At 64.2% G+C, this 109,529-nt stretch carries 121 protein-coding genes and 1 tRNA gene (2 of these 122 cut by a window edge); 63 read left to right on the forward strand and 59 right to left on the reverse strand.

Going from position 1 to position 109,529, the window contains the following annotated elements; genetic code table 11:
• Window positions 1–534, forward strand: partial view of a serine hydrolase domain-containing protein gene (locus C7451_RS01150; RefSeq protein ID WP_110297136.1) — the 3' end only. It extends 777 nt beyond the left edge of the window; the window shows 534 of its 1,311 coding nt (coding positions 778–1,311); its start codon lies beyond the left edge, outside the window; its stop codon occupies window positions 532–534.
• 41 nt (window positions 535–575) lie between these two features.
• A complete protein-coding gene (locus C7451_RS01155) occupies window positions 576–1,211 on the forward strand; it encodes a glutathione S-transferase family protein (protein ID WP_110297137.1) in 636 nt (211 codons plus the stop codon).
• Here C7451_RS01155 and C7451_RS01160 read toward each other — a convergent pair whose 3' ends face one another.
• The 5 genes from C7451_RS01160 to C7451_RS01180 are packed head-to-tail and all read right to left on the reverse strand — an operon-like array spanning window position 1,212 to window position 5,436.
• Window positions 1,212–2,153 carry a 5-oxoprolinase subunit C family protein gene (locus C7451_RS01160; protein WP_110297138.1) on the reverse strand — a complete coding sequence of 314 codons (942 nt, stop codon included), beginning with the start codon at window positions 2,151–2,153 and terminating at the stop codon, window positions 1,212–1,214.
• Window positions 2,150–2,809, reverse strand: a complete 660-nt coding sequence (locus C7451_RS01165) for a 5-oxoprolinase subunit B family protein (RefSeq protein WP_110297139.1) — start codon at window positions 2,807–2,809, stop codon at window positions 2,150–2,152. The genes C7451_RS01160 and C7451_RS01165 overlap by 4 nt, the downstream gene beginning before the upstream one ends.
• Window positions 2,784–3,572: a 5-oxoprolinase subunit PxpA gene (gene pxpA, locus C7451_RS01170; RefSeq protein WP_167398388.1), complete on the reverse strand. Its 789-nt coding sequence runs from the start codon at window positions 3,570–3,572 to the stop codon at window positions 2,784–2,786. Before pxpA ends, C7451_RS01165 begins: the two co-directional genes overlap by 26 nt.
• Entirely contained in the window at window positions 3,569–4,792 is a 1,224-nt protein-coding gene (locus C7451_RS01175; RefSeq protein WP_208625112.1) for an NRAMP family divalent metal transporter, read from the reverse strand. Before C7451_RS01175 ends, pxpA begins: the two co-directional genes overlap by 4 nt.
• The gene (locus C7451_RS01180; RefSeq protein WP_110297142.1) at window positions 4,792–5,436 is read right to left on the reverse strand and encodes a prolyl hydroxylase family protein; all 645 of its coding nucleotides are present in this window, start codon (window positions 5,434–5,436) and stop codon (window positions 4,792–4,794) included. The genes C7451_RS01175 and C7451_RS01180 overlap by 1 nt, the downstream gene beginning before the upstream one ends.
• 114 nt (window positions 5,437–5,550) lie before the next feature.
• Between C7451_RS01180 and gspI the strand changes: the two genes are divergently transcribed.
• The 14 genes from gspI (at window position 5,551) to C7451_RS01245 (ending at window position 16,820) form a co-directional block, all read left to right on the forward strand.
• Window positions 5,551–5,928, forward strand: a complete 378-nt coding sequence (gene gspI, locus C7451_RS01185; RefSeq protein ID WP_110297143.1) for a type II secretion system minor pseudopilin GspI — start codon at window positions 5,551–5,553, stop codon at window positions 5,926–5,928.
• Window positions 5,925–6,623, forward strand: coding sequence for a type II secretion system minor pseudopilin GspJ (gspJ, locus tag C7451_RS01190; protein ID WP_279629480.1), 699 nt, complete (start codon window positions 5,925–5,927; stop codon window positions 6,621–6,623). The genes gspI and gspJ overlap by 4 nt, the downstream gene beginning before the upstream one ends.
• On the forward strand, window positions 6,620–7,618 hold the full coding sequence (gene gspK / locus C7451_RS01195) for a type II secretion system minor pseudopilin GspK (protein ID WP_244181475.1): 999 nt from the start codon (window positions 6,620–6,622) through the stop codon (window positions 7,616–7,618). Before gspJ ends, gspK begins: the two co-directional genes overlap by 4 nt.
• A 161-nt stretch (window positions 7,619–7,779) precedes the next feature.
• Window positions 7,780–7,856: transfer RNA gene (locus C7451_RS01200), tRNA-His, on the forward strand.
• A gap of 66 nt (window positions 7,857–7,922) precedes the next feature.
• The gene (locus C7451_RS01205; RefSeq protein ID WP_110297145.1) at window positions 7,923–8,990 is read left to right on the forward strand and encodes a Leu/Phe/Val dehydrogenase; all 1,068 of its coding nucleotides are present in this window, start codon (window positions 7,923–7,925) and stop codon (window positions 8,988–8,990) included.
• Window positions 8,991–9,221: 231 nt separating this feature from the next.
• Window positions 9,222–9,953, forward strand: coding sequence for a heme ABC transporter permease CcmC (ccmC, locus tag C7451_RS01210; RefSeq protein ID WP_110297146.1), 732 nt, complete (start codon window positions 9,222–9,224; stop codon window positions 9,951–9,953).
• A complete protein-coding gene (locus tag C7451_RS20370; RefSeq protein WP_279629481.1) occupies window positions 9,950–10,078 on the forward strand; it encodes a hypothetical protein in 129 nt (42 codons plus the stop codon). The genes ccmC and C7451_RS20370 overlap by 4 nt, the downstream gene beginning before the upstream one ends.
• Before the next feature lie 16 nt (window positions 10,079–10,094).
• Complete coding sequence (gene ccmE, locus C7451_RS01215) at window positions 10,095–10,547, forward strand: cytochrome c maturation protein CcmE (RefSeq protein WP_110297147.1); 453 nt, start codon at window positions 10,095–10,097, stop codon at window positions 10,545–10,547.
• Window positions 10,544–12,526: a heme lyase CcmF/NrfE family subunit gene (locus C7451_RS01220; protein ID WP_110297148.1), complete on the forward strand. Its 1,983-nt coding sequence runs from the start codon at window positions 10,544–10,546 to the stop codon at window positions 12,524–12,526. The genes ccmE and C7451_RS01220 overlap by 4 nt, the downstream gene beginning before the upstream one ends.
• 13 nt (window positions 12,527–12,539) lie before the next feature.
• Complete coding sequence (locus C7451_RS01225) at window positions 12,540–13,067, forward strand: DsbE family thiol:disulfide interchange protein (RefSeq protein WP_110297149.1); 528 nt, start codon at window positions 12,540–12,542, stop codon at window positions 13,065–13,067.
• Window positions 13,068–13,306: 239 nt separating this feature from the next.
• Window positions 13,307–13,699 carry a cytochrome c-type biogenesis protein gene (locus C7451_RS01230; protein ID WP_110297150.1) on the forward strand — a complete coding sequence of 131 codons (393 nt, stop codon included), beginning with the start codon at window positions 13,307–13,309 and terminating at the stop codon, window positions 13,697–13,699.
• Window positions 13,699–14,400 carry a tetratricopeptide repeat protein gene (locus C7451_RS01235; RefSeq protein WP_110297151.1) on the forward strand — a complete coding sequence of 234 codons (702 nt, stop codon included), beginning with the start codon at window positions 13,699–13,701 and terminating at the stop codon, window positions 14,398–14,400. The genes C7451_RS01230 and C7451_RS01235 overlap by 1 nt, the downstream gene beginning before the upstream one ends.
• 134 nt (window positions 14,401–14,534) lie before the next feature.
• Window positions 14,535–16,508, forward strand: coding sequence for a potassium transporter Kup (locus tag C7451_RS01240; protein ID WP_244181476.1), 1,974 nt, complete (start codon window positions 14,535–14,537; stop codon window positions 16,506–16,508).
• A gap of 12 nt (window positions 16,509–16,520) precedes the next feature.
• Window positions 16,521–16,820, forward strand: coding sequence for a putative quinol monooxygenase (locus C7451_RS01245; RefSeq protein WP_110297152.1), 300 nt, complete (start codon window positions 16,521–16,523; stop codon window positions 16,818–16,820).
• Here C7451_RS01245 and C7451_RS01250 read toward each other — a convergent pair.
• The gene (locus tag C7451_RS01250; RefSeq protein ID WP_110297153.1) at window positions 16,798–17,892 is read right to left on the reverse strand and encodes a hypothetical protein; all 1,095 of its coding nucleotides are present in this window, start codon (window positions 17,890–17,892) and stop codon (window positions 16,798–16,800) included. The two genes, C7451_RS01245 and C7451_RS01250, sit on opposite strands and share 23 nt — an antisense overlap.
• Before the next feature lie 269 nt (window positions 17,893–18,161).
• Here C7451_RS01250 and C7451_RS01255 point away from each other — a divergent pair, with 269 nt between their 5' ends.
• Window positions 18,162–18,584 carry a hypothetical protein gene (locus tag C7451_RS01255; protein WP_146215266.1) on the forward strand — a complete coding sequence of 141 codons (423 nt, stop codon included), beginning with the start codon at window positions 18,162–18,164 and terminating at the stop codon, window positions 18,582–18,584.
• Window positions 18,581–18,799 carry a helix-turn-helix transcriptional regulator gene (locus C7451_RS01260; protein WP_110297155.1) on the forward strand — a complete coding sequence of 73 codons (219 nt, stop codon included), beginning with the start codon at window positions 18,581–18,583 and terminating at the stop codon, window positions 18,797–18,799. The genes C7451_RS01255 and C7451_RS01260 overlap by 4 nt, the downstream gene beginning before the upstream one ends.
• A gap of 49 nt (window positions 18,800–18,848) precedes the next feature.
• Here C7451_RS01260 and C7451_RS01265 read toward each other — a convergent pair whose 3' ends face one another.
• The 12 genes from C7451_RS01265 to C7451_RS01320 all read right to left on the reverse strand — a co-directional run bounded on the left by C7451_RS01265 (window position 18,849) and on the right by C7451_RS01320 (window position 28,535).
• Window positions 18,849–19,565 (reverse strand): alpha/beta fold hydrolase, encoded by a 717-nt coding sequence (locus tag C7451_RS01265; RefSeq protein ID WP_110297156.1) that lies wholly within the window; start codon window positions 19,563–19,565, stop codon window positions 18,849–18,851.
• A 4-nt stretch (window positions 19,566–19,569) separates the two neighbouring features.
• Window positions 19,570–20,061, reverse strand: coding sequence for a cupin domain-containing protein (locus C7451_RS01270; RefSeq protein WP_110297157.1), 492 nt, complete (start codon window positions 20,059–20,061; stop codon window positions 19,570–19,572).
• Window positions 20,058–21,014 carry a fumarylacetoacetate hydrolase family protein gene (locus C7451_RS01275; protein WP_110297158.1) on the reverse strand — a complete coding sequence of 319 codons (957 nt, stop codon included), beginning with the start codon at window positions 21,012–21,014 and terminating at the stop codon, window positions 20,058–20,060. Before C7451_RS01275 ends, C7451_RS01270 begins: the two co-directional genes overlap by 4 nt.
• A 20-nt stretch (window positions 21,015–21,034) precedes the next feature.
• Window positions 21,035–21,958 (reverse strand): NAD-dependent epimerase/dehydratase family protein, encoded by a 924-nt coding sequence (locus C7451_RS01280; RefSeq protein WP_110297159.1) that lies wholly within the window; start codon window positions 21,956–21,958, stop codon window positions 21,035–21,037.
• Window positions 21,948–22,712, reverse strand: coding sequence for an SDR family NAD(P)-dependent oxidoreductase (locus C7451_RS01285; protein WP_110297160.1), 765 nt, complete (start codon window positions 22,710–22,712; stop codon window positions 21,948–21,950). The genes C7451_RS01280 and C7451_RS01285 overlap by 11 nt, the downstream gene beginning before the upstream one ends.
• 3 nt (window positions 22,713–22,715) lie before the next feature.
• Window positions 22,716–23,495, reverse strand: coding sequence for a cyclase family protein (locus tag C7451_RS01290; protein ID WP_110297161.1), 780 nt, complete (start codon window positions 23,493–23,495; stop codon window positions 22,716–22,718).
• Between the two features lie 2 nt (window positions 23,496–23,497).
• Window positions 23,498–23,947, reverse strand: a complete 450-nt coding sequence (locus C7451_RS01295; RefSeq protein WP_110297162.1) for a hypothetical protein — start codon at window positions 23,945–23,947, stop codon at window positions 23,498–23,500.
• Window positions 23,944–24,264 carry a DUF2218 domain-containing protein gene (locus C7451_RS01300; protein ID WP_110297163.1) on the reverse strand — a complete coding sequence of 107 codons (321 nt, stop codon included), beginning with the start codon at window positions 24,262–24,264 and terminating at the stop codon, window positions 23,944–23,946. Before C7451_RS01300 ends, C7451_RS01295 begins: the two co-directional genes overlap by 4 nt.
• A complete protein-coding gene (locus C7451_RS01305) occupies window positions 24,261–25,433 on the reverse strand; it encodes an alpha/beta hydrolase family protein (RefSeq protein WP_110297164.1) in 1,173 nt (390 codons plus the stop codon). The genes C7451_RS01300 and C7451_RS01305 overlap by 4 nt, the downstream gene beginning before the upstream one ends.
• Window positions 25,434–25,438: 5 nt before the next feature.
• Window positions 25,439–26,341: a VOC family protein gene (locus C7451_RS01310; RefSeq protein WP_110297165.1), complete on the reverse strand. Its 903-nt coding sequence runs from the start codon at window positions 26,339–26,341 to the stop codon at window positions 25,439–25,441.
• 38 nt (window positions 26,342–26,379) lie between these two features.
• The gene (locus tag C7451_RS01315; RefSeq protein WP_110297166.1) at window positions 26,380–27,498 is read right to left on the reverse strand and encodes an FAD-dependent oxidoreductase; all 1,119 of its coding nucleotides are present in this window, start codon (window positions 27,496–27,498) and stop codon (window positions 26,380–26,382) included.
• A gap of 131 nt (window positions 27,499–27,629) precedes the next feature.
• Window positions 27,630–28,535 (reverse strand): LysR family transcriptional regulator, encoded by a 906-nt coding sequence (locus C7451_RS01320; protein WP_110297167.1) that lies wholly within the window; start codon window positions 28,533–28,535, stop codon window positions 27,630–27,632.
• Window positions 28,536–28,668: 133 nt separating this feature from the next.
• On the opposite strand from C7451_RS01320, the gene C7451_RS01325 reads away from it, so the two are divergent.
• Both C7451_RS01325 and C7451_RS01330 read left to right on the forward strand, forming a co-directional pair.
• A complete protein-coding gene (locus tag C7451_RS01325; protein ID WP_244181477.1) occupies window positions 28,669–30,981 on the forward strand; it encodes a TonB-dependent receptor in 2,313 nt (770 codons plus the stop codon).
• The gene (locus tag C7451_RS01330; RefSeq protein ID WP_110297169.1) at window positions 30,981–31,949 is read left to right on the forward strand and encodes an MBL fold metallo-hydrolase; all 969 of its coding nucleotides are present in this window, start codon (window positions 30,981–30,983) and stop codon (window positions 31,947–31,949) included. The genes C7451_RS01325 and C7451_RS01330 overlap by 1 nt, the downstream gene beginning before the upstream one ends.
• A gap of 7 nt (window positions 31,950–31,956) precedes the next feature.
• Here C7451_RS01330 and C7451_RS01335 read toward each other — a convergent pair whose 3' ends face one another.
• The 3 genes from C7451_RS01335 to ligK all read right to left on the reverse strand — a co-directional run bounded on the left by C7451_RS01335 (window position 31,957) and on the right by ligK (window position 34,712).
• Window positions 31,957–32,844 carry an amidohydrolase family protein gene (locus C7451_RS01335; RefSeq protein WP_110297170.1) on the reverse strand — a complete coding sequence of 296 codons (888 nt, stop codon included), beginning with the start codon at window positions 32,842–32,844 and terminating at the stop codon, window positions 31,957–31,959.
• Window positions 32,841–33,893 carry a 4-oxalomesaconate tautomerase gene (locus tag C7451_RS01340; RefSeq protein ID WP_110297171.1) on the reverse strand — a complete coding sequence of 351 codons (1,053 nt, stop codon included), beginning with the start codon at window positions 33,891–33,893 and terminating at the stop codon, window positions 32,841–32,843. The genes C7451_RS01335 and C7451_RS01340 overlap by 4 nt, the downstream gene beginning before the upstream one ends.
• Before the next feature lie 147 nt (window positions 33,894–34,040).
• Window positions 34,041–34,712 (reverse strand): 4-carboxy-4-hydroxy-2-oxoadipate aldolase/oxaloacetate decarboxylase, encoded by a 672-nt coding sequence (gene ligK / locus C7451_RS01345; protein WP_110297172.1) that lies wholly within the window; start codon window positions 34,710–34,712, stop codon window positions 34,041–34,043.
• 97 nt (window positions 34,713–34,809) lie between these two features.
• Between ligK and C7451_RS01350 the strand changes: the two genes are divergently transcribed.
• The 8 genes from C7451_RS01350 to C7451_RS01385 all read left to right on the forward strand — a co-directional run bounded on the left by C7451_RS01350 (window position 34,810) and on the right by C7451_RS01385 (window position 43,847).
• Window positions 34,810–36,015 carry a LysR family transcriptional regulator gene (locus C7451_RS01350; RefSeq protein WP_110297415.1) on the forward strand — a complete coding sequence of 402 codons (1,206 nt, stop codon included), beginning with the start codon at window positions 34,810–34,812 and terminating at the stop codon, window positions 36,013–36,015.
• 54 nt (window positions 36,016–36,069) lie between these two features.
• Entirely contained in the window at window positions 36,070–36,933 is an 864-nt protein-coding gene (locus tag C7451_RS01355) for an NAD(P)-dependent oxidoreductase (protein ID WP_110297173.1), read from the forward strand.
• Window positions 36,930–37,955, forward strand: coding sequence for an amidohydrolase family protein (locus C7451_RS01360; RefSeq protein ID WP_110297174.1), 1,026 nt, complete (start codon window positions 36,930–36,932; stop codon window positions 37,953–37,955). The genes C7451_RS01355 and C7451_RS01360 overlap by 4 nt, the downstream gene beginning before the upstream one ends.
• On the forward strand, window positions 37,949–38,359 hold the full coding sequence (gene ligA, locus C7451_RS01365; protein ID WP_110297175.1) for a protocatechuate 4,5-dioxygenase subunit alpha: 411 nt from the start codon (window positions 37,949–37,951) through the stop codon (window positions 38,357–38,359). Before C7451_RS01360 ends, ligA begins: the two co-directional genes overlap by 7 nt.
• A complete protein-coding gene (locus C7451_RS01370; RefSeq protein WP_110297176.1) occupies window positions 38,360–39,202 on the forward strand; it encodes a class III extradiol dioxygenase subunit beta in 843 nt (280 codons plus the stop codon).
• Complete coding sequence (locus tag C7451_RS01375; protein ID WP_110297177.1) at window positions 39,199–40,140, forward strand: Gfo/Idh/MocA family oxidoreductase; 942 nt, start codon at window positions 39,199–39,201, stop codon at window positions 40,138–40,140. The genes C7451_RS01370 and C7451_RS01375 overlap by 4 nt, the downstream gene beginning before the upstream one ends.
• On the forward strand, window positions 40,137–41,315 hold the full coding sequence (pobA, locus tag C7451_RS01380) for a 4-hydroxybenzoate 3-monooxygenase (RefSeq protein ID WP_110297178.1): 1,179 nt from the start codon (window positions 40,137–40,139) through the stop codon (window positions 41,313–41,315). The genes C7451_RS01375 and pobA overlap by 4 nt, the downstream gene beginning before the upstream one ends.
• A gap of 174 nt (window positions 41,316–41,489) precedes the next feature.
• Window positions 41,490–43,847: a TonB-dependent receptor gene (locus C7451_RS01385; protein WP_110297179.1), complete on the forward strand. Its 2,358-nt coding sequence runs from the start codon at window positions 41,490–41,492 to the stop codon at window positions 43,845–43,847.
• Between the two features lie 76 nt (window positions 43,848–43,923).
• On the opposite strand, the gene C7451_RS01390 is transcribed toward C7451_RS01385, so the two are convergent.
• From C7451_RS01390 to C7451_RS01415, 6 genes are all read right to left on the reverse strand, one after another.
• Window positions 43,924–44,451, reverse strand: a complete 528-nt coding sequence (locus C7451_RS01390) for a nuclear transport factor 2 family protein (protein WP_110297180.1) — start codon at window positions 44,449–44,451, stop codon at window positions 43,924–43,926.
• Window position 44,452: 1 nt separating this feature from the next.
• Entirely contained in the window at window positions 44,453–45,205 is a 753-nt protein-coding gene (locus C7451_RS01395; RefSeq protein WP_110297181.1) for an SDR family oxidoreductase, read from the reverse strand.
• Entirely contained in the window at window positions 45,202–45,756 is a 555-nt protein-coding gene (locus C7451_RS01400) for a nuclear transport factor 2 family protein (protein ID WP_167398389.1), read from the reverse strand. The genes C7451_RS01395 and C7451_RS01400 overlap by 4 nt, the downstream gene beginning before the upstream one ends.
• Before the next feature lie 2 nt (window positions 45,757–45,758).
• Window positions 45,759–46,652 (reverse strand): SDR family NAD(P)-dependent oxidoreductase, encoded by an 894-nt coding sequence (locus tag C7451_RS01405; RefSeq protein ID WP_110297183.1) that lies wholly within the window; start codon window positions 46,650–46,652, stop codon window positions 45,759–45,761.
• 232 nt (window positions 46,653–46,884) lie between these two features.
• The gene (locus C7451_RS01410) at window positions 46,885–47,847 is read right to left on the reverse strand and encodes a winged helix-turn-helix transcriptional regulator (protein WP_244181478.1); all 963 of its coding nucleotides are present in this window, start codon (window positions 47,845–47,847) and stop codon (window positions 46,885–46,887) included.
• Between the two features lie 64 nt (window positions 47,848–47,911).
• The gene (locus C7451_RS01415) at window positions 47,912–48,451 is read right to left on the reverse strand and encodes a nuclear transport factor 2 family protein (RefSeq protein WP_208625113.1); all 540 of its coding nucleotides are present in this window, start codon (window positions 48,449–48,451) and stop codon (window positions 47,912–47,914) included.
• Window positions 48,452–48,581: 130 nt separating this feature from the next.
• Here C7451_RS01415 and C7451_RS01420 point away from each other — a divergent pair, with 130 nt between their 5' ends.
• Window positions 48,582–50,102, forward strand: a complete 1,521-nt coding sequence (locus C7451_RS01420) for a carotenoid oxygenase family protein (protein ID WP_244181479.1) — start codon at window positions 48,582–48,584, stop codon at window positions 50,100–50,102.
• A 7-nt stretch (window positions 50,103–50,109) separates the two neighbouring features.
• Here C7451_RS01420 and C7451_RS01425 read toward each other — a convergent pair whose 3' ends face one another.
• Window positions 50,110–51,813 carry a class I adenylate-forming enzyme family protein gene (locus tag C7451_RS01425; RefSeq protein WP_110297184.1) on the reverse strand — a complete coding sequence of 568 codons (1,704 nt, stop codon included), beginning with the start codon at window positions 51,811–51,813 and terminating at the stop codon, window positions 50,110–50,112.
• 136 nt (window positions 51,814–51,949) lie between these two features.
• Here C7451_RS01425 and C7451_RS01430 point away from each other — a divergent pair, with 136 nt between their 5' ends.
• The 3 genes from C7451_RS01430 to C7451_RS01440 are packed head-to-tail and all read left to right on the forward strand — an operon-like array spanning window position 51,950 to window position 55,059.
• Window positions 51,950–52,993, forward strand: a complete 1,044-nt coding sequence (locus C7451_RS01430; RefSeq protein ID WP_110297185.1) for an NAD(P)H-dependent amine dehydrogenase family protein — start codon at window positions 51,950–51,952, stop codon at window positions 52,991–52,993.
• Window positions 52,990–54,135, forward strand: coding sequence for a thiolase family protein (locus C7451_RS01435; RefSeq protein WP_167398390.1), 1,146 nt, complete (start codon window positions 52,990–52,992; stop codon window positions 54,133–54,135). Before C7451_RS01430 ends, C7451_RS01435 begins: the two co-directional genes overlap by 4 nt.
• Window positions 54,136–55,059, forward strand: a complete 924-nt coding sequence (locus tag C7451_RS01440; RefSeq protein WP_110297187.1) for an NAD(P)H-dependent flavin oxidoreductase — start codon at window positions 54,136–54,138, stop codon at window positions 55,057–55,059.
• A 12-nt stretch (window positions 55,060–55,071) separates the two neighbouring features.
• On the opposite strand, the gene C7451_RS01445 is transcribed toward C7451_RS01440, so the two are convergent.
• The 8 genes from C7451_RS01445 to C7451_RS01480 form a co-directional block, all read right to left on the reverse strand.
• Window positions 55,072–55,860: a DUF1295 domain-containing protein gene (locus C7451_RS01445; RefSeq protein ID WP_110297188.1), complete on the reverse strand. Its 789-nt coding sequence runs from the start codon at window positions 55,858–55,860 to the stop codon at window positions 55,072–55,074.
• 37 nt (window positions 55,861–55,897) lie between these two features.
• Window positions 55,898–57,676: an AMP-binding protein gene (locus tag C7451_RS01450; RefSeq protein ID WP_244181480.1), complete on the reverse strand. Its 1,779-nt coding sequence runs from the start codon at window positions 57,674–57,676 to the stop codon at window positions 55,898–55,900.
• Complete coding sequence (locus C7451_RS01455) at window positions 57,673–58,104, reverse strand: nuclear transport factor 2 family protein (RefSeq protein WP_110297190.1); 432 nt, start codon at window positions 58,102–58,104, stop codon at window positions 57,673–57,675. The genes C7451_RS01450 and C7451_RS01455 overlap by 4 nt, the downstream gene beginning before the upstream one ends.
• The gene (locus tag C7451_RS01460; protein WP_110297191.1) at window positions 58,101–59,327 is read right to left on the reverse strand and encodes an acetyl-CoA acetyltransferase; all 1,227 of its coding nucleotides are present in this window, start codon (window positions 59,325–59,327) and stop codon (window positions 58,101–58,103) included. The genes C7451_RS01455 and C7451_RS01460 overlap by 4 nt, the downstream gene beginning before the upstream one ends.
• Window positions 59,328–59,411: 84 nt before the next feature.
• Window positions 59,412–60,044 (reverse strand): flavodoxin family protein, encoded by a 633-nt coding sequence (locus C7451_RS01465; protein ID WP_110297192.1) that lies wholly within the window; start codon window positions 60,042–60,044, stop codon window positions 59,412–59,414.
• 82 nt (window positions 60,045–60,126) lie between these two features.
• Complete coding sequence (locus C7451_RS01470) at window positions 60,127–60,522, reverse strand: nuclear transport factor 2 family protein (RefSeq protein ID WP_110297193.1); 396 nt, start codon at window positions 60,520–60,522, stop codon at window positions 60,127–60,129.
• Window positions 60,519–61,649: a cobalamin-independent methionine synthase II family protein gene (locus C7451_RS01475; RefSeq protein ID WP_110297194.1), complete on the reverse strand. Its 1,131-nt coding sequence runs from the start codon at window positions 61,647–61,649 to the stop codon at window positions 60,519–60,521. Before C7451_RS01475 ends, C7451_RS01470 begins: the two co-directional genes overlap by 4 nt.
• A gap of 168 nt (window positions 61,650–61,817) precedes the next feature.
• Window positions 61,818–62,963: a sensor histidine kinase gene (locus C7451_RS01480; RefSeq protein WP_110297195.1), complete on the reverse strand. Its 1,146-nt coding sequence runs from the start codon at window positions 62,961–62,963 to the stop codon at window positions 61,818–61,820.
• 339 nt (window positions 62,964–63,302) lie between these two features.
• Here C7451_RS01480 and C7451_RS20155 point away from each other — a divergent pair, with 339 nt between their 5' ends.
• Window positions 63,303–66,404: a PAS domain S-box protein gene (locus C7451_RS20155; protein WP_146215267.1), complete on the forward strand. Its 3,102-nt coding sequence runs from the start codon at window positions 63,303–63,305 to the stop codon at window positions 66,402–66,404.
• A 22-nt stretch (window positions 66,405–66,426) separates the two neighbouring features.
• Here C7451_RS20155 and C7451_RS01490 read toward each other — a convergent pair whose 3' ends face one another.
• Window positions 66,427–67,416, reverse strand: coding sequence for an aldo/keto reductase (locus tag C7451_RS01490; protein ID WP_110297196.1), 990 nt, complete (start codon window positions 67,414–67,416; stop codon window positions 66,427–66,429).
• Window positions 67,417–67,907: 491 nt separating this feature from the next.
• On the opposite strand from C7451_RS01490, the gene C7451_RS01495 reads away from it, so the two are divergent.
• Window positions 67,908–68,231, forward strand: coding sequence for a hypothetical protein (locus tag C7451_RS01495; protein WP_208625114.1), 324 nt, complete (start codon window positions 67,908–67,910; stop codon window positions 68,229–68,231).
• Window positions 68,232–68,491: 260 nt separating this feature from the next.
• Complete coding sequence (locus C7451_RS01500) at window positions 68,492–68,839, forward strand: PilZ domain-containing protein (protein ID WP_110297198.1); 348 nt, start codon at window positions 68,492–68,494, stop codon at window positions 68,837–68,839.
• Here the strand turns inward: C7451_RS01500 and C7451_RS01505 are convergent.
• Together C7451_RS01505 and C7451_RS01510 are read right to left on the reverse strand one after the other, a co-directional pair.
• Window positions 68,836–69,999, reverse strand: coding sequence for a glycosyltransferase (locus C7451_RS01505; RefSeq protein ID WP_110297199.1), 1,164 nt, complete (start codon window positions 69,997–69,999; stop codon window positions 68,836–68,838). The genes C7451_RS01500 and C7451_RS01505 overlap by 4 nt on opposite strands.
• Before the next feature lie 12 nt (window positions 70,000–70,011).
• A complete protein-coding gene (locus C7451_RS01510; protein ID WP_110297200.1) occupies window positions 70,012–70,575 on the reverse strand; it encodes a helix-turn-helix domain-containing protein in 564 nt (187 codons plus the stop codon).
• 94 nt (window positions 70,576–70,669) lie between these two features.
• On the opposite strand from C7451_RS01510, the gene C7451_RS01515 reads away from it, so the two are divergent.
• Entirely contained in the window at window positions 70,670–71,197 is a 528-nt protein-coding gene (locus tag C7451_RS01515; protein WP_208625115.1) for a DUF6456 domain-containing protein, read from the forward strand.
• Window positions 71,198–71,210: 13 nt separating this feature from the next.
• Here the strand turns inward: C7451_RS01515 and C7451_RS01520 are convergent, their stop codons facing one another.
• Entirely contained in the window at window positions 71,211–73,034 is a 1,824-nt protein-coding gene (locus tag C7451_RS01520; protein ID WP_110297201.1) for an ABC-F family ATP-binding cassette domain-containing protein, read from the reverse strand.
• A gap of 121 nt (window positions 73,035–73,155) precedes the next feature.
• Between C7451_RS01520 and C7451_RS01525 the strand changes: the two genes are divergently transcribed.
• From C7451_RS01525 to C7451_RS01545, 5 genes are all read left to right on the forward strand, one after another.
• Window positions 73,156–74,007 carry a D-amino-acid transaminase gene (locus tag C7451_RS01525; protein WP_110297202.1) on the forward strand — a complete coding sequence of 284 codons (852 nt, stop codon included), beginning with the start codon at window positions 73,156–73,158 and terminating at the stop codon, window positions 74,005–74,007.
• Window positions 74,008–74,182: 175 nt separating this feature from the next.
• Complete coding sequence (locus C7451_RS01530; RefSeq protein ID WP_110297203.1) at window positions 74,183–74,914, forward strand: SIMPL domain-containing protein; 732 nt, start codon at window positions 74,183–74,185, stop codon at window positions 74,912–74,914.
• 152 nt (window positions 74,915–75,066) lie between these two features.
• Entirely contained in the window at window positions 75,067–75,381 is a 315-nt protein-coding gene (locus C7451_RS01535) for a PepSY domain-containing protein (protein WP_110297204.1), read from the forward strand.
• A 114-nt stretch (window positions 75,382–75,495) separates the two neighbouring features.
• Window positions 75,496–76,173: a response regulator transcription factor gene (locus C7451_RS01540; protein WP_110297205.1), complete on the forward strand. Its 678-nt coding sequence runs from the start codon at window positions 75,496–75,498 to the stop codon at window positions 76,171–76,173.
• A 76-nt stretch (window positions 76,174–76,249) separates the two neighbouring features.
• Entirely contained in the window at window positions 76,250–77,569 is a 1,320-nt protein-coding gene (locus tag C7451_RS01545) for a sensor histidine kinase (protein ID WP_110297421.1), read from the forward strand.
• Window positions 77,570–77,628: 59 nt separating this feature from the next.
• Here the strand turns inward: C7451_RS01545 and truA are convergent, their stop codons facing one another.
• Complete coding sequence (gene truA / locus C7451_RS01550; protein ID WP_110297206.1) at window positions 77,629–78,369, reverse strand: tRNA pseudouridine(38-40) synthase TruA; 741 nt, start codon at window positions 78,367–78,369, stop codon at window positions 77,629–77,631.
• The gene (gene fmt, locus C7451_RS01555) at window positions 78,366–79,271 is read right to left on the reverse strand and encodes a methionyl-tRNA formyltransferase (RefSeq protein WP_110297207.1); all 906 of its coding nucleotides are present in this window, start codon (window positions 79,269–79,271) and stop codon (window positions 78,366–78,368) included. The genes truA and fmt overlap by 4 nt, the downstream gene beginning before the upstream one ends.
• Before the next feature lie 50 nt (window positions 79,272–79,321).
• Here fmt and recR point away from each other — a divergent pair, with 50 nt between their 5' ends.
• Window positions 79,322–79,918, forward strand: a complete 597-nt coding sequence (recR, locus tag C7451_RS01560; protein ID WP_110297208.1) for a recombination mediator RecR — start codon at window positions 79,322–79,324, stop codon at window positions 79,916–79,918.
• A gap of 51 nt (window positions 79,919–79,969) precedes the next feature.
• Here the strand turns inward: recR and C7451_RS01565 are convergent, their stop codons facing one another.
• Both C7451_RS01565 and mgtE read right to left on the reverse strand, forming a co-directional pair.
• Entirely contained in the window at window positions 79,970–80,371 is a 402-nt protein-coding gene (locus C7451_RS01565) for a DUF1489 family protein (protein WP_110297209.1), read from the reverse strand.
• A complete protein-coding gene (gene mgtE / locus C7451_RS01570) occupies window positions 80,371–81,798 on the reverse strand; it encodes a magnesium transporter (RefSeq protein WP_110297422.1) in 1,428 nt (475 codons plus the stop codon). Before mgtE ends, C7451_RS01565 begins: the two co-directional genes overlap by 1 nt.
• Before the next feature lie 179 nt (window positions 81,799–81,977).
• Between mgtE and C7451_RS01575 the strand changes: the two genes are divergently transcribed.
• Entirely contained in the window at window positions 81,978–82,430 is a 453-nt protein-coding gene (locus C7451_RS01575; RefSeq protein ID WP_023837821.1) for a peptidylprolyl isomerase, read from the forward strand.
• 71 nt (window positions 82,431–82,501) lie between these two features.
• On the opposite strand, the gene C7451_RS01580 is transcribed toward C7451_RS01575, so the two are convergent.
• Window positions 82,502–83,386 (reverse strand): LysR substrate-binding domain-containing protein, encoded by an 885-nt coding sequence (locus tag C7451_RS01580; RefSeq protein WP_110297210.1) that lies wholly within the window; start codon window positions 83,384–83,386, stop codon window positions 82,502–82,504.
• On the opposite strand from C7451_RS01580, the gene C7451_RS19705 reads away from it, so the two are divergent.
• Entirely contained in the window at window positions 83,387–83,779 is a 393-nt protein-coding gene (locus tag C7451_RS19705) for a hypothetical protein (protein ID WP_146215268.1), read from the forward strand. It abuts the gene before it with no gap.
• Here the strand turns inward: C7451_RS19705 and C7451_RS01585 are convergent, their stop codons facing one another.
• A complete protein-coding gene (locus tag C7451_RS01585; protein WP_244181481.1) occupies window positions 83,780–84,160 on the reverse strand; it encodes a DUF4112 domain-containing protein in 381 nt (126 codons plus the stop codon). It lies immediately after the preceding gene.
• Between the two features lie 72 nt (window positions 84,161–84,232).
• On the reverse strand, window positions 84,233–85,708 hold the full coding sequence (locus tag C7451_RS01590) for an ABC transporter substrate-binding protein (protein WP_167398391.1): 1,476 nt from the start codon (window positions 85,706–85,708) through the stop codon (window positions 84,233–84,235).
• Window positions 85,709–85,951: 243 nt separating this feature from the next.
• Between C7451_RS01590 and C7451_RS01595 the strand changes: the two genes are divergently transcribed.
• Window positions 85,952–86,371, forward strand: a complete 420-nt coding sequence (locus C7451_RS01595) for a glycine zipper 2TM domain-containing protein (protein ID WP_110297213.1) — start codon at window positions 85,952–85,954, stop codon at window positions 86,369–86,371.
• 60 nt (window positions 86,372–86,431) lie between these two features.
• On the opposite strand, the gene glnA is transcribed toward C7451_RS01595, so the two are convergent.
• Window positions 86,432–87,844 carry a type I glutamate--ammonia ligase gene (gene glnA, locus C7451_RS01600; RefSeq protein WP_110297214.1) on the reverse strand — a complete coding sequence of 471 codons (1,413 nt, stop codon included), beginning with the start codon at window positions 87,842–87,844 and terminating at the stop codon, window positions 86,432–86,434.
• Between the two features lie 123 nt (window positions 87,845–87,967).
• Entirely contained in the window at window positions 87,968–88,306 is a 339-nt protein-coding gene (locus C7451_RS01605; protein ID WP_060977474.1) for a P-II family nitrogen regulator, read from the reverse strand.
• Window positions 88,307–88,656: 350 nt separating this feature from the next.
• On the opposite strand from C7451_RS01605, the gene C7451_RS01610 reads away from it, so the two are divergent.
• Window positions 88,657–88,920 (forward strand): type II toxin-antitoxin system ParD family antitoxin, encoded by a 264-nt coding sequence (locus C7451_RS01610; protein ID WP_110297215.1) that lies wholly within the window; start codon window positions 88,657–88,659, stop codon window positions 88,918–88,920.
• Window positions 88,917–89,228 (forward strand): type II toxin-antitoxin system RelE/ParE family toxin, encoded by a 312-nt coding sequence (locus C7451_RS01615; RefSeq protein WP_110297216.1) that lies wholly within the window; start codon window positions 88,917–88,919, stop codon window positions 89,226–89,228. The genes C7451_RS01610 and C7451_RS01615 overlap by 4 nt, the downstream gene beginning before the upstream one ends.
• Here the strand turns inward: C7451_RS01615 and map are convergent.
• On the reverse strand, window positions 89,225–90,049 hold the full coding sequence (gene map / locus C7451_RS01620; protein ID WP_110297217.1) for a type I methionyl aminopeptidase: 825 nt from the start codon (window positions 90,047–90,049) through the stop codon (window positions 89,225–89,227). The two genes, C7451_RS01615 and map, sit on opposite strands and share 4 nt — an antisense overlap.
• Window positions 90,050–90,148: 99 nt before the next feature.
• On the opposite strand from map, the gene C7451_RS01625 reads away from it, so the two are divergent.
• From C7451_RS01625 to C7451_RS01635, 3 genes are read left to right on the forward strand one after another with little or no spacing between them, the layout of a single operon-like run.
• Window positions 90,149–90,385 carry a type II toxin-antitoxin system Phd/YefM family antitoxin gene (locus C7451_RS01625; RefSeq protein ID WP_060977478.1) on the forward strand — a complete coding sequence of 79 codons (237 nt, stop codon included), beginning with the start codon at window positions 90,149–90,151 and terminating at the stop codon, window positions 90,383–90,385.
• Window positions 90,382–90,777, forward strand: coding sequence for a type II toxin-antitoxin system VapC family toxin (locus tag C7451_RS01630; protein ID WP_110297218.1), 396 nt, complete (start codon window positions 90,382–90,384; stop codon window positions 90,775–90,777). The genes C7451_RS01625 and C7451_RS01630 overlap by 4 nt, the downstream gene beginning before the upstream one ends.
• Window positions 90,778–90,832: 55 nt before the next feature.
• Window positions 90,833–91,609 carry a competence/damage-inducible protein A gene (locus tag C7451_RS01635; protein ID WP_110297219.1) on the forward strand — a complete coding sequence of 259 codons (777 nt, stop codon included), beginning with the start codon at window positions 90,833–90,835 and terminating at the stop codon, window positions 91,607–91,609.
• Here the strand turns inward: C7451_RS01635 and C7451_RS01640 are convergent, their stop codons facing one another.
• A complete protein-coding gene (locus tag C7451_RS01640) occupies window positions 91,610–91,927 on the reverse strand; it encodes a 2Fe-2S iron-sulfur cluster-binding protein (RefSeq protein WP_110297220.1) in 318 nt (105 codons plus the stop codon). It abuts the gene before it with no gap.
• A gap of 102 nt (window positions 91,928–92,029) precedes the next feature.
• Between C7451_RS01640 and C7451_RS01645 the strand changes: the two genes are divergently transcribed.
• Window positions 92,030–92,647 (forward strand): DNA-3-methyladenine glycosylase family protein, encoded by a 618-nt coding sequence (locus C7451_RS01645; protein ID WP_110297423.1) that lies wholly within the window; start codon window positions 92,030–92,032, stop codon window positions 92,645–92,647.
• Window positions 92,648–92,650: 3 nt separating this feature from the next.
• Here the strand turns inward: C7451_RS01645 and C7451_RS01650 are convergent, their stop codons facing one another.
• From C7451_RS01650 to C7451_RS01660, 3 genes are all read right to left on the reverse strand, one after another.
• Window positions 92,651–93,190, reverse strand: a complete 540-nt coding sequence (locus C7451_RS01650; protein WP_110297221.1) for an aldo-keto reductase family protein — start codon at window positions 93,188–93,190, stop codon at window positions 92,651–92,653.
• The gene (locus C7451_RS01655) at window positions 93,187–94,731 is read right to left on the reverse strand and encodes an ABC transporter permease/substrate-binding protein (protein ID WP_110297222.1); all 1,545 of its coding nucleotides are present in this window, start codon (window positions 94,729–94,731) and stop codon (window positions 93,187–93,189) included. Before C7451_RS01655 ends, C7451_RS01650 begins: the two co-directional genes overlap by 4 nt.
• Before the next feature lie 195 nt (window positions 94,732–94,926).
• Window positions 94,927–95,730 (reverse strand): ATP-binding cassette domain-containing protein, encoded by an 804-nt coding sequence (locus C7451_RS01660; protein WP_110297223.1) that lies wholly within the window; start codon window positions 95,728–95,730, stop codon window positions 94,927–94,929.
• 237 nt (window positions 95,731–95,967) lie between these two features.
• Here C7451_RS01660 and C7451_RS01665 point away from each other — a divergent pair, with 237 nt between their 5' ends.
• The gene (locus C7451_RS01665) at window positions 95,968–96,774 is read left to right on the forward strand and encodes an SDR family oxidoreductase (protein ID WP_110297224.1); all 807 of its coding nucleotides are present in this window, start codon (window positions 95,968–95,970) and stop codon (window positions 96,772–96,774) included.
• A gap of 94 nt (window positions 96,775–96,868) precedes the next feature.
• Here the strand turns inward: C7451_RS01665 and C7451_RS01670 are convergent, their stop codons facing one another.
• Window positions 96,869–97,372 (reverse strand): sterol desaturase family protein, encoded by a 504-nt coding sequence (locus C7451_RS01670; RefSeq protein ID WP_110297225.1) that lies wholly within the window; start codon window positions 97,370–97,372, stop codon window positions 96,869–96,871.
• 142 nt (window positions 97,373–97,514) lie between these two features.
• Here C7451_RS01670 and leuC point away from each other — a divergent pair, with 142 nt between their 5' ends.
• The 8 genes from leuC (at window position 97,515) to grxD (ending at window position 102,761) form a co-directional block, all read left to right on the forward strand.
• Window positions 97,515–98,942, forward strand: a complete 1,428-nt coding sequence (gene leuC / locus C7451_RS01675; RefSeq protein ID WP_110297424.1) for a 3-isopropylmalate dehydratase large subunit — start codon at window positions 97,515–97,517, stop codon at window positions 98,940–98,942.
• Between the two features lie 74 nt (window positions 98,943–99,016).
• Window positions 99,017–99,853, forward strand: coding sequence for an N-acyl homoserine lactonase family protein (locus C7451_RS01680; protein WP_110297226.1), 837 nt, complete (start codon window positions 99,017–99,019; stop codon window positions 99,851–99,853).
• 6 nt (window positions 99,854–99,859) lie between these two features.
• On the forward strand, window positions 99,860–100,048 hold the full coding sequence (locus C7451_RS01685; RefSeq protein WP_244181483.1) for a hypothetical protein: 189 nt from the start codon (window positions 99,860–99,862) through the stop codon (window positions 100,046–100,048).
• Window positions 100,035–100,628 (forward strand): 3-isopropylmalate dehydratase small subunit, encoded by a 594-nt coding sequence (gene leuD, locus C7451_RS01690; RefSeq protein ID WP_110297227.1) that lies wholly within the window; start codon window positions 100,035–100,037, stop codon window positions 100,626–100,628. Before C7451_RS01685 ends, leuD begins: the two co-directional genes overlap by 14 nt.
• A gap of 119 nt (window positions 100,629–100,747) precedes the next feature.
• Entirely contained in the window at window positions 100,748–101,743 is a 996-nt protein-coding gene (locus tag C7451_RS01695; RefSeq protein ID WP_110297228.1) for an NADPH:quinone oxidoreductase family protein, read from the forward strand.
• Between the two features lie 90 nt (window positions 101,744–101,833).
• Window positions 101,834–102,160 (forward strand): DUF1476 domain-containing protein, encoded by a 327-nt coding sequence (locus C7451_RS01700; protein ID WP_110297229.1) that lies wholly within the window; start codon window positions 101,834–101,836, stop codon window positions 102,158–102,160.
• A gap of 3 nt (window positions 102,161–102,163) precedes the next feature.
• Complete coding sequence (locus C7451_RS01705; RefSeq protein WP_023836414.1) at window positions 102,164–102,397, forward strand: BolA/IbaG family iron-sulfur metabolism protein; 234 nt, start codon at window positions 102,164–102,166, stop codon at window positions 102,395–102,397.
• A 31-nt stretch (window positions 102,398–102,428) separates the two neighbouring features.
• Entirely contained in the window at window positions 102,429–102,761 is a 333-nt protein-coding gene (gene grxD, locus C7451_RS01710; protein WP_110297230.1) for a Grx4 family monothiol glutaredoxin, read from the forward strand.
• 193 nt (window positions 102,762–102,954) lie between these two features.
• Here grxD and lepB read toward each other — a convergent pair whose 3' ends face one another.
• The 4 genes from lepB to pyrE are packed head-to-tail and all read right to left on the reverse strand — an operon-like array spanning window position 102,955 to window position 105,593.
• Window positions 102,955–103,824: a signal peptidase I gene (gene lepB / locus C7451_RS01715; protein ID WP_110297231.1), complete on the reverse strand. Its 870-nt coding sequence runs from the start codon at window positions 103,822–103,824 to the stop codon at window positions 102,955–102,957.
• Window positions 103,825–103,861: 37 nt separating this feature from the next.
• Window positions 103,862–104,266: a holo-ACP synthase gene (gene acpS, locus C7451_RS01720; RefSeq protein ID WP_110297232.1), complete on the reverse strand. Its 405-nt coding sequence runs from the start codon at window positions 104,264–104,266 to the stop codon at window positions 103,862–103,864.
• A complete protein-coding gene (locus tag C7451_RS01725; protein ID WP_110297233.1) occupies window positions 104,263–105,003 on the reverse strand; it encodes a pyridoxine 5'-phosphate synthase in 741 nt (246 codons plus the stop codon). The genes acpS and C7451_RS01725 overlap by 4 nt, the downstream gene beginning before the upstream one ends.
• Window positions 105,000–105,593, reverse strand: coding sequence for an orotate phosphoribosyltransferase (gene pyrE / locus C7451_RS01730; RefSeq protein ID WP_110297234.1), 594 nt, complete (start codon window positions 105,591–105,593; stop codon window positions 105,000–105,002). Before pyrE ends, C7451_RS01725 begins: the two co-directional genes overlap by 4 nt.
• A 198-nt stretch (window positions 105,594–105,791) precedes the next feature.
• Between pyrE and coxB the strand changes: the two genes are divergently transcribed.
• The 3 genes from coxB to C7451_RS01745 all read left to right on the forward strand — a co-directional run.
• A complete protein-coding gene (gene coxB, locus C7451_RS01735) occupies window positions 105,792–106,856 on the forward strand; it encodes a cytochrome c oxidase subunit II (RefSeq protein ID WP_110297235.1) in 1,065 nt (354 codons plus the stop codon).
• Between the two features lie 15 nt (window positions 106,857–106,871).
• Window positions 106,872–108,539 carry a cytochrome c oxidase subunit I gene (ctaD, locus tag C7451_RS01740; RefSeq protein WP_110297236.1) on the forward strand — a complete coding sequence of 556 codons (1,668 nt, stop codon included), beginning with the start codon at window positions 106,872–106,874 and terminating at the stop codon, window positions 108,537–108,539.
• A gap of 176 nt (window positions 108,540–108,715) precedes the next feature.
• Window positions 108,716–109,529, forward strand: partial view of a heme o synthase gene (locus tag C7451_RS01745; RefSeq protein WP_167398403.1) — the 5' portion only. The gene runs 77 nt beyond the window's last position; only the first 814 of its 891 coding nucleotides appear in the window; it begins with the start codon at window positions 108,716–108,718; its stop codon lies off the right edge, out of view.

Raw genomic sequence — 109,529 nt, forward strand, 5'->3', positions numbered from 1 at the left:
GGCGCCACCAACTGGGCGCGGCCCTATCGCCATCGCAACGTGCAGACCCTGTCCGATGCCTATTTCCGGGTGCCTGCGGCGGCGGGTGTCAGCTCGAACATCGTGGATCTGGCGCGCTGGATGGAAGCCCAGATGGGGCAGGCGCCCCAGGTGATCTCCCCCGGCGTGCTGACCGAAATCCACCGGCCGCGCGTTGCCACTTACAAGGGCGGGCGCAGCGGACCGGATTCGCTGATCATCAGCCATGGTTACGGCCAGGGATGGCGCAGCCATATCTATGACGGGCACTGGCTGGTGGGCCATGGCGGTGCCGTCAATGGGTATCGCGCGGTGATGTGGTTCGATCCCGAATTGCGCACCGGCATCGTGATGCTGTGGAACAGCGGTTCGACCCGACCCTTCCGACTGCCCTATGAGTTTTTCGACCAGGTCTATGGCCGTCCGTACAGTGACTGGACCGAGCTGGACAAGGATCCGCGGTTCAATGCGCCGCTGCCCGCAGCCGCGCCGGAAACGATGACTTCGGCCGACTGATTCCAAGGCTTCCAAAAACATAACGACTGGAGAGAAACGCCATGAGCATCGTGCTGCACCATCTGGAATATTCGCGGTCCACCCGCGTGATCTGGCTGCTCGAGGAAATGGGAACGCCTTATGAGATGGTGCGCCACCAGCGCGATTCGCAGACCTTTCGCGCACCGCCGGCACTGGCCGAGGTGCACCCGCTCTCCAAGGCGCCGACCCTGATCATCGACGGGCATGTCATGGTCGAATCGGGCGCGATCATCGAATATCTGATCGAGCGGTTCGGCAGCGAGACACTGGCTCCGGCGAACGCCAAGGATCGTCCGGCCTATCTCGAATGGCTGCATTTTGCCGAAGGCACGATGGCGAGCCCGATCATCTTTTCCGCGCTCGCTCCGCGCTTTGGCGGGCTGGGTCCGATGCTGGGCGGTTTCATGGGCGCGGAAGTCACCAAGCTGCTCGACCATGTCGAGCGTGCGGTGACCGGCCATGACTATCTGGTCGGTGATCGCCTGAGCGGCGCGGACATCAACATGGCCTATCTGCTCGAGGTGGCAACGGCCAGCAAGCAGATCGGCGAGCGGCCCAATCTGGTCGCGTATCTCGAGCGGCTGCGCGCGCGCCCAGCGTACAAGAAGTCGATCGAGATTGGTGGGCCGATGATCTTTGCGGCGATTTCGGCCTGATCAGCCAAGCCCCAGTCCCGGCAGCCAATCGGTCCAGAGCTTCAGTTTCTCGTGCAGGATCTGTTCGGCCTGTTCGGGCTGAACCGGAACCAGCATCATCGTGGCGTTTGGTGCGAGCTGGCCAATCAGATGCCGGTCGGCGCGGATCACCTGGCCGATACGCGGATAGCCGCCGGTGGTCTGGCCCTCGCAGCCGATCAGATAGGGCAGGCCATCGGGCGGGCACTGGATGATGCCGGGAAAGACCGCGCCGCTCCTGATCGGCGCGGCGCTGTTAAGATCGATCGCATTGCCCTGCAATTTCAGCCCCATGCGGCTGGATCGTGAGGACACGCGCCAGCGCTTGCGGGCGAGTGCGGCCATGCCGAGCGCGAGCCGATCGCTTTCCGGCCCCGCTACCACGCGCAGCACGAAGCCATGGCCGAAAAACGGCTGCAGCTCGGCCGGGGTAACAAGCGCGGGCGTATCGCCGCCGTCCTCTCCGAGCGCCAGCACATCGCCGTCCGCCAGCGCGCGTCCGTTCAGCCCGCCAAAGCCTGCGCCGATCAGGGTCGAGCGCGTGCCCAGGACTTCCGGTACCCTGATTGCCGCAGAAAGCGCCAGATAGACACGGCACCCGGCCCAGACGCGTCCGATGCTCAGCGTGTCACCAGCGTTCAGATGCAGCGTCTGGTGTGGTTCGGCCTCCTCGCCATTGATCTGCACCTGGCAGGGTGCGCCGGTCACCGCGACGGCGAGCGCGCGATCTGCCCGGAATTCCGCCGGGCCGAGCGTGATCTCGATCGCGGCAGTGTCGAGCGGCTGCCCGACAAGGCGGTTGGCGAGTGCGAGGCTCAGCCCGTCCGCCGCGCCGCCCGAAGGCACAGCAAGCTTGCGGAGGCCGCGAAAGGGGGCGGCCTGGATGCTCGATTGCAGTCCGGCCTTGAGCACGGTGAGCGTCATGCAGCGCCTCCCGTTCGCGTGGCGAGCGTGTTCGCATCGATCCGCTCGAACCGAACCTTCTGTCCCGCCTGGAGGAGGGCGGGCGATGCGGCGTGCGGATCGAACAGGGTTTCGGCAATCCGCCCGATGATCGGCCAGCCACCAGGTCCGGCATGCGGGTAAATCCCGCAAATTTGGCCGAGAAGCCCGACCGATCCGGCTTCGACCCGTGCCCGCGGGTCGGCGAGGCGCGGAATGTCGGGAATGCGGGCATCGCAGGTGAGATAGGCGAAGCCCGGCTGGAAGCCGAGCATCGCAACGCGCCAGTCCTGCGCGCCATGCCATTGCGGAAGCGTATCGGGGGAAATGCCGAGCAGTTCGGCGACGATGTCCGCATCATGCGCCCAGGGCTGTTCATAGCAGATATGCAGCGTCGCAGGTGCGACGGCCGCAGATGGCGGACTGTCCGACACATGTGCAGCCAGAGCTTCAGCTGCTGCGCGGGCTTGTTCGAGGCTGCGTTCCGACGGGTTCCACGCCAGCGACAGGCTGTCGAGCCCCGGCACGATATTGTCCCAGCCTGCGCCGTCCGCTGCTGCTGCCAGCACTGCCACGCGTTCCGGTGGCAGGTCCTGAATCATCAACCAGTCGTCAGCGCAATAGATCGGCTGGGTCATCAGGCAGCTCTCCGGGGGCTTTTATCTTGATCCCCAAGACTGCCATCTCGTCTGCGATCCGCAAAGCGGTTTGTTCGGCGCCCGGACTGTCCGAATGGATGCACAGGCTTTGCGCCATCACATGGATCAGGCTGCCGTCGTTCGCGGTGATGGGCTCGCCAGTGGCGATGGCGATGGCCTGCGCGGCGCGGTCGGCATCGCTGGCAATCAGCGCGCCGGGCTGCGAGCGCGGAACCAGCCGCCGCGCGGGCGTATAGCCGCGATCGACAAAGCCTTCGGCAATGAAGCGCGCCCCGACATCGCGTGCGGCGTCCTCGCTCGCCGAATGTGCAAGCCCGACGAGAGCGAGCCGCGGAAAGGCGCTGTGCAGCGCTTCGGTGACCGCAAGCGCCATGTCGGGCCGGTCGGCCAGATCGTTGTATAGCATCCCATGCGGCTTGATATGTGCGAGCGTCACGCCTTCGCGTGCGGCCACCATTTCAAGCGCGCGCACCTGTTCGAGCAGAGATTCGATCAGCCCGGGCAGCGGCATGTCGAGCGAAACCCGGCCGAAACCCAGGCGGTCGGGATAGCTGGGATGTGCGCCTGCCGCGATGCGCGCAGCTTTGGCGGCGCGCAGCATGACCGTCATGCTTGCTCCGTCCCCGGCATGGCCGCCGCACGCGATGTTGCAGCTGGATATGGAACGCATCAGCGCAATGTCGCGCGCCTGCTCCTCGGGCTGCTCGCCGAGATCGGCGTTGAGGTCGATCGATCGGTTCATGGCCATAATCCCGCGGAGCGCAGGATCAGCCGCGCGCCGAGCCCGGCACAGACCAGCACGACCGCCGTGCCTGCAATATTGGCGATCGGTCCATTGGCGAATTCGCCCAGGCTGGCCTTGCGCGCTGCGACCCAGAGCAGGAAGGCCGCGAGGATCGGCAGCAGCAGGCCATTGGCCGATTGCGCGATCAGGATCAGCTGGACGGGATTGACCGACAGCACGGCAAAGACCGTGCCGATGGTGACCACGGCCAGCGCGGTCCCCTTGAAGATGCGCGCGCGCCGATCTGGATCGCCGGTGCCGCCGATCATCTCTGCAAGCACATAGCCGGTGGCGAGCGGTGCCGTGAGCGCGGAACTGAAGCCTGCGCCAATCAGCCCCAGCGCGAACACGCTGCGTGCCGCCCCGCCGAACAGGGTCTCCAGCCGTAGCGCGATATCGTCGAGCGGGCCTGCGCCGCTTGCGGTCAGCTTGGCCGTCGCAGCGCCCATGATCACGATGGCCATCGACAGCAGCCCGCCGAGTGTCACGGAAAGCGCGGTGTCGAGTCTCGACGCTGCCAATCCCTCTGCATCGGCAGCGAACTTGCCGCGGACCGAGGCCGCATGCAGAAACAGGTTATAGGGCACAACCGTGGTGCCGATGAGCGCAATCGCGGTGAACAGGCTGTCTGCTGGCAGCTGCGGCAGTAAACCGCCGGCCACGCGGAGCCAGTCGACCTCGATCACCGCCAATCCGCCGACAAAGGCCAGCGACATGGCCAGCACCAGCGCGATGAGCAGTTTTTCCAGCCAGGCCGGTTTTCCGATGAGGATCATCATTGCCGCCAGCGTGCCTGTGGCGAGCGCAAGCAGGGCAGGGTGTGCGGCGTGAAGCCCCAGCAGCTTCAGTCCCGCTGCCGTGCCGCTGATATTGCCTGCCTGATAGGCGGAATTGCCGATGGCGAGCGAAGCGAAGATCAGCGCGGCCATGACCCAGCGCAGCGCCGGGTTGCCTGCTGCAGACAGGATCGCCTCTGCCAGGCCCTGGCCTGTGACAAGGGCTACGCGCGCGGCCATGGCTTGTAGGATGGCCGTGGCCAGCGTCGCGAATACCAGCGCCCAGAGCAGGGCATAGCCGAAGCCGATACCGGCACTGGCGCAAGCGGTGACTGTGCCGGGACCGATAAAGGCCGCCGTCACCAGCATGGCCGGGCCGGGCCTGTATCGCCATGGGGTCACTAGCCCCAGGGCCTTTCGCGGTACCATTTGGTGATGACATATTTGGTGCCCTCGCGCACCTTCATGCCATGGTGAATGGTTGCCGGATTGCAGCTGCCATCGGGTCGCCGGTTGTTCCATGCGACCAGCTTGCCGATCTCGGGCTGGATGGATTTGCCGATGGTCTTGAACCGGGTCGCGCCGCCCGCGCCTGGTTCATTGAGATAGATCATGAACGTCCAGGTGCGCTGCCCGCCCACCGTGGTATAGCGCCGGAAATCCTGGCCCTGCGGCTCGAAATAGTCGGTATGTGCCTTGAACTCCTGACCCACGGCATAGCGCTGGCCCTGCATCGTCTCGCCGAACTGCCGGTCGATCCCCGACAACGCGCTCAGCCGCTCGTCCAGCGCGATGACCTCGGGGTCGTCGGTGCGCATGTCGCAGGTTTCGGATGTGCGGAAGTAATTGTCGCCATTGGCGTCGGCCAGGGTTGAAGGACGCCGGTCTGCATCGATCTTGGCTACAAAGCGCGCACATTCGTCTGGCGACAGGAAATTGCGCAGGATGTACAGCTCCATCCGCGGCGTCGGTACCTTCTGGATGCCCGGAACCTTGATCAGCGCGGCGGTGTTGCACTGGTTGCTTGCTGTTTCGCTGTCGCTCATTGTCCCCATGCCTCTCGCGGCCTATGCCCCGCCTTGCGAATAGCGGCCAATCGGGAGGCGATTCAAGCCGCAAACGACTGGCGCAGGGCAGTGTTGGCGGCTAAATGGCTGGTCATGCCGCGCCGCCCCCGCCATCACCGCCATGACACGGGCTTCAGCCTGCTGGAAATGCTGGTCGCGCTGGCGGTCTTCTCGATCGCGGCGCTGGCGCTGATCAAGCTGCAGGGCGCGAGCCTGATGCAGACGGCCGAACTGGACAGCCGACTCTACAGCGAGATCACGGTGCGCAATCTGGCGGTGGAGGCGCTGACCGATCCCAATCCGCCGGCGCTGGGTGATGCGGAAGGCTCGCTCACCAATGCCGGGCGCAGCTTCACCTGGCGGCGGAACACCACTGCAATGGAAGGTGGCGAGATGCTCAGGATCGACCTTGCGGTCAGGCAGGGAACCGGGCCGGATGTGACGCTCACCGTGCTGAGGCCGGTTTTGTGACGGGTGATAGCCCGATCGTTCTCTGGCCAAAGCCAGAGCCCAGAGGGGAGGTTGCACCACGTCGCCCTGGATTCCGGCTTTCGCCGGAAAACGGTTTGGTTTCCGATTGCAAGAGCGCCGGTTTCACCTTGGTCGAAATGATGGTTGCGCTGTTCATTTTCGGGATGATCGCGACCGCGTCGGTCGTGCTGTTGCGCCAGACCGTCGAGGCAGAGGCGCGCAGCGCGGTGCGGCTGGAGGAGATGGGCGACCTTCGTCGTTTCTCTGCGATCATGGCGCAGGACCTGACGCTGATGCTCCCGCGCCCGTCGCGCGATGCGCTTGGCGGCGAGCGGGTCGCGCTGATGACCGGCGATGGGCTACTGCTCGGCTTTTCGCGGCAGATCGCGCAGATCGACCCGCAACCGGGATCGTCAAGCCTGCAGCGGATCGAATGGTCTCTGGGCGACGGCCGTCTGACCCGTGCGGTAGCCGCGAGGGCTGATGGCGCGAAGACGGGCGCTCCCGTCGCTGTTCTGGAAGGGATCGAGCGGGCAGATCTGCGCTTTCGTGACAGGCAGGGCGTATGGCAGGCCGATTGGCGACCCCAGCGCACCGACGAACTGCCGATTGCGATCGAGCTTACCCTTGTACAGCAGGGCAATCCTGGCCAGCCGCTGGTGCTTGAATTTCTGGTTGCAGGCGGCGGTGCATGAGCATGCGTCGCCATTTCAGACCGTCGGAACGCGGCATCGCGCTGTTGAGCGTCCTGCTGCTTGTCGCCGTGATGGCCATCGTCACCACGCTGATACTGGACCGCGTGAACCTGGCGGTGCGCTTGGCTGCCAATGCGGATGCGGGCGACCGCGCGCGCTTTGCTGCTCTGGGGGCAGAGCAGTTTGCTGCACGCGAGATCAAGCGCCAGCTTGACCGGAGCCCTGCGCGCACCGTCAATGCCGGTGGCTGGATCGGCCAGCCCAACATCCTTCCGATCGACGACGGTTCGGGGGCAATCGTGACGGCAACGGTCAGCGATGGCGGCAATTGCTTCAATCTCAACTCGGTAGTCGAGGGCAAGCCCGGCGATCTCGCCGCGCGCCCCGTGGGCATTGGCCAGTTTGCCGGGCTGATGCAGGCACTGGGCATCGGATCGGATGAGGCGCGCGGTCTGGCCGATGCGCTCGCCGACTGGATCGATACCGACCAGTCGGCGCTGCCTGCCGGAGCCGAGGACCAATTCTATCTGCAACTGGACCAGCCATATCGAACAGGGGCACAGCTGCTGACCGACAAGGGCGAGATCCAGGCGCTGCGCGGGATGACCCCCCAGATCTTTGCGCGGCTTGAGCCCTGGATCTGCACGCTGCCCGATGCGGTTCTCTCGCCGATCAACGTCAATACGCTTCTGCCCGAACAGGCACCGCTGATCATGATGCTGGCCCCCGGCAAGATCCCGCTCGATCGGGCGCGCGGCCTGATCGCGCAACGCCCGGCGCTGGGCTATGCCCGGATTGCCGATTTCTGGCGGCCATTGGCACTGCAGTCGCAGACTTTCGGGCCTGAGATCGAATCGCAGCCGCAGATCGTCACGCGCTGGTTCGAGCTCGATCTGGTCATCCAGCAGGGGGAGAGTCGCTGGCGGCAGACGAGCCTCGTCGATGCGCAACTCACCCCAGCCCGCATCATCAGCCGCCGCATCGGCGAACCCTGATCGCGCCTGACTAATTAAATTTCATCAAAGAGCTTTTTTGCCGCATTTTCCCTTGCATTGAAGGGGTGGTTTGTAAGATAGCGACCGCCTTGATTTCGTCGCTTGACGATCCCGCCCGCGCGCCCCTAAGGGACGCCTCCGCGTGGCGTAAGCAGTGTGTGGCGACCGTAGCTCAGTTGGTTAGAGCGCCGGTTTGTGGTACCGGAGGTCGTGGGTTCGAACCCCATCGGTCGCCCCATCTGCTCCTGAAATCCTTGCCTTTTTCAAAGGCCAGCCGCGCGACCAGCCTTGGAGAGACGGGCGCGTGCAAAGCTATTGGGATCTGCCGGACTTCGACGAGCATGAGGCCGTGCAATATGTGCACGACCGCGCCTCGGGGCTTTCGGCGATCATCGCGATTCATTCGACCAAGCTGGGCCCGGCAGGCGGCGGCACGCGCTTCTGGCATTATGCCGACAAGGGCCGCGCCATCACCGATGCGCTGCGCCTGTCGCGCGGCATGAGCTACAAGAACGCCATGGCCGGCCTGCCGATGGGCGGCGGCAAGGCGGTGATCCTCGCTGATGCCGACAACCGCAAGACCTCCGAAATGCTCGCCGCGTTCGGCGATGCGATCGAGGCGCTGGGCGGCCGCTACGTTACGGCCGAGGATATCGGCATGTCCGATGCGGACATGGTCGCTATCTCGCAACGGACAAAGTTTGTATCCGGACTGCCCGTGCAGGATGCAGGCTCGGCCGGAGGCGATCCCGGGCCGTTCACTGCCAAGGGCATTTTCCTCGGCGTCAAGGCCGCGGTCGCGTTCAAGCTGGGTACTGACCGGCTCAAGGACGTGCGCATTGCTGTGCAGGGTACCGGCAGCGTTGGTGGCGGCCTTGCCCGTTTGCTGGCAGCCGAAGGCGCGAAGCTGACACTGGCCGATGTGAACGCCGATCGCGCGCAGAGGCTTGCCGATGAACTGGGTGCCGAAACCGTGAGCGCCGAGAAGATCATGCAGGTCGAGGCGGACGTGTTCAGCCCCAACGCGCTGGGCGCGATCCTCGATTCGGAAAGCATCGAGAAGCTGAATGTCGGCATCGTTGCCGGCGGCGCGAATAACCAGCTTGCCCGGCCGCACCATGGCGACATGCTGATCGACCGCGGCATCCTCTATGCACCCGATTATGTGATCAACGCTGGCGGCATCATCTCGGTCGCGCTCGAGTATTTCGCGCAGGCCGAAGGCCGCACCGCTCAGGTCGAGGAGGTGCATGCCCGGCTGACTGGAATTCCGCAGCGCCTGACCGGCATCTGGCAGGAGAGCCGCACAAGCGGCGAATCGCCCGCCACCGTCGCCGACCGGATGGCACAGAAGCTGATCGGGCGGGGTTGAAGTCCAATAGCTTTCGGGTTTCTCGTCACTCCCGCGAACGCGGGAATCCCGCTGTGTGGCTCTGAGTTGGCGAAGAAGCGGGACCCCCGCGTTCGCGGGAGTGACGAGCAAAGGCCCATTAGCATCCTCCCCCCATCCGCACGCAAATTTCCTTGAGGCCGCAGCAGCATCGTGGCAACAAGGGCCGACGCCGATATGCCTCGGCGGTAGAAAGCTGACGCACTTTTGCTCATGCACGGTTTTGCCAATCCCACGCGGTTCCTGTCCATCGCCCGGCCGTTGACATCGGCGTTCATGGTCACGGGCCTTATCATGGTCGCGATCGCGCTGTTTCTGGGCGTGTTCAACGCGCCCGCCGACCGCTTGATGGGTGATACCGTCCGCATCCTGTACATTCATGTGCCTGCGGCCTGGCTGGGCATGGCAGGCTGGACAAGCATCGCCATTGCCAGTCTCGTGGAACTTGTCTGGCGACATCCGCTTGCCGGAATCGCTGCGCGCGCCTCGGCGCTGCCCGGGGCGTTTTTCTGCGCGCTGTGCCTGGCCACCGGATCGATCTGGGCCCGGCCGACCTGGGGAACCTGGTGGGTCTGGGACGGAAGGCTGACCTCGATGCTGGTCCTGTTCTTCCTTTATCTGGGCTATATGGCGCTTGCCGATGCCAGCCAGAAGGACGCTGCGGCAGGGCGGGGCGGTGCGTCGCGCGTCGCGGCGATCTTCGGGCTGGTGGGCGCGGTCAACGTGCCGATCATCAACCGTTCGGTGGTGTGGTGGAACAGCCTGCATCAGCCGGCGAGCATCTCGATCGGCAAGTCGGCGATCGATCCCGCCTTTCTGTGGCCGCTCGGCATTGCCGTGATCGGTTTCTCGCTTATCTTCGGTGCGATCGTGCTGATGCGGATGCGGACATTGCTCGCCGACATCCGGATCGAGGCACGCATGCGGAGGCTGGCAGCAGCATGACCCAGTGGCATTACGTGATCCTGGCCTATGGGCTGGGGATTGCCGGAACAGCCGGACTGATCAGCTATTGCTGGATGGCGCTGAAGCGTGCCGAAGCGCGGCTGGATGCGCTCAAGCGCAAGTGAACCGGATACACACCCCATGAAAGCCAAGCACCAGCGTCTCGTCCTGATCTGCATCGCCCTGGTCGGCCTGGTGGCTGCCGGGCTGATTGCCGCCTATGCGCTGCGCGATCAGGCGAGCTATTTCTACACGCCTGGCGACATTGCCGAAAAGGGCGTCGAACCCGGCCAGGCCATTCGGCTGGGCGGCATGGTGCAAAAGGGTTCGGTCAGGAAACAGGCCGATGGCGTGACGATCGATTTCATTGTCGAAGACGGCAAGGGCACCGTTCCGGTCCGCTTCACCGGGATCACGCCGGACCTGTTCGTCGAAGGATCGGGCGTGGTGGCAGAGGGCCGGATGGACAAGGCGGGCTTTTTCGTTGCCGACAACCTGCTCGCCAAGCATGATGAAAACTACGTGCCGCGCGAGATGCGCGACATGACCAAGGCTGATGTGAAGAAGCTGGGCGGAACGGTGCAGCAGCCATGATTGCCGAAATCGCGCTTGCGATCCTGTGGCTTGCCGCCGCGCTGGCCGTCCTGCAGCTGGGGCTCGGCAGCTATGCCCTGACCGCACGCGGCGCTGAATTCCTGCGTGCCGTTCGGCCAATCGCGGTCGTGCAGGGGCTGCTAGTGGCCACCGCCTTTGCGCTGCTCATTGTCCTGTTTCTGCGGACCGACCTGTCGGTCAAGCTGGTCGCAGCCAACAGCCACAGCCTGAAGCCGCTGATCTACAAGATTGCGGGCGCCTGGGGCAATCACGAAGGCTCGATGCTGCTCTGGGTGACCGTCATGGGGCTGGCAGGCGGTTTCGTAGCTTTGCTCGAACGGCGGCTCAACGAGCGCACGATGGTGGCCACGCTGGCCGGCCAGGCTTTCGTGAGCCTGGGCTTCTATGCCTTCATGCTGTTCTCCTCGAACCCGTTCGAGCGGCTGAACCCCGCGCCGGTCGAGGGCAACGGCCTCAATCCGCTGCTGCAGGACCCGGGTCTCGCCTTCCATCCGCCGACGCTCTACATCGGCTATGTCGGGCTTTCGATCGCCTTTTCCTTTGCCGTTGGCGCGCTGATCACGCGCGATGTCGGCCCCGCCTTCGCCCGCGCGATGCGGCCCTGGGTGATGGGCGCGTGGATTTTCCTGACGCTCGGCATCACTGCAGGTTCGTGGTGGGCCTATTACGAGCTCGGCTGGGGCGGCTGGTGGTTCTGGGACCCAGTGGAAAACGCCTCGCTGATGCCCTGGCTCGCGGCGACCGCACTGCTGCATTCGGTGAGCGTTCTGGCGACGCGGGGTGCGCTCAAGGCCTGGACGGTGATGCTGGCCGTGGTTGCCTTCTCGATGTCGATGGTCGGCACCTTCCTGGTGCGCTCGGGCATCCTGACGAGCGTGCATGCCTTCGCGGTCGATCCGGAGCGCGGCAGCTTCATCCTGACGCTGCTCGCCATCTATATCGGCGGCGCGCTCGCGCTGTTCGGGCTGCGTGCCTCGACCGTGACGGAAGGCGCGCGATTCCATTTGTTCAGCCGCGAAGGCTCGCTGGTGATGAACAACGTGCTGCTGGTCGGCATACTGGGCATCGTGCTGATGGGTACGCTCTACCCGCTGGTAACCGAGGCGTTCGGAACCAAGGTTTCGGTCGGCCCGCCCTATTTCAATCCGGTCAGCGCGATCTTCGTCTTCCCGATGCTGGTCATCATGGCGGCAGGGCCGCTGATGCGCTGGCGGCAGGACAATGGCCGCAAGCTCGCCAACCTGCTCGCGGTGCCTGCTCTGGTCGCCGCGGCAACGCTGGCGCTGGCGGTGGTCTTTGCTGGCGATATCGGCGTGCTGCCGCTGCTGGGGCTGGTCTTTGCCGCCGGTCTCGCCGTGGCGAGCCTGTTGCCGCTGTGGAAGCGCAACCTGCGTAGGACCCCTGCGCATATCTGGGGCATGGTCATCGCGCATTTCGGCATCGCCGTGGCGCTTGCGGGAATGGCCTCGGAAAGCGCGTTCAACACCGAGCGGCTGGTGGCGAGCGAGATCGGTCAGAGCCACACCGTGGGCCCCTGGACCATCGAATTGCAGGGTGTGCGCCCGATTGCCGGTGCCAACTGGACGGCGCTCGAGGCGCGGCTGGTCGCACGCTATGGTGACAGCAACGTGCAGACGGTGCTCAATCCGCAGGCGCGCATGTTTGCCTCGCCGCCTACCGCCACCAGCGAGGCTGCATTGCTGACGCGCTGGAACGGGCAGCTTTATGCGGTGCTGGGCGAAGAGGGCGATGATGGTCGCTGGCAGCTTCGCCTGTGGTGGAAGCCGTTCGTGCCGCTGATCTGGTATGGTGGCCTGCTCATAGGGCTCGGCGGAGTGCTGTCGCTGGTCGGCCGCACTGCGCGCGACCTGCGCCGCAAGGGGGAGCCCGAGCTGGAGCCGACAAGCGAACCTGCCGCACCCAGGCCCGCTTCCGGAGGCCAGGAAGCGCTCGCATGAAGCTGGTACAGTCATGAAACATTGGGCCATCTGGCTTCCGCTGGCGCTGTTCGGCCTGCTGTTCGCGGTGTTCGCATCAGGGCTGATTGCGCCCGGCGATCGCACCATCGCATCGCAGATGATCGGCAAGCCGCTGCCCGATTTCGATCTGCCCCAGGCGGTACCCGATCGTCCAGCGCTCGCCAGGGCGGATTTTACGGGCGGCAAGCCCAAGCTGCTCAATGTTTTCGCCAGCTGGTGCGTGCCGTGCATTGCCGAGGCCCCGGTCCTGGCCCAGCTGGCCAGGGCAGGCGTGGAGATCGATGGCGTCGCCATCCGTGATCGCACCCCGGACGTGCAGCAATTCCTGGCGCGTCACGGCAATCCCTATACGCGGATCGGGCGCGACGATGTCAGCAAGATCCAGTTCGATCTCGGCTCTTCGGGCGTGCCCGAAACGTTCGTGATCAACGGCAAGGGCATCATCACCTATCAGCATATCGGCGAAATCCGCGCCGACCAGGTGCCGATGATCCTGCAGAAGCTGAAGGAAGCGCAGTGATGGCAAGGCCGGACTGCGCCCAACCCCCGTTTATCCCGAGCCCTTCGACGCCGCCTGTCGGCGTCGCTCAGGATAAACTTCAGCCTTTGGCTGAAGTCGAGGGACGTGATCGCAACCCTCTTCGCATACGTCCCTCGACTTCTCGGCAAAGCCGAGAAGTTTATCCCGAGCGGCTGCCTTGGCAGCCAGCCGAGGGGCTCGGGAACTCGGTGAGGTGGTTAGCCTTCCTCCTGCTCGCTATGTTCGCCGTGCCGGCAGCAGCCCAAGATTCCCTGCCACCCGCGCCCTACGCCTACAGGCAGCTGGAGGACCCTGCGAAGGAAAAGGCCGCGCAGGACCTGATGCTGACGCTGCGCTGCCTGACCTGCCAGAGTCAGTCGATCGCCGATTCCGATGCGGCCATGGCAGGCGATATGCGCCATCAGGTGCGCGAGCGGATCGCCAAGGGCGAGGATCCGGAGGCAATTCGGGCCTGGCTGATCGAACGCTATGGCGACTGGGTCTCCTATGAGCCGCGCGTGACGACGATCACCTGGCCGCTGTTCGCCGCGCCGATCGTGCTGCTGCTGCTCGCCGGCGTTATCGTGCGCAAGCGTTTCACCCGCGCCAAGGCGCAAGGAGACAAGATCTGATGGCCTGGATCGTCGTGGGCTTGCTGGCAGCGCTGATCATGGTCGGCCTCATCTGGCTCGGCAAGATGCCGCGCAAGGCCTGGGAACTGGCCGGGGCTGCGCTGTTCATCGGCATTGCCGGCTATGCCTGGCAGGGCCAGCCCTCGCTCGCCGGATCGCCCAAGGAGCCCGTCGAGAAGCTCGGCATGTTCGACGAGGACCTCGCCAAGCAGCGCGACGAGATGGGCGGCAATTTCGGTGATGCCCGCGCCTGGCTGGTGCTGGCCGACGCGCAGAGCCGCCAGGGCAAGTTCGCGACCGCCGCGACCGCGCTCAGCAAGGGGCTCGAGACTTTTCCCGAGGACCCCGACTTGTGGGTCGCGCTCGGCAATGCGCTGGTCGGGCACAGCAACGGCCTGCTCACGCCTGCCTCGCAATATGCCTATCAGAAGGCTGCGTCGCTCTCCCCCGATCATCCGGCACCGCCCTTTTTCCTGGGCCTTGCGCTGGCGACCTCTGGTCAACTGCAGCAGGCACGGAGCATCTGGGCCGAGCTGCTGGAGCGGTCACCAGCCGATGCCGAATGGCGGGAAGACCTGACCGGACGACTCGCCAGGCTTGATGCATTGATCGCGCAACAGAGCGGGGCGCCTGCTCCGGGCATGCCCGGATCGGTTCCGCCTGTCGCCGAACCAGTGCAACCCTCTGAAAACAAGCCATAATCGCGATTTTGCGATTTTATTGCACCGCATCATGCACCATGCTAATCCGCCAGCCATTGCCCGAGGGGCGATAGGCGAAAGGGGACGATGAGCGCTGTTCGATCGCAAGGTCCGCAGCGCCCGCATATTGCCCGATGATAAGCGATTCACCTTCAGACGCATCCGCAGCGCAGCCGGCAGCCTGTGCCGTTGCCGGAGAGCAGATCGACCAGCAGGCCGGGCATGACCATGCCAGGAGCAGCTCGGTCGCCTTGCTGGCCTTCGGCGCCATTGGCATCGTGTTTGGCGATATCGGCACCAGCCCGATCTACGCCTTTCGCGAAACCTTTGCCGGCCATCATCCGCTTACGCCGGATCGCGAACATATTTTCGGCGTCGTCAGCCTGATCTTCTGGTCGATGACGCTGGTCGTGGGCGTCCAGTATGTCAGCATATTGATGCGTGCAGACAACAAGGGGCAGGGCGGCAGTCTTGCCCTAGTCGCGCTGATTTCGCGCAGCATCGGGCGCACCAGCTATGGCTGGTTGCTGATCCTGCTGGGAGTTTTCGCTACAGCTCTGTTCTATGGCGACAGCATGATCACGCCCGCGATCTCCGTGCTTTCGGCGGTCGAGGGGCTGACGGTCGTCAATCCCGGGTTGCAGCCGCTGGTGCTGCCGATCGCGGTCGGCCTGCTGGTGTTCCTGTTCTTCATCCAGTCGCGCGGAACGGCGAAGATCGGGACGCTGTTCGCGCCGATCATGGTCCTGTATTTCGCGACCATCGCGGTGCTGGGCGTCTACCAGATCGTGTTCAATCCTGAGATCCTCCTGGCGCTGAACCCCTGGTATGCGGTGCGCTTCTTCATCAACGATGGCTGGTTTGCGTTTCTGGCACTCGGCTCTGTCGTTCTGGCCGTGACCGGCGCCGAAGCGCTCTATTCGGACATGGGGCATTTCGGTCGCGGTCCCCTGCGCCTGTCGTGGTTCGCTTTCGTCATGCCTGCGCTGCTGATCAACTATTTCGGCCAGGGGGCGATGATCATCGGCATGTCGCCCGAGGTCGCCGCCGAGACGATCAAGAACCCGTTCTTCCTGCTCGCGCCCGATGTGCTGCGCCTGCCGCTGGTTCTGCTCGCGACCTGCGCCACCTTCATCGCCAGCCAGGCGGTGATCTCAGGCGCATTCTCGATCACGCACCAGGCGATCCAGCTCGGCTATATTCCGCGCCTGTCGATCAAGCACACCAGCGCCTCCGAAAGCGGCCAGATCTATATTCCGCTGATCAACTGGGTCCTGATGGTGGCCGTGCTGCTGCTGGTGCTGACCTTCCAGAGCTCGAGCAACCTTGCGGCCGCCTATGGCATTGCGGTGACCGGCGCGATGCTGATCGACACCTGCCTGATGGCGGTGCTGCTGATCGCGATGTGGAAGTGGAAGCTGTGGATGGCGGTGCCCGTCATCGTCACCTTCGTCGTTGTGGACGGCGCCTATTTCCTCGCCAATGCCACTAAGATTCCCGATGGCGGCTGGTTCCCGCTGGTCATCGGCGCTTTCACCTTCACCCTGCTCACCACCTGGGCGCGCGGGCGCAAGCTGATGCGCGAGACGATGATCGAGAGCGCATTGCCGATCGAGGTCTTCGTCAAGTCCGCCCAGGGTTCGGCCACCCGAGTCAAGGGTACGGCGATCTTCATGGCCTCGGCAACCACCGGGGTGCCGACAGCGCTGCTGCACAACATGAAGCACAACAAGGTGATCCACGAGCGCGTGGTCATCCTGACCGTGCAGATCATGGAAGTGCCCTATGTGACCGACGCCAACCGCTTCCAGGTCGAGGATCTGGGCCATGGCTTCTATCGCATGGTGCTGCGCTACGGCTTCATGCAGTCGACCGATGTTCCCGCCGCGCTCAAGGACGTGAAGGAGCTGTGCGGCGGCAAGTTCGAGATGCTGCAGACCAGCTTCTTCCTGTCGCGCCAGACGCTGCTGACCGCCGAACGGCCTGGCATGCCGGTGTGGCGCGAGAAGATCTTCGCATGGATGCTGCGCAACTCGGCCAGTCCGATGGAATTCTTCAACCTGCCGTCGAACCGGGTGGTCGAACTGGGCAGCCAGCTGGAAATCTGAAGGGGGCAGTGCGTGATCGTGATTGCAGGCTTTTACCGCTTTCCAGTCGATCAGCTCGAGGCGGTCAGACCCGCCATGGCGAAAATGATCGAACTGAGCCGCGCCGAGCCCGGCTGCAGCCATTATGCGTTCTCGCATGATGTCGTGGAGCCTGGTCTCGTGAGGGTGAGCGAGGCCTGGCAGGACGAGGATGCGCTCCAGGCGCATGCCACCAGCGCGCACATGGCCGAATGGCGGGCTGCCAGCGCGGCCCACGGCATTCATGACCGCACGATCACGGCCTATGAGGTCAGCGGATCGCGCTCCTTATAGGCGCTTGCGGCTCTGCGGTCTGCTCGCGATCACGGCGAGGAGTCAGCAGGTCAGAAAGGTTCAGCGGCTGCGCGATCAGGCTGGGGTGCGGTGAATAGCCATCGTGCCAGCGCTTCGCCGAGATGTCTTCCCGCGCTAAGCTCATGCTGAACAGTCGCCGGGGATGCATGGACCGGTTGTCGGGTCCGGCGTGCAGCATGTCGCTCTGGTAGAGGATAACCGTGCCCTTGCGCGGCGCGGTCGACAATAGCTGGAACTGGCGTTCGAGCTTCTCGCCATGACGGTACAGGTTCCACAATCGGGAGGGGCTCAGCGAACGCAAGCTGAACTGCGAATTCTTGCCCAGCACAAAGCGCAGCAGATTGGGCTGGTGCTCGTCCCATATGCGCGAAAACACCCTGTCGCGAAATTCGCCGGGGGCCAGCGGGGCGGTTGCATCGCGGCGCATCGACCATAGCTTGGCGAGATTATGCCGAAGGATGCGCCCGTTGCACCGGAGGCGGAACAGCTCCATCCGCTCCAGCGCATTGTCGTCATGCTTGGGCGCGGCGCCATCGAACAGCTGCGTCCCGGGGACGAACACTGTCCCGCCCTGCTGCTCGGAGACATCCTCCACCGCCGCGAACAGACTGATGACGCCGCTGGGGTCGCGATGCACATATTGATGCGACGAACCGCAATAGCTGGTCAGCGTGGTGACCTCGAGCAGCGGATGCGAAGGCTTGCAATAATGCGAGAGCACGGCTTCGAGCCGCTGGGCGAGCGTCGCGACGAAATCGGTCACGCGCGGGGTTGCGGGCAGCGAGCAGAAATCGCGGCGCACGTAGCGGTTGTCGGTCTCGCTGGCAAAGGCGCAGCGCTGGCGGTCCGGATCCTCGATCGTCTCGCGGATCAAGGCGAGCCCGGTATCGGCTTCGGCTTCGGACAACAGGTTGGTGAGGATGACGAGGCCATGCTGTTCCATCCTCGCCAGTGCCTCGGCGGCGCAGGCAGCGGTAAGCCTGCCTTGCGCGTCGAGCGAGGCAGGCAATTCGAACGCGGAGGTATCGCCGGAGGTCTTGAGATCCTTCATGCCCTGATGCCCTGGATATGCTGGCTGGCTCCGCCCACCCTCCCGCCGACATGGCGGAAACGGCAGGTGCGATGCTCGTCTTCTGACACGGAAATTTCTAGATCGGGTTAACCGGAGATGATCGCAAGCTACGCCGGCGTCGGAAAATCGCTTCGCGCCGTCGCCTCCCTGCTTTCCAGATGGCCAACATCCATTCGATCCCAATGTAAAGAAGTTTTAACATGGACTCGGCAATGTAAAAACGTTCTTACATTCGAGGGGGAATATCCATGCCGCGAACCTATTCCGAAAGGCAGTCATCCCGGACGACGAGGATGGTCGCCATCACGCTGGGCCTTGCGCTTGTCGCGCTGGCCGCAAAGGCAGGCTTGCTGGCCTTGGGCATCGACGATGCGGGCTGGGTTGCGCTGGGCTTCATACTGATCGGCTTTGCTGCAGTCTTCCTGCTCGGCCTCCAGTTCTGGAAAGGCCTCGACGATTTCCAGCGTCAGGGGCATGCGGTGAGCACATATTGGGGCAATATCGGGGGGCTTGCTGTTACTGCGTGCATCATTGCCGGGGCCGGACTGGCCAGAAGCGAGTTCGTGCTGGGCGTTGCGACGCTGGCCGTCACCCAGCTCGGGTGTTCGCTGATCCTCTATGGACACTGGCGACTGAAGGCTCGCGGCCTCGGCTTCCGTGCAGGCGAATGAAGAACGCACTGCGCGGCTATCGCAAGGCACGGGGGCTCAGTCAGCTTGAGCTGGCGGATGCGGTGGAGGTTACACGGCAATCGATCATCGCGATGGAGGCGGAGAAATATGATCCTTCGCTGCCGATGGCCTATCGCCTCGCTGCGTTTTTCGACGTGCCGGTCGAACAGTTGTTCCATAATCCCTGGAAGTCAGACAAAAACCCTTACCAATAGCGCGATCGATGCTCGAAACGGATTGGATTGGCGCGAAGCACGGCGCGCTTCACCCCGCAACGGGCCGCGCCATCCATTCCAGCAGCGCCGCGTTGACCGCTTCGGGTGCTTCCATCGGGGCCATGTGGCCGGCGCCCGCGAACACCACCATCGTTGCATCCGCTATCGCCTGGGCAATCGGCACGTGCTGGTCGGGCGGGCTCCACAGATCGAGTTCGCCGACGCCGACCAGTGCCGGGCACGCGATCTGCGATAGCAGCGACGCGGCATCGGGGCGGTTCACCAGCGCGGTGATCTGTTGCCGGTGGATCGCCGGCGTCATCCGCTCGACCATCGCATAGAGCTGCGCCCGTAGCGCCGGATCGGTATCGAGCAGGCCGGGCCGCACCATCGGCGGCAACCAGGCATCGGCGAGCGCGGTCATGCCCTGGCCGGCGCTGATGTCGAGCATCGCCTGGCGCTTGGGGAGCTCTTGCGGAGGGGCGGGATGCACGCCGGTGTCAAGCAGGCCGATCCGGGCGACGCGTTTCGGAGCGAGGCGAAATACTTCGAGCGACACGCGCCCGCCCATAGAATGGCCGATGATCGAGAAGCGATCGGGCGCGCCATCGAGGATGTGTTGCGCCATGCCGGGGAGCGAATCGTGCCGGGTGAGGTCGGGCACGATGACCTCGTATAGTGGCGATAGCGCAGCGATCTGATGCGCCCAGACATCGGCATCGCACAACAGGCCGGGGACAAGGATGGCGGTTTCGCGCGTGTTCATGGGATCAGCCCATTACATCGGCGAGGGGCTCTCCGTCCACTATCCTGGGCGCTGCCTCGATCAGCACGAAGGCGATGCGGCAGATATCGGTGGCAGACGGGTTGCGCCACAGATGGATGGTTCCGCGCTGGACGATGATGTCGCCCGTGCGGGCCGTGGTCACCGCGCCATCGTCCAGCTCCAGCTCGACCGCGCCCGACAGCACGATGCCATAATCGATGCTGCTCGAACGATGAAAGGGCGACACTCCGCCGGGCAGCATGTCGACGATGCGGATCACCGACCCCTGGTGCAGCGTCAGCCCGGCCTCGCGCTCCCGTCCGTCAGTATCGTCGTTGTTGTCGGCAGGGACGCTCGCCGTCGTCCAGATCAGGCTGAACGCGGCATCGCCCGAGGGGATCGGGGTGACCGGCAACAGGTCGTCGGCGGTGAACACCGCGCGCCCGGCATCGTCATGACCGGTAACGATGCGGCGAACGGGGGGTGAGCCGGTCATCCCTTCACCACCTTCTGCTCGATCGCGCCGAACAGCAGGCTGCCGTCGCGCAGCCGCGCTTCCATGCGCACAGTGTCGCCAAAATGCATGAAGCTGGTGCTGGGCTTGCCATGGTCGAGCATCTCGATGCCGCGCCGCTCGGCGATGCAGGCCGATCCGATCTCGCGGAAATTGCTGTTCGAGACGGTGCCCGACCCGATGATCGTGCCTGCGCAGAGCGAGCGCGTGCTCGCGGCGTGGGCGACGAGCTCGTGAAAGCCGAATTCCATCGCGCCGCCCTCGGCATTGCCGAACCGCTCGCCGTTCCAGTCGACCGCAAGCGGAAGATGGACGCGGCCGTCGCGCCAGGCATCGCCCAGCACGTCCGGAGTGACCGCGAACGGCGCAACCGAACAGGCAGGCTTGGCGTGGATCCAGCCGAAGCCGGTCTTCATCTCGACGGGGGCCAGCGCGCGCAGCGACCAGTCGTTGATCTGCACCAGCAGCTTGATGTGAGAAAGCGCCTGTTCCGGCGTCACGCCCATCGGCACGAAATCGGTGACGATGCCGAATTCGCCCTCGAAATCGATGCCATCTTCCTCGCGTGGCAGCGGCACATTGGCAGTGGCGGATAGAAACTGGTGCGACAGGCCCTGATACATCAGCGGGCGTCCCGGCGGCGGCGGTTCGGTGCCGAACAGGGTTTCCATCAGTTCGCCATGGCTGCGATAGGCGGACCCGTCGAGCCACTGCCATGCGCGGGGCAGCGGGGCGGCAAAGGCGATGCCATTGGTGCTGTCGCCTTCGCCCGCATCAAGCCGTTCGGCGAGCGCGCGGAGCGCCGGTTCGGATGCGTTCCAGCTATCGAGCGCTGCCTGCATCGTCATGCCTGCGGGCAGGTGGCGGCTGCCATCTGCGCTGACGACGACGAGCGCGCCGTCCGGCGTGCCGTTCTCGATGGTGGCGAGTTTCATGAAGGCGTCCTTTCGTGGAATTACAGATCGGCAAGCGCACTCGCGACCAGAGCGGCAAGCGTGCCGTCATGCGCAAGGCCGAGCGCATCGGCGGCGGGAGTGGAGAGCGGCGGCTGCGCGCCGAATGCGGCTTCGATCGCCGGATCGGGGGCATAGGTCGCAAGAGCGGGATCGGCCCCGGTCTGGCGCGCGACCTCGGCGACCAGATCGCTCATGCGGATGCGCAGCGCAGGCAGGTTGAGCCGGGTGGTTTCCGGATCGGACGGCAGGTCGAGCGCCGCGACAAGCTGAGTGACCAGTGCCTGGCGAGACAGCAGCCAGCAGGTCGCATCGGGAGAGACGGGCAGGGTGATCGGGTCGCGCGCCTTGAGCGCATGGAACAGGTTGCTGAGGAAGGCCGATTTCATCCCCGACGGCGCGAGGGGGCGCGCGATGATGCCCGGCAGGCGCAAGCTCAGCCCGCGCACCCCGCCGCGCCGGGTGAGCGTCGCGATCCACTCTTCGATCATCGCCTTGTGCGCACCATAACGCAGCATCGGACGCACCGGGGTTTCGTCATCGACATGCGGCGGCAGCGGATCGCCGAACACCGCGATGCTGCTGGCGAAGATCAGGCGCGGGGCGTTGCCATGTGCGGCGGCGGCATCGATCAGCGCCATGGGTGCTGCGACGTTGATCCGAGCAGCGAGCGCGGGATCGGCTTCTGCTGCGCCGCCGGGGATGGTGGCGAGATGGATGATCGCGGCAAGTGGTTCGGCGGTGAGCGCCGCGACCAGCGCCAGATCGTCGATCTCGCCAGACACGCAGGTCACGCCGGGCAGCGCAAGGCCCTCCAGCCCTGCGCGGTCGGTCGCAATGATCGGCCGCGTGCCCGCCAGCGCGCGCACCAGTGCCTGGCCGACAAAGCCGCCCGCGCCGGTGATCAGGATGCGCTCAGCTGCCATCGGTGATCGATGTGCCGCCATCGACGGCGATCTGCTGACCGGTGATGAAGCGGCTGGCATCCGAGGCGAGGAACAGGGCGGTTGCGGCGATATCCTCAACCTCGCCGACTCGGCGCAGCGGGGTCATCTGCAGCCGCCGCGCCAAGAAATCGGCATTGGCGATCAGCGGTTCGGAGAGCGGCGTGCGGATCAGCCCCGGCGCGATAGCGTTGACGCGCACGCCCTTCGGCCCCCATTGCACCGCCAGATTGCGCGCCAGCTGCGCAACGCCCGCCTTGGCCAGCGCATAGGCATTGATGCTGCCATTGCCGCGCAGCGCCGACAGGCTCGACATCAGGATGACGCTGCCGCCGCGTTTGGCGATATGCGGCAGCGCAAGCTGGGTCAGCGCGACCATCGATCGGAGGTTGATCGCCATCACCCGGTCGAAATCATCGAGCGACCAGCTGCCCGGCTCGCCGGTGATCCCGGCATTGCACACCAGAATGTCGATGCCACCGAATGCCGCAAGCGTGCCCTCGACAAGACCGGCCAGCGCCGCGCCATCGGTGACGTCGCAGGCGATGCCGCGCACGCGATAGCCTTGGCCCGCCAGCACGGTCTCGGTCTCGGCGACACCGCCCGCATCTTCGCTCGACACGACGACATTCGCGCCCATCTCGGCGAACAGCTGCGTGATGCCAAGCCCGATGCCGCGCGTCGATCCGGTGACGATGGCCGTGCGGCCCGCGAGATCGGACGCGCCCCCCTGCATGTGTCAGTCTTCGATGATCGCCACGGCACGCGTCCATCCGGCAGAGGCGCCGCGGATCTTGTGCGGGAAGCAGCTCACGGTGAAGCCGTGCGAAGGCAGGCTTTCCAGATTGTGCAGCTTTTCGAGGTGGCAATAGCCGATATCGCGCCCGGCCTTGTGGCCTTCCCAGATCAGCGAGGTATCGCCGGTCTCCGCCACTTTCTTCGCAGTGTGGCTGAACGGCGCGTCCCAGCTCCAGGCGTCGGTGCCGGTCACGCGGATGCCGCGCTCCAGCAGATACATGGTCGCCTCATAGCCCATGCCGCAGCCGATATTGACGAATTCGGGATTGCCCACCGCGCCTCCCGCTGCGGTGTTGACCAGCACGATCTCGAACGGCTGCAGCTCATGATCGATACGCTTCAGTTCTGCCTCGACATCGGCGGCGGTGACGACATAGCCGTCCTCGAAATGCCGGAAGTCCAGCTTCACCCCGGGGTTGAAGCACCATTCCAGCGGCACCTCGTCGATGGTGATCGCGCGCTGGCCGCCATCCATCGTGGGGTGGAAATGCCACGGCGCGTCGAGATGCGTGCCGTTATGCGTGGTCAGCGTGACCCATTCGGCCGCGGCAAAGCCCGCGCCATCGGGGGTCTGTTCGGCGGTGACGCCGGGGAAGAAATGGCCGAGCTCGGCGATCGTGTCGGCGTGCTGCTGATAGGTGATCTTGGGCCGCATGAACGGCGGATCAGTGATGACGTCGTTTTCCAGATAGATCGACAGATCGACGAACGTGCGGGCCATGATTATCCTCTCGGCAATATTGCGCGTAATGCGATGGGCGTGATGATCAGGCCCAGAAGCCCACCATAACCGATTTTCAGGGTGAGAGCGCTGCCCCATGGCAGGGTCTCGACACCGCCCAGCCAGAGCAAGCCCGACACCGCTGCTGCCAGCACGAGCGATGCGCCAGCCAGCAGGCCCGCGCGCACCACAATGGCCCGGGCAAGCGGAGGTGCCCCTGCAAGATTGCCGGAGATCATCTTCGCCCGGGTCTGCAGGCCAGGCATCAGCGCGGCCATGAAGCCTGCGGCGAGCGTTTGCGGGACGAAATCGAGTGCCAGATTGTCCGGCGCGAACACCGCGATCAGGGGCTTCATTCCGAAAACGAGAATGAAGAAGGCCGCGCTGATCGCCATCGATATGATGACGGAGATCAGCGTGCTGGCCCTGATATGCGCGGTAGCGGCGGTCATCCATCGACCCAGTTATAGGCCAGCGGCACCTCGCGGAACGCAAAGCGGTCAATATGACGCTCGAGCGCGCCCTTCAACCCGTCGCGCTGGCCCTCGGCGCTGGCGTTGATCGTGCAGACGAGCGTGCCGTCTTCAGCATCGAGAGTGACCAGGGCATCGGCGGGCCAATCCGCCCCGCGCGCATCCTTGGCGAAAGTGATCTCGCCGTGTGTCTTGTCGAAGCTCACGGGCAGATTGTGCTCCCAGTGCTTGCACACCTGTTGCAGATACTTGCTGGCACTGGCGGTGGGGATGCGCGCGGTGGCGGTGAAACTCATGTATTGGCCTTCCCGGTAATGTCGCCGCCCAGGGTATCGGCGAACCAGTCGGCGATGTAGTCGCAGCCATAGCTCATGTTGTCCGCCCCGACATGCTCCACCCCGCCTTCGCGCGGCGTGAAGATCTTGAGCTCCCGCTTGGGGCTGTTCGTCAGTTGCTCATAGCTCTGGTGCGCATAGTCGACACTGATCTGGCGGTCCTGCGCGCCATGGGTGACCAGAAACGGCACCCTGATCCGCTCCATCACGCCATTGAGCGTCATATCCTTCGACTTTTCGTGGAAATCGTCCATGTCCTTGGCACCGAAGACCCAGAGAACATGCGCCCAGTAATGCGGAACGGGGTTCTCACCCTCGCGGCGCAGGCGCTTCTGCTGAACCTCGGCCCAATTGTGGTTCGCACCCCAGACCGCGCCCGAGGCGAAGCGCGGCTCGAACGCCACCGCGCGCGGCGCAAAATGGCCGCCGAGCGAGATGCCGGTCATGCCGATGCGCTTGGGGTCGACATCGTCCTGCTTTTCCAGCCAGTCGACCGCGGGCGAGGCCCATTTTTCCGAATGCGGGGTCGCGGGCAGGTTGCCGATGCGCAGCGCCTCTCCGGTGCCCGGCTGATCGACGCACAGCGTCGAAATGCCGCGCGCGGCCAGCGCCTGGGGCAGGTTCGACCAGTAGAGCAGTTCCTTCGAGCTATCGAGGCCGTTGCAATAGACCACCACCGGCTTGGGGCCGTCGCCCGGCGCGCGGACATAGAGCGCAGGGTATTCGCTGCCCTCATAGGGGATCATCACGCGCTCGACCGGGTGGTTGCCCAGCTTCATCGCCCTGGCGAACGTGTCCTGCGCCAGCGCGAAGGTCGCGACGCGCGCGGGATTGCCATGGCCCTGCATGCGCTCACCGACCAGCAGGTAGAGCGCGGCGCGCTCGAGCTTCTTGGAAGCGGACAGCGTGCGGCCGCGCGCCTCGTCCTCGGCGGCGAGTTCGATCAGCTTCTCGCCCATCGCCACCCATTGTTGCAGGAACTCGCCGGTGCCGGCATCCTCGCCATTGGCCGCCGCATCGCGGATCGGCTTGCACATGTCGATGATCTCGCCGATCTTGCCGCCGCTTTCCAGCGCGATCGAGACCGACAGGTTCCAGACATAATTGGGAAAATATTCGAACAGGGCCATAAGGTTCAGACTCCGGCAGGCTGGAAAAGGCCTGCGTCGGGCGCAGGATGCGGCATGGTTTGCGGTCCGCCGATACCGATGCCCCACTGGTCCATGACCATCGGGGCAGGAGTGTGGACCTTGGCTTCCCAGGTGGCGTCGTCCACCTCCTCCAGGTCGGCGGTATATTCGACCGCAAAGCCGGCAGGCGTGGTGAAATAGCTGAAGGTATTGTTGCCGGCGGTGTGGCGGCCGGGGCCCCAGCGGATATCGGTGCCCTGCTGCTTGAGGCGGTGAATTCCGCGCATCATGTCGTCGACGCCCAGCATGTCATAGGCGACATGGTTGAGGCACGCAGGTCCCGGCAGCAGCGCGATGCGGTGATGCCACTGGTTGCAGCGCAGGAAGCACATGAAATCGCCCAGCCAGTCGCTGACCTTGAAGCCCAGCACATCGGTGAAGAAGCGCACCATTTCCTTGTGATCGGGCGAGTGCAGAACGATATGGCTGATCTTCTGCGGAATGCCTTCCCAGCGGGTCAGTTCGCGCGATGTGCCGCGCGCGACATCGGCCGAAATCTCGAACGGCAGGCCGTCCTTGCTGAAGAAGCGGAAGCCATAGCCGCCGCCCAGCGTGTCGAGCTCCTTGGGCGCGAACACGATCTGGCAGCCATAATCGGCGACCTTGGCGTGCAGCGCATCGACATCCTCGCGGCTGTCTGCGGCAAGCGTGATGATATCTATCCGCTGCGTCTCCGACTGGCGCAGGCGCACGACGTAAAGCTCGTCATTGCCCTCAGCGGCAAAGTGCAGCATCCCGTCCTTTTCGCCGGCTTCCTTGAGGCCCCAGATGTCGCGATAAAAGGCGGCTTCGGCGGCAAGATCGGTGACGGCATAGCCGACATGACGAATTTCGCTGACACGGGCCATATTGATAACTCCTTGATTATATTGAAAAGGGGCGAGCGTCAGATCGGCTCTGCCACCTTCATGAACATTTCCTGCGTGGCCTTGGCGTTATCGACCAGCGGCCCCTTGCCGATCTGGCCGAAGCAGATGGCGCGCGAGGATTCGACGATGTAGCGGCAGCGCTCGAAGCGCCGGTCGCGATAGGCGGTAAGCGCGGCGTCGAGCGTGTCGGCCTTGACCAGTTCGTCCGCCAGCACCAGCGCATCCTCGATCGCCATCCCTGCGCCCTGGCCGAGATGTGGCGTGGTGGCATGCACTGCATCGCCCAGCAGCACGACCCGGCCCTTGTGCCACGCGCCTTCGAGGAACATCCATTCGAGCGGCTTGTAGACCACCTCGTCATCCTCGGTGATCTGGCCGACCAGCGCCTGGATGGCAGGGGAGGGCACGCCCGCGATCTTGGCGCGCATCGTGCTCGCGAGATCCTCCTTGGCGTACCAAGGATTGCCCGGCTCGGGCGTGGTGACATACATGTACATCAGTTCGTCCGAGAGCGGGACGAGGCCGATGCCGGTCTGGCCTTCATAGGCCTGCAGTCCGATGACATCGGGGGTGCGCCTGAAATTGTAGCGCCACACCGACTGGCCAGTGAATTCGGGCTTGGGCGCATCGGGGAAGATCGTCTCGCGCGTCTGCGAATAGAGGCCGTCGGCTCCGATGACGAGATCGAAGATACCGCTCGACCCGTCGCTGAAGGTGACCGCGACGCCTTCGCCGTCATCGACCAAGGTGCTGATGGTGATGCCCAGCCGGATATCCGCGCCCGCTTCCTTGGCGCGGTCGCCCAGCACCTTGTGCAGCGCCCGCCTGCCGATTCCGACATTTCCTGGATAACCCTCGACCAGACGCGGCGTCGGGATGTCGGCCACGCACTGTCCGGTCGGAATATAGACCTGGACCCGGTCAAAGCCGAAACCTGCGCTGATATAGTCGTCGATCAGGCCCAGTTCGGTCATCGCGCGGACGACATTGCCCTGCTGGATGATACCGACGCCATAGACCGACCAGTCGGGATCGCGCTCGATCACCTCGACGTCAAAACCCTTGCGGCACAAGGCGATCGCGGAGGTCAATCCGCCGATGCCGCCGCCCACGATCAAGATTCGCATGTCTTTCATGCCGATATGCCTCTCCCCGCCGGTAATTGCGTAACCGGGCCTGTTCATCCCGGCCTAGATAAGGGGAGAGGCGTAAATCTGTAAATCTTATTGTATTTATGCCTAGGTATAATATTTGTGGATGGATACGCTCAACTCAGCGCACCGTTGCCGCGCAGTTCCCCGCGCAGCCATGCCAGACCCTCGTCTGCGCTCCGGGCGTGATTGAACTGCATCATTTCGCGCATTGCCGGAAATTCGAAGGGAATAGGGGCAATGGCCAGCGGGAACATCTCGGCCATCACGCGCGCCAGTCGCTCGTGCATCAGCGCAAGCCGGTTGGTTTCGATGACCAGCCAGGGGATGACGGTGAAGGACGAGGCGGTCATCTCCATCCGCCGGAAATGGCCGAGCTTTTCCATGATGCTGTCGGCAAAGGCGCTGGTGCGCTGATTGCCCATCTGGATTCCGACATGGCCGGCCTCCAGCATGTCTTCCAGCGTCACCGTGCGCTTGAAAACTGGATTCCCACTCCATCCCACGATGACATGGCGTTCCTCAAACAGCAGTTCTGCGGGCTGACCGGGGTTGATGAACTCCTCCGGCGTGATCAGCAGGTCGAAAGCGCCCTGCGCGATCAGATCGGCGCTGCCATCCGAGGGGAGGACGGCTTCCAACCTGATGCCGGGCGCGACATGCGCGAGACGACGCGACAAGGGGGCGATGATCGCGGCGGTTATATAGTCCGATGCGATCAGCCGGAACACGCGCTGCGAGGTGGCTGGGTCGAAACTGGTCGAGGTGGTGATCAGTGCATCGATCCGACGCAGCGTGTCCTGCACCATCGGCACCAGCGATTCGGCATAGGGCGTGGGGAACATCCGCTTGCCCTGCAGCACCAGCAGATCGTCGCCGAAATAGTCGCGCAGGCGGCCGAGGGCCGCGCTCATTGCCGGCTGGCTCAGGTTGAGCTGTTCGGCCGCACGCGAGACGCTGCGCGTCTCCATCAGCACGCTGAAGGCAACGAGCAGATTGAGATCGAGACCCTTGAAGCGCATGGCATTAACCTATCAGCGTGATTGCTGGATTATCATTAAAACAAAAGATTTCACCAATGGCTAGCACTTCTCGTAAACAGCACGTCGATACAGCGGATGCCCGTGCAGGCATCATGCGCTTTTGGGGAGATTGATGATGAAGGCATTTCTGCTGGCCACCACCATGCTCGTTGGCTTGAGCGTTCCCGCCACCGCCTTTGCGCAGGAGGCGGCCCCTTCGGATCAGACCGAGGCAACCGAGGACCAGGGACTGGGCGAGATCGTCGTGACCGCGCAGCGCCGCGAGGAAAGCCTGCAGCGCGCTGCGGTTGCGGTCACCGCGGTGGGCGGCGAGGATCTGGTGAACGCCGGGATCACCGAAACCGCCAATCTCGGCCGTCTGGTTCCCTCGCTGGTCGTCCAGCCGACGGGCGGCACCACCAGCTTCTTCCTGCGCGGCGTCGGTACCAATTCGCAGAATTCGTTCGCTGAAAACGCGGTCGCGTTCAACTTCAACGGCATCTATGTCGGTCGCCCGACCGCGCCCGCCGGCGTATTCTATGACCTGGAGCGCGTCGAGGTGGTCAAGGGGCCGCAGGGCACGCTCTATGGCCGCAACGCCACCGGCGGCGCGATCAACGTCATCCCCAAAAAGCCCGTGCTCGGCACGTTCGGCGGCGAGGGCTTTTTCGAATATGGCAATTACGACAGCAAGAAGTCGGTCGTCGCGCTGAACATCCCGATCGGTGACACGGTCGCCCTGCGCCTCGCGGGCCAGGTGGTCGACCGCGACGGCTATATCTCGGACGGCTATGACGACGACAAGGGCGAGGCATTCCGCGCCTCGCTGCTGATCGAACCGTCAGACCGCTGGTCGATGCTGCTGGTCGCCGATTATTACAACCAGGGCGGCAAGGGCCCGGGCGCGGTGCTGCTGCCTGAGGCCCGCTATACCGTCCCCGCGCTCGAGGACCGCGTGAGCATTTCCGATCCGCGCGCGCGCACCGCGATCCGCCAGCTTGCGTCCGGCATCTTCGCGCCGCCCTTTTGCGGGGGGGCGGGCAATTTCGTCAACAGCGGTTGCGTCGCGCTGCCCGGCACCGACGGGTTCCTCGACAACGAATTCATCGGCGTCAGCGCGACGATCACGGGCGATATGGGCTTCGGCACGCTCACGGTCGTTCCGGCCTATCGCCGCTCCGACGTGAACGTGCTGACTTATGTGCCGGGCTTTGCAGGAACTATCCGCGATGTCGCCGAGCAGAGCTCGCTTGAAGTGCGCCTTGCTTCGAACGAGGACCAGCGGCTGCGCTATGTTGTCGGTCTGTTCTATTTTGGCGAAAACCAGGAGACCGAGAACTTCTTCCGCCAGGGCAATATCTCGACCACGCGCTTCACGCCGCGGCTGAGCACGGAAAGCGTCGCGGCCTTTGGCCAGCTGACCTTCGACATTACCGACACGCTGCGCCTCGTCGCCGGTGGTCGCTATACCAGGGAAGACAAGAAGCAGCTGACCTCGGTGGCATCGGGCGGTCTGCCCGGGCCGATCAACCCGCCGCTCAGCGCGCCGTTCACGGGCGACCTGTCGTTCGAGAAATTCACCTGGAAGGCGGGGCTGGAATGGGATGCCGGGCCGCAGTCGCTGGTCTATGCCAATGTCGCGACCGGCTTCAAGTCGGGCGGTTTCTTCGTTGCCCAGCCGCCGAACAACACCTTCGCACCGGAAACGCTGACCGCCTACACGATCGGCGCCAAGAACCGGTTTTTCGACAACAAGCTGCAGCTCAACATCGAAGCCTTTTACTGGGACTATAACGACCAGCAGATCACCTTTGTCGGCGGAGTCCGCACGGCGGGCGGCATTTTCGCGCAAGGGTCGACCACGGTCAACGCGGGCAAGTCGCGCATCTATGGTGCCGAGTTCGAAGCGCGCTTCGCGCCCAGCCGCAACGACCTGTTCAGCCTCAACGTCCAGTATCTCAGCGGCAAGTATGACAGCCTGATCACGGCCAATTTCTCGCCCACCGGCGCGCCGGTCACCACCGGGTGTCGCACCCTGGGCAGCCGTCTGGCCAATCCTGGCGTCAATGGCGCGCGCTTCTACGATATCGACTGTTCGGGCCGCCCGACGGTCAATTCGCCCGAATGGGCCTTGAACCTGGGCTATGAACGCACGTTCGAGCTGACCGACCAGCTGAACCTGATCTTCGGCGCGCGCGGCAATATCGAAAGCAGCCGCTTCATGAACTCGAACTTCCGGCCTGAAGAGCGCCAGGGAAGCTTTGCGATGGCGGATGCCTATGCGACGCTCGAAGATCGCGGCGGATGGAACATCACCGCGTTCATCAACAACATCACCGACGAGGAGGTGCTGGCCCGCGCAGGCACCCGCCCGATCCTCGACTTCCCGGTCGGCACGCTGCGCCCGCCGCGCACCTATGGCGTGCGCTTCGGGTTCAACTTCTGATGGCATGGGGCGCCATCGGGCCGGTGCTGGCGGCATGTCTGCTCGCCGCACCGGTTCACGCCCAGCCTGCTCCGGCCGCTGACGGGTTCATCACGCTGGGCACGATGGGCGGACCTGTGCCGTCGCCTGACCGGTCGCAACCTGCCAATGCTCTGGTGCATCAGGGCAAGGTCTATCTGGTCGATGCGGGCGACGGCACCGTCCAGCAGCTCGCGCGCGCAGGGATTCTGCTGCCGCGTGTTCGGGCCGTGTTCCTGAGCCATCTGCATGCCGATCATACCGGCGGGCTTTCCGCCGTGCTGGCGCTGCGCAACCAGACCAACCAGCGCGATCCGATCATCGTCTATGGCCCGCCGGGCACGCGCGAGCTGGTCGCGGGCATGGTCGCCTCGATGCAGCCCGCCGCGCGCGTCGGCTATGGCATTCCCGGCCAGCCCTGGGCCCCGCCCGCCGATACGGTGCGCGTGATCGAACTGACCGATGGCGAACGGCTCACCGTCGATGGCTTCACCGTCACCGCCGCACAGAATTCGCATTATGATTTCGCGGCTGGCAGCATCGAGGATCGCAACTACAAGTCATTGAGCTTCCGTTTCGATCTGGGCGCGCGCTCGATTGTCTATACCGGCGATACCGGACCCAGTGCTGCAGTGGAAAAGCTCGCCAAGGGTGCGGACCTGCTGGTCAGCGAGATGATCGACATGGGCGGAACCATGGCCAATGTCGCGCGCAACTCGCCCGATATGCCGCCCCAGGCCAAGCAGCAGCTGGAACAGCATCTCGCGACCCACCATCTGACGCCCGATGCCGTGGGGCAGCTTGCCTTGCGGGCCGGGGTGAAGGCGCTGGTCATCACGCATTTCGCCGCCGGCACACCCGACCCGGAACGCACCAAGGGCTATATCGGTGAGATCAGGGCGCGCTATCCGGGACCGGTCACGCTCGCGAACGATCTCGACCGGTTCTGACCCGGCCTCAGTCGGCCCAGTAGAGCCGCATCGGGTTGGCGACGAGCAGCTTGTGCTGCAGCTCGGCCGTGGGCGCGATTTCGGGGATGGTATCGACCAGATGCCCGTCATCGGGCAGCACCTTCTCCATGTTCGGATGCGGCCAGTCGGTGCCCCAGAGCACGCGATCGGGATAGTTCTCGACCAGCGGGCGCACCGCGCGGACGAAATCGGCATAAGGCGGGCCGGCGGCGTCGAGCCGGTCGGCACAGGTGACCTTGGTCCAGATATCGTCGCGGCTGTCGAGCAAGCGGCGGAACGCGGCCATGTCCGCGCCGTCCGGTCCCTGGGTCACATCCGGGCGGCCCATATGGTCGATCACGATCGGCACGGGAATCGCATCCAGAAACGGGCGTAGCTCTTCCAATATGTCCGCCTCGAAATAGACCACGACATGCCAGCCCAGGCGCTTGATCCGCCGCGCGACATCGAGGAACTTGTCCTTGGGGGCATCGTCGACCAGCCGCTTGAGAAAGTTGAACCGGACACCGCGAATGCCCCCGGCGTGCAGCGCATCGAGCTCCGCGTCCGGGATCGCCGGATCGACCACCGCGACCCCGCGCGCGAGCCCGTTCGACCGCGCTATGCCGTTCAGAGTCGCGCTGTTGTCGGTCCCGTGGCAGCTCGCCTGGACGATGACATTGCGCGCAAAGCCCAGATGGTCGCGCAGGGCGAAAAGCGCATCGGGCCCGGCATCCTGCGGCAGGTACTTGGCCTTGGGGCTGAACGGAAAGTCGGCTTGTGGCCCGAACACATGGCAATGCGCATCGACCGCGCCCGGCGGCTGTATGAAGCGCGGCTTGCTGGGCGTCAGGGTCCAGCTGCGGATGCGGCCTTCGGCGTCGGTGGTGGTCATGCGAAAACCTCTCCATCCATCAGCTTGCGCGCGGTGCGCAGCATGCCGGCCTCGACCGGCTGGCCCTGCTCGTCCACGGTGACGACACATTCGGTAACGCCGGTGGGATGCTCGACGCCCAGCGTCTTGGTCAGGCCATTGGGAACGCTCGCCACCCTTGCGGCGGGCGAGCCTTCGATCAGGCAGGCGGTGGCAACGCTGACCGCACCGAGCACACCGATCGAGGCATGCACGCGGTGCGGGATCAGCGAGCGTACCGCAATCGCGCCGCCATCGCGCGGGGCGGCGACCAGCATCATCTTGGGCACCGACTTGGCCGACACATCGCCAAGGTTCATCAACGGTCCGGCCTTGAGGCGGATCGCCTCGACCCTGGCCTTCATCGCCGCATCGGCATCGAGCGTGTCGCGGTCCTCATAGCCGGTGATGCCTATGTCCGCAGCGGCGATCACGACGCACGGCATGCCGTTGTCGATCAATGTCACCGCGACGCCATCGATTTCGTCGACGCCGTTTCCGCTAGGCAGCAGTGCGCCGCACGAGGAGCCGGCGGTATGCTGAAAGACGAGCGGGATGGGTGCGGCGGTACCGGGCACGCCGCTGATCGCCGCATCGCCGTCATAGCGCACCAAGCCACCGGGCGTCGCGACGCTGGCGACGGCGACCTGGCCGGTATTTTCCATGAAAATGGCGACGCGGGTGACATCACCCGCAGGCGCGACCAGCCCGCGCTCGATCGCAAACGGGCCGACGCCCGCCAGGATGTTGCCGCAATTCTGCGCATCGGTGACGATCGCCTGATCGACGAACACTTGCAGGAACAGGTAATCGACATCGACACCGGGACGATCCGATCTGCTGACCACCGCGACCTTGCTGGTCAGCGGGTCCGCGCCGCCCATGCCGTCGATCTGGCGCGGGTCGGGCGAACCCATCACGCGCAACAAAAACGCATCGCGCTCGGTGGCGTCGGCGGGCAGGTCGGATTTCAGGAAATAGCCACCCTTGGACGTGCCCCCCCGCATCCACATGCAGCGGGCGGCGCTCATATTCCCTCTCCCATCGGGAGAGGGAAGGAGGCGCAAAGCGCCGGAAGGGTGAGGGCGACGGGGCAGGCATCACCCTCACCCTTCCCCCGCGGCTGCGCCGCGCGGGCCCCCTCCCTCTCCCGAGGGCAGAGGGATCGGGAGATCGGCTCAAACATATTTCAGCCCCATTTCGGCTAGCCGAGGCCGCATGTCGTAGATGTCGAGGCCGAGTTCGCCTGCCGCCAGACGCCGGCGCTTCGCCTCTTCCGCTGCCTCGCGCGCCTGGGCCTTTTCCAGCACCGCCTGCGCATCGGCGCGCTTGACCACGCACACGCCATCGTCATCGGCGACGATCACATCGCCCGGATCGATTGCGGCGCCCGCGCAGACGATCGGCACGTTGACGCTGCCCAGGGTGTTCTTGACCGTGCCTTGCGCGAACACCGCCCTGGACCAGACCGGAAAGCCCATCTGCGTGAGGTCACGCACATCACGCACGCCCGCATCGATCACCAGCCCCCGGCAGCCGCGCGCCATCGCACTGGTCGCCAGCAGATCGCCGAAATAGCCGTCAACACACGGGCTGGTCGGCGCCAGGACGAGGATATCGCCGGGCTGCAGCTGCTCGATCGCGACATGGATCATCCAGTTGTCGCCGGGAGGGGCCGATATGCTCACGGCATTGCCCGCGATGCGCGCGCCCGCGTAGATGGGGCGCATATGGTGCGCCATCAGGCCGATACGGCCCTGCGCCTCGTGCACGGTCGCGACGCCTGCGCTCCCGAGCCCATCCACCACCGCAAGATCGGTGCGTTCGATATTCTGGACGACAATTCCCATGGCCATGCTCCTTGTGCTGCTGCCGTGGCCCCGCGCGCCTGTTTGATGCCAATCCAGATTGTGGACGAGTAATAAGTTTTTGCTATCTATGATGCAGATGATCAAACCCTTCGATCTCAATCTGCGGCATCTGCGCGCGCTGGTCAACGTGGTGGCCCTGCGCAGCCTCAACCGTGCGGCAGACACCGCCGGACTCTCGCAGCCTGCGCTGACCCAGGGCATGGCCAAGCTCGAACGGCAACTGGGTGTGCAGCTGCTGGACCGCCATCCGGGCGGGGTGGAACCGACCCCTGCAGGGACGGCGCTGGCCGATCGCGTGGAGCGGGCTTTCGCTCATCTGTCGCTGGCGGTGCGGCGGCCGGGCAGGGCGAGCACACGGGGCTTTTCCCGCCCCGAACAGCTGATGACCAGCACCCAGCTCCAGGCTTTCCTGCACTTTGCCGATGCGCAGGGCTTTGCGGGGGCAGCGGCCGCGAGCGGCCTGTCGCTGCCCGGCATCCATCGCGCAGTGCGCGAACTGGAGCAGATTGGCGGGCAGGTCCTGGCCGAGCGCCGAGGCCGCGGCATGGCGCTCACGCCCGCCGGCAGAGCGATGGGGCGAGGGGTGCGCCTGGCTGCGGGGGAACTTGCCGCCGGTATCGCCGAGGCTCTGGGCGAGACTCACCCCGCAACGCGGATCGCCATCGGCGCGATGCCGCTCAGTCGCGCACTGGTTGTGCCGCGTGCGATCGCGCATTTTCTCGAGGACTGCCCAGGCACGGTGGTCGATGTGATCGAGGGCTCGTGGCGGGAACTGATCGATCCGCTGCTCGATGGCGTGATCGACGCCATGATCGGTGCACTGCGGGAGACACCGCCGTCCGATGTGGAGCAGGTTCCCCTGTTTACAGACCGGCTGGCGGTTTTTGCGCGCAACGGCCATCCGCTGGCAGGACGGCGCGTCGAGCTCGCCGAGTTGCAGGCGCAGTCCTGGGTCGTCGGTCCGCAGGGCACGCCCTTGCGCGCCCATTGGCAGGCGCTTTTCGCGGGCGATCCACCGCCGGTGCCGGTCGAATGCGGGTCGGTGATGGTGATCCGCGGCCTGATCATGCAGAGCGATCTTCTGACCTTGCTGTCGCCCGATCAGATTTCCGTGGAGCTGGACGCTGGAATGCTGGTGCGGATCGACGTCGATCTGCCGGGGACCGTGCGAACCATCGGCCTGACGACACGCCGTGGCTGGCGGCCGACACAGGCGCAGCAACGGCTGATCGACCTCATCCACCAGGCATCGAACGAAACAAGACTTCACGAAAACCAATAAGCTGGGGTGCAATTGGATTGGTGGCGGGTGCGTGCCATCGCCTAGGCCGTTCGCATGATGGGCAACGCAACCTTTATCGGCTTTGGCGAGGCGGGCAGAGCCTTTGCCTGGCCCGGTGCGCGCGCGTTCGATCGCAAGACCGACATGCTGGCAGAGCGTGGCGCGATGCTGGCCGCCTATGCCGATGCGGGCGTGCGCGGCGAGGATGATGCTGCCACAGCACTGGCCGGCGCCGGGGTGGTGCTGTCCCTGGTCACCGCCGATCAGGCGGTAGCGGCGTCGCGCAGTTATGCCCCGATGCTGGAGAGCGGCGCCCTCTGGCTCGACATGAACAGCGTCGCTCCGGCGAGCAAGGCCGACGCGGCCGCGTTGATTGAAGCTGTGGGCGGGCGCTATGTCGATGTCGCAGTGATGGCCCCGGTGCTGCCGCAGCGCCGTAACGTGCCGCTGCTCGTTTCCGGCCCGCATGCCGCCGACGCCGCCGAGGTGCTGCAGGCGCTGGGTTTTGCAAATGTGTCGATCGCCGGAGACGCGATCGGCCAGGCTTCGGCGATCAAGATGATCCGCTCGGTCATGGTCAAGGGGCTGGAGGCACTTTCGGCCGAATGCGCGATGGCTGCTTCCCGCGCTGGCGTGCTCGATGCGGTTACCGCGTCGCTCGATGCCAGCTGGAAGCCGCAGGGCTGGGCCGAGCGGTTCGATTACAATCTCGACCGGATGATGGCGCACGGGCTTCGTCGCGCCGCCGAGATGGAAGAGGTGGCGGCGACACTCGCGGACCTCGGCGTCGATCCTGTGATGACGCGCGGCACGATCCAGCGCCAGCGCGAGATCGGCACGCTGCGCCTGTCGCCGCCCGCCGGTCTCACCGCCAAGCTCGCCGCACTCGAAACGCCGCAATTCAAGAGAACCGCATGACCCTGATCATCGATTGCCACGGCCATTATACGGTCCTGCCCAAGGCGCACGACGCCTGGCGCGAGGAGCAAAAGGCCGCGTTCAAGGCCGGGATGCCGTGCCTGCCCTATCCCGAAATCTCGGACGACGAGATCCGCGAGACGATCGAAGCCAATCAGTTGCGCCTGATCAGGGAACGCGGCGCGGACCTGACGATCTTCTCGCCGCGCGCCTCGGCCATGGCGCCGCATGTCGGCGACGAGGCGGTGGCGCGCGAATGGGCACGGCGCTGCAACGACCTGATCGCGCGCGTCGTCGGCCTGTTTCCCGAAACCTTTGCCGGCGTGTGCATGCTGCCGCAAAGCCCCAAGGCCGACATGGCGGGATCGATCGAGGAGCTGGAGCGCTGCGTCACCGAACTCGGCTTCATCGGCTGCAACCTCAATCCCGATCCGGGCGGCGGTCATTTCACCCATCCGCCGCTGACCGACCGCTACTGGTACCCTTTCTACGAGAAGATGGTCGAGCTCGACGTTCCGGCGATGATCCATGTCTCGGGCAGCTGCAACCCGGCGATGCACGCCACCGGCGGCTATTATATCGCGGCCGATACCATCGCCTTCATGCAGCTGCTGGAAGGCGACCTGTTCGCCGATTTCCCGAGACTGCGCTTCATCATCCCGCATGGCGGCGGCGCGGTTCCCTATCACTGGGGTCGCTACCGGGGCCTTGCGGACATGCTGAAAAAGCCCGCGCTCGACACGCATCTGATGAACAACATCTTCTTCGACACCTGCGTCTATCACCAGCCGGGCATCGACCTGCTCGCCGATGTGATCGACAACAAGAACATCCTGTTCGGCAGCGAGATGGTCGGCGCGGTGCGCGGCATCGATCCCACCACCGGGCATTATTTCGACGATACCAAGCGCTATGTCGACGCGCTCGAGATCAGCGATGCCGAGCGGCACATGATCTTCGAAGGCAATGCCCGCCGCGTCTTCCCCCGGCTTGATGCCCTTTTGAAGGAGCGCGGATTGTGAGCCATCTCGACATTCACGCCTATCTGGCCGAGTTCGAGGATATTCCAGGCACGCGCGTGTTCACGGCCGCGCGCGCACGCCAGGGCTATCATCTCAACCAGTTCGCGATGAGCCTGATGAAGCCGGAGAACCGCGAGCGCTTCAAGGCTGATGAGCGCGGCTATCTGGACGAATGGGCGATATCGGAAGAGGCCAAGCAGGCGGTGCTGGCGCGCGATTACAACGCGCTGCTCGATATCGGCGGCAATATCTATTTTCTGTCCAAGCTGTTTTCCACCGACGGCATCGCCTTCGCGCAGGCGGTCAGCACGATGACCGACATGAGCTGGCCCGAATACCGCCAGATGATGCTCGACGGCGGCCGCTCGCCTGAAGGCGTTCGCTCGATCAGGGAGGGACGATAGATGGCCCGGATTACCGCAGGTGTGGGCAGCAGCCATGTGCCGCTGCTGGGCGTGGCGCACGACCAGGGCAAGGAGCGCGACGACTATTTCGGCCCCATCTTCGCAGGCTATGACTGGACCCGCGAATGGGAGAAGCAGGAAAAGCCCGATGTCGTGATCCTGGTCTATAATGACCATGCGTCCGCCTTCGACATGCGCTTCATCCCGACCTTCGCGATCGGCTGCGGCGAGCGCTACAAGCCCGCCGACGAGGGCTGGGGGCCGCGCAAGGTGCCCGATGTCATCGGCCATCCCGATCTTGCCTGGCATATTGCACAGAGCCTGATCCTCGACGAGTTCGACATGACCATCATCAACGAGATGGACGTCGACCATGGCCTGACCGTGCCGCTCAGCATGATGTTCGGCGCGTGCGAGGCCTGGCCGACCACGGTCATTCCGCTTGCGGTCAATGTCGTCACCTATCCGCCGCCCTCGGGCAACCGCTGCTGGGCGCTGGGCGAGGCGATCGCGCGCGCGGTCGAGAGCTTCCCGGAAGACCTCAACGTGCAGATCTGGGGCACCGGCGGAATGTCGCACCAGCTGCAGGGGGCGCGTGCCGGCCTGATCAATCCCGAATGGGACAACCGCTTTCTCGACCTGCTCGAGGCGGAGGATGATGCCGTCCGCCATATCCCGCATATCGAATATCTGCGCGAGACGGGATCGGAGGGCATCGAGATGGTGATGTGGCTGATCATGCGCGGCGCGCTGGGCCACAAGGTGAAGACCTTGCACCGCCATTATCACGTGCCCTGCAGCAACACGGCCATCGGCCATATCGTACTGGAGCCCAACACATGAGAATTGCCCTGGCCGGTGCCGGCGCCTTTGGTGAAAAGCATCTCGACGGACTGAAGCTGATCGACGGGGTCGAGATCGTCTCGATCATCAGCCGACGCCTCGAGCAGGCAGAAGCGGTGGCGCAGAAATACGGCGCAACCCACGCGTCGACCGAACTCGATGACGCTCTGGCGCGCGACGACGTGGATGCAGTCATCCTGTGTACCCCGACCCAGATGCATGCGCAGCAGGCGATCGCCTGCATGAATGCGGGCAAGCATGTTCAGGTCGAGATTCCGCTGGCCGACAGCTGGGCGGATTCGCAGGCCGTGCTCGACAAGCAGCAGGAAACGGGCCTCACCTGCATGGTCGGCCATACCCGGCGCTTCAACCCCAGCCATCAGTACGTGCACAATCGCATCAAGGCGGGCGAGTTCAACGTCCAGCAGATGGACGTGCAGACCTATTTCTTCCGCCGCAAGAACATGAACGCGAAGGGCGAGCCGCGCAGCTGGACCGACCATCTGCTCTGGCACCATGCCGCGCACACGGTCGACCTGTTCGCCTATCAGGCAGGCCGCATCGTCAAGGCGAACGTGCTCGAAGGCCCGCACCATCCCGATCTCGGCATCGCGATGGACATGTCGATCCAGCTCAAGAGCGAGAGCGGCGCGATCTGCACGCTGTCGCTCAGCTTCAACAATGACGGCCCGCTCGGCACCTTCTTCCGGTATATCGGCGACAGCGCGACCTATATCGCGCGCTACGACGATCTCGTGAACGGTAAGGAAGAGCCGATCGACGTCAGCAAGGTCGATGTCTCGATGAACGGCATCGAACTGCAGGACCGCGAATTCATCGCCGCGATCCGGGAGGGGCGCGAGCCCAACAGCTCGGTCGCACAGGTGCTCGATTGCTACCGCGTGCTCGGCGAACTCGAAGCGCAGTTGCTCGCATGACTGCGCGCCGCACCCAGGTCGCGATCATCGGATCAGGCCCCGCCGGGCTGCTGCTCGGCCACCTGCTCAAGGCCGAAGGGATCGACTGCGTGCTGCTCGAGCGCGCCAGCCGCGAGCATGTCGAGAGCCGGATCAGGGCAGGCGTCCTCGAGACGGTGACTACCGATCTCATGAAACGGCTGGGGCTGGACGAGCGGATGAACCGCGAGGCGCTGGTCGAGGACGGTTTCAACCTGGCCGATGGCGACCAGATGGTCCGCATCGACATCAAGGCGCTGACCGGCAAGACCGTGGTCGTCTATGGCCAGACCGAACTGACCCGCGACCTGATCGCCGCCGCGCCGCAGCGCGATCTCGAGATCGTGTTCGAGGCAGGCGATCTCGTATTGCACGGGGTCGACAGCGCGCATCCCAAGGTGACCTATGCCAAGGACGGCGCGCCGGTGACGCTCGAATGCGATTTCATCGCCGGTTGTGACGGTTTTCACGGACCCTCGCGCCGCGCGATTCCGCAGCATCTGGCGCGCGAGTACATCCACGAATATCCGTTCGGCTGGCTGGGAATTCTTGCCGATGTGCCGCCCTGTCATGACGAGCTGATCTATGCCAACGGTCCGCGCGGCTTCGCGCTCGCCTCGATGCGATCGCCGACGCGCAGCCGCTACTACATCCAGGTGCCGCTCACCGAGAGGATCGAGGACTGGCCCGAGGACCGGCTGTGGGACGAGCTGGAACTGCGCTTCAACGGCATCTCGCAACATGGCGTGACGCGCGGCCCGGCGCTCGAAATGTCGATCGCGCCGCTGCGGTCCTATGTGTTCGAGACGATGCATTACGGGCGGCTGTTCCTGGCGGGCGATGCGGCGCATATCGTGCCGCCGACCGGGGCCAAGGGGCTCAACCTTGCCGCATCGGATGTGCTCTATCTCTCGGATGCGATCATCGCGCATTATCGGCGCAAGGACGAATCCGCACTGCTCGGCTATCGCGACCGCGCGCTGGCGCGCATCTGGAAGTCGGAACGGTTCAGCTGGTCGCTGACCAGGCTGATGCACAGCTTTCCCGATCAGAACGCGTTCGAACGGCAGATGCAAGTGGCGGAGATGGACTATCTGTCCCGATCACCCGCGATGCAGACCGCGATTGCGGAAAACTATGTCGGGCTGCCTGTCTGACCGAGCGATATCCCCAAATTGCCAGCCATTTCACGCCCGGTCAGTTCCGCTGATCGGGCGTTTTGCCATGTTCCCGTAGCGGCAACAGTAACTTGCATTGACGAACCTTTATCATAAGTCTAGTATTGCAAGTGACCGGCGACAAGCGCTGGCATTGAGGGGAGGAACTGATTGATGCTGAAGCACAATCTTGTTGCGCGTTGCCGATTCAACCGTTTTTCGATGACCGCGATCGGCCTGGCGCTGATCGCGGCGGTCGCCACGCCAGCCGCCGCGCAGGATGCAGGTGAGCAGGCCGGGAGCGAGCAGGACAGCCAGGGACCGCAGATTGCCGACATCGTCGTGACCGCGCAGCGCCGCGATTCGACGGTGCAGGATACCTCGGCTGCTATTTCGGCCTTCAGCGCGGAATCGATCGAGGCCGCGCGCATCCTGAGTTTCGAGGATCTGGCAGGGCAGGCCACGTCGCTGAGCTTTACCGCGCTGTCGCCGATCGATCAGGAATTCAACATCCGCGGCATCACCAACACCCGGCTCGACAGCCCGTCGGCGGACCAGTCGATCGGTATCTTTGTCGATGACGTCTATGTCGGCCGCTCGGGCCTGTTCAACTTCGACATGTACGATATCGAGCGGGTCGAAGTGGTGCGCGGGCCGCAAGGCGTGCTGCTGGGTCGCAACGTCGTGGGCGGCGCGATCAGCATCTACAGCGCGCGTCCCCAGGCGGATTTCGGCGCGGGGATGACGGTATCCTACGGCAATTACAACGAGAAGCTGGCAAGGGGACATGTCACCGGCACGATCAGCGGGCCGCTGACCGGACGACTGAGCTTCCAGTATCGCAACCGCGACGGTTTCAACCAGGACCTGCTGCACGATGTCGATCTGGATGACGTCGACAGCATCCAGTTCCGCGGCCAGCTGATGGTCGAGCCCGATGACAGCGATTTCACCGCGCGGCTGGTGTTTGATTATACCAAGGACGAGTCCAACGGCTTCCATTCGGTAGCGATCGATGGCCCTGCCGCAGGTTCGGGTCCGTGGAGCGCGGCGCGCGCTGCCATCGGAGTCATTCGCGGCCGTCCGCTCCGCTTGCGCGAGGGCCTGCCCGAATGGCCGCGCTACAAGGGGGACACGGCCGACACGCCGCAGCAGCTCAACCGCGAGGCCTGGGGCCTGTCGCTGCGCATGGACCAGGGGCTTGGCGGCTTCGGAACGCTCTCGTCGATCACCGGCTATCGCAAGGGAGAGGCGTTCAACGTCTATGACCAGACCGGCATCGGCCCGGACAACGGTTTCGGCGTCATCTCGCCGACGCTGTTCACCTTCCCGGTCAACGAGGACGAGGATATCCGCCAGTTCAGCCAGGAATTGCGCGTGGTATCCGAAGAACAGTCCGATCGCGGCTTCGACTGGATTTTCGGTGCCTATTACCAGCACGACAAGGTGACCAAGCTTGACCGCTTCTGGGCCGAAGTTCCGTTGACGGTGCTCACCACCCTGTCAGGCGAAAGCCGGTGGGACAACCGCGCGACCAACGAGAGCTATGCGTTTTTCGGCCAGCTCGGCTATCGCTTCTCGCCGAAGCTGCGTGTCGTCGCGGGTATCCGCTATTCGCGCGACCGCAAGGGCGGCATCGTGACCGGCACGGCGACCGAAGGCGGCGACAAGTTCAACCCCAATGATCAGGTCGCACTCACCCCGCTCGCGGGCACGTTCCGCGAAGGCCAGAGCTTTACCGCACGCTATTCGGACAGCTGGAGCGAGATCACGCCGCAGGCCACGATCGAGTTCAAGCCGAATGACGACATGCTGTTCTACGGCACGTTCTCGACCGGTTATAAGGGCGGCGGCTTCGAGGATGATCCGGCCAATGCCGCAGCAGCGGTTTCCAGCTATGATCCGGAGACGGTGACCAGCTTCGAAATCGGCGGCAAGCTTGATCTGTTCGACCGCCGACTGCGGCTCAACGTCGCGCTGTTCGACATGAAGTACAAGAACCTTCAGGTCACCCAGACCTCTGCAGCGTGCCTGTGCAACATTACCGACAATGCGGCGGACGCCAAGATCCAGGGCATCGAGGCGGAAGCGACCGTCGCGGTGGCGACGGGGCTGACGCTATCGGGCGGGCTGACGCTGCTCGACACCAAATACATCGCGTTCATCGATTCGCTCGGCAACGACAATTCGGGCAATTTCCTGCAGCGCACGCCCAAGGCGCAGTGGAATGTCGCGGCGGATTTCGTCACCGATATTGGCGACTGGTCCGATGCGCTGCGCATGAACGTCAATTACAGCCACCAGGCGCGGCTGTTCTGGGCGCCCGACAACCTTCAGCGCGAAGACGGCTATGGTCAGCTTGGCGGGCGCATTTCGCTCACCCCCGGCAATGGCGATGTCACTTTCTCGCTCTGGGGCCGCAACCTCACCAACACGCTCTATCGCACTAACATCATTGCCTTTTTTGGCGATGAAGTCAGCCGCCTGGGCGCTCCGCGCCAATATGGCGCGGAAGTTTCGGTCAGGTTCTGAACGGCCCGATCAGGGCAAAACAAAAGGGCAGCCGGAGCGATCCGGCTGCCCTTTTGTTTGTGGATGTCAGCAAAGGTCAGAAGCGGCTGTAGCTCAAGTCCCCCTTGCCCTTTTCACCGATATGCATGCGCGGGTCTTCTGGTTTGAACATGCCCAGACACCATCCCTCCGCCATCGGCATGTCGCGGTTCCAGTCGAGCGTGATCTTGCGATGCGCGATGCGCCATTCGCCGTCGCGCTTCTCGAAGCGGTCGACGATGCGCCCGCCGGTCAGCGTGTCCCAGCGCTCCCCGTCCTTGGGGAAGCGCGCGAAGGTCAGCACATAGCATTCGGCATAGGCGAGGGTGTCGCTCTCGAACTCGACATGCAGGTTGCACAGGTAATGCCCCATGACATCGCCGCCCTGCATCCGCTGGATCGCGCCGTCGATATAGGCGCGCGCCGGGCCCGAATAGCTCGAGCCATGCTCCTCGATGCTGTCGTCGAAATAGCAGCTGTGCAGCAGCTCGCCATCGGCGCGATCGACCCCGCGCGCATAGCGGGCGAGGCAATCGGCAATGTCCTGCTTGGCGAGCATGGTCTCCAGCGTGTTGGCATATTTCATGTCAGCGCCTCCCGTCGTGCAGCGCCTTGGCCATCGAGCGCTTCAATGTGTACGGATCACGCGCCAGGAATGCGCGGACGGACTCGGCATGCGGATCGGTGTCGAGCTCATCGACCTTGCGCGCGGCGGCCATCAGCCCTGCCTTGCCGATATCGCGCGGGCTCGACTTGGCCTGCCAGGTGACATGCTCGGCCATGCGGGTATCGACCGACCCGACGATCAGGGCGGCGACATGCGTGCCCTGCGGCTCGAGCTCGGCGCGCAGGCAGTCGCTCGCGGCGCGTGCCGCGAACTTGCTGGGGCTGTAGCCGCCCATGTTCGGCACCGCGCAGATGCCGCCGGCCGACAGCACGTTGACGATCGCGCCGCCGCCATTGGCCTTGAGCACCGGCGCGAACGCCCGCACCATAGCCAGCATGCCGAAATAGTTGGTGTCCATCTCGTTGCGCGCGAAGCGCATGTCCTCGGCTTCCAACAACGTCTGGCGATGGAAGGCCCCCGCATTGTTCACCACCAGATCGACATCGGTGCAGCGCGCCGCGACGGCAGCTACATCCTCAGCCCTGGTGACATCGAGCTGGACCGGTACGACACGAGGGTCCCCCGTGCTGCGCGCGGCTTCCTCGGCATCGGCCAGCTTGCGTGCGCCGAGATAGACCTTTGCCGCGCCCTGATCGAGCAGTTCCTCGACAAAGCCGAATCCGATGCCGCGATTGGCACCGGTGACGATGGCGGTGCATCTCTCGATCTTCATGCTGCGATCTCCTCACCGCTGCGCTGGCGCGCCCAGGCGCCATACAGAATGTCGTCGGGCTTCTTCGCGCCGCGCACGGCCTTGCCGATATCGGGGATGATCATGCCACGCCCCCAGGTCTCGTTGATCGGCATTTCATGGTTCCATTCCCAGGCGAGGCGGCGGTGCGCGATCTTCCACGCGCCGTCGCGCCGCTCGAACCGGTCGACGCAGCGCGCCATGGTCAGGCTGTCGAACGATCCGCTCTCGGCCTCGCGGCGCGAGAAGGTGAGGAAATAGCATTCGGTCACGGCCAGATCGGCCTCGACGAACTCGACCGAAATGTTGGTGCAAAGGTGCGACATCAGCGGCGCGGTGGGCAGGATCTTGGCCATCAGCGCGACATAATCGGCGGCAGGTCCCACATAGACCCCGCCATGATCCTCGATCGCGTCCGCATGATAGGCGGCGCGGATCAGATCGACATCGGCGCGGTCCGCTCCGCGTGCATAGCCGATCAATATGTCTTCTATCTCCTGCCGGTCGAGCAGTCGTTCCACGGTCAATCGCATCCTCATCCTCCGGTACTGGTTATGTCTATGCTGGCGTAAAGATCGGCAAAGGCGCTCTCGGCACCCGGAAATTCGCGCGCGCCGTCCATCGACGCGATCTGATCGAGATGCTCTGCCACCCAAGCGGTGCTGTCATCGGGGGCGGAAGCACCGCGCCCCTCGACCATGCGCGCGCGGCGATAGCGGCGGCCCCCGGCGAGGAAGATCTGGCCGTTGACGCTGCACGCCTCGCTCGCGAGATAGGCAGCCATTCCGGCCGCATAGGCAGGATCGAGCCGGGGATCGCCCGCGACACCATCCTGCGATGTCATCGGCGTGGAGGCATAGGGGCACAGCACGTTCACCCTGATCGGCGTGCGCTTCAGTTCATCTGCGAGCGTCAGCGCCATGGCGTTCAATGCGCCCTTGCTGGCGGCATAGGGAATGCGCCCGCGCACGCCGTGCAGCCCTGCCGACGAGGACACGAACACCATCCGCCCCGCAGGGCTCTGCAGCAGATGCGGCAATGCGGCCTGGGCGAGCGCGACCTGCGCGAGGAAATTGGTGTTCAGCACCTCGCCCAGCGCTGCCATGTCCATGTCGGGCAGCTTGGCCGCCGGGCCGATGATTCCGGCATTGAACACGATGGCATCGATCCGCCCAAAGGCGTCAAGCGCCGCCTTGACCAGCGCCTGGGCTGCGCCGGGCGCGGCTATGTCCTGATAATTGGTGATCGCGCGACCGCCCTGTGCGCGGATCGCGTCGGCGACCGCTCCGGCGCTGTCAGGCTGGCCCTTGCGCAGCCGGTTGTTGACCAGCACCGCCGCGCCTTCGGATGCCAGCGCCCTTGCAAAGGCGGCGCCCAGGCCCTTGCCCGCACCCGTGACGATGACCGCGCGTTCGACGCTGGAATCCATGATTGTCTCTCTCCCGCTGGGAAGAGGCTAATCAGTTTGGTATGATAATGAAAGTGATAAATGCGGGTGCGCAAGCAGCTTGGTCTGGGCCAGGCTGCGGCTAGTTTCAACCAAGGGTATTTTCGTCATTCCCGCGAACGCGGGAATCCCGCTTCCTCCACCCTATCCGAAGTAGCGGGACCCCCGCCTTCGCGGGGGTGACGATGAATTGCGTCATGGCCGAGCAGCGGTGTCAGGCCGAAACCGCGTGCTTCTCGTCCTCTGCCCCAGCAACCTCGATCAGCCGGAAGTCGACCTCGTGCGCTTCGAGCGGTTCGCGGCAGTGCGAGCAGACCACCTGCGGTTCCAGCCGCTGCCCGCAATCGCGATGGGTCAGCAGCACAGGTGGGCCGGCAGGCGAGCAGAAATACTTGTCGCCCCACATCATCAGCATCAGCAGCGCAGGATAATAATCCACGCCCTTGCGTCGCAGGCGATATTCGTAACGTGGCGGGCTGTCGACATATTGCTCCTGCCGGATCACGCCGATCGAAGTCAGCCAGGCGAGTCGCTCGGCCAGGATGTTGGTGGCGATGGCCGTGTCGCGGCGGATATCGTCGAACCGGTTGATGTTGGTAAAGATCGATCGCATGATCAGGCTGGCCCAGCGGTCGCCAATGATGCGTGCTGCCTCGTCGAACAGGGTCGTGGCGTCCTGTGTCGTCTCACGCTGCTGGCGGCGCCGCGAATAGACCGGCTCCATCAGGCCGACACCGGGGCCGGGCTCCCATTCGACCTGGGTTGCATCGATCGTCTGGTTGCACGCCTTGCACGCAGGCTCGGGCTCGAACACTTGACCGCAGCTCTTGTGCGTCAGCTCGACCCGCAGCTTGGTGCGCCCCGCACCCCAGCGCTGTTCCCAGCGCAGCAGCATCAGCGAGGTCCAGTAGAGATCGCGGCCCTTTTGCGTCAGCACATACTCGTGCCGGTTGCCGCCATCGCTGCTCGGGCATTTCTCGATCATGCCATTGGCGATCAGCCGCTTGAGCCGGTCGCTGAGCAGCGCCTTCAGCAGGCCGGTGCGCTTGCGCAGCGCATCGAAGCGTCGGGTGCCCAGCCAGATCGCCTCGATCACCAGCACCGTGGGCGCATCGCCCACCACCTCCAGCGCCCTCCAGATCGAGCAGGTACGAATGAGTTGCGGTTCAACAGTCACGCTGACCTCAATAAGCATGCCGGAGCGATACGTCGAGCCTTTCGCTCCGGCATGCCCCTGTTATTCAATGCGCCGTAGCGGGTTTGTGAAACTCTTCACCTATCCCCATTTCGCGAAGCAGTTCGGCTCGATCATAATATTCACGCCAGACCTTCACATGGTCACCCTCGACCTCGAGAATGCCGACAACCGGCACCTTGCCATGATGGCCCTTGTAGGTGAACTCGTCGGTCCGCTCGATCACCACGACATCGCCGATGCGGCCGATATTGTGGATGTGCAGCGTGATGCTCTCGATGCCTTCGCCCAGCGCATTGATCCGTTCGGCGACCGCCTTGCGGCCCTTGACCGGTTCGATCATCATCGAATGCAGCACGCCATCCTCGGCGAACAGATCGCCCACCAGTTTCCAGTCGCGGCGGTTCCAGGCGTCGATCATCTTTTCGACAACGGCAATCTTGGGGTCGGTCATCATGCTCTCCTGCTTTGAGGTGAAGGGCTGGGGGGCGGCGGCTGCCGGGGTGGATTCGGCGTGCGCCACGCTGGGCAGCGTGAGCCCCGTCATGGCGGTCAGCGCCAGCAGCGCGATACGAAATCTGTTCATGGCATCCTCCGATTGATGCGGCCGGTGAGCCCGGCCTGCGGCAACGGTGTACCGCAAAGAGACTTGCGTAACTAGACCATTCTGCTATCCGATTCCATACGATCGAATAAGCCAGGGAAGAGGCGAGGACATGGCCATGAAAATCGAGCGGCTGCCCGCAATTCGCAGCACGCTGCAGCCAAGCAACCACCCCTATCTGACCGGAGCCTGGACTCCGCAGCATGAAGAGGTGAACGCCTTCGATCTCGAAGTGATCGAGGGGGCTATCCCTGAAGATATCGACGGCATCTACCTGCGCAACACCGAGAACCAGGTTCACCAGCCGCTGGGCAAATATCATCCGTTCGATGGTGACGGGATGATCCACCAGATCGATTTCCGCAGTGGCAAGGCGCATTATCGCAACCGTTTCGTCCGCTCGCGCTGCTTCCAGGCGGAGCAGGAGGCGGGCGGATCGCTCTGGGGCGGCCTGCAGGACAAGCCCAGCCTGTCGCGCCGCCCTGGTTTCGGCGCGCATGGCAGCCTGAAGGACAGTGCCTCCACCGACATCATCGTGCACGCAGGCCAGGCGATCGCGACCTTCTACCAGTGCGGAGAAGGCTATGTGATGGACCCCGAAACGCTCGAACAGCTGGGCCCCGCGCCCTGGGTGCCGATCGACGGTATCTCGGCGCATCCCAAGGTCGATGAGCGCACCGGCGAACTGCTGTTCTTCAACTATTCCAAGCACGCGCCGTACATGCATTATGGCGTGGTCGATGCCGATGGGCGGCTGAAAAGCTACACGCCCGTGCCGCTGCCCGGACCGCGTCTCCCGCACGACATGGCGTTCAGCGAGAACTGGGCGATCCTCAACGACTTTCCGGTCTTCTGGGATGAGGCGCTGCTGGAGCACAATATCCATGCGGTGCGGCTGCACGATCTGCCCTCGCGCTTTGCGCTGGTGAACCGGAACGATCCCGGCGACATCCGCTGGTTCGATGCCGCGCCCACCTATGTGCTGCATTGGCTCAACGCCTGGGAAGAGGGCGACGAGGTGGTGCTCGACGGCTATTTCCAGAACAATCCCACGCCCGACCCATTGCCGCATGATGGCGGCTATGGTGCGATGATGGCGCATATCGACGAGAACAGCTTCAAGCCGACGCTGCATCGCTGGCGCTTCAACCTGCGGACTGGCGAAACGCGCGAGCAATCGCTCGGCGACCAGCTGGTTGAATTCGGGATGATCAATCAGCGCTATCTGGCGCAGCCTTATCGCTATGCCTATTCGACCACGACCAGGCCCGGCTGGTTCCTGTTCAATGGCTTCGTCAAACACGACCTCCAGACGGGTGAGTCGACCACGATCATGCTGCCCGAAGGTCGCTATGCGTCCGAAGCGCCGTTCGCCCCGCGTGTGGGGGCCGAGGACGAGGATGACGGCTATCTGGTGAGCTTCGTTATCGACGAGAACCAGGGAACGTCGGAGTGCATCATCATCGACTGCAAGCGCTTTGCCGATGGCCCCATCTGCCGCATCGCGCTGCCACACAAGATCAGCAGCGGCACGCACTCGCACTGGGTTGAGCGCGAGGTGCTGGAGCGCGACAAGCAGGCGCTGCGCGAGCGGGCAGCACGGCGCGAACGGATGATGGCGACGGCGGCCTGAGCGCCGCCTAACTCTCCAGCGCCGCCAACACCGCCGCGCGCAGATCGGCGCGGACCACCTTGTTCATCGCATTGCGCGGCAGCGCGGAAAGCACGACCAGCCGTTCCGGGCGCTTGAACACTGCAACGCCTGCTGCTGCCAGATGTGCGCCGACTGCCGCAACATCGGGCGGGGTGATCCCATCATCGACCACCACGGCGACCGCGATGCGCTCGCCAAGGTCGCTGTCGGGAATGCCCACGCTCGCCGCCTCACGCACGCCCGGCAGGCTGACCAGCAGCTCGTCGATCTCCGCCGGCGAGATGTTCACCCCACCGCGCACGATGATCTCCTTCGAGCGGCCTACAAAGCGGTAGAAGCGCGACAGCGCGCCATCTCCCGCGATCTCGAAAAGGTCGCCGGTGCGGAACCATTCGCCGTCGAAGCTCGCCCCATTGAGCTCGGGCGAGCGCCAATAGCCCGAGATGACGGTGCCGCCGGAAATGTGCATCTCGCCCGGTCGGCCCGGCTCGGTGATGATCGCGCCCGTCTCCGGATCGACCAGCCGGGTGCGCATCACGGCGGAAACCGGACTGTCCCAATCCACGCCTTCGGCGCCGAAGCGCGGGAAATAATGCGCCCGCTCTGTCCGGTCGGGCACGTCGATAGGGGAGGACATCAGCGCCATGCCCTCGTTCGATCCGAAGATGTTGCAGATCTCGATGCCATGCGTTTCGGCCCAGCCTTCGATCAGCCAGGGGGTGAGCGGGGCCGATCCGCTGCCTATCGCGCGCAGCGACGACAGATCGACCGATGCGGCAATTTGCGGCTGCTTGAGCAGCGCGGTGAGAACTGCCGGGGGCGCGATCGTGTACGTGACGTGCTCGGCCTCGATCTGCTTCAGGAAGACGCTGAGGTCGAAGGGATGGTGCAGCACCATCGTGCCGCGCACCTCGAGCCAGGGCAGCATCAGCCCGCCGATCGAGGCGATGTTGACCAGCGGAAAGGGGTTGAGCAGCACGTCGCCGGGCTGCATGCCCGTGCCCCAGACGATGACCTTGGCGTTGAGCACCCAGTGGTTGTGATCGCGCGGGACGCCCTTGGGCCGCGCCTCGGTGCCCGAGGTCCAGCAGATGGTCAGCACTTCGCCGCCCGCCACCGGATGCGCGGCGCACCAGGGAGCGACGCTCGCCGGATCGGCACTGGCAGCGAGGGCCCTGAGGTCGGCGCCATGCGGTGCTGCGCCCATGGTCAGCAGCATCATGCCGGGGCGTTCGGCGATCAGTGCGGCGGCCATGGCGGCATAGTCGTGGCCATGAAACGTCGGCACGGTGACAAAGGCGCGGGCATCGGTGAGCGACAGGATATGGCCCAGCTCGTGCTCACGATACTGCATCACGATCGGGCTGATGATCAGCCCCAGCCGCGCGACCGCGAGGAACAGGATCACCGCATCGACGGTGTTCGGCAGTTGCGCGCAGATCACGTCGTCGCGCTCCAGCCCCAGGGCGATCAGCGCGGCGGCCATGGCATCGACCCGGGCATCGAGCTCGTTCCAGCTCAGCCGCTCGGGTGCGCAGCCGTCGAGCGTTTTGCGGTTGAGCGGATCGACCAGCGCGAGCGTGGCGCCGCGTTCCGCAACCGCCTGGCGCAGCAGCGCATCGACCCCGATTTCCTCCCACCAGCCGCGCGCCTGATAGTCCGCAATTCGCTCTGCCGGGGTCAGAAACATCGCTCTCTCCTGTCTGTGCTTTACAGCTTTCATAAAGATACCTAAACCCAAGGCAAGCCAGAGCTGCGGCCCGGGGTGCGATTATTCGAGCCTCAGATGAGATGGCTCAGGGAGACAGCGCCAGGGGAGGGCGGGCATGGCATTCAGAGTGATTCAATGGGCGACCGGTGCGATGGGGCGCACCGCGCTGCGGCGGATCATCGACGATCCTGCGCTCGCATTGGCGGGCGTGCACGTCTATTCGGCGGCCAAGGCGGGCAAGGATGCCGGCGAGATCGCGCGACGACCGCTGACCGGTGTGGTGGCGACGCACGACCTTGCCGAAACGCTGGCGACACCCGCCGATGTCGTGATCCACACGCCGCGCATCACCTTGCCCTATGACGCGCTGGTCCCGCATGTCGAGGCGCTGCTGCGATCTGGCAAGAACGTCATTTCCACCGCAGGATTCCACTGGCCTGCAGCCCAGGGACCAGATTATGCCGATCGTCTGCATCTCGCCGCGCTCGAAGGAGGGGCAACGCTGGCCGGCGTGGGTGTCAGCCCCGGGATGATCGTCGAGCGGATCGCACTCGCCGCGACCGCGATGTCGGTCGAGGTCGAGCATATCAAGGTCAGCGAAACGGTCGATGCCTCGGCCATGGCGAGTGCGGCCTTCGTGTTCGAGCTGATGGGGCTGGGCAGCGATCCTGCGGTGCGCGATATCCGCACCGGGCCGCTGGCCGAACTGTATCGCGCGCTCTTCTCCGAAGTGCTGGTCTTTGCCGGGCACCAGATGGGCACCAAGGTTGCACGAATCGAACCCGATCATCAGCTCACGCTGGCCCCGGCGGATATCGTCATTCCGGCAGGTACGATCCCCGAGGGAACGGTCGCCGCGACCGAATGGCGCTGGACCGCGCATTACGCGTGCGGCGCGCGCTTCACCCTGTCGATCCTTTGGACCGCCGATCCCGCACTGCACGAAGGCGGACGCGGGCATTGGGACGTTCGGATCGAGGGGCGGCCCAATATCCATCTGACCATGGACATTACCGAATCCGATCCGAACGCGCCGCCCTCGCGTGCGCTGACCGATGCGACCGTGGCGGTGGCGATCAATGCCATCCCCGCCGTGATCGCCGCGCCGCCCGGCCTGTTTGCCTTTCAGCCGCCGAGCACGTGGAGGGCCCCGGCATGAGCGAGGCCTATCTGCACGTTGCACTGCGCACCCCACGCGGCAAGGCGCGGCCCGATGGCGGACTCGCTGGGGAAACACCGCACGGGCTGGTCGCGCATCTGGTCGATGCGATGGAGGCGCGCGGGGCCGATCCGCGCGGGCGCGCCGAACGCATGACGCTGGGCTGTGTCGGCCAGGTCGGTGCGCAGGGCGGGCATATCGCGCTGATCGCCAAGCTCAAGGCCGATCTGCCCGATGGGGTGGCGGTGCATACGCTCAACAATTTCTGCGCCTCGGGCCTGTCGGCGGTGGGTGCGGCGGCGGCAGCGGTCGCCTCTGGCCAGGCGCAATGGGCGCTGGGCGGCGGGGTCGAGATGCTGTCGAAGGTCGCCTTCATGGCCGACAAGGCGGATTATTACACCGCCACCGACATGCCGCCTGACCGGCGCTACATGCAGGTTGCGCTCGCCGCCGATCTGCTCGCCGAGAAGGAGGGGATCACGCGGGACGAGCTGGATGCGGTCGCGCTGGTTTCGCAAACGCGCGCCGCAGCGGCAGAGGATAGGCCTGGCCTGATCGCGTCGCGCATCGCAGTGGCTGGGCTGGACCATGAGGAAGCGGTGCGGCCGATGACGCTCGAGCGGTTGCAATCGCTGCCGCCGGCCTTTCCGCCGCTCGCCGAGGCCTATCGCTCGATCTTGGGAGATCGTCAGATCGACCATCGTCACACGGTCGCGCATGCGCCGCCGATGACCGACGGCGCGGCACTGGCGTTGATCGGCCCGCGCCAGGGGGCCATTGCGCGGATCGTCGCACATGTGGAAGTCGGCGGCGATCCGTGGGATTCGCTGACCGCCGGTTTTGCTGCCATGGACAAGGTGCTCGAAAAGGCCGGGATGAGGCTCGCCGATATGGACCGGATCGAGTTCATGGAGGCCTTTGCCGTCACGCACGCCAAATTTCTGCGCGACCGCGCGCCCGATCCGGACAAGGTGAACGTCAGCGGCGGCCATGTCGCCAAGGGCCATCCCATGGGTGCGACCGGTGGCATCTTGCTGTCGACCCTGATCGACGCATTGGTCGAGTGCGGCGGCACATTGGGCCTGGTCGTGGCGACCGGGGCGCAGGGCGTGGGCGTGGCAACCATATTGGAGCGTATCTGAATGATGATCGACAAACTGCGCCTGCCGGTGGTGGCCGCGCCGATGTTTCTGGTGTCCGGCCCCGAAATGGTGATCGCTGCGGCGCAGTCCGGCATCATCGGGGCTTTCCCCACGCCCAACTGTCGCACGGTAGCGGACCTCGATGCATGGATGACGCGCATTGTGGCCGAGACGCAGGGTGCGCCGGGGCTCTGGGCGGCGAACCTCGTCACGCACAGCAGCAACCAGCGCCTTGCCGATGACCTTGCGCTGATCGCCAAGCACAAGCCGCCGATCGTCATCACTGCGCTCGGCAGCCCGGCTCCGGCGGTGGAGACCGTGCACGGCTATGGCGGCATCGTGCTGGCGGACGTGATCTCGGTCGCATTGGGGCGCAAGGCGGCGGCGGCAGGCGCGGACGGGCTGGTCTGCGTGTCGGCCGGGGCGGGCGGGCATACCGGCTTTCTGTCGCCCTTCGCGTTTATCACCGCGCTGCGCGCAGAGTTCGACGGCATCATCTGCGTCGGCGGTGGCATTGCCGATGGCGCGGCGCTGGCGGGGGCGATCGCCGCCGGGGCGGACCTTGTCTATATGGGCACGCGCTTCCTCGCGGCAGAAGAGAGCATGGCAATACCGGGCTATAAACAGATGGTCGTCGACAGCGGAATCGAGGATCTGGTGGTCAGTCCGGCGATCACCGGCACGCCGGCGTCCTGGCTTATCCCCTCGCTGGTCGCCTGCGGTTACGACCCCAGGGACCTCGGCAAGCCTGCGACTCGCGATTATGGCGGCGATCCGCACGCCAAGTGGAAGGATCTCTGGGCGGCAGGGCAGGGCGTCGGCACCGTTCGTGCGGTCGAACCTGTCGCGCAAATCGTCGACGAGATCGAGACAGGCTTTCGTGCCGCAGCGCAGCGGCTGGGCCAATGCGCCGGAGCGCGCTGACCGCAGCCCTGCTCAGCCACGCTTCGGCGGCATCGGAATGAAGCCCGAGGTACGCGCGACATAATCGGCATATCCTTCGCGCGTTTTCGCCAGCCGCTTCTCGACGGTCGGCGCGCCCGACCATTTCATCAGCGTCCAGGTGAGCAGCACAGGGCCGATGATGGCGGCAAGGCCCGTCGAGGTTTCCGCCGCGATCAGCCACAGGCCCCACCATGTCGTCGAATCGCCAAAATAATTGGGGTGGCGGGTATAGCGCCACAGGCCGCTGGTCATCAGCTTGCCCTGGTTCTCGGGCTTCGCCTTGAACGCGACGAGCTGCGCATCGCCGATGGTCTCGAACGCAATGCCGAACAGCGCGATGGCAGCCCCAATCATGCCCAGCGTTCCGACCGGCGGCAGGGCATCAATCTGGCCCAATTGCACCGGCAGGCACACGACAAACAGCAGCGGGGCTTGCGTCGCGAAAACCAGCTGGCCCGATGCGCGAGCAAAGCTCCAGCCCTTGTGCTGCTGCGCCTTGCCGAGCAGCGCCGAATAGCGCCGGTCGGGGCCATGGCTGCGCCAGCGCCACAGCATGAACGTGCCCAGCCGCGCCGCCCACAGGCCGCAAATCGCCAGCAGCATCAGCATCCGCGTCGGATCGCCTTCGGCCTGGACATAGGTGGAAGCTGCCATCACCAGCATGCCCCAGGCCCAGAAGCTGTCCACCGGGGTAACGTCGCGCGTCCCCAGACAGATCAGCCAGAGCGCGACAAAGCACGCGGCGAGCACAGCCGCATTGATCGCGAGAATCGTCAGCATCCCGTTTCCTCCCAGTTTTGTGAATTATTCCAGCGTTCTAGCCGGTAATCGCGACGCCTTCGTCCGGCGGATCGGCAAACACCCGCTCGACCCAATCGCGCCGTCCGTCGAGTACCGCGCGGCGGTTGATCGTGCCCTTGTCCGACAGTTCGTGCGCGCCCGGATTGGGCGGGGTATCGAACAGCGCGACCCGGCGGATCACCGCGCCGCCGCGCGCCTCGCGATTATAGCCGCGCACCGCCTCGGCCACCGCATCGAGCGTTGCGCCCGGCTTGGGCCAGCCAAGCATCGCCAGATAGGGCCTGCCGTCATCGGCCAGCACCAGATCGGCGATAAGACCGTTACAGGCCTTGAGCAGCTTCTCGCGCACTGCGCCGCCATAGACCCAGTTGCCATTGGCGAGCTTGAACTCCTCGGCCAGCCGCCCGGCAAAGGCGAGGCCCTGACCGTATTCGCTTTCGTCATGGAACACCGCGACATCGCCGGTGCGGTAATAGCCCTCGTCGTCGAACGCGGCGGCGGTCTTGTCGGGCTCGTCCAGATAGCCTTTCATGACGTTCGGCCCGGCGAGCCGCACCTCGTAGCGCCCGTCGCAGGGTACGAGCTTCAATGACAGGCCCGGTGCGGGCAGGCCGATGCCGACGCGGGTCGCGGGGAAATGGATCGCCATGCAGCCCGAGACGGTCTCGGTCATGCCATAGCCGGTGGTCATGTGGATGCGGTGCCCGGTTTCGGCAATCGCCAGCTCCTGCAGGCGGTCATAGACCGGCTGGGGAAGCCCTGCGCCGCCGTAAAGCATCAGCCGCATCTTGGCGAAGAAGCGTGCGCGCAGCTCGGCATCGTGCTCCATCGCCTCGACCAGCATCGCATAGCCGGTGGGGACATTGTTGAAATAGGCGACCGAAATCTCGCGCAGATTGGCGATGGTCTGGTCGAAAAGGCCGGGCAGCGGCTTGCCCGCGTCGATATGCAGCGTGCCACCCTCCAGCAGGCAGGTGCGCATGACGGAAGCGCCTGCGGCATGGTGCCAGGGCAGCCAGTCGAGCATCACATCGTCCCAGCCCGCGGCCTTGCCGATCATGTCCAGCCCCTGCGCCCCGCACGCGGCGAGCGCAGTCAACGAATGCGGCACGATCTTGGGCAGGCCGGTCGAGCCGGAGGTGAGCATGTAGATCGCGGGTGCAGCTGGATCGACCGCAGCGATGGCCTCGTTTGCAAATGCACCGGGGCCGGTGGAGATCACATCGGCATAGGCGGTGGCATCGGCAAAGGGGCTGGGGTCGCTGCTGACGATGCGCGCGTTCGGCGCAGTCGCAGCCAGCGCGGCGGCGATGGCCGGGTGTGGCTCGGCCAGGATCACCTGCGGATCGGTGCGCGCGACGACGTGCCTCAGCCGTGCATGATCGCCGCCGGCGAGGCCATAGGCAATGCTCACGGGCACGATGATCATCCCCGCCGCCCAGGCGGCAAAGGTCATGACCGCGACCGGCAGGCTGTTTTCCGCGATGATCAGCAGCCGTGTTCCGCGCGGGAAATTCTCGGCCAGCCAGCGGGTCGCGCCGTCCATATCGCGCTTGACTTGCGTATAGCTGCGATAGGCCCATTGCCCGTCGGCCGCGCGCCAGCCGATCGCCGGAGCATCGCCCTTGAGCTTTGCCCGCTCGGCAAACGCGCGCGGTATGTTCGCGTCGAAGGCGCGCAGCGGCACGCGGCTCTTGAGGATGATCGTGCCATCGGCGCGCCGCTCGACATCGAGGTCGACGGGCATGAACTCCGCCTCGCGGAACGGGGCATCGGCCAGCATCGTCATCGTCATGCTGCAGGCCGGTCGATCAGTTCCTTGACCTGGGCAGGATAGGGCTTGCCCGCCTTGATCGCATCGACCGTGCCGCGATCGAGATAATCGCGCCAGCCGATGATCTTGTCGCCCTGATATTCGATGATCCCGGCATAGGGCGCGGCGACGCGGACGCCATCGGTGGTGACATATTCGTCCACGCCCTCGACGAACAGCCGGTCGGCGGTTTCGGCATGCGCGAAGATGCGCCAGTTGACCTCGGCGATGGTCGATCCGAAGCGCTCGATGAACGCACGCGCCTCTGCCTTGCCGCGCGCAGGGGGAGCGATCGCGGCGGCATAATGCCAGACGACATCGTCGTGCAGCATGGCGAGCACGGCGTCGGCATCCTTGCGGGTCCAGGCGGCGATCAGTTGTTTGAACTGGTTGAAACGGGTATCGCTCATGCGGCCTGCTCCACGATGAAACTGACGGTGGTGGTAGTCGATCCGCCGATGTTGAGCGTCTGCACGCGGCGTGCACCCTCGACCTGATTGTCCGCCGCCTGGCCGGTGACCTGACGGTGCGCGTCGAGCAGCATTCGCACACCCGTAGCCCCCACCGGATGGCCGAGCCCGATCAGCCCGCCCGACGGATTGATCGGCAGCTTGCCGCCGATCTCGATATCGCCAGCTTCGACCGCTTTCCACGCCTCGCCGGGGGCCGTCAGGCCGAGATGGTCGATCGCCATGTATTCGGTCATCGCGAAGCAATCGTGCGTCTCGACCGCATCGATTGCCTCGATGCTCGAGACACCGGCGCGGGCGCGCGCATCGTCGATCGCGCGCTTGACCTGGGGGAAGACGTAAGGACTATCGCCTGCCATCCGCCGCTTGTCGCGATAGCCGAGTGCGGCGGACCGGTGCCCCCAGCCGGCGATGCGCGACAGCTGCTCCATCGGAATGCCGCGCTTCGCCGCATATTCGCGGGCACGGCTTTCGGACGCGAGAAAGACGACCGCCGCGCCGTCGGTCACCTGGCCGCAATCGTTCTTGCGGGTGCGGCCTTCGACGACCGGATTGGCCTCGTCATCCTCGGTAAAGCTCTTCGGGCCGAATTGCCATTGCCGGGTCTGCGCGGCGGGATTGCGCCTGCCATTGGCGAAATTGATCTCCGCAATGCGCCCCAGATGGTCGTAGTTCAGGCCGTAAAGCGCATCATATTCCTCGGCCAGGTCGGAAAAGGCGCGAGGCCAGAGGAACTGCGCATCGCCAAACTCGCGGCCCTGATAGGCGGCAGCGCCCAGATTTTCCGCCGCCTTCTGTCCCGGCACGTTGCGCATCATCTCTATGCCAACGACACAGGCGAGGTCATAACGTCCCGCCTCGATCTCCGCCGCTGCGGCGAGCACCGATACGCTGCCTGATGCGCAGGCTGCTTCGTGGCGCGAGGTGGGCAGACCGTCGAGCGCCGGGTCGACATAGGCAAAGAAGCCGCCGAGCAGGCCCTGGCCGGCGAACAGGTCGCCAACGAAATTGCCGACATGGCCGCTTTCGATCTCGTCGGCATCGAGCCGTGTCGCGTCGAGTCCCTGACGGACCGTCTCGACGAACCCGTCGCCTATCGAAAGTCCCTCGCGCGCCCAGTTGCGCGCAAAATCGCTCTGGTATCCGCCCAGCACATAAACCATCACGCCTCTCCTGCTTTGATGGTATGCTTATACAAGCTTGATCCATCGCGCAACCGGGGACGTGACGGTCATATGCCGCGAGAATCAGCTCTCGTCGTCATGCTCCTCGTCGCCGGGATAGGGCTTGGACTTGAGCAGCTTGGCGAGATGCGCGGTGTTGGCGGCGAGCATTCGCGCGGTTTCGAACGTCGCTTCAGGCGTCTCGTCGAGGTCCTGGAAATCGGTGCTGCCCATCGCCTCGCCGACCCAGTAGCAGGCGGCGCCTGCCGGAATGGTGAAGCCGACATCGTTCAGCGCCTGGAACAGGTCGGCCGAAATGCGGTGCGCGCCGTCCTCGTTGCCGACGATCGCCGCGACCGCGAGCTTGGAAAAGCTCGGCATCCGGCCCGTCTCGTCGGTTTCGCTCATGAACGCGTCCATCCGTTCAAGCACGCGCTTGGCGATGCTCGACATCTGACCCATCCAGATCGGCGTGCCGAAGATCAGGATATCGGCGGCGAGGATGCGCTCGCGCAGATCGGGCCATTCGTCGCCATCGCCCTCGTCCGAGCTTACTCCGGGCAGCACGTTGTAGTCGGCGATGCGGATCGTCTCGGTAAGCTCGACTTCGTGCTTGGCGAGCTGCTCGGCAATCAGGTCGATCATCGCATCGGTCGACGAACTCTCCTTGCCCGAGCGCTTGAGGGTACAGTTGATCGCGACGGCTTTGAGGGTCATGGGGCTTCATCCTTGTGTCCGGGGGTTCGCAAGGACTTACGAACCGGACGGGACGAGGTTGCGCCTCAATTCCGACCAGGTTTCACCGCTGGAAGGTGAGCCTTCCCCGCCGCTCCATGAAGCGCCAGCCGCTGTCGGTTGCCACGAATCGGTCGTCGAAGGATCCGACAAGGGGCGGGCCATCGCCGGTGAACAGCAATATTGCACAATGGCCGCGTGCATGCCCTGCATCGTCGACATCGATCACGACATTGCTGCAGAAATGCCGGGTGATGCGCGGCGGCCTTGCCTTGAACGCGGCGAGTATGGCCTGGCTTCCTCGAATTTCCACGTCCGGCGCTGTGGGGCGGGTCATCAGACCATCGGGATGATAGAGCGCTGCAATCTCTTCCCAGCGGTGCTGGTCGTTGAGATTGGCATACAGTGCGATCAGCCGGGTGCATTCCCATTCGATCGCCCGGCGTTCGGCGGAAATCACAGCCGTGACCCTGCCAGATCGGCGCCTTCACGAAGGGCCTTCAGCTTCTTGGCGGTGACCAGCGGGTCGATCTTGCCATAGCCCGCGAACGTGCCGAAGCCGCAATCGGTACTGGCAATCACCCGGTCTGCGCCGACAATCCCGGCAAAGCGCTCCAACCGCTGCGCGATCAGCTCGGGATGCTCGACATAGTTGGAACAGGTGTCGATCACGCCCGGAGCAAGCACCTTGTCGTCAGCTATGGTGGCATCGCGCCATACCGTCCATTCATGTTCGTGGCGGGGATTGGCGCCCTCGAACAGCACCGTGCCGGGGCGTGCGGAGAGCACGATATCGATAACGCGCTCGAGCGGAATGTCGTGATCGTGCGGGCCTTCGTAATTGCCCCAGCAGAGGTGCATGCGCATCCGTTCGGGCGGGATGTTTGCGGTGGCCGCATTGAGCGCCTCGACATTGGCGGTGGCGACCTTGAGAAATTCGTCCTCGCTCAGGTCCTGATAGCCGGTATGCCGCGACATCGCGAGATCGGGACAGTCGAGCTGGAGGTCGAACCCGGCAGCGACGATGGTCTCGTACTCCTCGCGCATCGCATCGGCGAGATCAGCGAGATAGGCCTCGTGGCTGGGATAATGCCGGTTGACCTGAAACGCAGTGATGAGGCCTGGAGAGGCGGCATTCATGAAGCCTCGCGCTCCGCTGCCATGCGCATCCATCGCGGCGCGGAAACGGCGGATATCGTCGTGCAGCGGCTCGAGCGTCACCAGCCGGACCGGTCCGATGCACGAGGCGCGGACGAACTCCTGGCTACCCATGATCGCCGAAAGCTTCTTCGCCAGATCGGGCACTTCGGCCAGGTCTGCTGCGGGCTTGCGATCGATATGCCCGCCAAAGCCCGAGAGCCGCTCGATCATGTAGGTCGAATAGCCGACCTTGCCCATCTCGCCATCGCTGACGATATCGACCCCGCAGTCGCGCTGGAAGGCAACCGATCGGTCGACGGCATCGGCCACGGCCGCATCAAAGGCTGCAGGATCATAAGGTTTGCCGGCATCACGCGCCAGTAGCAGTTCGGTCAGTTCAGGGCCGCGCGGCATCGATCCGACATGGGTGGTGGCGATTGTGGTCATGGGTCCCCTCCGTGCTGCGCCACAGCGTGGCTATGCGCTCGTGACGACACGATCTGGCACAGCCGATCGCCCATTCCAACCATTAATGGATCCAATAACAGATTTCGGGTGCAAGCTTCAGTGCGCTCGACCCTGACAGGCAGGCGGATGCTTGGCCGTCCGGCGAATTCAGTCGAGGCCGAAACTGGTATCGATTATGCGTGCTGCCAGCCGGTTGCCCGCTTCGTCACCATCAGGAGCAACAACCGCTGGTGCCGGTGCCGAAAGGCGGTAGGTCATCTCGCCATCGGCAAGTCGGCGCTCGGCCTGTCCGCCCAGCATTTGCGGGACGATGCGCATGAGAAGCTTGGTCCCGAAACCTTCGTCGGCCTGGCTGTCATGCGCCTGCGAGAGCTTCAGCCCGCTCTCGCGCCAGATGAACTCGAACAAGCCGTCGCGAACATCCCACGTCACTTCCAGCGCCGCGTAGTCCGATGCGCCGAGGCCATATTTCTGGGTGTTGGTGGCGAGTTCGTACAATGCGAGGCTGATCTGCTGCGCGGCGACCGGATCGATCCGCAGCGATGGTCCCGAAATGCCGACCCGTTCACCATAGGTGCTCTTGAGGATTGCAAGGCCGGTGTCTGCAATCTCGGTGAGGTCGGCAGAGGAGCGATCGCTTCGGGCTATCGACCGAGTGGTGTCGGCCAACGCCCGTACGCGCCCCAGAAAGGCTTCCAGAAACGCCTGGATGCTTTCGGCCCCGCGCGCCGATTGCGTCGCCAGCGAATGCACGACGGCCAGCAGATTGCCGCTGCGGTGCACCGCTTCGCGTGCCTGCACCGCGAGTGCCGCGGTCGCCTTTTCCAGCTCGCGGGTGCGTTCCTGCACCTGTCGGTCCAGCGAGGCCAATGTGGCCTTGTGCGCGGCGACCTCTTCGCCAAGCTGGCGATTGGCTGCCGCGAGCGCGGCGGGTGACGGCAGGCGGATGATGTCCGGGATCAACCGGAACAGCACAACCGCCGTGGTCATCGACACCAGGCCCGTCGCCAGCTTCACCCATCCCGTCCACGGATAGATCGGAAACCACAAGGTGACGATCCCGAGCAGATGGGTGAGGCCGCACAGCAGGATGAACGAGGCGAACAGCGTCACCAGGCCGCCATGCGGCACCTCGGTGCGCTGTCGCAGCACCCGCAGCAGCGCGATGGGAATGGCAGTGTAGGACAGGAAGATCAGCAGGTCTGATCCCGCCCAGAGCAGCACCAGCCAGGGCTCCCACAGCAGGCACATGCCGTGCGGCATGTAGCCGCCATAGTCCATGCTGTGCTCCATGCCGCCTGCTCCTGCCCGCTATCGCTTCAAGTCATGGGGCAGCACGCATTACTGCTTCCCCGGGATCATCCTTATCCGGCCAGGCCCGGTTGTGATAGCCCGGCCCGGCAAAGCAACGGCATGGCTTGCGACAAATCGATGCACAGGATCCGACGAACCTTCGCAACCGGCCGGATGCCGGTCATGCTTCACGAACCGGCTTGAACACCCGATCGGGCTGGTCTCCGACGGAACGGATCGCCCGTTGCCGAGTTGGACCGGTACGTTCTCCATCATCTGCCGGACACCCTGATGCGCCAAGCCCTTTTGCGACCGCCCTTTGCCTGAGCAACCCAGCCCATGACCCATGCCGAGCAGGCGCGGCTGGATGCTGCGCGCGTTGCCGCTGCCATCGACGGCACCGACGCCAATACCGATCCGTTCATTGCCGCCGTGCGTGCCACGCGCATGCCGATGGTCATCACCGATCCCAGGCAGCCGGACAACCCGATCGTCTTTGTCAACGACGCCTTTTGTGCGCTGTCGGGTTATACGCGCAGCGAGATCGTGGGACGCAATTGCCGCTTTCTCCAAGGCCCGGATACCGATCGCGATGCCGTGGCGCTGCTGCGCCAGGCGCTGCAAGCGCGCCGACCGATCGAGATGGATCTGCTGAACTATAGAAAGGATGGCGAGACCTTCTGGAACCGTCTGCTTATCGCACCGGTTCGCGATGCCACCGGCGATCTGGCCTATTTCTTCGCCAGCCAGCTCGATGTCACGCTGGAACGCGAGCGGCTGGCCAATCTGGAGAGCAGCAATGCAGCTCTGGTGTCCGAACTGGCGGGGCGTCTGCGCGAACAGAAGGCCAGCGAGGCCGAGTTGCGCTTCACGCTTGAGGCTGGGCGGTTTGGGGCGTGGAGCCTCACCCTTCCAGGCATGGAGCTGGAGACATCGCCGACCTGCCGAGCCAATTTCGGACACCGGGGGGACCAGCCACTCAGCTTCCAGGCGTTGCTGGAATCGGTCCATCCGGACGATCGCGAGGCGGTGCGTGATAGCCTGGCAGCCAGCATCGCGCGCCGATCCGATTGCGATATCGAATGCAAGGTGCAGACGCAGCACGGCGAGATCCGATGGGTCGCGCTGCGCGGACGCCCGTCGTTCCTGCCCGACGGCAAGCCCGCGAAGCTGACCGGCATCTCGCTCGACATTACCGAAAGGGTGCGCGCAGAGCGGATGCGTCAGGGCCTGATTGCGCTGGCGGACGCGTTTCGCGACCTCGGCAATGCCGCCGACATCTCGTTTGCCGCAGCACAGATTCTGGGCCAGACGCTGGACGTCGATCGCGCTGGCTACGGCACGGTTGATCCGGTCGCTGAAACGATCACGATCGAAAAGGACTGGAACGCGCCGGGTGTTGCCAGTCTCGCTGGCACCCTGAACTTCCGGGACTATGGCAGCTATATCGACGACCTGGTGCGTGGCGAGACGGTGTGGTTCGAGAATGCCGAAACCGATCCGCGTACAATCGCTACAGCCGAGGCACTGAAGGTGATCACCGCGCAGGCGGTGGTCAACATGCCGGTGATGGAGCATGGCGTGATGGTCGCGCTCTTCTATCTGAACCACGGCACGCAGCGTGTCTGGCGCGAGGACGAGATCGATTTCGTGCGCGAAGTTGCTGATCGTACGCGCATCGCCGTCGAACGACGCCGTGCGGAACTCGCCTTGCGGATTGCCAACGAGCGGCTGACCTTTCTCGATTCGGTCGGTCGTGCTGCCACTGATGCACGCGATGCGGACGCGGTCATGGCGATCACGACACGCATGGTCGGGGAGTATATGGACGTCACCAGCTGTGCCTATGCCGACATGGATGCGGACCAGGACGGCTTCACCATTCGCGGTGACTGGGCAGCGCCGGGATCGGGGAGCATCATGGGCCGTTACCGGCTAGCGTTGTTCGGCAGGCGCGCAGTTGAAGACCTGCGTGCCGGCCGGCCCCTCATCGTCAAGGATATTGCCGCAGAACTGGATCCTGACGAGGCCGCCGCCTTTCTGGACATCGGTATCGGGGCGACGATCTGCATTCCGCTGCTGCGCGAAGGCCAGCTGGTCGCGCTCATGGCCGTCCACGACCGGGGCCCGCACGCCTGGACCGCCGAGGAACTGGCCCTGATTCGCGAGGTGACCGACCGTTCCTGGGCGCATATCGAGCGCGCCCGCGCCGAAGCCGAGTTGCGCGATCTCAATGTGACGCTCGAAGCGCGGGTGGAAGAGCGCACCGGGCAGCTGCTCAAGACCGAAGATGCGCTTCGCCAGGCCCAGAAGATGGAAGCGGTGGGCCAGCTGACCGGCGGTCTGGCGCACGATTTCAACAATCTGCTCGCAGCAATCGGCGGCAGCCTCGAAATGATGCAGGCGCGGATCGCGCAGGGCAGGGTCGACACGCTGGACCGCTATGCACATGCTGCGCAAGGGGCGGTCAAGCGGGCGGCAGCACTGACCCACCGGCTGCTTGCCTTTTCGCGACGTCAGACGCTCGATCCCAAGCCCGTCGATGTCAATCGGCTGGTTTCGGGCATGGAAGAGCTGGTGCGCCGCACCGTCGGTCCACAGGTGCAGCTAGAGATTGTCGAGGCCAGCAGCCTGTGGACCACTTCCATCGACGCGCATCAGCTGGAAAACGCCCTGCTCAACCTTTGCATCAATGCACGCGATGCGATGCCCCAAGGCGGGCGCCTCACGATCGAGACCGCGAACAAGTGGTTCGATGATCGTTCGGCCACCGAGCAGGACCTCAAGCCCGGCCAGTATATCTCGCTGTGCGTGACCGATACCGGGACCGGAATGAGCCAGGATGTGATCGCCAAGGCATTCGACCCGTTCTTCACCACCAAGCCGCTGGGCCACGGCACGGGGCTTGGTCTCTCGATGATCTATGGCTTTGTCCGTCAGTCCGGCGGACAGGTGCGGATCTATTCGGAACTGGGTCAAGGCACGACCATGTGTCTGTATCTTCCCCGTCACCATGCGGCGCTGGAAGCCGATCCGGTCATGCCGGAAGCGCAAGCGGCGCTGCCTGCCAGCAAGGGTGAGGTGGTGCTGGTCATCGATGACGAGCCCACGGTGCGGATGCTGGTGGGGGAGGTTCTGGCCGAAGGAGGCTATACCACGATCGAGGCATCGGATGGCCCGTCGGGGCTGCGCGTCCTCAATTCCGATACGCGGATCGATCTGCTGATCACCGATGTCGGCTTGCCGGGAGGGCTCAACGGTCGCCAGGTCGCCGACGCCGCGCGCGTGGTCCGGCCCGATCTCAAGGTCCTGTTCATCACCGGCTATGCGGAAAATTCGACCATCCGCCAGGGGCAGCTTGATCGGGACATGTCCATCATGACCAAGCCCTTCCACCTTGACCTGCTCGCCCGCAAGATCAGCGAAATCCTGGGGGGCTGAGCCCGCAACCGGGCTATCCCGGTTATGCGAACATTTCCGTATCGATCGTGCGCTGCATGGCTTCGCTGTAGCGCGGGCCGTGGACGGTACGCTCGTTGATCAGCGCATCAATGCGCGCCGCCGCCTCGGCCGGGATGGTCCAGTCGGCACGCGCGATATTCTCTTCCAGATGCGCAATCGAGGCCGTTCCCGGGATGGCGACGACATGTTCGCCGCGAGACAACACCCAGGCCAGCGAGAGCTGGGCAGGCGTGACCTCCAGTTCGCTGGCTATCTCGCAGAATGCGTCGACCAGGGCGCGATTGGCAGGCCAGTTTTCCAAATTGAAGCGCGGCATCATACGGCGCAGGTCCTTATCGGTCAGCGCGCCCGCATCCTGCACGCCATTGGCAAGAACGCCGCGCGCGACCGGGGAGAAAGCGACAAAGGTCGTGCCGAGTTCTGCGCAGGCATCAAGCACCGCTATTTCGGGCTCGCGCGTCCACGGCGAATATTCGGTCTGCATCGCTGCGATCGGGTGCTCCTTCGCGGCGCGCCGCAGCGTCTCGGCGGACATTTCTGACAGGCCGATGCTGCCGATCTTGCCCTGTCTGATCAGGTCGGCCATCGCGCCTACCGATTCCTCGATCGGCACATCCCGGTCGCGGCGGTGCATGTAATAGAGGTCGACATGGTCGGTCTGCAGCCGGGCGAGCGATTCATCGATGCACCGACGGATGTTCTCCGGCCGGCAATTGACCCCGCGCTTTTCGCCCTCGATGACGATCCCCATCTTGGTGGCGAGGAAGAACTCCTGACGGCGCCCCTTGAGAGCCTCGCCGATCAGCGTCTCATTGTGACCCATGCCATAGATATTTGCGGTATCGAGATGGTCATAGCCCAGATCCAGCGCGCGATTGAGCAACGTGGTCGCATATTCGCGCGAGGGGAGAGTGCCATAACCCCAGCTGAGCGACATGCATCCCAGGCCGACCGCCTTGACGGGACGTTGATTGATGGAGCGTTTGGTCACGGGACGTGTTCCTGCAAAATGGGGGGGCGAGGGCCAATTCGGTGCTGCGCTCGCACAACTGATGCGGGCTGGTCAAGCCGCTGATTCGGTCGGCATGGACCGGGTCTCGCTGCCGGACGCGGCAACCGGCCCTGGCATCCTTGCATGCCGCTCCGCCCGATCATTGCGCAAGGCGCCGGGTGGCGGCTTGGCGCGCGGTGAGCGCTCGGTTAATAGACGGATAAAGAAGCGGATTTTGCTGCAGATCGATCTGGGAGGAAGCGGTGCACGTAAGGCTTCATCGCCCCTGTTTAGGCGGTCATTCGGAGCCTCGCGAAAGCCAAAAAGTCACGTGGCCTGTCAGTATTTTATCCTCTTTTCCGACCCCTGCAAACCGGCTATATGGCGGGTTCCCAAGGGTGCGGGGGAAAGGGGTCGGGCCAAATGCGGCGTGTCCTTCCTGCGCCAGTGCAAGAAATAAATCTTGCCAGAGTCCCTAGGGTGTCGATACAATGCGGGCTCTTGTTTCCGCAACGAAGGGGAAAAGTACCATGAAGTCCATTCTCAAGCTGAGCCCGGTTTTCGCCGTTGCTGGCGTTCTGGCTCTCGCCGCTTGCTCGCCGGAAAAGGCTGAAGAAGCTCCCGCCGAAGAAGCCACCACCGAAGCTCCTGCTGAAGAAGCCATGGAAGCTCCGGCCGCTGAAGGCGCCGAAGCTGGCATGGAAGCCGGTATGGAAGCTGGCGCCGAAGCCGGTGCTGAAGCTGGTGCCGCTGCTGGTGCCGAAGCTGCTGCTCCGGCCGATGCTGCCGCTGCTCCGGCTGAAGAAAAGAAGTAAGCTTCGGCTTCGCTTCGCCTGAACAAGGCAAAGTCTAGAAAAGCGCCCGGTAGCCCATGCGGCTGCCGGGCGTTTTCTGTTTCCGGGGTCGGAAGGACGGAACCGCGAGCCTGCTTGTGAAAGCACAAGTGTCATAATTCCTTCACCATCGTTTACGCTCGGTTAGGCTATGGCCGCTATCGTGCGCGCGGGTGCACCTCGTGCCGTCTACCCCCCAGGATGGCCCAGAGGACAGAGCTTGAGGGTTGCTGGAGGCCATTATGGCAGCGTTGACAGGCAAGCGGGCTGCTCATGGCCAGTCGGCGGCAGACCGGCGCTATGCGATCCGCATCAACGTCAATATAGAAGCTGAGCTGGTCGATCAGGGGCGTCGTCCTTGCACGGTTCTGCTGACCAACCTGTCGATCACGGGTTGCCGCTTCGAAACCGATCATCCCCTGCGCATGCCCGCGCCCGTCACCCTGGCGATCGACGGCGTCGATCCCATCGAGGGAGAGATCGTCTGGGCCGAGGGCAATACCGTTGGCTGCCACTTTCTAGAGCCGCTGAGCCCGACCATCTGCAACCGAATCATCCGTACACTGCGCGATCGGCAGGAGCGCGCCTAACCGCCCAGCAATCGCGCGAAATGCCGGTGCAACTCATCGGCATTGCGCTGCCAGGTGAAATGGCTGACGGTCTTGCGAACCAGATGCGGATCGGGTTTCAGCGCAATCATTTCGGCCATGGCCTGCGCCAGCGCAGCAGGTTCGGGCTCCGTGATCCGGCCTGCCATCGGGTCGGTCAGCAGCTCGCCCGCACCCCCGGCATCACAGATCACGATGGGGGTGCCGCAAGCCAGCGATTCAACCCAGGCATTGGCCAGCCCTTCGGATTTCGACGGCAGCACCATGACATCGGCGGCTGCCAGCCAGCGCGGCAGGTCGTCATGCTGCAGGGCGCCTGCCAGGATCACCCGGTCGGCGACACCCAGCCTGGCAGCAAGCTGACGATAGGCCCGCTCTTCCTCGCCGGTCCCTGCCAGCACCAGAGTGGCGCCGGGCAGGGTCGTCAGCGCCTCGATCGCCAGATGCTGCCGCTTGCGCGCGATCAGCGCGCCGACGGTGATGATCATCGGCCCTGTTATGCCCAGTTCGGCACGCAGCGCCGTTCCATCCTGCGGCGCGAAACGCTGTTGATCGCATCCGGTATAATGGACCATGATCCTGTCGGCAGGCATGCCCAGCGCGATCATGTCCTGCTTCATCGCGGCAGAGACGGCAAGCAGGCCCGCAGCGTCGCGCCCCGCTGTCTGCACCGCCGTGCGGGTTCTGGAATCATGACCCCAGTGATGGATATCCGCTCCGCGCGCCTTGACCGAATAGGGGAGGCCGAGCCGCCGTGCGATTTCGCGGGCAGCCGGGCCATCGGGATAGAAGAATTCCGCGTCGATCAGGTCGAAGCGTCGCTCGCGATTCAGACGGTCGATCAATGGCCAGATCGCACGCACCATCAGTTGCGGTTGCAGATGTGCACCGATGCCGGGAATGTGAGGAAAACGGGGACGATGGACATCAACCCCGCGCCAGTGTTCGTGCCGGGGCAAGGCTGCGATGGCACGGTAGCGCGGATGACGAGACAAGGGCCAGGGCGGGACAGCCTGGGGACTGACCACGACAATCTCAACATCATCGCGATCAGCCAGCGCTGCGGTCTGGCGTTCGACGAAAATGCCGAAATTCGGGCGTGCGGCGTTGGGAAACAGCGTGGCTAGGGTCAGGATGCGCATGGAAACGCGCTTCTACAGCGGACGAATTAACGTTTCCGCCACAGCCAGCCACGGAGGATCGTTGACGACCTGCTGACGCGAACCTGCGCCGGGCGGCAGGATCTGCATCCTTCCGCCTTCGCGCGCAATCAGCCGCCCGAAGACGAAGCGTCCGGCAGGGCGGGGGACCAGCACGTCGCGGTTGAGCGCGCTGGCAAGGTCCGGCTGCTCGACCCGGCGCATCCAGATCGTGTCGCCACTGCGATAATCGCCGATGCCCCCCGTGACGCGCAGGGCGATGAGATTGTCTGCCGGGGCAGGCGGAAGCGCACGCTCGGTCCGTGTCGGTGCGCGGGTTCCCTCTGCGGAAAGCAGCGCAGCGACTGGCACATCGCTGGCGGCCGATCTGCTGACCAGTGCGCTGCTCTCCACATCGAGGGCAGCAGCAATGCGGTTCAGCCAGGCGAGCGACAGGGTGCGCGTTCCGGTTTCCAGTCGTCCGATGGTCTGCGCGGTTGTCGGCGGATCGCAGCGCTGGGCCACCTCTTCGAGCGTGAGATTGCGGGCGCGCCGTACGTCGCGGATACGGTTGATCATGAGCGGATTGCCTAACCTATATGGATAAATATCTTTCCTACATTCCAACCGCTATGGCAAGTGCTTCTTCCCGCAGGCATCAAAGGGTATCGGCATGGCAGACAGGCAGAACACGGGGCACGTCCGGGCGCAGGCAAACAGGCTGCTGGCCGAACGCATGATCGAGGGCGAGACGGTCGGGCGCAGGGTGGGTGAGGGCGAGCGGCCAGCGCGTTCGGTCACGGTCAATCTGGCGGAATCACCTTTGGGTTGGCTGCTGGCGCGCGGGTTGATCGGCGAGCGGCAGTTCGAGGCGGGAGAGAGGATTCGCAGCGACTGGGAGCGCGCGAATCTTGCGCCATCGATCACCATGCGCTGGGATGCGGCCCCGCGCAGCGGCGTTCGAAGGGGAAGCGACGATCATCTGGAGCCCGGCGAACGTCAGATGGCCGCGCGCAAGCGGTTCGATTCGGCAATGGCAGCGCTGGGTCGCGATCTCAACGACATCGCGTGGCGGGTGATCTGCTCGGGCGAGGCCATGCCGGTGGCGGAAAAGGCTTTGGGCTGGCCGGTACGCTCCGGGCGGCTGGTGTTGCGGCTGGCGCTCGACCGGTTGGCGGATTTCTATCGCCTGCCAGGGTAAAGCGCTGCAACCGTCAACCCATCGCCTCGACCTGTTCGGCCAGTTCCAGCCAGCGCATTTCCGCAGCATCCTTCTCCTCGCGCGCCTTCTCGATCGCGTTGGTCAGCGCCGCGAATTTTGCGGGATCGCGGGCATAGAGATCGGGGTCGGACAAGGCCGCCTCGTCGCGCGCGATCGCGGCCTCGATCGCCTCGATCCGCTCGGGCAGCGTATCGTAGTCACGCTGGTCCTTGTAGCTGAGCTTGGCGCGCTGCGGCTTAGGTGGCGGTGGTGGGGCGGAGGCGGCGGCAGCAGCCGCTGCGGCCTTGGACGCACCGGACTTCACCCAATTGGCCATGCGCTGCTTGCGCTGCTTTTCCCAGTCGGCATAGCCGCCCGCGACGACATCGACCGTACCTGATCCATCGAGCCCCAATGTCACCGTCACCGTGCGGTCGAGAAAGTCGCGGTCATGGCTGACGATCAGCACGGTGCCGTCATAATCGGAGATCACCTCCTGCAGCAGGTCGAGCGTCTCGAGGTCGAGATCATTGGTCGGCTCGTCGAGCACCAGCAGGTTGGACGCGCGGGCAAATTCGCGCGCCAGCAGCAGGCGTGAGCGTTCGCCACCCGAAAGCGTGCCGATGCGCGCCTCGACCAGCCCGGGATCGAACAGGAACTCCTTGAGATAGCCCTGGATGTGCTTGCGGACGCCGCGCACGTCAATCCAGTCACCGCCCTCGGCGAGCACGTCGCGCACGCGCTTTTCGGGCTGCATCAGCTTGCGTTGCTGGTCGATGATCACGCCGTCGAGCGTCTTGGCGAGCGTGATCGTGCCGCTATCGGGCTCGAGCTCGCCGGTCAGCAGGCGGATCAGCGTGGTCTTGCCCGCGCCGTTGGAGCCCACGATGCCGATCCGGTCACCGCGCTGCACGCGCAAGGAAAAGTCCTTGATGATCGTGCGCTTGGCCTCGCCCTCGCCGAAGCTCTTGAACACGCGGTCGGCGACGATCACCGACTTGGTCTTGCTGTTGTCGCTCACCGCTTCCAGCTTGGCTGTACCCTGCGGCCCCAGCATCGAGGCCCGCTGCGCGCGCATCTCCCACAGCTTGGCGAGACGGCCCTGGTTGCGCTTGCGCCGCGCGGTGACGCCGCGTTCGAGCCAGTGTGCCTCGATCTTCAGCTTGGCATCCAGCTTGTCGGCGGCGCGCGCCTCTTCGGCATAGACCTGCTCCATCCACGCCTCATAGCCGCCGAAGCCGATCTCCTGCCGCCGCAGATTGCCCCGGTCGAGCCACAGGGTCTGGCGGGTCAGCCGCTCGAGGAATGTGCGGTCGTGGCTGATGACGACGAATGCGCCGTTGAACCGCCCCAGCCAGCTTTCGAGCCAATCGATCGCGGCCAGATCGAGATGGTTGGTCGGCTCGTCGAGCAGCAGCACGTCGGGCTCGCTGGCCAGCGCGCGGCAGATCGCAGCGCGGCGACGCTCGCCGCCGCTGGCAGTGGCGGCATCGCGCGACAGGTCGATGCCGATCTGGTCGGCGATCGCGGCGACCTCGTGCGCGGGCGGGGCATCGTCGCCAGCGAGGGCCCAGTCGTTCAGCGTCGCATAGCCCTTGAAGTCCGGGTCCTGCGCCAGCATCACCACGCGTATGCCAGGCTGTACGGTCCGGCGTCCGCGATCGGCCTCGATCTCGCCTGCAATCAGCCGCAGCATGGTCGTCTTGCCCGCGCCGTTGCGCCCGATCAGCGCCAGCCGGTCGCGCGGGCCGATATGCAGGTTGATATCGCGGAACAGCCAGCCGGTGCCCTGGACAAGGCCAAGGTCTTCGTACGAAAGGACGGGGGGAGTGGACATGCCCGCCACTTAGGCGGGGCCGGGGCAGGGCGCAATCCCCGCGCTGGGCATCTTATCCGGCTTGACCCATGGCCCGCGCCGGGCGCAAGACGCTGGACAAAGCAGCCAGAAAGGGTCGGCCATGCGCACGGTTTATTTGAACGGCCAGTTCGTTGCGGAAGATGCCGCGCAGGTTTCGATCTTTGATCGCGGGCTGCTGTTTGCAGACGCAGTGTACGAAGTGTGCTCGGTCATCGATGGCCGGATCATCGATTATGCCGCGCACATGATGCGGCTCGAGCGATCGCTCGCCGAAATGACGATCGACTATGATTGCAGCGCCGCCGACTGGCCGGGCATTCTTGCCACGCTGATCGAGCGCAATGGGCTGACCGAGGGCACCATCTACATGCAGATCAGTCGGGGCGCGGCGGACCGCGATTTCCTGTTTCCGGCTCCAGGCACGCCCGCGACGGTGTTCGCCTTTACCCAGGCGCGATCTCTGGTCGCCAATCCGATGGCGGAGCGCGGCATGCGCATCATCACCCGGCCCGACCGGCGCTGGGGAAGGCGTGACATCAAGACGGTGCAGCTCCTCTATGCCAGCATGATGAAGATGGAGGCCAGGGCTGCGGGTGTCGACGACGTCTGGCTCGTCGAAGGCGATGTCATCACAGAGGGCAGCTCGCAGAATGCGTGCATCATCACGCCGCAGGGCCATCTCGTGACGCGCGACCTGGGCCACCACATCCTGCCCGGCGTCACGCGGCTGAGCCTGATCGATATCGCCCGGGAAAGCGGCATCACGGTCGAGGAACGCCCCTTCACCATTGCCGAAGCGCAGGGCGCGGCCGAAGCCTTCGTCACGTCCGCCTCGATGTTCGTGATGCCGGTGGTCGAGATCGACGGGCTCAGCGTCGGCGATGGCCGTCCGGGCGTCGAGACGATGGCGTTGCGCAAGGCCTATATCGACCACGCCCGCGCACAGGGTTGAGCGTTTGCATTCCTGTCGGGCGCCTGATCCTGTCGTTCAGCCTGCGGCAAAGCGTTTCGTTTCATAGCCGGGCCGTTCTCCGGCGCAAGCCGGAGTCCAGGGGCAAGCCTCAACTGCAACCGCCTCTGGGTTCCGGCGTTCGCCGGAACACGATGAACATTTGGAGACATGACCCATGACCACCCCGCTTGTCCGCGCTCTTCCTCTGGCGATCCTCGCCGCTGCGGCGACCCCCGCCACGGCGGCTGTCGAGATCACCCCCAGCGCCGGTGCCCCGGTCGTGGAACTCAGCGTCACCGAAACCGTGCTCGGCGCGCCGGATACCGCGACCTTCAGCACCGGCGTGACCAGCAAGGCGCCGACCGCCTCTGCGGCGCTGCGCCAGAATTCGGCGGACATGGACAAGGTCATCAAGCAGATCGTGGCATTGGGCATCAAGCGCGAGGACATTCAGACCTCGGGGATCAACCTCAACATGGACTATGACTATGGCACCGATGGCCGCCAGCCGCGTTTCATCGGCTATCAGGTGACCAATACCGTGACAGTCAAGGTGCGCCAGGTCGATCGGCTGGGCGCGATCCTCGATTCGGTCGTCTCGCAGGGCGCGAACAACATCTCCGGCCCGTTCTTCAGCATCGACGATGACAGCGCGGCGCAGGCCGAAGCGCGCGACAAGGCGATGAAGCGCGCGCAGATGCAGGCGATGGATTATGCCCGGCGCATCGGCTTTACCGGGGTGCAGGTGCTCGCGGTTTCCGAAGCAACGTACAATGCCTCGCCCTTTGCCGGCGACATGAAAATGGCTCCGCGCGGCGTGGTGATGGCAGAAGCCGCGCCGCCGGTCGAGGGCGGCCAAGTGGGAACGAGCGTCACCGTCAACGTCACCTACCAGATGACGCGCTGACGATTTTCGCTCCGGTTCAACCCGTCACCCCCGCGAACGCGGGAATGACGGGGAAGGGCGCGCTGGAGGCTGCGAAGCTCTGGCCAAAGGCTGCACAAGGCGTTAGCGGGGTATTCAGCGGTTATTCAATGAAACCGGACTAGATACGCATCATGAACCTGCTTTCCTCAACCCTGTCCGCACTCGCCATGGCTGCGCTGGTCACTAGCGCGCCTCAGGCCGATGCGCTTGATGGCAAGCGCCGGGGCGAGCAGAGCGAGGCGCGCGAGCAGTTCATGGCGGGGCAGGTGAAGTCGCTGCGCGAGATCGAGGGGCGTATCCTTCCCCGGATGCGCGGCATGCAGTATCTCGGCCCCGAATATGATGCCGGATCGCAAGTTTATCGGCTGAAGTTCCTCGATAATGGCCGTGTCATCTTTGTCGATGTCGATGCCCGTACCGGCGCCATCCTGCGTCAGGCAGGCTGATCCCTCACCCGGCGTCCTGTCTTGTAACCCTTGTTCATTTCCCCGATATGGGGAGCTTTCCATGATGGGCAGCGTCCGCCGCCCGGCATTGCACCCGTTTTCCAGGAGTTGCCCATGCGCATTCTGATCGTCGAGGATGAACCCACCCTTGGCAAGCAGCTCAAGTCCACGCTCGAGGCGACCGGCTATGCCGTCGACCTGTCCACGGACGGCGAGGATGGCCATTTCATGGGCTCGACCGAAGATTATGACGCGGTGATCCTCGATCTGGGCCTGCCCGAGATCGACGGGCTCACGGTGCTCGGAATGTGGCGCAAGGAAGGCCGCACCTTCCCGGTGCTGGTGCTGACCGCGCGCGACAGCTGGTCGGACAAGGTCGCCGGTTTGGACGCAGGCGCGGACGATTACCTCGCCAAGCCCTTCCAGACCGAAGAACTGATCGCCCGGCTGCGTGCGCTGATCCGCCGCGCCTCGGGCAATGCCTCGAGCGAGCTGACCGCAGGCGATGTCCGGCTCGACACGCGATCGGGCAAGGTGTCGCTGAACGGCGAGCCGGTGAAGCTGACAGCGCAGGAATACAAGCTGCTGTCATATCTGCTCCACCACAAGGGCAAGGTGATCAGCCGGACCGAGCTGATCGAGCATATCTACGACCAGGATTTCGACCGCGATTCCAATACGATCGAGGTATTCGTCACCCGTATTCGAAAGAAGCTGGGCCCCGATGTGATCACCACGATCCGCGGTCTGGGCTATAGCCTTGAAGACCCTGCCGAGCGTGCCGGCAACTGACGCCGTTCAGCCGGGCGTGGAAGGCAAGGCCACTGCGTCCGCGCCGCTGCCCAATACAGGGTCGCTCAGCCGCCGCATGATCGGCATCGCGGCGGCATGGATCTTCGTGCTGCTGCTGAGTGGCGGCCTCGCGCTCGACCGCATTCTCACCAACACCATCACCACCAGTTTCGACGACCAGCTGGAATATGTGCTGACCGCGATGATCTCCTCGGCAGAGATCGGGCCGGACGGTGAGGTGTTCTTCAACCGTCCGCTCGGCGACCAGCGCTTTCTGGAGCCCAATAGCGGGCTGTACTGGCAGATCAGCGGGGCTGGCCATGCCGATTTCACCTCTCGCTCGCTCTGGGATCGTGCGCTGAAGATCGAGACCCAGCACAGCGATGCGCAGCCGCACATCTATGACAGCGACCAGTTTTCCGATCACGAACTGCGCATCATCGAACAGTCGATCTATCTGCCCGGGTCCAAGGTGCGCTGGCGCTTCATGGTGGCGCAGTCGCGCGAGGAAATGGACCTCCAGCTGCGCGAGCTGCGCCAGACGCTCGGGTACAGCTTTGCGCTGTTGGCGCTCGGGCTGATCATCATGGCCGGGCTGCAGACGCTGTACGGGCTGTGGCCGCTGCGCAAGGTACGCGAGGCGATCCAGGCGATGCGGACGGGCCGCATGGACCGGGTGCGCGATCCGATGCCGATCGAGGTGATGCCGATGGTCGAGGAATTGAACGCCCTGCTCGAGCATAACGAGAAGCAGGCCGAAGAGGCGCGGCGGCATGCGGGCAATCTGGCGCATGCGCTCAAGACGCCGCTCACCGTCGTCATGAACAGCGCCACCGCGCGCGCCGATGATCTGGCCGATACCGTGATCCGCGAGGCGGCGGTGATGCGGCGGCAGGTTGACCATCATCTCGCCCGCGCCCGCGCCGTCGGACGGCGCGGCCAGGCGCTCGCCCGCGCGAACGTGTGGGAAAGCGCGCAGGCAGTCGAGCGCGCGGTGGTGCGACTCTACCCGCATGTCCGCTGCGATCTCGATGGCAGCAAGAGCGCCGAGGTCGCGATCGAGCGCCAGGATCTGGAAGAAATGCTCGGCAATCTGGTCGAGAATGCTGGCAAATATGGCGGCGGCAGCGTGTTCGTCACCATCGATCCCAAGGGCGCGGCGGACCCTAAACTGGTCGATATCTGGATCGAGGATGACGGCACCGGCATTCCCGAAAGGGAGCGCGAGCGCATTTTCGATCGCGGCGCGCGGCTCGATACCGGAAAGCCGGGCACGGGCCTGGGTCTCGCCATCGTCCGCGATGTCGCGGAGATTTACGGCGGCAAGGTCGAACTGGATGAAAGCGAGGATCTGGGTGGGCTGCTGGTGCGGCTGCGCCTCCCGCGCGCAGCCTAGATTTCTGTTGTCGCATGATTTTTTGACAAAAACCGGTTCCCACTTTTTGTCATCATGCTTCAGCTGTAGGTCGCCCCCGCAAAATACAGCCCGTCCGGCGGGGCGTTATAGCCCAAAGCGGCGCGGTCGCGGGCTTCCAGCGCCGCCTTCAAGTCGTCGCCCGACCATTTGCCGCGCCCGACCAGCACCAGGCAGCCGACCATCGACCGCACCTGATGGTGCAGGAATGAGCGTGCGGCGGCGTGAATGTCGATCTCGTCGCCGTCGCGTATCACGTCGAGCCGATCGAGTGTCTTGACCGGGCTCGCCGCCTGGCAGTGGACCGAACGGAAGGTGGTGAAATCGTGATGGCCGACCAGATGCTGCGCGGCCTCGTGCATTGCGGGCACATCGAGCGGCGCGGACACCTGCCACGCCTTGCCGCGCTCCAATGTCAGCGGCGCGCGGCGGTTGGTGATGCGGTAGATGTACGAGCGCCCGGTGCAGCTGAACCGTGCGTGCCAGTCATCGGGCACGATCTCGCAGGCGAGCACCGCGATGGGCTGGGGGCGGAGCTTTGCGTTCAACGCCTCCATCAGCCGGAAGGGATCGAACGGCTTTTCGATATCGACATGCGCGCGCATCGCCAGGGCATGGACGCCGGCATCGGTGCGCCCGGCGGCGTGCATCACCGCCGCCTCACCGGTGATCGCCTGCACCGCCTCCTCGACATGCTGCTGCACGCTGGGGCCATGCGCCTGGCGCTGCAGCCCCATGAACGGGCCGCCGTCGAACTCCAGCGTCAGGGCAAAGCGGGTCATGCGATGACCATTCCCGCTGCGACCGGAAAGCCGCGCAGAAAGTCGTCCAGCGGCATGGCAGGGCGGCCTGCGCGCTGGATAACGCTGGGGCGGATCGCACCCTCGGCACAGGCGATGGTCAGCCTGTCGTCGAGAATGGTGCCGGGCTTTCCGCTGCTCTTCACGATGTCCGCTGCATGCACCCGCAGCCGCTCACTATCGAGCTCGAAAAACGCGCCTGGCATCGGATTGAACGCGCGCACCTGGCGCTCGACCTGTTCGGCGCTCTGCGAGACATCGAGCCGCGCCTCGGCCTTGTCGATCTTCGCCGCATAGGTCACGCCGTCCTCCGGCTGGACGACAGGCGGATAAGCAGCCAGATCGCCCAGCACCTGCACCATCAGCCGCGCGCCCATTTCGGCGATCTCTTCAGTGAGCGCACCGGCGGTCTTGCCCGCAACCGGCGTTTCGCCCTTGAGCAGCATCGGCCCGGTATCGAGCCCAGCTTCCATCTGCATGATCGTCACGCCCGTTACTGCATCATCCGCCAGAATCGCGCGCTGTACCGGCGCGGCACCGCGCCAGCGCGGGAGCAGCGATCCGTGAACGTTGAGACAGCCATGACGCGGCGCATCGAGCACCGCACGCGGCAGGATCAGGCCATAAGCGGCGACGACGCAGGCATCGAGGTCGAGCGCGGCAAAGGCCGCCTTCTCGTCTTCGCCCCTGAGCGAGACCGGCGTGCGCACTTCCAGCCCAAGCTGCTCGGCCAGCTGATGCACGGGCGAGGGGGTCAGCTTCTTGCCACGATGCGCCGGGCGGGGCGGCTGGCTGTACACGGCCGCAAGCTCGTGCCCGGCCTCGACCAGCGCGCGCAGGGCTGGCACGGCAAAATCGGGAGTTCCCATGAAGGCGAGGCGCATGACGGACTTTTCTTTTGCAGGGGGCGATGCGGCTCCGTAAAGCTCAGGCCATGGCATCGCAAGAGATTGAGGACCTGGCCGCCGCGCTCGCCCGTCTGCCGGGCCTCGGCCCGCGTTCGGCGCGCCGCGCCGTTCTGTACCTGCTCAAGAAGCGCGAGAGCGCGTTCACCCCGCTGGTCGAGGCGATGGAGCGGGTGCGCGCGAACCTTTCCACCTGTGACATCTGCGGCAATGTCGATACGCAGAACCCGTGCGGCATCTGTACCGATCCGCGACGCGACCCGCGCAGCCTGTGCGTGGTGGAAGAGGTGTCAGACCTCTGGGCGCTCGATCGCTCGCGGCTGTTCGTCGGGCGTTATCATGTGCTGGGTGGTCGGCTGTCCGCGCTCGACGGCATCGGTCCCGAGGATCTGGGCGTGGCCTCGCTCATTGCGCGGGTGGCGGAAGGGGGTATCGACGAGGTGGTGCTGGCGATGAACGCCACCTTGGAGGGGCAGACGACCGCGCATTATCTTGCCGAGCGGCTGGAGGGCTATCCGGTGCGGCTGACCCAGCTCGCCCAGGGGCTGCCGATGGGCGGGGAGCTGGATTATCTCGACGAAGGAACCTTGGCTCAGGCGCTCAGGGCGCGAAAGCCGGTCATCTAGGCCTGTCTGGACGGCTGTCGCAGTCTCTCGCCGATCTTTCCGGCGACTGGCTCAGACCAGGCCCAGCCGGGCCAGCTCGCCCAGCATTTCGGCAGGCATGGCATCGGCCTCGTCCATCCCTTCGCCCAGATCGCGCGGCGCATCCGCCTCTTCCAGATAGCGCCAGCCCTGATGGGCGCGGCGGGGAATCGACTGGACCGCGACCAGCCTGGGTTCGATGCGGATCCAGATGCGGCCCTGGCCATTGTCCATGAAGCCGATCAGCGGGCTGCGGCCGACAATGGCGCGGTTGTGAATCCAGTAGAGCGAGCCGCCGACCATTTCCTCGTGCCGTTTGGGCAGATAGCGCGTCGTCAGCCGCGCTTCGCCGAGCGGCGCATGACTTTCCAGCCACTGACGCAGCGAGCCCGCGCTGGTCGCGCCGAACGCGATCTTGGTCATGCTCAAGGGCATCAGAGTGATACCAGTCCGCTGGCGACGGCGAGGCCGAGAAACGCCAGAAAGCCCATCGAATCAGTGGTCATAGTGACGAAGATCGAACTTGCCACGGCAGGGTCCTGATCGAATTTCTCCAGAACCACCGGAATAACCACACCCGCAAGCCCGGCGAGAAGGATGTTGGTCTGCATCGCCGCCGCGATCACCAGTCCCAGATGGATATCATGGAACCACAGGGCCGTCGCCGTCCCAGCGATCAGCGCAATCGTCGCTCCGTTCATCAGCGCGATGCGCATTTCGCGCAGGATCGCGCGGCGGGTGTTTGATTCGGTCAGCTGGTTGGTGGCGAGCGCGCGCACCGTCACCGCCAGCGTCTGCGTACCCGCATTGCCGCCGACACCTGCGACGATCGGCATCAGCACCGCCAATGCCACCATCTGCTCGATCGCACCGCCGAAAAAGCCGATGACGCTCGATGCAACCAGCGCGGTGCCGAGATTCGCGATCAGCCAGCGCACGCGCGTCTTGTACGTCTCGCGGATCGGCTCGTTGATGTCGCCGTCGCCCGCACCCGACAGGCGGAAAATGTCCTCGCCAGCCTCTTCCTGAACGATATGGATGATGTCATCGACCGTGATCTGGCCCACCAGCCGGCCCGCGCCATCGACCACGGCGGCGGAAATCAGGGCGTACTTCTGGAAGCGCAGCGCGACTTCTTCCTGATCCATGTCGGTCGGAATCAGCGTCTGGTCGCGCTTCATCACATCGGTTAGCGCGATATGCCGCGGGGTCCGCAGGATCCAGCTCAACTGGCAGGTGCCGACCGGACGATGCTGCGGATCGACGATGAAGATTTCCCAGAATTCGGTGGTCAGATCGGCATGTTCACGCAGATAATCGATCAGCTGGCCGACATTCATGTGCTCCGGCACCGCGACCAGATCGCGCTGCATCAGACGGCCGGCCGATTCCTCGGGGAAGGAGAGCGCATCGACGATCGCCGCGCGATCCGCCGGTTCCAGTTCGGCGAGGACCGCGCGCTGGTCCTCCTCCTCCATCTCCTCGATGATCGCGACGGCATCGTCGGTCTCGAGCTGGCCCGCCAGTTCTGCCACCTGCGCGGCGGGCAGCGCATCGATCACGTCATCGCGGACATAATCGTTGAGCTCGGTGAGCACATCGGCGCCGAGCAGGTCGGTGATTGCGCGGGCAAGGGGGCCGCGATAGTCGCGCTCGACCAGCTCGAAAAGGTCGGCAATGTCGGCGGGATGGAGCGGCTCGACGAGATCGTAGGCCGCCTCGTCATCGCCCGCGTCGAGTGCTTCGCAGACCTGATCGACGAAACCTGGCAGCAGGCGGTTGTCTTCGTCGAGACTGGTGCTCTGATCCGCAGCTTCGAGGACATCCGGCTCGTGGAGCGGCGCGTCGGTCGGGTCGGTCATGGCCTGCTCCTTGATTGCGGGGTGGATGGGGAACGCGCGGGGACGCCGCAACGCTCCGCGTGTTTGGCCGTTCGCACCTGCAAAAGCAATCCCGATCCGGCGCGTCGGCCAAGGGGTGACATTCATGCCGGTCCCGCTATATCGGCGGCAGGATTTTCTCCGGCCAAGAAGGACATACCATGACCGCCGAAACGCTTACCTTTCATATCCAGGATGGCGGCGACATCGTCATCAAGCTGCGCCCCGATCTTGCCCCCAACCATGTCGAGCGGATTGTCGAACTGGCGCAGGAAGGCTTTTATGACGGCGTGAAGTTCCACCGCGTGATCGCCGGCTTCATGGCGCAGGGCGGCTGCCCCAATGGCACCGGCACCGGCGGCTCAAAGAAGCCCGACCTGAAACAGGAGTTCAACGACGAGCCGCATGTCGAGGGCGTGTGCTCGATGGCGCGCACGATGGACCCGAACAGCGCCAACAGCCAGTTCTTCATCTGCCTTGACGACGCGCGTTTCCTGGATCGCCAGTACACCGTCTGGGGCCAGGTGATCGAAGGCATGGAGCATGTCCACGCGTTGCCCAAGGGCGAACCGCCCGCCAAGCCCGGCGTGATCGCCTCGGCGACGGTGGCTTGAGCGTAGCCTGACCCGCTAGCCTGTTCCCCTCCCTATTAGGGAGGGGCATAGGTTGCTGCATCAAGCGACAATCAGATATTAGCTTCCACCAGCCAGTCGTGGAACAAGCGTACGGCGCGTGTTTCTAGCGCGCGGGGCTTGCAGACGAACCAGTAGCTGTAAGGGCTTTCGACTCGGACATCGAACAGCTTGGCAAGCCGCGGATCACCCGATCGCGTCAGATGATCGTCGTGCATGATCGCGATGCCCAGACCTTGCGCAGCCGCCTCGAGCATCAGTGGACCGCTGTCGATATGATCGATCGACTGCGGGTGCAGGTCAGCAAGACCCAGTGCCTGTTTCCATGCATCGAACGAATGTGCCATCTCGTTATGCACCAGGATCGTCTGGCGGTTGAGCGTTGCGAGATCGGGACGGGGGCCGATGCTCTCGGCGAGTTCGCGCGAGGCGATGGCGTAGACATAATTGCGATCCAGCCGCACTGAATGGAGGGCGGGGTCGGGATGTTCGGCCAGGATGATCGCGGCGTCAAGCGTATCGCCCAGCCGCGCTTCGGCATGGCCTGACGTGTCCACGTCGATATGCAGCATGGGGTATAGCCGTCGCAGTTCGCCCAGGCGCGGTACGAGACGCTGGCTGCCGAAAAGGGGAAGCATTCCCAGCCGGAGCCGGAGAACGCGGCTGTCATCCATATGCGCGGCAACCGCATCGGCCAGCGCGTCGATGGCCGGCGCCACGCTGGCATACAGCGCCTCGCCGGCCTCGTTGAGTTTCAGCTGCTGGTTGTGGCGCTTGAACAGCTTCTTGCCGACAAAGTCCTCAAGCCCGCCGATGCGCCGCGACAGCGCGGAGGGGGAAAGCGCAAGCTCGCTTGCCGCGGCCTTGGCAGAGCCCAGCCGCGCGACGCGCAAAAAGGCTTCAAGGGATCGCAGGGGAGGAAGACGTCGCATGGCCATGTGGCAACCATTATTGCAGTGCAGCGGGAATGTGCAATTGCAAATCGCGACAAACTACGGTTTTCCGGGACCAGGGTTGCGTTCTTTGCAACTCAAATCAATCATTTCGCACTTGCACAAAAACGGCATGTGACCCATATTGATCATGCCTTTCAGGCATCCTCTCCTAAAAACTTTATCGGGTCAGCCTTCGGGCTGGCCCTTTTTTTGTCCGGATGGCCTGTGGCGGCGGCTCTAACCCATACGGCAGGGGATAGCAAACCCTTTGAATCCCGGGCTATTTTCGCAATCGGACAGCAAATGAATTGCAAAGGATTGCGGCGTCCATGGGTAAGCGGTGTCATCCGCAGTGATTCGTCAGTTCGCAAAAAAAATCGAATCGCCGTTCACTGATCACATGGTGAGGGTGCGCGTACCGGGATGATGCTTGTCGAGATGCTTGCGGATGATCTTCAGGTTGCGCGAGTTCGACCGCCAGAAAAAGTCGAACGCATCGCCAACCAGCGGCACCGCGCCGATCAGGCTGTCAAAGCCGACATTCGCTGCCATGCGCGCCAGCTGGAACTTTGACATGCCAAGATTGCGTGCTTCCCACACGATATAGAGGCCCATGGCACCTGTGATGACGTCACCCAGGACGGGAACGAGGCCAAGCACGAAATCCAGCCCCACCTTGCGGTTGACGCCGGGCAGGGTGAAGCTGCGCTCAAGCATCATTTCGAGCATCTCGACACGCTGGCGAACAGCTTGAGGATCGCTTGACAGGGCCGGCATGGCTGCCCGCAGCTGGTCCAATTGTTCAGGCCGGATCGACTTCATGTTGCACTCCCAAGCCCCTTGCTTCCCTTATCTGGGAATGACGACCATGTCCGGCAAGGCGTGCCAGCCATCGGCCGTGATCGCAAAGCCCGGCACGTTGCCCTTGACCAGCGAAAAGCGGATCGGTGTTCCCAGCGGAATGAAGATGTTGGCTGAGGTCAGAGCAACTTCTGCTTCGGCCATCTTGGCCATCCGTACTTGCGGGTCCACAGCGCGGCGTGCCTGAGCCAGCAGCACATCGCCTTCCTCGTTGCATAGCGGTCGCACCGCGCAGGCCAGCTGGTTGAGGAACCAACCGGGCTGCCGGTAATGCGCAACCTCGTCGATCAGCACCAGGTCTGCCCTTGCATCCGGAGCGACCATCCTGGCACGCAGCCCGATCGTCGCAAGATCACGCTGGATGCGCCCGAAGACCAGACGGCTGCCCGGACCCTGCGGCATGGCAATGCGCAATTCCGGCAGCGTCTCGTGTTCCTGTCGCCAGCGCACAATCCGACCGCGCGCGAGTTCGCGCCGGGCTTCGATCGTCAGGTCGGTCCAGCGGTCGCCGATCAGCGGCTGATAGCGTTCCAGACCCAGCGGCACGATCCGCGCAGTCACCTGCCATTGACCGATACCCAACGGGGTCATCAGCGCCTCGCGGTCGATCGCCAGTGCAATCGCCTCGCGATTGGCGGGTTCTCCGAGAAAGCCTTTGCCGTTGACCACCAGCAGCCCGAACAGCCCGATGACCGGATCGGCGCGCACGTCATTGTCGGAAATGCCCGCTGCGCTGAGATAGGGCAGATGCTCGAACCGTCCACCCAGAACCATGGCGCTTTCGCCAAGCGAAAAGCGCGCGATTGCCCTGGCTGCGCGTTCGGTGCGAACCTCGAGCGGACGAACCCGCCGCCGCGAATCCTCGCCCATCGAATCGTCGACCCGTTCGGTCAGCAGGGTCCAGTACTGCTGGCGATCGGCCGCCAGCGGTCCGGTACCGCTGCCATTGCGCCGGATGCCCAGTTCCGGCAGCGCCAGGATGCGGAGCAATTCGGGCTGCGGCGCAAGCAGGCGGATTTCGATGACCCGGCCTGTCATCGAACGGATATCCCGTACTTCGGCCGTATCGGCACCGATCGCAGTTTTCGCCTCGATCTGCAGGCGGCGCTTCAAGGCTGCGGCGACATGCTCCGATGTGACCGGGTCGCCATTTTCCCAGCGGGCATTGCGCAGCCGGAAGATATAGCTCAGCCCGTCATCGGTCACGATCCAGCGTTCGGCAAGGCCGGGGACGATGTTGCCCAGCGCGTCGAGCCGGACCAGGCCCTGGGAGGTGGCCGCACGCAGATAGGCCGAGCCGGGCTGGAGCACGGCCGCGTCCAGATTGTTACGGCTGGCGGGGTCAATGATCGAGATGTCAAGCGGCGAACTGTCCGATCCGCTGCATGCCGCAAGTGCGCATATGGTTGCGGCTGCCAGGCCCGATACCGCTCGTTTCCATGCGCCGATCATGGCCTGCCTCATCTGGTTCACCTGCCCGCCGCCGCGATAGCAGGCGCTGTGCTCAGCGACAACGCCGCGAGCGGGCGTATGTTGCCGCGATCGCCGATCCGGTGGCAATCCTGTCGGCGGGAAACGCGTCCTGCCTTCTGGAGTGAAAGGTGGAGGGGCGCCGTGCAGACGGTCCGGCGTTGCCCGCTGCCGCATTTCACGGAACGGTTTGCGCGTGTCGCGCGTCATTGCAGCACTCAAATCACAAGGAAAAACATGATGCTGAACAGGAAGAACCTGTCGCTGGGCGCTGTGCTGATGGCGGCGACCGTGGTCAGCGGTTGTGCCGGATCCGGCTATCGCGATGGCGGATTTGCGTCCTATCGCCAGTATGACTGGAACCGGCCCGATCCGTCTTATGGCGGCTATGACGCGGGCCGATACTATCGCGACGACCGCCGCTATCGCGAGCGCAGGCTCGGCCGCAACGATCGCATCTATCGCGGGCAGGACGGGCGGTATTACTGCCGGCGTCTCGATGGCACCACGGGGCTGATCGTCGGCGGTATCGCTGGTGGTGTGCTGGGCAATATCATCGCCCCGGGCGATTCGCGGACCCTGGGCACGATCCTTGGTGCGGCCGGTGGCGCTGTCGCCGGACGTGCGATCGACCGGAACGGTGCGCGCTGCCGCTAAAAGCAACAGGCGCCCCGGAGCAATCCGGGACGCCTGTTGCCTTGTTGCCGTGATGACAGCTTAGTAGCTGTAATACATATCGAATTCGACCGGGCTGGGGGTCGTTTCCCAGCGGATCACATCGTCCCACTTCAGTTCGATATAGGCTTCGATCTGGTCCTTGAGGAACACGTCGCCCTTGAGCAGGAAGTCGTGATCGGCGGCCAGCGCGTCAAGCGCTTCGCGAAGCGAACCGCACACGGTCGGCACTTCCTTCAGTTCTTCGGGCGGCAGATCGTACAGGTTCTTGTCCATCGCCTCGCCGGGATGGATCTTGTTCTGGATGCCGTCGAGGCCCGCCATCAGCAGCGCCGAATAGCACAGATACGGGTTGGCCATCGCGTCGGGGAAGCGGAATTCTACGCGCTTGGCCTTTTCGCCGGTGCCATAGGGGATGCGGCACGAGGCCGAACGGTTGCGGCTCGAATAGGCGAGCAGCACCGGCGCTTCGAAGCCCGGCACCAGACGCTTGTAGCTGTTGGTGGTCGGGTTGGTGAAGGCGTTCAGCGCCTTGGCGTGCTTGATGACGCCGCCGATGAAATACAGGCACATTTCCGAAAGGCCCGCATAGCCGTTGCCCGCGAACAGCGGCTTGCCTTCCTTCCAGATCGAGATGTGCGTGTGCATGCCCGAACCGTTGTCGTTCTTGATCGGCTTGGGCATGAAGGTCGCGGTCTTGCCATAGGCCTGGGCGACCATGTGCACGACGTACTTGTAGATCTGCATGCGGTCGGCGGTCTGGGTCAGCGTGCCGAAGGTCAAACCCAGTTCGTGCTGCGCTGCCGCCACCTCATGGTGGTGCTTGTCGCAGGGCAGGCCCATTTCCAGCATGGTGCTGACCATTTCTGCGCGCACGTCGGTCATGCTGTCGACGGGAGCAACGGGGAAATAGCCGCCCTTGGCACGCGGACGGTGGCCCAGGTTGCCGCTGTCATAGCTGCGACCGGTGTTGGTCGGCAATTCGATATCGTCGATCGCGAACATCGAACCGTTATAGCCGTCCGAGAAGCGCACATCGTCGAACATGAAGAATTCGGCTTCGGGGCCGACATAGACGGTGTCGCCGATGCCGGTGGACTTCAGATACGCCTCGGCGCGCTTGGCGGTGCTGCGCGGGTCGCGGGCATAGAGCTCGCCGGTGCCAGGTTCCACGATGTCGCAGAACAGGATCAGCATCGGATCGGCCGAGAACGGATCGATATAGGCGGCGTCAAGGTCCGGACGCAGGATCATGTCGGACTCGTTGATCGCCTTCCAGCCCTCGATCGACGAGCCGTCGAACATCAGGCCGTCTTCGAGTTCGTCTTCGCCGATGACGCCAGCGCACATCGTCAGGTGCTGCCATTTGCCCTTGGGATCAGTGAAGCGGACATCGACCCACTCGATCTCGTTTTCCTTGATCATTGCCAGAATATCTGCGGCGGTTTTTGCCATTGGTGCTTTCCCTTTTCTTCTCAATCGCGATCCGGGCCGGGCGGCCCCCCTCGGGTGGAACTGATGCTTGTTGTTGCGGCCTTGCGGGAACAGGCCTCTCCTGGAGTTGCGCGCGTCCTTCGCTCAGACCGCGTCGTTATCCCGTTCACCCGTGCGGATGCGCAGAGCCGTCTCCACCGGGATCACGAAAATCTTGCCGTCACCAATGCGGCCGGTCTGCGCGGCGGCCGCAATCGCCTCGACCACACGCTCGGCCAGCGCATCATCGACCACCACCTCAAGCTTCACCTTGGGCAGGAAGTCGACGATATATTCGGCGCCCCGGTACAGCTCGGTATGGCCCTTCTGGCGGCCGAAGCCCTTGGCCTCGGTCACGGTGATGCCGGACACGCCGACTTCGTGCAGCGCCTCCTTCACCTCATCGAGCTTGAACGGTTTGATGATCGCCTCGATCTTCTTCATAAGTCCCTGATCATCCTGTCGTCATCCGCCAGACCCGCATGGGGTCGGGCGGTAATGGGAAAGAACGGAGCGGCAAGCCGCGCCGTCATGATATGGCTGCAGAGGCATCCGGTGCTGCACGCGGCAGGCTTTCCCGAGTCCCCCATTGACTGCTACCAAACAATTAACGTGCCAAGACGCATTCCGCCACAAAAGCTTGTGTGCGGTGCAATAATATTGCGGGGCGTGATGGAATTGCGGGCAGGCGGGCGTAGCGATGCCCAAATTTTGGGCAAGCGCTTGGACGACGAGCGCTGCTTGCCTCCCGTCCCGCTGGTAGGATATAATCGCACCAAAGCGAAAGGACCATCATGGAAAAGGCCAGCATCACCCTGACCGACGCGCATCACAAGCTGCTGCATGCAGCCGTCGAAGCAGGCGAATATGCGAGTATCAGCGAAGCGATCCGCGATGCCCTGCGCGGCTGGGAACTCGAACGCCAGATGCAGCAGGCCGAGCTTGAGCATCTGCGCCGCGAAATCCGGAAAGGCATCGACGATATCGAGGCTGGACGCGTTGTCCAATGGGATCCTGAAGCGATGAAGCAGCGCCTTCGCGCCAAGTTTGCCAAATGACCCGACTTACAGTCTCGGCTGAGGCTCAGGTGGACCTTGACGGGATCGCGGAGTACATTGCCCGCGACAATCTGGCGGCAGCCGAACAGTTCGTCGACAAGCTGGCCGGGATGTTCGACCGACTTTGTGAAGGGCCTGGCATAGGTTCGCCGCGGGACGACCTGATGCCCGGTCTGCGGGGACGCGCCTTCGGAAGCTATATCATCTACTACCTTGCTCGCCACGAGGTGCTGGAAATTGTGCGCGTCATTCATGGTGCCAGAGATCAGGCCAAGATTTTCGGCGCGTTACCAAACCCTTCTGACTAATAAGGCGGCCGGTCGAGCCCCTTCGCGCTCTTGGTGAAGATTTCACAGCCGGTTTCGGTGATGCCGATCGAATGTTCGAACTGCGCCGAGAGCGAGCGGTCGCGGGTCACGGCGGTCCAGCCGTCCTCGAGCATCTTCACCGCATGCTTGCCGATATTGATCATCGGCTCGATGGTGAAGAACATGCCGGGCTTGAGCTCGGGTCCGGTGCCAGGGCGGCCGACATGGACGACTTCGGGCGCATCGTGAAACAGCTTGCCCAGGCCATGGCCGCAGAAATCGCGGACGACGCCATAGCGGTGCTTTTCGGCATAGGACTGGATCGCGTGCGCGACATCTCCCATCGTGTTGCCGGGCTTGGCCTGCTCGATGCCGAGCATCAGGCATTCATAGGTCACATCGACCAGCCGCCGCGCCTTCACCCCGACATCGCCGATCAGGAACATGCGGCTGGTATCGCCGTGCCAGCCGTCGACGATCGGGGTGACGTCGATGTTGACGATGTCGCCGTCCTTCAGCTTGCGATCGCCGGGGATACCGTGACAGACGACATGGTTGATCGAGGTGCAGCAGCTGTGCGTGAACCCGCGATAGCCTAGCGTAGCCGGGATGCCGCCGCCGGCCAGCATCAACTCGCGCGCCTTGGCGTCAATCTCTTCGGTGGTCACGCCTTCACGCACGAATGAGGTCAGCTCGTCGAGCACATGCGCGGCGAGCTGGCCCGCCTTGCGCATGCCCTCGAAACCTTCGGGGCCGTGCAGCTTGATCGTGCCGTCGCGCATCGGCGTGTCGGCATTGGTGACATGGGCATATTGGTTCATGGTGATTCCATATAGGGCAGGGCGGAGCGATTTGCGACCCCGGATCGGATCGGACTTAGTCCGTTGACTTAGTCCGGTCAATGGACTAGCTTCACGCCCATGACCAGCATCGTCAACGTCCATGACGCGAAAACGCATTTTTCCAAGCTGCTCGACCGTGCGCATGCGGGCGAGGAGATCATCCTGGCCAAGGCGGGCAAGCCCTATGCGCGGCTGGTGCCTTTGGAGCGGCCTAAAGTGGAGCGTCGACCGGGTCGGCTAAAGCTTGCCAATCGCATTCCCGACAGCTTTTTCTTCGATCCGCTGCCCGAGGAAGAGCTTCGCGCCTGGGAATGACCGACTATCTGTTCGATACGCATGCACTCGTGTGGTGGTGGCTGGGGGACCCGGCCTTGCCGCGCGAGGTGGCGGAGGAAATTGGCGACGAGCGCAACACCATATTCGTGAGCGCCGTGTCTGCTTGGGAAGTCGCAACCAAATGTCGCATCGGCAAATGGGAAGCTGCCATTCCGGTATACGAGAAGTTCGAGCATCTGGCGCGAGCAGACGGCTTTTTCGAACTTGGCGTCAGCGTGTCCAATGGCCTGCTCGCGGGCTCTCTGCCTGGCGAGCATCGCGACCCGTTCGACCGGATGATCGCAGCGCAGGCGATCCACGACGACCTGACCGTTATCACCCGCGATCCGGCGCTGGCGGCGCTTGGGTGCCGTACCTTCTGGATCGAATGAAGGGGCTCCGCACGAACCGCTTGCGCCGGTTTGCCCACGCGCTAAACACCGGCGCATGACCGCAGACGCCACCGCTTCCACCCCCCGCATCTGGACCGCCGCGCTGATCGTGATCGGCGACGAAATCCTCTCCGGCCGCACCCAGGACAAGAATGTCGCGCAGGTCGCGACCTGGCTGAACGTGCAGGGCATTAGGCTGAAGGAAGTGCGCGTCGTCGCCGATGATATGGACGCGATCGTCGAGGCGGTGAACATTTTGCGCGCCCGCAACGATTATCTGTTCACCACCGGCGGCATCGGCCCGACGCATGACGATATCACTGTCGATGCAATTGCACAGGCACTCGGCGTCGAGGTCGTCATTCACCCGGTCGCGCGCGCGGTGCTGGAACGCTATTACGCCTCGCGCGGCGGGCTCACCGAAGGGCGGCTGCGCATGGCGCGGGTGCCGGAAGGTGCCGAACTGATAGAAAACCGCATGTCGGGTGCACCAGGCATCCGCATCGGCAATGTGTTCCTGATGGCAGGCGTCCCGCATATTACCGCAGGAATGCTCGATGCGCTGACCGGTACGCTCGAAGGCGGGCTGCCGGTGCTGTCGGCAACTTTGGGATGCTGGGTCGCGGAAAGCGAGGTGGCGAACATGCTGGGTGCGACCGAGCGCGCGCACGAGCAGTGCCAGATCGGCAGCTATCCGTTTTTCCGCGAAGGCCGGGTTGGCGCGAATTTCGTCATTCGCTCGGTCGACCAGGCGGCGCTCGATGCGTGCGCGGCAGAGCTGACCGCATCGCTGGAAGCGGCCGGGCGCGAAGTCACGCCCGGCGGCATCTGATCAATCTTCAGGAGCGATCGCGACCTTCAGGCCGTCGAGCGCGTCGGTCAGCTGGATCTGGCACGACAGGCGCGAGGTCTCATTGCGGTGGTCCGAGCTGTCGAGCAGGTCATCCTCGTCGGCGCTGATCGGGGGCAGCTTGTCCACCCAGGCGCCATCGACATGAACATGGCAGGTCGCGCACGAGCAGCATCCGCCGCACAGCGCCAGAAGTTCGTCAAAGCCGTTGTCGCGGATCGCTTCCATCACCGACAGGCCGGTATCGGCTTCGATGGTGCTCTCTTCGCCCGCGCGATTGATGACAGTCAGCTTTGGCATGGAAACTCCCCATATTGGAAACGGGCATTGGCCCCCCGAATGCGGTTGCTATGATCAACGGCAAGCGCGATTGCAAGCGGCAGAATGGATGAGGATGCAGATATGGGATTGACCGCAGAGCAACTGACCGGAGGGCTGGATGCCGTCGCCGCGCGAGAACCGGCAATTGCCCGGGCGCTGGAAATTGCCGGCTATCCCGAGACCCGCATCCGCGATCGTGGCTATGCGACGCTGCTGCGCACGATCGTCGGCCAGCAGGTCAGCGTGGCGGCGGCGGCGTCGGTCTGGAACAAGCTGGAAGCGGCGTTGGGGAAGGGCTGCGCGCCCGATGCGCTGATCGCGGCAGATTTCGATGCCCTGCGCGCCTGCGGCCTGTCGCGCCAGAAACAGGGCTATGCCCGATCGCTTGCGGAACTGGTGATGAGCGGCGGTCTCGATCTCGAAAACCTGCCGCAAGATGACGAGGCCGCGATTGCCGAGCTGGTGCGGATCAAGGGCATCGGCCGCTGGTCGGCGGAAATCTATCTGCTGTTTGCGGAAGGTCGCCCCGATATCTGGCCCGCCGGCGATCTGGCGGTGCAGGCGGGCATCGGCCGCATCCTGGGGCTGGAGGCGCGGCCTTCGGAGAAGGACACACGGCTGCTCGCCGAGCCCTGGTCACCGCATCGCGGCGCGGTCGCGATCCTCACCTGGCATTGCTACAACAACGCCGCGCTGTAAGGGTCATCCCTTGTAAAGGATCCGACCGCTCGCCAGACGGCCGCGGCTGAGTGCTGTCACTTCCTTCAGGAAGCTGGTCGGCTTCTTGAAGAACTTGCTGCCGGGGTTGATCTTCAGACCTGCTGCGGTGGCGATTTCACCGATGAAATGCACGCAATTGGCCTTATTGAGATTGTAGTTCTTCTGCGGCTTGTTGCGCCACTTGTCGGCTACCGCCATCACCGCGCGATATTCGGCGTCGGTCAGCTCATAGCTGAAATGCGGCGCGCTGCTGGCGATATATTTGGGCTTCACCACGCTGACCTTGCCGTCGACCCAGCCGAACAGGATGCTGGGGCCGGTGCTGATCGCGGTGAAGCCGACATTGGTGTCCACGACCTCGCCGGTCGAATCCACCTTGCCCTTCAGCGTCGCGAAGGCATGCGGAAACTGGCTGCCCAGCTCGTGGCTGTAGAAGGTGATGGTCACGGCAGCATGCGCGGCATTCGCGCACATCAGCATCGGCGCGATGAACAGTGTCAGCAGCAGGCGCTTGAACATCATGGATTCTTGTCCTCGGTCTTGGCGGAGATGGCCCTGTCCAGCCAGATAGCCGAATCGGACGGGCTTTGCTTGTCGGCGTCCCTGTCGACGCGATAATTGGCCTCTCGCATTTTTTCCACCGGGATTGCGCCGACCAGAGGCTCAAGCGCCGCAATCAGGCGGGGGTCGGCAGCGGCTGAGCGGCTGGCGAGCAGGATCGCGTCGTAACTGGGCACAGCCCCTTTGGGGTCGGCGAGCACGACCAGGCCGTTGGCGGCGATGCGCCCGTCCGAGCTGAATGCGGAGATGATGTCCGCCTCGCCAAGGGAAAGTGCGCGGTACATGAAGGTCGGCTCGAAGGCCCGGCGGGCCTTGAACCGCAGCGGGTAGGCCTTTTGCACCATCTGCCATTCGGGGCGTTCCAAGAACTCGACATCGGTACCGAACACGAAATCGGGCGCGACGCGCACGACATCGTCGAGGCTGCGCAGATTGAGGCGTTTCGCATCGTCGGGCCGCACCGCAAAAGCATAGGTGTTTTCGAAACCCAGCGGGCCGATCAGCCGCACCCCGTGCTGCGTCTGCGCCCAGCGCGCGATCTCGGCGAGCATCTGCGGGCGCGGTTTGCTGTCCTGTCGCTGCATCTCGTTGGTCCAGATGGTGCCAGCATAATCGACATAGACCTGCACCTCGTCGCTCGCCAGCGCGCGATAGACGACGGCGCTGCCCAGACCCTCGCGATAGCGCACGGCATAGCCTGCCGCCTCCAGCCGCCGCCCGATCAGTCGTGCAAGAATATACTGTTCCGAGAAGCGCTTGGCCCCAATGGTTACGACAGGCCTGTCGGTCTGCGGCGCGGGCCAGAGCGCGAGGGCTAGTCCCAGCGCCAGTGCTATTGCGGCGCCCCAGATGCGCGCATGGCGGCGGTGCGCGATGCCGCTTTCGATCAGCCCGAGCAACAGATCGACGGTGATGGCAAGCCCTGCGGCGGCGAGGCACCCTTCGAGCACCAGGGTCCAGTTCTGCGTCTGCAGCCCGGCGAAGATCAGGTCGCCCAGGCTTGGCTGGCCCACGGTGGTGGACAGCGTCGCTGCGCCGATCGTCCAGACAGCGGCGGTGCGCACGCCGGCCATGATCGTGGTCGAGGCCAGCGGCGCTTCGACCAGCCACAGCTTCTGCAGGCCGGTCATGCCCACGCCATCTGCCGCCTCGACCATGGCCGGTTCGACCGAACGCAGCCCGGTCACCGCGTTCCGCAGGATCGGCAGCAGCGCATAGAGCGTCAGCGCCAGCAGCGAGGGGAGGAAGCCCAGCGGCGAGATTGCATCGCCGAACAGGGCGGAGAGCGCCAGCAGCAGCGGAAAGAACAGCGCAAGCAGGGCCAATGCTGGAATGGTCTGGACCAGGCTGGCAAAGCCCAGGGTAATCCCGGCCACCGTGCGGTTGCGCACCGACCAGATCGCGAGCGGCAGCGCGATGACCAGCGCAAGACCCAGCGCCGCAAAGCTCAGTTGCACGTGCTGCGCAAGCAGGTCGGTCAGGCGGGGCCAGTCTATGGGCACGGGATCAACTCGCCACCGTTTGATGCATACGTCCCTCGACCTTGGTCCACCCTGAGCGGCTGGCTTGCCAGCCAGCCGAAGGGCTCGGGACAAACGGAGATGGGCGAGTTGCGGATTTGCGCTTTTTGCCACCAAACCACACCCGTTTGTCCCGAGCGAAGTCGAGGGACGTGATCGTTAACCCAAGCCCCACGCTCAACCCCCGCTCCGCATCGCGGTAATTCGCTCCGCCTGCAAACGCGGTACCGCGACCAATGCCTCGGCCTCCGCCCCGCACCCTCCTGCGATAAGTTCGGCAGGCTCCGCCTCGGCAACGATCCGTCCGCCGGCCATCACCCACACCCGATCCGCAAACAGCAGCGCCTCGGCCATGTCGTGCGTGACCATGATCGTGGTCAGGCCCAGCCGCTCGTGCAGGGCGCGATACTGTTCGCCCAGCGCCTCGCGCGTGACCGGATCGAGCGCGCCAAAGGGCTCGTCCATCAGCATCAGCCCCGGCTCGCCCGCCAGCGCGCGCGCCACGCCGACGCGCTGCTGCTGGCCGCCGGAAAGCTGTTCGGGCAGGCGCGCGGCGAAATCGCGGGGAAGATCGACTAGGTCGAGCAGATCGCCCACCCGGTCGCTGGCCAGCGTCTGCCCCGTTGCCAGCCGCGATCCGATGCCGATATTCTGCGCGACGGTCATGTGCGGGAACAGGCCGATATTCTGGAACACATAGCCAATCGAGCGGCGCAGCCGATGCGGTTCCCGGCCGGCCACGTCCTGGCCGTCGATGCGGACGCGGCCCGAATCGGGTTCGATCAGCCGGTTGACCGTCTTGAGCAGCGTCGACTTGCCCGATCCCGAGCTTCCGACGATGGCAACAAATGTCCCGGGAGAAATTGTCGCACAGATCGTGTCGATCGCGATGGTCGTGCCATAGGCCTTGCCCACGCCCTCGAACGCTACGGCAGGGCCGCGCGCGCCTTGCGGCCGAGAAGGAATGGGGGAGGTCGCCATGCGGGACCGCTTATAGGCGGGTGGGGGCGCTGCTGGCTACCCACTTGCGCGATCTGCAAGGCGACCATAGCATGCGACCAAACCCACCATCCGTTTGTCCCGAGCCCTTCGGCTGGCTGGCAAGCCAGCCGCTCAGGGTAAACCGAAGTCGAGGGACGTGCTCGCAACCGCTGGCGCATACGTCCCTCGACTTCGCTCGGGAACTCGGAGAAGTTGGAGCGAGGGGAGCTTAATCATATGACCGAGACCAAATATATCTTCATCACCGGCGGAGCATCGGGCATCGGACGGGAAGTCGCGCGCTATTTCGCGCAGCGCGGCTGGTTCGTGGGCCTGGCGGATGTCAACCGCAAGGGCATGGAAGAGACCGCCGCGATGCTGCCGCCCGGCATGTCCTCGATCCACCCGCTGGACGTGCGCAGCCGCGAGCAATGGACGACCGCGCTGGAGGCCTTTGCCGAAAAGAGCAGCGGCAAGCTGCACGTGCTGTTCAACAATGCGGGCGTCGGCATCGGCGGGCCGCTGGAAAATCACAGCGAGGACGATATCGAGAAACTGGTCGACATCAATTTCAAGGGCGTTGTCTATGGCGCGCATATCGGCCACAAATATCTGAAAGCGACGCCCGGATCGTGCCTGCTCAACACCTCGTCGGCGAGCGGCATTTACGGCTCGGCGGGCCTGTCGGTCTATTCGGCAACCAAGTTCGCGGTGCGCGGGCTGACCGAGGCGCTCGATATCGAATGGAGCCTCGACAACATCCGCGTCCGCGCGCTGCTGCCGAGCTTCATTGATACGCCGCTGCTGGAAGGCACGCCTGCCAATTCCAACCAGTCGATCGGCGCAAGCGTCACTGCGGCGGGGCTGGAAATCGCGCCGGTCTCGCTGGTCGCGGAGGCGGCGTGGAATGCGGTGCACGATCCCAAACATGTGCACAGCTATGTCGGTCCGACCGCCAAGCGGCTGGCCTTTGCCGCCAAGTGGATGCCGGGATCGATCCGCAAGCGCGGCGGCCTGATGGTAAGGGAGAGTCGGGGTCAGTAAGGCCCCGTTTTCATCCGGCGCAGAGCGAAGCGTTCAGGGCTGTCTTACCGAAATCCGTCGCGCTGGCAGGCTGAAAGGCTAGCAAGGATAAGGCTCAGTTCGCGCCGACGGAGTCGCGGACGACGGCGATCCCAGCTTCGCGCTGACGCTTGAGTTCCTGTTTCAGCTTGGCCGGGTCTTCGGCGACGATGAAGCCGAAGCTCACCCCGCCCTCCTTGCCGATGGTGGCATGATGCAGCTTGTGTGCCTGCACGAGGCGCTTGGCATAGCCGCTCTTGGGCACCCAGCGGAAATAGCGCTGGTGCACCAGCCCGTCATGGATCAGCGTGTAGATCGCGCCATAGATCATCACGCCGACGCCCATCCAGGTCGCCGGTTCCCACAGCCATGCGCCGATGATGAACAGGCTGATCGAGATGGCCGAGCCAACAATCGCGTACAGGTCGTTCTTCTCGAAGGTGTTGTTGTGCGGCTCGTGATGGTCGCGGTGCCAGCCCCAGCCCCAGCCGTGCATCACATATTTGTGGCTCCACCACGCCACGAACTCCATGAACGCGACCGAGGCTATGACGATGCCGAAGTTGATAAGGGCTTGCATGCCACCAGAATAGGCGCATTCGCAGGCCGATTGAAGGGGGCATATTGTCCCAGTTGCAATCGCAACCAAATCCGCGCTGGATTTGGGCTTTCGCTTCTGCCAAGCGACCAGCGAAGACCGGTTCGAAGGGGTAATCTGCACGATGACTCAGGCAAGGACGCTGTACGAGAAGATCTGGGACGCGCATGTCGTCGATCAGCGCGACGATGGCACCGCGATCATTTTCATCGATCGTCATCTTGTGCACGAAGTGACCAGTCCGCAGGCGTTCGAAGGGCTGCGCATGGCCGGGCGCAAGGTGCGCAGGCCCGACCTGACGCTGGCCGTTCCCGATCATAACGTGCCGACAACTGCGCGGCTCGATGCCGACGGCAACCGCATTCCCATAGCCGATCCCGAAAGCCGCGCTCAGCTCGAGGCGCTCGAGCGCAATGCGCCTGCCTTCGGTGTGCCCTATATCAGCGCTACCGATATCCGGCAGGGCATCGTCCATGTCATCGGCCCCGAACAGGGGTTCACGCTGCCTGGCTGCACAATGGTCTGCGGCGACAGCCATACCGCCGCGCATGGCGCGCTGGGGGCGCTGGCCTTCGGCATCGGCACCTCGGAAGTCGAGCATGTGCTGGCGACGCAGACGCTGCAGCTCAAGCGCTCGAAATCGATGGAAATCCGCGTCGAGGGAGATCTGCCGGCAGGTGTCAGCCCCAAGGACCTGATCCTGCACATCATCGGCCAGATCGGCGCAGCAGGGGGCACCGGTCATGTCGTCGAATATCGCGGTCGCGTATTCGAGCAGATGTCGATCGAGGGGCGTCTCACCATCGCCAACATGTCGATCGAGGCAGGCGCGCGTGCCGGACTGATTGCACCGGACGACACCACCTTCGCCTATCTCAAGGGCCGTCCGATGGCGCCCAAGGGGGCAGATTGGGACGCTGCCGTCGCGTATTGGCGCACGCTCAGGACCGATGACGGCGCAGTGTTCGACAAGAGCGTCGTCATTGACGCCGCCGATGTCGCGCCCTCGGTCACCTGGGGCACCAGCCCCGAGGATGTCGTGCCGATCACCGGCGTCATCCCCGATCCCGAAAGCTTCGAGGATGCCTCCAAGCGTGCCGCCGCGCGGAAATCGCTCGACTATATGGGTCTGACGGCAGGCACGCCGCTGGCTGAGGTTCTGGTCGAGCATATCTTCATCGGCAGTTGCACCAACAGCCGCATCGAGGATCTGCGCGCGGCTGCCGACGTGCTGAAGGGCCGCCGCAACGCCCCCGGCATCAAGTCGGCGCTGGTCGTTCCCGGCTCGGGCCTGGTCAAGCGCCAGGCCGAGGAGGAGGGGCTCGACCGCATCTTCATCGAGGCCGGATTCGAATGGCGCGAGCCGGGCTGCTCGGCGTGCCTGGGCATGAACCCCGACAAGGTGCCGAGCGGCGAACGCTGCGCCTCGACCTCCAATCGCAATTTCGTCGGCCGCCAGGGGCCGGGTGCACGCACGCATCTGGTGTCGCCCGCCATGGCGGCAGCAGCGGCGGTCACCGGGCGGCTGGCCGACGTGCGCGAACTGGTCTGATCGAATACCCTTGCCACAGCTGACGGATGCAGAGACAATTCCGGCTGATCGTAAGGAAAACAGGAGCAATTGAGATGCGCAAGCTGCTGATTCTACTGGCGATTTCCGCCGGTCTTGCCGCCACTCCCGCTGCGGCGCAGCAGGCCGAGGTCAAGCTGTGGCGGCTCGATTGCGGGACGGTTGCGGCGAACGATCTCAACGCCTTTTCGGACACCCAGGCCTATACCGGCAAGTCGAAGCAGCTTGCCAGCAGCTGCTATCTGATCAAGCACGGCAGCGATTATCTGCTCTGGGATACGGGCCTGCCCGCCGCGATGAAGGGCAAGCCGCTCGATCCCAACGCCAGCATGGATGCAACGGTTACGGTCACGATCAAGGAACAGCTGGCCACGCTCAATGTCGATCCGGCGGCGATCAAATATGTCGGCGTCAGCCATTATCATTTCGATCATATCGGCCAGCTTGCCGAATTTCCGGGTGCGACGCTGCTGGTCGGCAAGAATGACTGGCAGGTGGTGACCACCGATCCTGCGACCTATGGCGCCGACCCCAAGCCTTTCGAGGCCTGGATCAAGGGCGGCAGCAAGGTCGAGGCTGTGGCCAACGACAAGGACGTGTTCGGTGACGGGTCGGTGACCATGTTGCGCCTTCCCGGGCATACGCCGGGGCATAATGGTCTGCTGGTGCGATTGAGGGGCAAGAAACCCTTCCTGCTCACCGGCGATCTTGCGCATTTCAAGGAGAATTACGCCAGCAACGGCGTGCCCACCTTCAATTACGATCGTGCCGAGACACTCGCTTCGCTTGACCGGTTCAAGAAACTGGCCGACAATCTGGATGCGACAGTGATCATTCAGCACGAACCGGCAGACATCAAGAAGCTGCCGGCATTTCCCCTGGCAGCGGAGTAGGATCAAGTGAGCAACGACAAGAAGAATGGCTGGTCCAACAGCGCCATGGCGGGCGCTGCGGTCGGATCGGCAGCGCTGGCAGCGGCATTGCTTTATGTCGGCAAGCAGTTCGGCAAGCCCAAGCCGGGCGCCAAGGATACCAAGCCCGAAGAACCGGGCGCAGAAGCCACCGAGGGGCCGCATGCAACCGATTGACCGTGTGGAAGGCCGGGCCATTCCCTTTGGCCGCAAGAATGTCGATACCGACATCATCATTCCGGCGCAGTGGCTGAAGACGATCAGTCGCGAAGGGCTGGGCAAGGGGGCGTTCGAGACTGTCCGCGCCGAGCCTGACAACGTGTTCGACAATCCCGAATTCGCAGGCGCGCCGATCCTGATCGCGGGCGACAATTTCGGCTGCGGTTCGAGCCGCGAGCATGCGGCCTGGGCGCTGACCGATCTCGGCATCACCGCAGTCATTGCGCCGAGCTTTTCCGACATCTTCTCGAGCAATGCCTTCAAGAACGGTATCCTCACCGTGGTGCTGCCGCAGGAAGCGGTCGACCGGCTGATGGAAGTCGCGGCGACCGATCCGATCCATGTCGATCTGGAAAGCCAGACTGTGACGACGCCCTTCCAGGACCGCTTCACCTTCGAGATCGATCCGTTCCGCAAGACCTGCCTGCTGCAGGGTCTGGATGAGATCGGCCTCACGCTCGCCAAGACCGATGCGATCAGCGCCTATGAGGCGAAGCTTGCAAGCGAGAAGCCCTGGCTGGTGCCCGCAGCAGCATAATTCCGGGATTCCCGCGAACGCGGGAATCCCGCTTCTGCGCTGATCGTTGAAGAAAGCGGGACCCCCGCGCTCGCGGGGGTGACGGGGAACAATCACAAACAACTGGAGAGAGCCCGAAGATGAAAGCCCTTTTGTCGAACGCCGCAGGTGGCCCCGAAACGCTGGAGATGACCGAGGTCGATGCGCCGGTGGCCGGACCCGGCGAGCTGCTGGTCGCGGTCAAGGCCTGTTCGATCAACTTTCCCGACGCGCTGATCATCAAGGACATGTATCAGCTCAAGCCCCAGCGCCCCTTCGCGCCGGGCAGCGAGATCGCAGGCGTTGTCGAGGCGGTGGGCGAGGGCGTCACCGGCTGGGCGGTGGGCGATCGCGTCATCGCGGGCACCGGCTTTGGCGGGCTGGTCGAGAAGAAGGTGGTGCCGGCTGCAGGCGCATACAAGCTGCCCGACCAGTTCAGCTTCGAACAGGGCGCATCGCTGCTGATGACCTATGGCACCTCGATCCACGCGCTCAAGGATCGCGGCCATATCAAGCCAGGCGATACGCTGCTGGTGCTGGGCGCGGCAGGCGGAGTCGGACTGGCGGCGGTCGAGCTCGGCAAGGCCTATGGCGCGCGTGTGGTCGCCGCCGTCTCGAGCGAGGAAAAGGCCAAGGCCGCGCGCGAAGCGGGTGCGGACGAGACCGTGGTCTATGACCGCCAGCCTTTCGACAAGGCGCAGTCCAAGGCGCTGGCCGATGCGTTCAAGCAGGCCGTCGGCCCCAATGGCGCGGATATCGTCTACGATGCGGTCGGCGGCGACTATTCCGAACCGGCGGTGCGCGCCATGGCCTGGGAAGGGCGCTTCCTGGTGGTCGGCTTCCCTGCCGGCATCGCCAAGCTGCCGCTCAATCTCACCCTGCTCAAGAGCTGTGATGTCTGCGGCGTCTTCTGGGGTGCGTTTGCCGCGCGCGAACCGCAGCGCAACGCCGCCAATATTGCCGAGCTGTTCGATCTGTGGGCGGCGGGCAAGATCTCGCCGCGTATCTCGGAAAGCTTCAGCTTTGCCGATGCGCCCAAGGCCATCGCCAAGCTTGAAAATCGCGAGGCAATCGGCAAGCTTGTCGTGACGATGTGACCAGCGGATTCATGCGGTTTGGCGCTTGCCGCCGCGCTTGGCCCGGCCTATGCGCAAACGCCAGACCTGCATGACCAGTGAGGGACAGACATGAACAGTTTCCAGGATCGCGAACGCGCCTTCGAAGCCAAATTTGCCGCCGACGAGGACCTTCAGTTCCGCATCACGGCCCGCCGCAACCGGCTGGTCGGCCATTGGGCCGCGCAGCAGATGGGCCTCACGCCGGAAGAAACCGAAGCCTATGCCAAATCGGTCGTTCAGGCCGATTTCGAGGAAGCCGGCGACGAGGACGTGATCCGCAAGCTGCTGGGCGATCTGGTATCGGCGGGCGTCGATATCGACGAGCTGGGTGTGCGCACTGCGCTCGAGGGCAAGATGGCCGAAGCGCGTCGCCAGTTCATCGAAGAGTCGAACTGAGCCATGCCGATGGCCGCTGCCGATATCGAGGCGCTGATCAAGGCTGGCATCCCCGATGCCGAGGTCACGATCACCGACCTCGCAGGTGATGGCGACCATTATGCCGCGCATGTGGTTGCTGAGAGCTTCCGACCCATGACGCGCCTTGCCCGCACCCGCGCGGTCTATGCGGCGCTTGGCGGGCGCATGGGCGGCGAACTTCACGCCTTGCAACTGACCACCGCGCTTCCCAGCTAATCGCCATCTGCATATTCAAGGGAGCATCCCGATGACCGATACCGCACAGGCGAAAATCGCCGAAATCGTCAAGGCGAACGACGTCCTTCTGTTCATGAAGGGCACGCCGCTGTTTCCGCAATGCGGCTTTTCAAGCCGTGCCGTCGCCATTCTCGACCATCTGGGGGTGGATTACGAGAGCGTCGACGTGCTGCAGGACATGGAAGTCCGCCAGGGCATCAAGGAATTTTCCGACTGGCCGACCATTCCGCAGCTCTATGTGAAGGGCGAATTCATCGGCGGATCGGACATCATGATGGAAATGTTCGAAGCTGGCGAACTTCAGACGCTGATGCAGGAAAAGGGCCTCGTCTCGGCGGGCTGATTTCCTCTCGCCAATCGGGCACCTGGCATCCGCGCGGGATCAGGCCTCAATTCGTCACTATCTGATCATCGCCGGGCTCCGCACACGCTGAGTCCGGCGATTGTCATTCGGTATGTGCTGGTTCTTCGAAGAGGCCGTCCGAGAGAGACTAAGTCTGCCAGTCAGGACAGAAGAGGGGAGGGGCTGGCCTGCCTCAATCCTTGTCGGGACGAAGGCTCGTGCCGGCGCGCTCACCGCGCAACGAAGCCCACCAGCTCAGCGGGTTCCAGTTGGTGTTGCCGTCGAGCGAGAAGGTGACGATTTCCGCACGGCCACCGATATTTTCCAGCGGAACCGCACCGCCCAACCCGAGGTCCTCCAGGCTTGCGCGGCTATCGGCGCTCCGGTCGCGATTGTCGCCCATCAGGAAAACGTGACCTGCAGGCACCCTATAGGGACCATAATTGTCGAGCGGATAATCGGGGCCAAGATCGATGGTGTTGTACGACACGCCATTGGGGAGCGTCTCGCGGATGATCGGAAGCTCGCAATAATAGCGACCGTCCGCGCCGCGCATCTTCAGCATCGGAAAATCACCGGCATTGCAGGGGGAGTTCGTATCGACCGGAAGCAGCATGTTCGGCTGCACCGCGCGCACCACCTCTTCGCCGTTCAGGATCACGCGGCCCTGTCGCACCTCGATGGTGTCGCCGGGCCGCCCGATCACGCGCTTGATATAGTCGCTTTGCGCGCCCGGAGGGGTGGCGATGACGATGTCCCCATATTCGGGCGTCGATCCCATGATTCGTCCCTTCATCGGGGGCAGCAGATGGAAGGAGACCGACACCCACGACCAGCCATAGGGGTATTTGCTCACGACCAGCCGGTCGCCGACCAGCAGGTTGGGCATCATCGACATGGTCGGGATGTAGAAGGGCTTGGCGACCAGCGAATGGAAGGCCAGCACGGCCAGCAGCAGCAGGAACAGTCCGCGAATCTCCTCGAACCAGTTCACGGGCTTTTCGCCCTCGGGCGTGCGCGCGTCCTTTGCGTCCATCGTGATGTCGGAAGATTCAGTTGCCATTACGGGGTCTTTCGGATCCGGACGGGGCGAGGGGCTGTCAGTCAACGGGCCGCGCCTCGATAATGACGAAGGCCTGAGCCCATGGATGATCGTCGGTGAGCGTAAGATGAATGACGACGGAATGGCCTTCAGGGATCATGCTGTCCAGTCGTGCCTTCGCGCCTCCGGTAAGATGCAGGGTCGGCGCGCCGGAAGGGGCATTGACCACGCCGATATCCTTCATGAACACCCCAGCCTTGAACCCTGTTCCCACCGCCTTCGAAAAAGCTTCCTTGGCGGCAAAGCGCTTGGCCAGCGTGCCTGCCTTGGTGAACGGCCGGCGGTTGGCCTTGGCCTGCTCGACATCGGTGAAAACGCGCTTTTCGAACCGAGCGCCGAACCGGTCGAGCGAATTCTGGATTCGCTCGATATTGCACAGGTCCGAGCCCAGGCCGATGATCACCGCGCTTCATCCATCAGCTGGCGCATCTTGCGGATGCTGGCCTCAAGGCCGTCAAAGATCGCCTCGCCGATCAGATAATGGCCGATATTGAGCTCTGCCAGCTGCGGGATGGCGGCAATCGGCTGGACATTCTCGAAGGTCAGCCCATGCCCTGCATGCGGTTCGATGCCGTTCTTGGCAGCCAGTGCGGCGGCATCGGCAATGCGCTTGAGTTCGGCCTGAACCCCGTCGCGGTCCTCGTCGAGCCACAGATGCGCATAGCGCCCGGTGTGGAGCTCGACGACCGGGGCCCCCAGCCGCATCGCGGCCTCGATCTGCCGCGCCTCGGGCTCGATGAACAGGCTGACGCGGATGCCCGCATCGCTCAGCCGACCGACGATCGGCATCAGCGTGTTGTGCAGCCCCGCCGCGTCCAGCCCGCCCTCGGTGGTGCGCTCCTCGCGCTTTTCGGGGACGATGCACGCGGCGTGTGGGCGGTGGCGCAGCGCGATGGCGAGCATCTCCTCGGTTGCGGCCATCTCCAGATTGATCGGCAGCGTCGCCCCCGCCATGATCGCGTCGAGATCGCTGTCGCGGATATGCCGCCGGTCCTCGCGCAGGTGCACGGTGATGCCGTCGCCGCCGGCTTGCTCCACGATGCGCACCGCGCGCATCGGATCGGGATGATCGCCGCCGCGCGCATTGCGGATGGTGGCGACGTGGTCGATGTTTACGCCGAGGCGGATATGATTGTTCATGCTGCTTCGGGTTCCTTGCGGCTGCCCGGTTTTGTTGCCGGAATTGACGCCAGTTCGGGGGGCAGCGATTCGGCAGGATAGCTTGGAAAATTCAAGGAAATCAGCGGGAAGAACGGCACGCCTAGCGAGACTTCTCCAGCGGAGCGATCGACCAGTGCGCCTGCTGCGATCACCTCGCCGCCCGCTGCATTGACTGCCGCGATCGCCTCGCGCGAGGACAGGCCGGTGGTGACGACATCCTCCATCAGCAGGACCTTCTGGCCCGGCTTGATCGCGAATCCGCGACGCAACTCGAACGTGCCGGTTGGGCGCTCGACGAACATCGCCTCGACACCGAGCGCGCGGCCCATTTCATGCCCTATTATAAGGCCACCCATGGCAGGCGAGATAACAAGGTCGATCTGCGAGCGGACGTCGCGCGGCATGCGCGCTGCGAGCGCGCTGGCCAGACGCGAGGCGCGCATCGGGTCCATCAGCACGCGGGCGCATTGCAGATAATGGGCGCTGTGCAGACCCGAAGAGAGGATGAAATGCCCCTCCAGCAAGGCCTGGCTGGCACGGAACTCTGCCAGAATTTCATCATCCTGCATCGGTATTTACCCTTTACGTAGCGTCGCCGGGGGCAGGGGCCCTCGAGGCTGAACCGGCGCTTAAAAAATATCCCTAGATTGGCTTGAGACTGGCGGCAAGCCTGCGTATAGGCAGCCATAGCTATGACGCAAACACGGCAGTGATCCGGCACTATGGGACGTGGACGGATGCCCTGCCTATACAGGGACATTCTACGAATGGCGTTCGCATCTTGGACGAAATCTATCGGTTTCGCAGCCCTTGCTCTCGTGACCGCGCCGATGGCGTTGGCGCAAACCCCGCCCGCTCCGCCGGTGGCGGCTCCCACGCCCAGCGCTCAGGTCGCACCGGCTGCTGCCGCGCCCGCTGCTGCGGCTGAGGCTGCTCCGGCCGACGCTGCTGCCGCCACGGCACTCGATTCGAGCTACACGCCGATGGCGCCCACCGCCGGCAAGGGCATGCCCATCGAAAAGGGCCTGGATTTCCAGCAGCAGTATTCGGAGCTGGGCGAATATGCGCACTGGCTCGACACCTCGGTGCTGCTGCCGATCATCGTTGCTATCTCGCTGCTGGTTCTCGGTCTGCTGATCTGGGTGATGATCCGTTACCGCGCCGCCGCAAACCCTAACCCGTCGCGCGTCACGCACAACACCGCGATTGAAATCATCTGGACGCTGGTGCCGGTGCTGATTCTGGTCGGTGTTGCGGTTCCCTCGATCGATCTGCTCGCCAAGCAGTACAAGCCGGCCCCGGCCGATGCCGTCACCGTCAAGGTTACCGGCTATCAGTGGTACTGGGGTTACAGCTATCCCGACAATGGTGATTTCGAAGTCGTGTCGAACATGCTGAGCAAGGAGGACGCCGAGAAACGTGGCGAGCCCTTCCAGCTTGCTGTCGACAACCGCATGGTCGTTCCCGCCGGTGAGCCGATCCGCATCATCACGACGGCATCGGACGTGATCCACAGCTTTGCGGTCCCGTCGCTCTGGTTCAAGATGGATGCCGTTCCTGGTCGTTCGAACGAGAAGATGCTGACCATCAAGGAGCCGGGCGTCTATTACGGCCAGTGTTCGGAACTGTGCGGCGCACGCCACGGCTTCATGCCGATCGCGGTCGAGGCGTTGCCGCGCGACAAGTTCGACGCGTGGGTCCGTTCGCAGGGCGGCACCGTCAAGGGTGACCAAGTCGCCGCCGCACCCGCTGCTGCTCCGGCAGCTGCCACCACCACTTCCGCAGCGCAGGGCGCGGCCGCAGCCGCCGCCGCTCCCGCCGCTGCTCAGTAAGGACAGGGCAAGACCATGACCACGATTGCCGCCAATCCGGCCGATCTGCATGACCATGATCATGCACATGACGATCACAAGCCCGCGTTTTTCCAGCGCTGGTTCATGTCGACCAACCACAAGGACATCGGTACGCTCTACCTGATCTTCGCGATTGTCGCGGGGATCATCGGTGGCGCGATTTCCGGCTTGATGCGCATGGAGCTCGCCGAACCCGGCGTGCAGTATCTGCAGGGCTGGGCGACGATGATGCAGGGCAGCGAGGCGACCCTGGACCAGGCCTATCACATGTGGAACGTACTGATCACGGCGCACGGCCTGATCATGGTGTTCTTCATGGTGATGCCCGCCATGGTCGGCGGCTTCGGCAACTGGTTCGTTCCGATCATGATCGGCGCACCGGACATGGCCTTCCCGCGCATGAACAACATCTCGTTCTGGCTGCTGATCCCGGCATTCCTGCTGCTGCTCGGCTCGACCTTCGTGCCCGGCGGTTCGGGCCTGGGTGCCGGTACCGGCTGGACGGTCTATGCGCCGCTCTCGACCAGCGGTTCGGTGGGCCCCGCCGTCGACCTTGCGATCCTGTCGCTGCACCTTGCCGGTGCCTCGTCGATCCTGGGTGCGATCAACTTCATCACCACCATCTTCAACATGCGCGCTCCGGGCATGACGCTCAACAAGATGCCGCTGTTCGTGTGGTCGATGCTGGTTACCGCATTCCTGCTGCTGCTCTCGCTGCCGGTTCTGGCCGCTGCCATCACCATGCTGCTGACCGACCGCAATTTCGGCTCGGCCTTCTTCAACGCCGCAGGTGGTGGTGACCCGGTCCTGTACCAGCACCTGTTCTGGTTCTTCGGTCACCCCGAAGTGTACATCATGATCCTGCCGGGCTTCGGCATCATCAGCCACATCATCGCAACCTTCTCCAAGAAGCCCGTGTTCGGCTATCTCGGCATGGCCTATGCCATGGTCGCCATCGGCGTCGTCGGCTTCGTGGTGTGGGCGCACCACATGTTCACCGTCGGTCTGTCGGTCAACATGAAGATGTACTTCACCGCCGCTACCATGGTCATCGCAGTGCCGACCGGCATCAAGATTTTCTCGTGGATCGCGACGATGTGGGGCGGTTCGCTCAGCTTCAAGACCCCGATGGTCTGGGCGCTCGGCTTCATCTTCATGTTCACCGTGGGTGGCGTCACCGGCGTCGTGCTCGCCAATGGCGGCGTCGACGACAACCTGCATGACACCTATTATGTGGTGGCACACTTCCACTATGTGCTCTCGCTGGGTGCGGTGTTCTCGATCTTCGCCGGTTTTTACTACTGGTTCCCGAAGATGAGCGGACGGCACTATAGCGAAGCGCTGGGTCACCTTCACTTCTGGGTGTTCTTCGTCGGCGTGAACGTGCTGTTCTTCCCGATGCACTTCCTGGGCCGTCAGGGCATGCCGCGTCGCTATCCCGACTATCCGGAAGCCTATGCCTATTGGAACGAGATCGCCTCGCTGGGCTATGCCATCATGGCCGCCGGCATGCTGATCTTCTTCATCAACATCGCCTATGCGCTGGTTGCCGGCCGTCGTGCCGAAGGCAACTACTGGGGCGAAGGTGCCACGACGCTGGAATGGACCTTGTCCAGCCCGCCGCCGTTCCACCAGTTCGAAACGCTGCCCGTCATCAAGTGACCGCAGCAGCGTTGCACCGCTGACAGGGCCGGACTGGGACAGCGTCCCATCCGGCCCGGCACCCCTCACCTTGAAGGCGAGGGGTTTGCCATATGGGTAGTGACATGAGCATGACCGAAGCCGTATCGCAGATTCAGGGCCAGCCCGGCAGCATCGCCGCCCAGCCGGGTGTGCTGATGCCTGCTCACTGGCGCGACTTCTGGGCGCTGACCAAGCCCGGCGTGATCCGTCTGGTGGTGTTCACCGGCCTGTGCGGCTTGCTGGCCGCGCCCGGCAGCATCCATCCGGTCATCGGCTTCGTCGCGATCCTGTGCATCGCGATGGGCGCGGGCGGCGCCGCCGCGCTCAACCAGTATTACGAATCCGATCTCGACGCGCTGATGAAGCGTACCGCCAACCGCCCGATCCCCGCAGGTCGCATGGACCGCGAGGCTGCGCTGCAGTTCGGCCTGGCGCTGTCGGGCTTTTCGGTGGTGATCATGGGGCTGGCCGTCAATTGGCTGGCCGCTGCGATCCTTGCCTTTTCGGTTTTCTATTATGCCGTGATCTACACGATCTGGCTCAAGCCCAATACGCCGCAGAATATCGTGATCGGCGGTGGGGCAGGGGCCTTTCCGCCGGTGATCGGCTGGGCGGCGGTGACGGGCGACGTCACGATGCTCCCGATCCTGCTATTCTCGATCATCTTCTTCTGGACCCCGCCGCATTTCTGGGCGCTCGCGCTCTTCGTGAAGATGGATTATGCGCGCGTCGGCATCCCGATGATGCCCAATGTCGCCGGTGAAAAATCGACGCGCCACCAGGTCTTCGGCTATTCGCTGGTGCTGCTGGCCACCGTCATGGCACCCGCTGCGCTCGGCCTGGTCGGCTGGACCTATGGCATCAGCGCGTTCGTGCTCTCGGCGATCTTTGTGGCGCTGGCTGCACGCGTCGGTTTCCGCACGGCGGGCGAGGGCGATGCGCTCAAACCCGAAAAACAGCTGTTCGCCT

It is taken from the genome of Blastomonas natatoria, from assembly GCF_003201955.1.
GTDB classification, from domain to species: domain Bacteria; phylum Pseudomonadota; class Alphaproteobacteria; order Sphingomonadales; family Sphingomonadaceae; genus Blastomonas; species Blastomonas natatoria.

Excerpts from the sequence above, each read along its gene's own strand:
- C7451_RS01155 (WP_110297137.1), top strand. The coding sequence starts at position 576 with ATGAGCATCGTGCTGCACCATCTGGAATATTCGCGGTCCACCCGCGTG.
- C7451_RS01160 (WP_110297138.1), bottom strand. The coding sequence starts at position 2,153 with ATGACGCTCACCGTGCTCAAGGCCGGACTGCAATCGAGCATCCAGGCC.
- C7451_RS01165 (WP_110297139.1), bottom strand. The coding sequence starts at position 2,809 with ATGACCCAGCCGATCTATTGCGCTGACGACTGGTTGATGATTCAGGAC.
- pxpA (WP_167398388.1), bottom strand. The coding sequence starts at position 3,572 with ATGAACCGATCGATCGACCTCAACGCCGATCTCGGCGAGCAGCCCGAG.
- C7451_RS01180 (WP_110297142.1), bottom strand. The coding sequence starts at position 5,436 with ATGAGCGACAGCGAAACAGCAAGCAACCAGTGCAACACCGCCGCGCTG.
- gspI (WP_110297143.1), top strand. The coding sequence starts at position 5,551 with ATGCCGCGCCGCCCCCGCCATCACCGCCATGACACGGGCTTCAGCCTG.
- gspK (WP_244181475.1), top strand. The coding sequence starts at position 6,620 with ATGAGCATGCGTCGCCATTTCAGACCGTCGGAACGCGGCATCGCGCTG.
- ccmC (WP_110297146.1), top strand. The coding sequence starts at position 9,222 with ATGCACGGTTTTGCCAATCCCACGCGGTTCCTGTCCATCGCCCGGCCG.
- C7451_RS20370 (WP_279629481.1), top strand. The coding sequence starts at position 9,950 with ATGACCCAGTGGCATTACGTGATCCTGGCCTATGGGCTGGGGATTGCC.
- ccmE (WP_110297147.1), top strand. The coding sequence starts at position 10,095 with ATGAAAGCCAAGCACCAGCGTCTCGTCCTGATCTGCATCGCCCTGGTC.
- C7451_RS01220 (WP_110297148.1), top strand. The coding sequence starts at position 10,544 with ATGATTGCCGAAATCGCGCTTGCGATCCTGTGGCTTGCCGCCGCGCTG.
- C7451_RS01225 (WP_110297149.1), top strand. The coding sequence starts at position 12,540 with ATGAAACATTGGGCCATCTGGCTTCCGCTGGCGCTGTTCGGCCTGCTG.
- C7451_RS01230 (WP_110297150.1), top strand. The coding sequence starts at position 13,307 with ATGTTCGCCGTGCCGGCAGCAGCCCAAGATTCCCTGCCACCCGCGCCC.
- C7451_RS01235 (WP_110297151.1), top strand. The coding sequence starts at position 13,699 with ATGGCCTGGATCGTCGTGGGCTTGCTGGCAGCGCTGATCATGGTCGGC.
- C7451_RS01240 (WP_244181476.1), top strand. The coding sequence starts at position 14,535 with ATGATAAGCGATTCACCTTCAGACGCATCCGCAGCGCAGCCGGCAGCC.
- C7451_RS01250 (WP_110297153.1), bottom strand. The coding sequence starts at position 17,892 with ATGAAGGATCTCAAGACCTCCGGCGATACCTCCGCGTTCGAATTGCCT.
- C7451_RS01255 (WP_146215266.1), top strand. The coding sequence starts at position 18,162 with ATGCCGCGAACCTATTCCGAAAGGCAGTCATCCCGGACGACGAGGATG.
- C7451_RS01260 (WP_110297155.1), top strand. The coding sequence starts at position 18,581 with ATGAAGAACGCACTGCGCGGCTATCGCAAGGCACGGGGGCTCAGTCAG.
- C7451_RS01265 (WP_110297156.1), bottom strand. The coding sequence starts at position 19,565 with ATGAACACGCGCGAAACCGCCATCCTTGTCCCCGGCCTGTTGTGCGAT.
- C7451_RS01270 (WP_110297157.1), bottom strand. The coding sequence starts at position 20,061 with ATGACCGGCTCACCCCCCGTTCGCCGCATCGTTACCGGTCATGACGAT.
- C7451_RS01275 (WP_110297158.1), bottom strand. The coding sequence starts at position 21,014 with ATGAAACTCGCCACCATCGAGAACGGCACGCCGGACGGCGCGCTCGTC.
- C7451_RS01280 (WP_110297159.1), bottom strand. The coding sequence starts at position 21,958 with ATGGCAGCTGAGCGCATCCTGATCACCGGCGCGGGCGGCTTTGTCGGC.
- C7451_RS01285 (WP_110297160.1), bottom strand. The coding sequence starts at position 22,712 with ATGCAGGGGGGCGCGTCCGATCTCGCGGGCCGCACGGCCATCGTCACC.
- C7451_RS01290 (WP_110297161.1), bottom strand. The coding sequence starts at position 23,495 with ATGGCCCGCACGTTCGTCGATCTGTCGATCTATCTGGAAAACGACGTC.
- C7451_RS01295 (WP_110297162.1), bottom strand. The coding sequence starts at position 23,947 with ATGACCGCCGCTACCGCGCATATCAGGGCCAGCACGCTGATCTCCGTC.
- C7451_RS01300 (WP_110297163.1), bottom strand. The coding sequence starts at position 24,264 with ATGAGTTTCACCGCCACCGCGCGCATCCCCACCGCCAGTGCCAGCAAG.
- C7451_RS01305 (WP_110297164.1), bottom strand. The coding sequence starts at position 25,433 with ATGGCCCTGTTCGAATATTTTCCCAATTATGTCTGGAACCTGTCGGTC.
- C7451_RS01310 (WP_110297165.1), bottom strand. The coding sequence starts at position 26,341 with ATGGCCCGTGTCAGCGAAATTCGTCATGTCGGCTATGCCGTCACCGAT.
- C7451_RS01315 (WP_110297166.1), bottom strand. The coding sequence starts at position 27,498 with ATGAAAGACATGCGAATCTTGATCGTGGGCGGCGGCATCGGCGGATTG.
- C7451_RS01320 (WP_110297167.1), bottom strand. The coding sequence starts at position 28,535 with ATGCGCTTCAAGGGTCTCGATCTCAATCTGCTCGTTGCCTTCAGCGTG.
- C7451_RS01325 (WP_244181477.1), top strand. The coding sequence starts at position 28,669 with ATGATGAAGGCATTTCTGCTGGCCACCACCATGCTCGTTGGCTTGAGC.
- C7451_RS01330 (WP_110297169.1), top strand. The coding sequence starts at position 30,981 with ATGGCATGGGGCGCCATCGGGCCGGTGCTGGCGGCATGTCTGCTCGCC.
- C7451_RS01335 (WP_110297170.1), bottom strand. The coding sequence starts at position 32,844 with ATGACCACCACCGACGCCGAAGGCCGCATCCGCAGCTGGACCCTGACG.
- C7451_RS01340 (WP_110297171.1), bottom strand. The coding sequence starts at position 33,893 with ATGAGCGCCGCCCGCTGCATGTGGATGCGGGGGGGCACGTCCAAGGGT.
- ligK (WP_110297172.1), bottom strand. The coding sequence starts at position 34,712 with ATGGGAATTGTCGTCCAGAATATCGAACGCACCGATCTTGCGGTGGTG.
- C7451_RS01350 (WP_110297415.1), top strand. The coding sequence starts at position 34,810 with ATGATCAAACCCTTCGATCTCAATCTGCGGCATCTGCGCGCGCTGGTC.
- C7451_RS01355 (WP_110297173.1), top strand. The coding sequence starts at position 36,070 with ATGATGGGCAACGCAACCTTTATCGGCTTTGGCGAGGCGGGCAGAGCC.
- C7451_RS01360 (WP_110297174.1), top strand. The coding sequence starts at position 36,930 with ATGACCCTGATCATCGATTGCCACGGCCATTATACGGTCCTGCCCAAG.
- C7451_RS01370 (WP_110297176.1), top strand. The coding sequence starts at position 38,360 with ATGGCCCGGATTACCGCAGGTGTGGGCAGCAGCCATGTGCCGCTGCTG.
- C7451_RS01375 (WP_110297177.1), top strand. The coding sequence starts at position 39,199 with ATGAGAATTGCCCTGGCCGGTGCCGGCGCCTTTGGTGAAAAGCATCTC.
- pobA (WP_110297178.1), top strand. The coding sequence starts at position 40,137 with ATGACTGCGCGCCGCACCCAGGTCGCGATCATCGGATCAGGCCCCGCC.
- C7451_RS01385 (WP_110297179.1), top strand. The coding sequence starts at position 41,490 with ATGCTGAAGCACAATCTTGTTGCGCGTTGCCGATTCAACCGTTTTTCG.
- C7451_RS01390 (WP_110297180.1), bottom strand. The coding sequence starts at position 44,451 with ATGAAATATGCCAACACGCTGGAGACCATGCTCGCCAAGCAGGACATT.
- C7451_RS01395 (WP_110297181.1), bottom strand. The coding sequence starts at position 45,205 with ATGAAGATCGAGAGATGCACCGCCATCGTCACCGGTGCCAATCGCGGC.
- C7451_RS01400 (WP_167398389.1), bottom strand. The coding sequence starts at position 45,756 with ATGCGATTGACCGTGGAACGACTGCTCGACCGGCAGGAGATAGAAGAC.
- C7451_RS01405 (WP_110297183.1), bottom strand. The coding sequence starts at position 46,652 with ATGGATTCCAGCGTCGAACGCGCGGTCATCGTCACGGGTGCGGGCAAG.
- C7451_RS01415 (WP_208625113.1), bottom strand. The coding sequence starts at position 48,451 with ATGAACAGATTTCGTATCGCGCTGCTGGCGCTGACCGCCATGACGGGG.
- C7451_RS01420 (WP_244181479.1), top strand. The coding sequence starts at position 48,582 with ATGGCCATGAAAATCGAGCGGCTGCCCGCAATTCGCAGCACGCTGCAG.
- C7451_RS01425 (WP_110297184.1), bottom strand. The coding sequence starts at position 51,813 with ATGTTTCTGACCCCGGCAGAGCGAATTGCGGACTATCAGGCGCGCGGC.
- C7451_RS01430 (WP_110297185.1), top strand. The coding sequence starts at position 51,950 with ATGGCATTCAGAGTGATTCAATGGGCGACCGGTGCGATGGGGCGCACC.
- C7451_RS01435 (WP_167398390.1), top strand. The coding sequence starts at position 52,990 with ATGAGCGAGGCCTATCTGCACGTTGCACTGCGCACCCCACGCGGCAAG.
- C7451_RS01440 (WP_110297187.1), top strand. The coding sequence starts at position 54,136 with ATGATGATCGACAAACTGCGCCTGCCGGTGGTGGCCGCGCCGATGTTT.
- C7451_RS01445 (WP_110297188.1), bottom strand. The coding sequence starts at position 55,860 with ATGCTGACGATTCTCGCGATCAATGCGGCTGTGCTCGCCGCGTGCTTT.
- C7451_RS01450 (WP_244181480.1), bottom strand. The coding sequence starts at position 57,676 with ATGACGATGACGATGCTGGCCGATGCCCCGTTCCGCGAGGCGGAGTTC.
- C7451_RS01455 (WP_110297190.1), bottom strand. The coding sequence starts at position 58,104 with ATGAGCGATACCCGTTTCAACCAGTTCAAACAACTGATCGCCGCCTGG.
- C7451_RS01460 (WP_110297191.1), bottom strand. The coding sequence starts at position 59,327 with ATGGTTTATGTGCTGGGCGGATACCAGAGCGATTTTGCGCGCAACTGG.
- C7451_RS01465 (WP_110297192.1), bottom strand. The coding sequence starts at position 60,044 with ATGACCCTCAAAGCCGTCGCGATCAACTGTACCCTCAAGCGCTCGGGC.
- C7451_RS01475 (WP_110297194.1), bottom strand. The coding sequence starts at position 61,649 with ATGACCACAATCGCCACCACCCATGTCGGATCGATGCCGCGCGGCCCT.
- C7451_RS01480 (WP_110297195.1), bottom strand. The coding sequence starts at position 62,963 with ATGGAGCACAGCATGGACTATGGCGGCTACATGCCGCACGGCATGTGC.
- C7451_RS20155 (WP_146215267.1), top strand. The coding sequence starts at position 63,303 with ATGACCCATGCCGAGCAGGCGCGGCTGGATGCTGCGCGCGTTGCCGCT.
- C7451_RS01495 (WP_208625114.1), top strand. The coding sequence starts at position 67,908 with ATGCGGGCTCTTGTTTCCGCAACGAAGGGGAAAAGTACCATGAAGTCC.
- C7451_RS01500 (WP_110297198.1), top strand. The coding sequence starts at position 68,492 with ATGGCAGCGTTGACAGGCAAGCGGGCTGCTCATGGCCAGTCGGCGGCA.
- C7451_RS01505 (WP_110297199.1), bottom strand. The coding sequence starts at position 69,999 with ATGCGCATCCTGACCCTAGCCACGCTGTTTCCCAACGCCGCACGCCCG.
- C7451_RS01510 (WP_110297200.1), bottom strand. The coding sequence starts at position 70,575 with ATGATCAACCGTATCCGCGACGTACGGCGCGCCCGCAATCTCACGCTC.
- C7451_RS01515 (WP_208625115.1), top strand. The coding sequence starts at position 70,670 with ATGGCAGACAGGCAGAACACGGGGCACGTCCGGGCGCAGGCAAACAGG.
- C7451_RS01520 (WP_110297201.1), bottom strand. The coding sequence starts at position 73,034 with ATGTCCACTCCCCCCGTCCTTTCGTACGAAGACCTTGGCCTTGTCCAG.
- C7451_RS01525 (WP_110297202.1), top strand. The coding sequence starts at position 73,156 with ATGCGCACGGTTTATTTGAACGGCCAGTTCGTTGCGGAAGATGCCGCG.
- C7451_RS01530 (WP_110297203.1), top strand. The coding sequence starts at position 74,183 with ATGACCACCCCGCTTGTCCGCGCTCTTCCTCTGGCGATCCTCGCCGCT.
- C7451_RS01535 (WP_110297204.1), top strand. The coding sequence starts at position 75,067 with ATGAACCTGCTTTCCTCAACCCTGTCCGCACTCGCCATGGCTGCGCTG.
- C7451_RS01540 (WP_110297205.1), top strand. The coding sequence starts at position 75,496 with ATGCGCATTCTGATCGTCGAGGATGAACCCACCCTTGGCAAGCAGCTC.
- C7451_RS01545 (WP_110297421.1), top strand. The coding sequence starts at position 76,250 with ATGATCGGCATCGCGGCGGCATGGATCTTCGTGCTGCTGCTGAGTGGC.
- truA (WP_110297206.1), bottom strand. The coding sequence starts at position 78,369 with ATGACCCGCTTTGCCCTGACGCTGGAGTTCGACGGCGGCCCGTTCATG.
- fmt (WP_110297207.1), bottom strand. The coding sequence starts at position 79,271 with ATGCGCCTCGCCTTCATGGGAACTCCCGATTTTGCCGTGCCAGCCCTG.
- recR (WP_110297208.1), top strand. The coding sequence starts at position 79,322 with ATGGCATCGCAAGAGATTGAGGACCTGGCCGCCGCGCTCGCCCGTCTG.
- C7451_RS01565 (WP_110297209.1), bottom strand. The coding sequence starts at position 80,371 with ATGCCCTTGAGCATGACCAAGATCGCGTTCGGCGCGACCAGCGCGGGC.
- mgtE (WP_110297422.1), bottom strand. The coding sequence starts at position 81,798 with ATGACCGACCCGACCGACGCGCCGCTCCACGAGCCGGATGTCCTCGAA.
- C7451_RS01575 (WP_023837821.1), top strand. The coding sequence starts at position 81,978 with ATGACCGCCGAAACGCTTACCTTTCATATCCAGGATGGCGGCGACATC.
- C7451_RS01580 (WP_110297210.1), bottom strand. The coding sequence starts at position 83,386 with ATGGCCATGCGACGTCTTCCTCCCCTGCGATCCCTTGAAGCCTTTTTG.
- C7451_RS01585 (WP_244181481.1), bottom strand. The coding sequence starts at position 84,160 with ATGCCGGCCCTGTCAAGCGATCCTCAAGCTGTTCGCCAGCGTGTCGAG.
- C7451_RS01590 (WP_167398391.1), bottom strand. The coding sequence starts at position 85,708 with ATGAGGCAGGCCATGATCGGCGCATGGAAACGAGCGGTATCGGGCCTG.
- C7451_RS01595 (WP_110297213.1), top strand. The coding sequence starts at position 85,952 with ATGATGCTGAACAGGAAGAACCTGTCGCTGGGCGCTGTGCTGATGGCG.
- glnA (WP_110297214.1), bottom strand. The coding sequence starts at position 87,844 with ATGGCAAAAACCGCCGCAGATATTCTGGCAATGATCAAGGAAAACGAG.
- C7451_RS01605 (WP_060977474.1), bottom strand. The coding sequence starts at position 88,306 with ATGAAGAAGATCGAGGCGATCATCAAACCGTTCAAGCTCGATGAGGTG.
- C7451_RS01610 (WP_110297215.1), top strand. The coding sequence starts at position 88,657 with ATGGAAAAGGCCAGCATCACCCTGACCGACGCGCATCACAAGCTGCTG.
- C7451_RS01615 (WP_110297216.1), top strand. The coding sequence starts at position 88,917 with ATGACCCGACTTACAGTCTCGGCTGAGGCTCAGGTGGACCTTGACGGG.
- map (WP_110297217.1), bottom strand. The coding sequence starts at position 90,049 with ATGAACCAATATGCCCATGTCACCAATGCCGACACGCCGATGCGCGAC.
- C7451_RS01625 (WP_060977478.1), top strand. The coding sequence starts at position 90,149 with ATGACCAGCATCGTCAACGTCCATGACGCGAAAACGCATTTTTCCAAG.
- C7451_RS01630 (WP_110297218.1), top strand. The coding sequence starts at position 90,382 with ATGACCGACTATCTGTTCGATACGCATGCACTCGTGTGGTGGTGGCTG.
- C7451_RS01635 (WP_110297219.1), top strand. The coding sequence starts at position 90,833 with ATGACCGCAGACGCCACCGCTTCCACCCCCCGCATCTGGACCGCCGCG.
- C7451_RS01640 (WP_110297220.1), bottom strand. The coding sequence starts at position 91,927 with ATGCCAAAGCTGACTGTCATCAATCGCGCGGGCGAAGAGAGCACCATC.
- C7451_RS01645 (WP_110297423.1), top strand. The coding sequence starts at position 92,030 with ATGGGATTGACCGCAGAGCAACTGACCGGAGGGCTGGATGCCGTCGCC.
- C7451_RS01650 (WP_110297221.1), bottom strand. The coding sequence starts at position 93,190 with ATGATGTTCAAGCGCCTGCTGCTGACACTGTTCATCGCGCCGATGCTG.
- C7451_RS01660 (WP_110297223.1), bottom strand. The coding sequence starts at position 95,730 with ATGGCGACCTCCCCCATTCCTTCTCGGCCGCAAGGCGCGCGCGGCCCT.
- C7451_RS01665 (WP_110297224.1), top strand. The coding sequence starts at position 95,968 with ATGACCGAGACCAAATATATCTTCATCACCGGCGGAGCATCGGGCATC.
- C7451_RS01670 (WP_110297225.1), bottom strand. The coding sequence starts at position 97,372 with ATGCAAGCCCTTATCAACTTCGGCATCGTCATAGCCTCGGTCGCGTTC.
- leuC (WP_110297424.1), top strand. The coding sequence starts at position 97,515 with ATGACTCAGGCAAGGACGCTGTACGAGAAGATCTGGGACGCGCATGTC.
- C7451_RS01680 (WP_110297226.1), top strand. The coding sequence starts at position 99,017 with ATGCGCAAGCTGCTGATTCTACTGGCGATTTCCGCCGGTCTTGCCGCC.
- leuD (WP_110297227.1), top strand. The coding sequence starts at position 100,035 with ATGCAACCGATTGACCGTGTGGAAGGCCGGGCCATTCCCTTTGGCCGC.
- C7451_RS01695 (WP_110297228.1), top strand. The coding sequence starts at position 100,748 with ATGAAAGCCCTTTTGTCGAACGCCGCAGGTGGCCCCGAAACGCTGGAG.
- C7451_RS01700 (WP_110297229.1), top strand. The coding sequence starts at position 101,834 with ATGAACAGTTTCCAGGATCGCGAACGCGCCTTCGAAGCCAAATTTGCC.
- C7451_RS01705 (WP_023836414.1), top strand. The coding sequence starts at position 102,164 with ATGCCGATGGCCGCTGCCGATATCGAGGCGCTGATCAAGGCTGGCATC.
- grxD (WP_110297230.1), top strand. The coding sequence starts at position 102,429 with ATGACCGATACCGCACAGGCGAAAATCGCCGAAATCGTCAAGGCGAAC.
- lepB (WP_110297231.1), bottom strand. The coding sequence starts at position 103,824 with ATGGCAACTGAATCTTCCGACATCACGATGGACGCAAAGGACGCGCGC.
- C7451_RS01725 (WP_110297233.1), bottom strand. The coding sequence starts at position 105,003 with ATGAACAATCATATCCGCCTCGGCGTAAACATCGACCACGTCGCCACC.
- pyrE (WP_110297234.1), bottom strand. The coding sequence starts at position 105,593 with ATGCAGGATGATGAAATTCTGGCAGAGTTCCGTGCCAGCCAGGCCTTG.
- coxB (WP_110297235.1), top strand. The coding sequence starts at position 105,792 with ATGGCGTTCGCATCTTGGACGAAATCTATCGGTTTCGCAGCCCTTGCT.
- ctaD (WP_110297236.1), top strand. The coding sequence starts at position 106,872 with ATGACCACGATTGCCGCCAATCCGGCCGATCTGCATGACCATGATCAT.